This is a genomic window from Youngimonas ophiurae (nom. illeg.), from assembly GCF_049803795.1.
In the GTDB taxonomy this organism is placed as follows: domain Bacteria; phylum Pseudomonadota; class Alphaproteobacteria; order Rhodobacterales; family Rhodobacteraceae; genus Thalassobius.
In genome coordinates, this window is record NZ_JBNAGJ010000001.1 from 386,050 (window position 1) to 493,824 (window position 107,775).

General features: G+C 62.2%; 119 protein-coding genes and 1 tRNA gene (1 of these 120 only partly in view). 63 read left to right on the top strand and 57 right to left on the bottom strand.

All coding sequences use genetic code 11. The features are described from left to right. Nucleotides 1–187 precede the first annotated feature (187 nt). Nucleotides 188–781, top strand: a complete 594-nt coding sequence (locus tag ACP15O_RS02050) for a LysE/ArgO family amino acid transporter (RefSeq protein ID WP_425094364.1) — start codon at nt 188–190, stop codon at nt 779–781. Nucleotides 782–818: 37 nt separating this feature from the next. Next, the gene (locus ACP15O_RS02055) at nt 819–1,718 is read left to right on the top strand and encodes a DMT family transporter (protein WP_425094365.1); all 900 of its coding nucleotides are present in this window, start codon (nt 819–821) and stop codon (nt 1,716–1,718) included. On the opposite strand, the gene choV is transcribed toward ACP15O_RS02055, so the two are convergent. The 3 genes from choV to choX all read right to left on the bottom strand — a co-directional run bounded on the left by choV (nt 1,719) and on the right by choX (nt 4,649). Continuing rightward, nucleotides 1,719–2,741: a choline ABC transporter ATP-binding protein gene (gene choV, locus ACP15O_RS02060; RefSeq protein ID WP_425094366.1), complete on the bottom strand. Its 1,023-nt coding sequence runs from the start codon at nt 2,739–2,741 to the stop codon at nt 1,719–1,721. Further along, nucleotides 2,738–3,583, bottom strand: a complete 846-nt coding sequence (gene choW, locus ACP15O_RS02065) for a choline ABC transporter permease subunit (protein ID WP_425094367.1) — start codon at nt 3,581–3,583, stop codon at nt 2,738–2,740. The genes choV and choW overlap by 4 nt, the downstream gene beginning before the upstream one ends. Before the next feature lie 139 nt (nt 3,584–3,722). Continuing rightward, nucleotides 3,723–4,649: a choline ABC transporter substrate-binding protein gene (gene choX / locus ACP15O_RS02070; RefSeq protein WP_425094368.1), complete on the bottom strand. Its 927-nt coding sequence runs from the start codon at nt 4,647–4,649 to the stop codon at nt 3,723–3,725. A 73-nt stretch (nt 4,650–4,722) separates the two neighbouring features. Between choX and betI the strand changes: the two genes are divergently transcribed. The 5 genes from betI (at nt 4,723) to ACP15O_RS02095 (ending at nt 10,379) form a co-directional block, all read left to right on the top strand. Beyond that, a complete protein-coding gene (gene betI / locus ACP15O_RS02075; protein ID WP_425094369.1) occupies nt 4,723–5,304 on the top strand; it encodes a choline-binding transcriptional repressor BetI in 582 nt (193 codons plus the stop codon). Beyond that, on the top strand, nt 5,301–6,815 hold the full coding sequence (gene betC / locus ACP15O_RS02080; protein WP_425094370.1) for a choline-sulfatase: 1,515 nt from the start codon (nt 5,301–5,303) through the stop codon (nt 6,813–6,815). Before betI ends, betC begins: the two co-directional genes overlap by 4 nt. Nucleotides 6,816–6,845: 30 nt before the next feature. Then, nucleotides 6,846–8,306, top strand: a complete 1,461-nt coding sequence (gene betB, locus ACP15O_RS02085) for a betaine-aldehyde dehydrogenase (protein WP_425094371.1) — start codon at nt 6,846–6,848, stop codon at nt 8,304–8,306. A 91-nt stretch (nt 8,307–8,397) separates the two neighbouring features. Further along, a complete protein-coding gene (gene betA / locus ACP15O_RS02090) occupies nt 8,398–10,044 on the top strand; it encodes a choline dehydrogenase (protein WP_425094372.1) in 1,647 nt (548 codons plus the stop codon). A 98-nt stretch (nt 10,045–10,142) separates the two neighbouring features. Beyond that, nucleotides 10,143–10,379 (top strand): HP1242/YdcH family protein, encoded by a 237-nt coding sequence (locus ACP15O_RS02095; protein ID WP_425094373.1) that lies wholly within the window; start codon nt 10,143–10,145, stop codon nt 10,377–10,379. A 54-nt stretch (nt 10,380–10,433) separates the two neighbouring features. On the opposite strand, the gene ACP15O_RS02100 is transcribed toward ACP15O_RS02095, so the two are convergent. The 3 genes from ACP15O_RS02100 to ACP15O_RS02110 all read right to left on the bottom strand — a co-directional run bounded on the left by ACP15O_RS02100 (nt 10,434) and on the right by ACP15O_RS02110 (nt 13,929). Then, nucleotides 10,434–11,234, bottom strand: coding sequence for an alpha/beta hydrolase (locus tag ACP15O_RS02100; RefSeq protein ID WP_425094374.1), 801 nt, complete (start codon nt 11,232–11,234; stop codon nt 10,434–10,436). Then, entirely contained in the window at nt 11,234–12,631 is a 1,398-nt protein-coding gene (locus ACP15O_RS02105; RefSeq protein WP_425094375.1) for a helix-turn-helix domain-containing protein, read from the bottom strand. Before ACP15O_RS02105 ends, ACP15O_RS02100 begins: the two co-directional genes overlap by 1 nt. A gap of 83 nt (nt 12,632–12,714) precedes the next feature. Then, nucleotides 12,715–13,929 carry a multidrug effflux MFS transporter gene (locus ACP15O_RS02110; protein ID WP_425094376.1) on the bottom strand — a complete coding sequence of 405 codons (1,215 nt, stop codon included), beginning with the start codon at nt 13,927–13,929 and terminating at the stop codon, nt 12,715–12,717. Between the two features lie 191 nt (nt 13,930–14,120). Between ACP15O_RS02110 and ACP15O_RS02115 the strand changes: the two genes are divergently transcribed. From ACP15O_RS02115 to ACP15O_RS02150, 8 genes are all read left to right on the top strand, one after another. After that, nucleotides 14,121–15,653 (top strand): acyl-CoA carboxylase subunit beta, encoded by a 1,533-nt coding sequence (locus ACP15O_RS02115; RefSeq protein ID WP_425094377.1) that lies wholly within the window; start codon nt 14,121–14,123, stop codon nt 15,651–15,653. Nucleotides 15,654–15,769: 116 nt separating this feature from the next. Then, complete coding sequence (locus ACP15O_RS02120) at nt 15,770–16,123, top strand: hypothetical protein (RefSeq protein WP_425094378.1); 354 nt, start codon at nt 15,770–15,772, stop codon at nt 16,121–16,123. After that, complete coding sequence (locus tag ACP15O_RS02125) at nt 16,116–16,523, top strand: DUF6497 family protein (RefSeq protein WP_425094379.1); 408 nt, start codon at nt 16,116–16,118, stop codon at nt 16,521–16,523. Before ACP15O_RS02120 ends, ACP15O_RS02125 begins: the two co-directional genes overlap by 8 nt. Nucleotides 16,524–16,737: 214 nt before the next feature. Next, nucleotides 16,738–16,878 carry a hypothetical protein gene (locus ACP15O_RS02130; protein ID WP_425094380.1) on the top strand — a complete coding sequence of 47 codons (141 nt, stop codon included), beginning with the start codon at nt 16,738–16,740 and terminating at the stop codon, nt 16,876–16,878. A 78-nt stretch (nt 16,879–16,956) separates the two neighbouring features. Next, nucleotides 16,957–17,346, top strand: a complete 390-nt coding sequence (locus tag ACP15O_RS02135; RefSeq protein ID WP_425094381.1) for a hypothetical protein — start codon at nt 16,957–16,959, stop codon at nt 17,344–17,346. A gap of 352 nt (nt 17,347–17,698) precedes the next feature. Continuing rightward, nucleotides 17,699–17,917, top strand: a complete 219-nt coding sequence (locus ACP15O_RS02140) for a hypothetical protein (RefSeq protein ID WP_425094382.1) — start codon at nt 17,699–17,701, stop codon at nt 17,915–17,917. A gap of 125 nt (nt 17,918–18,042) precedes the next feature. Continuing rightward, nucleotides 18,043–20,091 (top strand): acetyl-CoA carboxylase biotin carboxylase subunit, encoded by a 2,049-nt coding sequence (locus ACP15O_RS02145; protein ID WP_425094383.1) that lies wholly within the window; start codon nt 18,043–18,045, stop codon nt 20,089–20,091. Between the two features lie 9 nt (nt 20,092–20,100). Further along, nucleotides 20,101–20,613: a hypothetical protein gene (locus tag ACP15O_RS02150; protein ID WP_425094384.1), complete on the top strand. Its 513-nt coding sequence runs from the start codon at nt 20,101–20,103 to the stop codon at nt 20,611–20,613. Between the two features lie 13 nt (nt 20,614–20,626). Here ACP15O_RS02150 and ACP15O_RS02155 read toward each other — a convergent pair whose 3' ends face one another. Then, nucleotides 20,627–21,055 (bottom strand): DUF4174 domain-containing protein, encoded by a 429-nt coding sequence (locus ACP15O_RS02155; protein WP_425094385.1) that lies wholly within the window; start codon nt 21,053–21,055, stop codon nt 20,627–20,629. Between the two features lie 84 nt (nt 21,056–21,139). On the opposite strand from ACP15O_RS02155, the gene ACP15O_RS02160 reads away from it, so the two are divergent. Further along, nucleotides 21,140–22,129, top strand: a complete 990-nt coding sequence (locus ACP15O_RS02160; protein WP_425094386.1) for a hypothetical protein — start codon at nt 21,140–21,142, stop codon at nt 22,127–22,129. Next, the gene (scpA, locus tag ACP15O_RS02165) at nt 22,104–24,230 is read left to right on the top strand and encodes a methylmalonyl-CoA mutase (RefSeq protein WP_425094387.1); all 2,127 of its coding nucleotides are present in this window, start codon (nt 22,104–22,106) and stop codon (nt 24,228–24,230) included. Before ACP15O_RS02160 ends, scpA begins: the two co-directional genes overlap by 26 nt. Before the next feature lie 104 nt (nt 24,231–24,334). Here the strand turns inward: scpA and ACP15O_RS02170 are convergent, their stop codons facing one another. Next, nucleotides 24,335–24,982, bottom strand: coding sequence for a phage tail protein (locus tag ACP15O_RS02170; RefSeq protein WP_425094388.1), 648 nt, complete (start codon nt 24,980–24,982; stop codon nt 24,335–24,337). 149 nt (nt 24,983–25,131) lie between these two features. On the opposite strand from ACP15O_RS02170, the gene ACP15O_RS02175 reads away from it, so the two are divergent. Continuing rightward, nucleotides 25,132–25,641 carry an MAPEG family protein gene (locus ACP15O_RS02175; protein WP_425094389.1) on the top strand — a complete coding sequence of 170 codons (510 nt, stop codon included), beginning with the start codon at nt 25,132–25,134 and terminating at the stop codon, nt 25,639–25,641. On the opposite strand, the gene nhaA is transcribed toward ACP15O_RS02175, so the two are convergent. Continuing rightward, entirely contained in the window at nt 25,575–26,762 is a 1,188-nt protein-coding gene (nhaA, locus tag ACP15O_RS02180; protein WP_425094390.1) for a Na+/H+ antiporter NhaA, read from the bottom strand. The genes ACP15O_RS02175 and nhaA overlap by 67 nt on opposite strands. A gap of 92 nt (nt 26,763–26,854) precedes the next feature. Here nhaA and ACP15O_RS02185 point away from each other — a divergent pair, with 92 nt between their 5' ends. The 5 genes from ACP15O_RS02185 (at nt 26,855) to ACP15O_RS02205 (ending at nt 29,950) form a co-directional block, all read left to right on the top strand. Beyond that, on the top strand, nt 26,855–27,241 hold the full coding sequence (locus tag ACP15O_RS02185) for a VOC family protein (RefSeq protein WP_425094391.1): 387 nt from the start codon (nt 26,855–26,857) through the stop codon (nt 27,239–27,241). Then, entirely contained in the window at nt 27,238–27,726 is a 489-nt protein-coding gene (locus tag ACP15O_RS02190; RefSeq protein WP_425094392.1) for a GNAT family N-acetyltransferase, read from the top strand. Before ACP15O_RS02185 ends, ACP15O_RS02190 begins: the two co-directional genes overlap by 4 nt. A gap of 60 nt (nt 27,727–27,786) precedes the next feature. Then, nucleotides 27,787–28,467, top strand: coding sequence for a TerB family tellurite resistance protein (locus ACP15O_RS02195; RefSeq protein WP_425094393.1), 681 nt, complete (start codon nt 27,787–27,789; stop codon nt 28,465–28,467). Next, the gene (locus tag ACP15O_RS02200) at nt 28,467–29,495 is read left to right on the top strand and encodes an endonuclease/exonuclease/phosphatase family protein (protein WP_425094394.1); all 1,029 of its coding nucleotides are present in this window, start codon (nt 28,467–28,469) and stop codon (nt 29,493–29,495) included. The genes ACP15O_RS02195 and ACP15O_RS02200 overlap by 1 nt, the downstream gene beginning before the upstream one ends. 65 nt (nt 29,496–29,560) lie before the next feature. Beyond that, nucleotides 29,561–29,950, top strand: a complete 390-nt coding sequence (locus tag ACP15O_RS02205) for a hypothetical protein (RefSeq protein ID WP_425094395.1) — start codon at nt 29,561–29,563, stop codon at nt 29,948–29,950. Here the strand turns inward: ACP15O_RS02205 and ppx are convergent, their stop codons facing one another. The 4 genes from ppx to ACP15O_RS02225 all read right to left on the bottom strand — a co-directional run bounded on the left by ppx (nt 29,951) and on the right by ACP15O_RS02225 (nt 35,578). Next, nucleotides 29,951–31,495, bottom strand: coding sequence for an exopolyphosphatase (gene ppx / locus ACP15O_RS02210; RefSeq protein WP_425094396.1), 1,545 nt, complete (start codon nt 31,493–31,495; stop codon nt 29,951–29,953). A gap of 52 nt (nt 31,496–31,547) precedes the next feature. Then, nucleotides 31,548–33,722, bottom strand: coding sequence for an RNA degradosome polyphosphate kinase (locus ACP15O_RS02215; RefSeq protein WP_425094397.1), 2,175 nt, complete (start codon nt 33,720–33,722; stop codon nt 31,548–31,550). A 105-nt stretch (nt 33,723–33,827) separates the two neighbouring features. After that, nucleotides 33,828–34,499: a P-loop NTPase family protein gene (locus ACP15O_RS02220; RefSeq protein ID WP_425094398.1), complete on the bottom strand. Its 672-nt coding sequence runs from the start codon at nt 34,497–34,499 to the stop codon at nt 33,828–33,830. Next, nucleotides 34,496–35,578, bottom strand: a complete 1,083-nt coding sequence (locus ACP15O_RS02225; RefSeq protein ID WP_425094399.1) for an AI-2E family transporter — start codon at nt 35,576–35,578, stop codon at nt 34,496–34,498. Before ACP15O_RS02225 ends, ACP15O_RS02220 begins: the two co-directional genes overlap by 4 nt. Before the next feature lie 145 nt (nt 35,579–35,723). On the opposite strand from ACP15O_RS02225, the gene ACP15O_RS02230 reads away from it, so the two are divergent. From ACP15O_RS02230 to ACP15O_RS02250, 5 genes are all read left to right on the top strand, one after another. Then, on the top strand, nt 35,724–36,521 hold the full coding sequence (locus tag ACP15O_RS02230; protein ID WP_425094400.1) for a helix-turn-helix transcriptional regulator: 798 nt from the start codon (nt 35,724–35,726) through the stop codon (nt 36,519–36,521). A 242-nt stretch (nt 36,522–36,763) separates the two neighbouring features. Beyond that, entirely contained in the window at nt 36,764–38,116 is a 1,353-nt protein-coding gene (gene proS, locus ACP15O_RS02235; protein WP_425094401.1) for a proline--tRNA ligase, read from the top strand. 118 nt (nt 38,117–38,234) lie between these two features. After that, the gene (locus ACP15O_RS02240; protein WP_425094402.1) at nt 38,235–38,744 is read left to right on the top strand and encodes a DUF2937 family protein; all 510 of its coding nucleotides are present in this window, start codon (nt 38,235–38,237) and stop codon (nt 38,742–38,744) included. A 51-nt stretch (nt 38,745–38,795) separates the two neighbouring features. Further along, nucleotides 38,796–40,082 carry a lipoprotein-releasing ABC transporter permease subunit gene (locus tag ACP15O_RS02245; RefSeq protein ID WP_425094403.1) on the top strand — a complete coding sequence of 429 codons (1,287 nt, stop codon included), beginning with the start codon at nt 38,796–38,798 and terminating at the stop codon, nt 40,080–40,082. Further along, a complete protein-coding gene (locus ACP15O_RS02250; RefSeq protein ID WP_425094404.1) occupies nt 40,075–40,758 on the top strand; it encodes an ABC transporter ATP-binding protein in 684 nt (227 codons plus the stop codon). The genes ACP15O_RS02245 and ACP15O_RS02250 overlap by 8 nt, the downstream gene beginning before the upstream one ends. On the opposite strand, the gene ACP15O_RS02255 is transcribed toward ACP15O_RS02250, so the two are convergent. Continuing rightward, nucleotides 40,755–41,198, bottom strand: coding sequence for a DMT family transporter (locus tag ACP15O_RS02255; protein WP_425094405.1), 444 nt, complete (start codon nt 41,196–41,198; stop codon nt 40,755–40,757). The two genes, ACP15O_RS02250 and ACP15O_RS02255, sit on opposite strands and share 4 nt — an antisense overlap. A 10-nt stretch (nt 41,199–41,208) precedes the next feature. Then, nucleotides 41,209–41,619 carry a PaaI family thioesterase gene (locus tag ACP15O_RS02260; RefSeq protein ID WP_425094406.1) on the bottom strand — a complete coding sequence of 137 codons (411 nt, stop codon included), beginning with the start codon at nt 41,617–41,619 and terminating at the stop codon, nt 41,209–41,211. A gap of 25 nt (nt 41,620–41,644) precedes the next feature. Between ACP15O_RS02260 and ACP15O_RS02265 the strand changes: the two genes are divergently transcribed. Continuing rightward, entirely contained in the window at nt 41,645–42,154 is a 510-nt protein-coding gene (locus ACP15O_RS02265; protein WP_425094407.1) for a c-type cytochrome, read from the top strand. Between the two features lie 9 nt (nt 42,155–42,163). Continuing rightward, nucleotides 42,164–42,565 (top strand): c-type cytochrome, encoded by a 402-nt coding sequence (locus ACP15O_RS02270; protein ID WP_425094408.1) that lies wholly within the window; start codon nt 42,164–42,166, stop codon nt 42,563–42,565. Here ACP15O_RS02270 and ACP15O_RS02275 read toward each other — a convergent pair. Then, nucleotides 42,562–43,242: a hypothetical protein gene (locus ACP15O_RS02275; protein WP_425094409.1), complete on the bottom strand. Its 681-nt coding sequence runs from the start codon at nt 43,240–43,242 to the stop codon at nt 42,562–42,564. The two genes, ACP15O_RS02270 and ACP15O_RS02275, sit on opposite strands and share 4 nt — an antisense overlap. Before the next feature lie 102 nt (nt 43,243–43,344). Continuing rightward, nucleotides 43,345–45,558 (bottom strand): NADP-dependent isocitrate dehydrogenase, encoded by a 2,214-nt coding sequence (locus ACP15O_RS02280; protein WP_425094410.1) that lies wholly within the window; start codon nt 45,556–45,558, stop codon nt 43,345–43,347. A gap of 650 nt (nt 45,559–46,208) precedes the next feature. Between ACP15O_RS02280 and ACP15O_RS02285 the strand changes: the two genes are divergently transcribed. Continuing rightward, nucleotides 46,209–46,475: a hypothetical protein gene (locus ACP15O_RS02285; RefSeq protein ID WP_425094411.1), complete on the top strand. Its 267-nt coding sequence runs from the start codon at nt 46,209–46,211 to the stop codon at nt 46,473–46,475. A 2-nt stretch (nt 46,476–46,477) separates the two neighbouring features. Here ACP15O_RS02285 and parE read toward each other — a convergent pair whose 3' ends face one another. After that, the gene (parE, locus tag ACP15O_RS02290) at nt 46,478–48,433 is read right to left on the bottom strand and encodes a DNA topoisomerase IV subunit B (protein WP_425094412.1); all 1,956 of its coding nucleotides are present in this window, start codon (nt 48,431–48,433) and stop codon (nt 46,478–46,480) included. Between the two features lie 226 nt (nt 48,434–48,659). On the opposite strand from parE, the gene ACP15O_RS02295 reads away from it, so the two are divergent. Both ACP15O_RS02295 and ACP15O_RS02300 read left to right on the top strand, forming a co-directional pair. After that, complete coding sequence (locus ACP15O_RS02295) at nt 48,660–49,352, top strand: redoxin domain-containing protein (RefSeq protein ID WP_425094413.1); 693 nt, start codon at nt 48,660–48,662, stop codon at nt 49,350–49,352. Nucleotides 49,353–49,447: 95 nt separating this feature from the next. Continuing rightward, on the top strand, nt 49,448–50,098 hold the full coding sequence (locus ACP15O_RS02300; protein ID WP_425094414.1) for a dimethylsulfonioproprionate lyase family protein: 651 nt from the start codon (nt 49,448–49,450) through the stop codon (nt 50,096–50,098). Here the strand turns inward: ACP15O_RS02300 and ACP15O_RS02305 are convergent. Then, entirely contained in the window at nt 50,095–50,574 is a 480-nt protein-coding gene (locus ACP15O_RS02305; protein WP_425094415.1) for a GNAT family N-acetyltransferase, read from the bottom strand. The genes ACP15O_RS02300 and ACP15O_RS02305 overlap by 4 nt on opposite strands. 53 nt (nt 50,575–50,627) lie before the next feature. Beyond that, the gene (locus ACP15O_RS02310) at nt 50,628–51,509 is read right to left on the bottom strand and encodes an alpha/beta fold hydrolase (RefSeq protein WP_425094416.1); all 882 of its coding nucleotides are present in this window, start codon (nt 51,507–51,509) and stop codon (nt 50,628–50,630) included. A 238-nt stretch (nt 51,510–51,747) separates the two neighbouring features. On the opposite strand from ACP15O_RS02310, the gene ppk2 reads away from it, so the two are divergent. The 4 genes from ppk2 to ACP15O_RS02330 all read left to right on the top strand — a co-directional run bounded on the left by ppk2 (nt 51,748) and on the right by ACP15O_RS02330 (nt 55,966). Then, entirely contained in the window at nt 51,748–52,743 is a 996-nt protein-coding gene (ppk2, locus tag ACP15O_RS02315) for a polyphosphate kinase 2 (protein WP_425094417.1), read from the top strand. 156 nt (nt 52,744–52,899) lie between these two features. Then, nucleotides 52,900–53,529 (top strand): DUF1007 family protein, encoded by a 630-nt coding sequence (locus ACP15O_RS02320; protein ID WP_425094418.1) that lies wholly within the window; start codon nt 52,900–52,902, stop codon nt 53,527–53,529. After that, nucleotides 53,529–54,524 (top strand): nickel/cobalt transporter, encoded by a 996-nt coding sequence (locus ACP15O_RS02325; RefSeq protein WP_425094419.1) that lies wholly within the window; start codon nt 53,529–53,531, stop codon nt 54,522–54,524. Before ACP15O_RS02320 ends, ACP15O_RS02325 begins: the two co-directional genes overlap by 1 nt. 71 nt (nt 54,525–54,595) lie before the next feature. Next, nucleotides 54,596–55,966: an MATE family efflux transporter gene (locus tag ACP15O_RS02330; RefSeq protein WP_425094420.1), complete on the top strand. Its 1,371-nt coding sequence runs from the start codon at nt 54,596–54,598 to the stop codon at nt 55,964–55,966. Here the strand turns inward: ACP15O_RS02330 and ACP15O_RS02335 are convergent. The 3 genes from ACP15O_RS02335 to ACP15O_RS02345 are packed head-to-tail and all read right to left on the bottom strand — an operon-like array spanning nt 55,963 to nt 57,933. Further along, a complete protein-coding gene (locus ACP15O_RS02335) occupies nt 55,963–56,364 on the bottom strand; it encodes a hypothetical protein (RefSeq protein ID WP_425094422.1) in 402 nt (133 codons plus the stop codon). The two genes, ACP15O_RS02330 and ACP15O_RS02335, sit on opposite strands and share 4 nt — an antisense overlap. Before the next feature lies 1 nt (nt 56,365). Beyond that, nucleotides 56,366–56,734 carry a bleomycin resistance protein gene (locus tag ACP15O_RS02340; RefSeq protein WP_425094423.1) on the bottom strand — a complete coding sequence of 123 codons (369 nt, stop codon included), beginning with the start codon at nt 56,732–56,734 and terminating at the stop codon, nt 56,366–56,368. Further along, the gene (locus ACP15O_RS02345; protein WP_425094424.1) at nt 56,731–57,933 is read right to left on the bottom strand and encodes a pyridoxal phosphate-dependent aminotransferase; all 1,203 of its coding nucleotides are present in this window, start codon (nt 57,931–57,933) and stop codon (nt 56,731–56,733) included. Before ACP15O_RS02345 ends, ACP15O_RS02340 begins: the two co-directional genes overlap by 4 nt. 104 nt (nt 57,934–58,037) lie before the next feature. Here ACP15O_RS02345 and ACP15O_RS02350 point away from each other — a divergent pair, with 104 nt between their 5' ends. From ACP15O_RS02350 to ACP15O_RS02360, 3 genes are all read left to right on the top strand, one after another. Continuing rightward, complete coding sequence (locus tag ACP15O_RS02350) at nt 58,038–58,439, top strand: helix-turn-helix domain-containing protein (protein ID WP_425094425.1); 402 nt, start codon at nt 58,038–58,040, stop codon at nt 58,437–58,439. Next, the gene (locus ACP15O_RS02355) at nt 58,440–58,706 is read left to right on the top strand and encodes a succinate dehydrogenase assembly factor 2 (protein WP_425094426.1); all 267 of its coding nucleotides are present in this window, start codon (nt 58,440–58,442) and stop codon (nt 58,704–58,706) included. 92 nt (nt 58,707–58,798) lie between these two features. Continuing rightward, nucleotides 58,799–59,296 (top strand): MarR family winged helix-turn-helix transcriptional regulator, encoded by a 498-nt coding sequence (locus ACP15O_RS02360; RefSeq protein WP_425094427.1) that lies wholly within the window; start codon nt 58,799–58,801, stop codon nt 59,294–59,296. Between the two features lie 20 nt (nt 59,297–59,316). On the opposite strand, the gene ACP15O_RS02365 is transcribed toward ACP15O_RS02360, so the two are convergent. From ACP15O_RS02365 to ACP15O_RS02375, 3 genes are read right to left on the bottom strand one after another with little or no spacing between them, the layout of a single operon-like run. Further along, nucleotides 59,317–59,745, bottom strand: coding sequence for a VOC family protein (locus ACP15O_RS02365; protein WP_425094428.1), 429 nt, complete (start codon nt 59,743–59,745; stop codon nt 59,317–59,319). 17 nt (nt 59,746–59,762) lie between these two features. Beyond that, nucleotides 59,763–61,145 (bottom strand): hypothetical protein, encoded by a 1,383-nt coding sequence (locus ACP15O_RS02370; protein ID WP_425094429.1) that lies wholly within the window; start codon nt 61,143–61,145, stop codon nt 59,763–59,765. After that, nucleotides 61,135–62,040, bottom strand: a complete 906-nt coding sequence (locus tag ACP15O_RS02375) for a thymidylate synthase (protein WP_425094430.1) — start codon at nt 62,038–62,040, stop codon at nt 61,135–61,137. Before ACP15O_RS02375 ends, ACP15O_RS02370 begins: the two co-directional genes overlap by 11 nt. A 219-nt stretch (nt 62,041–62,259) precedes the next feature. Between ACP15O_RS02375 and thyX the strand changes: the two genes are divergently transcribed. The 3 genes from thyX to ACP15O_RS02390 all read left to right on the top strand — a co-directional run bounded on the left by thyX (nt 62,260) and on the right by ACP15O_RS02390 (nt 64,200). Further along, nucleotides 62,260–63,165: an FAD-dependent thymidylate synthase gene (thyX, locus tag ACP15O_RS02380; protein ID WP_425094431.1), complete on the top strand. Its 906-nt coding sequence runs from the start codon at nt 62,260–62,262 to the stop codon at nt 63,163–63,165. Nucleotides 63,166–63,438: 273 nt separating this feature from the next. Further along, the gene (locus ACP15O_RS02385; protein ID WP_425094432.1) at nt 63,439–63,750 is read left to right on the top strand and encodes an HPF/RaiA family ribosome-associated protein; all 312 of its coding nucleotides are present in this window, start codon (nt 63,439–63,441) and stop codon (nt 63,748–63,750) included. Nucleotides 63,751–63,918: 168 nt separating this feature from the next. Next, complete coding sequence (locus tag ACP15O_RS02390) at nt 63,919–64,200, top strand: hypothetical protein (protein ID WP_425094433.1); 282 nt, start codon at nt 63,919–63,921, stop codon at nt 64,198–64,200. 61 nt (nt 64,201–64,261) lie between these two features. Here the strand turns inward: ACP15O_RS02390 and ACP15O_RS02395 are convergent, their stop codons facing one another. Further along, nucleotides 64,262–64,468 (bottom strand): cold-shock protein, encoded by a 207-nt coding sequence (locus ACP15O_RS02395; RefSeq protein WP_425094434.1) that lies wholly within the window; start codon nt 64,466–64,468, stop codon nt 64,262–64,264. Nucleotides 64,469–64,682: 214 nt separating this feature from the next. On the opposite strand from ACP15O_RS02395, the gene ACP15O_RS02400 reads away from it, so the two are divergent. Together ACP15O_RS02400 and ACP15O_RS02405 are read left to right on the top strand one after the other, a co-directional pair. Then, nucleotides 64,683–65,006: an ArsC/Spx/MgsR family protein gene (locus ACP15O_RS02400; protein ID WP_425094435.1), complete on the top strand. Its 324-nt coding sequence runs from the start codon at nt 64,683–64,685 to the stop codon at nt 65,004–65,006. A 33-nt stretch (nt 65,007–65,039) separates the two neighbouring features. Beyond that, nucleotides 65,040–65,408 (top strand): hypothetical protein, encoded by a 369-nt coding sequence (locus ACP15O_RS02405; protein WP_425094436.1) that lies wholly within the window; start codon nt 65,040–65,042, stop codon nt 65,406–65,408. Here ACP15O_RS02405 and ACP15O_RS02410 read toward each other — a convergent pair. The 5 genes from ACP15O_RS02410 to thrS form a co-directional block, all read right to left on the bottom strand. Then, entirely contained in the window at nt 65,365–65,940 is a 576-nt protein-coding gene (locus ACP15O_RS02410) for a DoxX family membrane protein (protein WP_425094437.1), read from the bottom strand. The two genes, ACP15O_RS02405 and ACP15O_RS02410, sit on opposite strands and share 44 nt — an antisense overlap. Further along, a complete protein-coding gene (locus ACP15O_RS02415; protein WP_425094438.1) occupies nt 65,924–66,679 on the bottom strand; it encodes an HvfC/BufC family peptide modification chaperone in 756 nt (251 codons plus the stop codon). Before ACP15O_RS02415 ends, ACP15O_RS02410 begins: the two co-directional genes overlap by 17 nt. Then, nucleotides 66,676–67,521, bottom strand: a complete 846-nt coding sequence (gene bufB, locus ACP15O_RS02420) for an MNIO family bufferin maturase (protein ID WP_425094439.1) — start codon at nt 67,519–67,521, stop codon at nt 66,676–66,678. The genes ACP15O_RS02415 and bufB overlap by 4 nt, the downstream gene beginning before the upstream one ends. Before the next feature lie 63 nt (nt 67,522–67,584). Next, nucleotides 67,585–67,890: a BufA1 family periplasmic bufferin-type metallophore gene (locus ACP15O_RS02425; RefSeq protein WP_425094440.1), complete on the bottom strand. Its 306-nt coding sequence runs from the start codon at nt 67,888–67,890 to the stop codon at nt 67,585–67,587. A 214-nt stretch (nt 67,891–68,104) separates the two neighbouring features. After that, nucleotides 68,105–70,051 carry a threonine--tRNA ligase gene (gene thrS / locus ACP15O_RS02430; RefSeq protein WP_425094441.1) on the bottom strand — a complete coding sequence of 649 codons (1,947 nt, stop codon included), beginning with the start codon at nt 70,049–70,051 and terminating at the stop codon, nt 68,105–68,107. A 197-nt stretch (nt 70,052–70,248) separates the two neighbouring features. On the opposite strand from thrS, the gene ACP15O_RS02435 reads away from it, so the two are divergent. From ACP15O_RS02435 to ACP15O_RS02450, 4 genes are all read left to right on the top strand, one after another. Beyond that, a complete protein-coding gene (locus tag ACP15O_RS02435) occupies nt 70,249–70,995 on the top strand; it encodes an alpha/beta fold hydrolase (RefSeq protein ID WP_425094442.1) in 747 nt (248 codons plus the stop codon). Continuing rightward, nucleotides 70,995–71,438 (top strand): VOC family protein, encoded by a 444-nt coding sequence (locus tag ACP15O_RS02440; RefSeq protein WP_425094444.1) that lies wholly within the window; start codon nt 70,995–70,997, stop codon nt 71,436–71,438. Before ACP15O_RS02435 ends, ACP15O_RS02440 begins: the two co-directional genes overlap by 1 nt. Nucleotides 71,439–71,501: 63 nt before the next feature. Beyond that, nucleotides 71,502–72,215, top strand: a complete 714-nt coding sequence (locus ACP15O_RS02445; protein WP_425094445.1) for an alpha/beta fold hydrolase — start codon at nt 71,502–71,504, stop codon at nt 72,213–72,215. Further along, the gene (locus ACP15O_RS02450; protein WP_425094446.1) at nt 72,212–72,469 is read left to right on the top strand and encodes a hypothetical protein; all 258 of its coding nucleotides are present in this window, start codon (nt 72,212–72,214) and stop codon (nt 72,467–72,469) included. The genes ACP15O_RS02445 and ACP15O_RS02450 overlap by 4 nt, the downstream gene beginning before the upstream one ends. Before the next feature lie 90 nt (nt 72,470–72,559). Here the strand turns inward: ACP15O_RS02450 and phaZ are convergent, their stop codons facing one another. Beyond that, nucleotides 72,560–73,852, bottom strand: a complete 1,293-nt coding sequence (gene phaZ / locus ACP15O_RS02455; protein ID WP_425094447.1) for a polyhydroxyalkanoate depolymerase — start codon at nt 73,850–73,852, stop codon at nt 72,560–72,562. 126 nt (nt 73,853–73,978) lie between these two features. Between phaZ and ACP15O_RS02460 the strand changes: the two genes are divergently transcribed. The 4 genes from ACP15O_RS02460 to ACP15O_RS02475 all read left to right on the top strand — a co-directional run bounded on the left by ACP15O_RS02460 (nt 73,979) and on the right by ACP15O_RS02475 (nt 78,024). Beyond that, nucleotides 73,979–75,772, top strand: a complete 1,794-nt coding sequence (locus tag ACP15O_RS02460) for a PHA/PHB synthase family protein (RefSeq protein ID WP_425094448.1) — start codon at nt 73,979–73,981, stop codon at nt 75,770–75,772. A gap of 129 nt (nt 75,773–75,901) precedes the next feature. Beyond that, nucleotides 75,902–76,351, top strand: coding sequence for a phasin family protein (locus ACP15O_RS02465; RefSeq protein WP_425094449.1), 450 nt, complete (start codon nt 75,902–75,904; stop codon nt 76,349–76,351). A gap of 131 nt (nt 76,352–76,482) precedes the next feature. Continuing rightward, nucleotides 76,483–77,052: a polyhydroxyalkanoate synthesis repressor PhaR gene (gene phaR / locus ACP15O_RS02470; protein ID WP_425094450.1), complete on the top strand. Its 570-nt coding sequence runs from the start codon at nt 76,483–76,485 to the stop codon at nt 77,050–77,052. Nucleotides 77,053–77,058: 6 nt separating this feature from the next. Further along, nucleotides 77,059–78,024 carry a LysR family transcriptional regulator gene (locus tag ACP15O_RS02475; protein WP_425094451.1) on the top strand — a complete coding sequence of 322 codons (966 nt, stop codon included), beginning with the start codon at nt 77,059–77,061 and terminating at the stop codon, nt 78,022–78,024. Between the two features lie 5 nt (nt 78,025–78,029). Here the strand turns inward: ACP15O_RS02475 and ACP15O_RS02480 are convergent, their stop codons facing one another. From ACP15O_RS02480 to ACP15O_RS02530, 11 genes are all read right to left on the bottom strand, one after another. Next, nucleotides 78,030–79,244 (bottom strand): DegT/DnrJ/EryC1/StrS family aminotransferase, encoded by a 1,215-nt coding sequence (locus ACP15O_RS02480; RefSeq protein WP_425094452.1) that lies wholly within the window; start codon nt 79,242–79,244, stop codon nt 78,030–78,032. Between the two features lie 154 nt (nt 79,245–79,398). Then, nucleotides 79,399–80,703: an NAD(P)/FAD-dependent oxidoreductase gene (locus ACP15O_RS02485; RefSeq protein ID WP_425094453.1), complete on the bottom strand. Its 1,305-nt coding sequence runs from the start codon at nt 80,701–80,703 to the stop codon at nt 79,399–79,401. Nucleotides 80,704–80,790: 87 nt separating this feature from the next. After that, nucleotides 80,791–82,149 (bottom strand): glutamine synthetase family protein, encoded by a 1,359-nt coding sequence (locus ACP15O_RS02490; RefSeq protein ID WP_425094454.1) that lies wholly within the window; start codon nt 82,147–82,149, stop codon nt 80,791–80,793. Further along, the gene (locus tag ACP15O_RS02495) at nt 82,146–82,826 is read right to left on the bottom strand and encodes a type 1 glutamine amidotransferase (RefSeq protein ID WP_425094455.1); all 681 of its coding nucleotides are present in this window, start codon (nt 82,824–82,826) and stop codon (nt 82,146–82,148) included. Before ACP15O_RS02495 ends, ACP15O_RS02490 begins: the two co-directional genes overlap by 4 nt. A 74-nt stretch (nt 82,827–82,900) precedes the next feature. Beyond that, the gene (locus ACP15O_RS02500) at nt 82,901–84,235 is read right to left on the bottom strand and encodes a glutamine synthetase family protein (protein ID WP_425094456.1); all 1,335 of its coding nucleotides are present in this window, start codon (nt 84,233–84,235) and stop codon (nt 82,901–82,903) included. 192 nt (nt 84,236–84,427) lie between these two features. Next, nucleotides 84,428–85,234: an ABC transporter permease gene (locus tag ACP15O_RS02505; RefSeq protein ID WP_425094457.1), complete on the bottom strand. Its 807-nt coding sequence runs from the start codon at nt 85,232–85,234 to the stop codon at nt 84,428–84,430. Further along, nucleotides 85,231–86,115, bottom strand: a complete 885-nt coding sequence (locus ACP15O_RS02510) for an ABC transporter permease (RefSeq protein WP_425094458.1) — start codon at nt 86,113–86,115, stop codon at nt 85,231–85,233. Before ACP15O_RS02510 ends, ACP15O_RS02505 begins: the two co-directional genes overlap by 4 nt. Before the next feature lie 56 nt (nt 86,116–86,171). Further along, nucleotides 86,172–86,885, bottom strand: a complete 714-nt coding sequence (locus tag ACP15O_RS02515) for a transporter substrate-binding domain-containing protein (RefSeq protein WP_425094459.1) — start codon at nt 86,883–86,885, stop codon at nt 86,172–86,174. 38 nt (nt 86,886–86,923) lie between these two features. Continuing rightward, a complete protein-coding gene (locus ACP15O_RS02520; protein WP_425094460.1) occupies nt 86,924–87,700 on the bottom strand; it encodes an ABC transporter ATP-binding protein in 777 nt (258 codons plus the stop codon). 163 nt (nt 87,701–87,863) lie between these two features. Continuing rightward, the gene (locus ACP15O_RS02525; RefSeq protein WP_425094461.1) at nt 87,864–88,304 is read right to left on the bottom strand and encodes a tellurite resistance TerB family protein; all 441 of its coding nucleotides are present in this window, start codon (nt 88,302–88,304) and stop codon (nt 87,864–87,866) included. A gap of 36 nt (nt 88,305–88,340) precedes the next feature. Continuing rightward, nucleotides 88,341–88,814 carry a tellurite resistance TerB family protein gene (locus tag ACP15O_RS02530; RefSeq protein WP_425094462.1) on the bottom strand — a complete coding sequence of 158 codons (474 nt, stop codon included), beginning with the start codon at nt 88,812–88,814 and terminating at the stop codon, nt 88,341–88,343. 188 nt (nt 88,815–89,002) lie between these two features. Between ACP15O_RS02530 and ACP15O_RS02535 the strand changes: the two genes are divergently transcribed. Next, nucleotides 89,003–89,521: a hypothetical protein gene (locus ACP15O_RS02535; protein WP_425094463.1), complete on the top strand. Its 519-nt coding sequence runs from the start codon at nt 89,003–89,005 to the stop codon at nt 89,519–89,521. A gap of 62 nt (nt 89,522–89,583) precedes the next feature. Here ACP15O_RS02535 and ACP15O_RS02540 read toward each other — a convergent pair whose 3' ends face one another. The 3 genes from ACP15O_RS02540 to ACP15O_RS02550 all read right to left on the bottom strand — a co-directional run bounded on the left by ACP15O_RS02540 (nt 89,584) and on the right by ACP15O_RS02550 (nt 92,272). After that, nucleotides 89,584–91,227, bottom strand: coding sequence for a CTP synthase (locus ACP15O_RS02540; RefSeq protein WP_425094464.1), 1,644 nt, complete (start codon nt 91,225–91,227; stop codon nt 89,584–89,586). A gap of 172 nt (nt 91,228–91,399) precedes the next feature. After that, nucleotides 91,400–91,759: a preprotein translocase subunit SecG gene (gene secG / locus ACP15O_RS02545; protein ID WP_425094465.1), complete on the bottom strand. Its 360-nt coding sequence runs from the start codon at nt 91,757–91,759 to the stop codon at nt 91,400–91,402. 111 nt (nt 91,760–91,870) lie between these two features. Further along, the gene (locus ACP15O_RS02550) at nt 91,871–92,272 is read right to left on the bottom strand and encodes a DUF6524 family protein (protein ID WP_425094466.1); all 402 of its coding nucleotides are present in this window, start codon (nt 92,270–92,272) and stop codon (nt 91,871–91,873) included. 160 nt (nt 92,273–92,432) lie between these two features. Here ACP15O_RS02550 and ACP15O_RS02555 point away from each other — a divergent pair, with 160 nt between their 5' ends. Together ACP15O_RS02555 and ACP15O_RS02560 are read left to right on the top strand one after the other, a co-directional pair. Then, nucleotides 92,433–93,728 carry an adenylosuccinate synthase gene (locus tag ACP15O_RS02555; RefSeq protein ID WP_425094467.1) on the top strand — a complete coding sequence of 432 codons (1,296 nt, stop codon included), beginning with the start codon at nt 92,433–92,435 and terminating at the stop codon, nt 93,726–93,728. Continuing rightward, nucleotides 93,728–93,958, top strand: a complete 231-nt coding sequence (locus ACP15O_RS02560) for a DUF2842 domain-containing protein (protein ID WP_425094468.1) — start codon at nt 93,728–93,730, stop codon at nt 93,956–93,958. The genes ACP15O_RS02555 and ACP15O_RS02560 overlap by 1 nt, the downstream gene beginning before the upstream one ends. On the opposite strand, the gene ACP15O_RS02565 is transcribed toward ACP15O_RS02560, so the two are convergent. The 3 genes from ACP15O_RS02565 to ACP15O_RS02575 form a co-directional block, all read right to left on the bottom strand. Beyond that, complete coding sequence (locus ACP15O_RS02565; RefSeq protein WP_425094469.1) at nt 93,959–94,915, bottom strand: glutathione S-transferase family protein; 957 nt, start codon at nt 94,913–94,915, stop codon at nt 93,959–93,961. It lies immediately after the preceding gene. 12 nt (nt 94,916–94,927) lie between these two features. After that, a complete protein-coding gene (gene ygiD, locus ACP15O_RS02570; RefSeq protein WP_425094470.1) occupies nt 94,928–95,746 on the bottom strand; it encodes a 4,5-DOPA-extradiol-dioxygenase in 819 nt (272 codons plus the stop codon). A 71-nt stretch (nt 95,747–95,817) separates the two neighbouring features. Then, entirely contained in the window at nt 95,818–96,222 is a 405-nt protein-coding gene (locus ACP15O_RS02575) for a DoxX family protein (RefSeq protein WP_425094471.1), read from the bottom strand. 129 nt (nt 96,223–96,351) lie between these two features. Between ACP15O_RS02575 and ACP15O_RS02580 the strand changes: the two genes are divergently transcribed. The 3 genes from ACP15O_RS02580 to pssA are packed head-to-tail and all read left to right on the top strand — an operon-like array spanning nt 96,352 to nt 98,796. Next, nucleotides 96,352–97,245 (top strand): LysR family transcriptional regulator, encoded by an 894-nt coding sequence (locus tag ACP15O_RS02580; RefSeq protein WP_425094472.1) that lies wholly within the window; start codon nt 96,352–96,354, stop codon nt 97,243–97,245. 48 nt (nt 97,246–97,293) lie between these two features. Beyond that, complete coding sequence (locus ACP15O_RS02585; protein WP_425094473.1) at nt 97,294–98,037, top strand: phosphatidylserine decarboxylase; 744 nt, start codon at nt 97,294–97,296, stop codon at nt 98,035–98,037. 3 nt (nt 98,038–98,040) lie between these two features. Then, complete coding sequence (pssA, locus tag ACP15O_RS02590; RefSeq protein WP_425094474.1) at nt 98,041–98,796, top strand: CDP-diacylglycerol--serine O-phosphatidyltransferase; 756 nt, start codon at nt 98,041–98,043, stop codon at nt 98,794–98,796. Between the two features lie 107 nt (nt 98,797–98,903). Here pssA and ACP15O_RS02595 read toward each other — a convergent pair. The 4 genes from ACP15O_RS02595 to ACP15O_RS02610 form a co-directional block, all read right to left on the bottom strand. Next, nucleotides 98,904–98,978, bottom strand: a tRNA-Glu gene (locus tag ACP15O_RS02595). Between the two features lie 76 nt (nt 98,979–99,054). Then, nucleotides 99,055–100,809, bottom strand: a complete 1,755-nt coding sequence (recJ, locus tag ACP15O_RS02600) for a single-stranded-DNA-specific exonuclease RecJ (RefSeq protein WP_425094475.1) — start codon at nt 100,807–100,809, stop codon at nt 99,055–99,057. 30 nt (nt 100,810–100,839) lie between these two features. Next, nucleotides 100,840–102,126, bottom strand: coding sequence for a homoserine dehydrogenase (locus tag ACP15O_RS02605; RefSeq protein ID WP_425094476.1), 1,287 nt, complete (start codon nt 102,124–102,126; stop codon nt 100,840–100,842). A gap of 116 nt (nt 102,127–102,242) precedes the next feature. Then, nucleotides 102,243–102,500 (bottom strand): hypothetical protein, encoded by a 258-nt coding sequence (locus ACP15O_RS02610; RefSeq protein WP_425094477.1) that lies wholly within the window; start codon nt 102,498–102,500, stop codon nt 102,243–102,245. 133 nt (nt 102,501–102,633) lie between these two features. Here ACP15O_RS02610 and ACP15O_RS02615 point away from each other — a divergent pair, with 133 nt between their 5' ends. Next, a complete protein-coding gene (locus tag ACP15O_RS02615; RefSeq protein ID WP_425094478.1) occupies nt 102,634–103,221 on the top strand; it encodes a TetR/AcrR family transcriptional regulator in 588 nt (195 codons plus the stop codon). Between the two features lie 66 nt (nt 103,222–103,287). Continuing rightward, the gene (locus ACP15O_RS02620; RefSeq protein WP_425094479.1) at nt 103,288–103,779 is read left to right on the top strand and encodes a hypothetical protein; all 492 of its coding nucleotides are present in this window, start codon (nt 103,288–103,290) and stop codon (nt 103,777–103,779) included. Here the strand turns inward: ACP15O_RS02620 and ACP15O_RS02625 are convergent. From ACP15O_RS02625 to ACP15O_RS02635, 3 genes are read right to left on the bottom strand one after another with little or no spacing between them, the layout of a single operon-like run. Then, nucleotides 103,776–104,345: a TadE/TadG family type IV pilus assembly protein gene (locus ACP15O_RS02625; RefSeq protein ID WP_425094480.1), complete on the bottom strand. Its 570-nt coding sequence runs from the start codon at nt 104,343–104,345 to the stop codon at nt 103,776–103,778. The genes ACP15O_RS02620 and ACP15O_RS02625 overlap by 4 nt on opposite strands. Beyond that, nucleotides 104,345–104,884: a TadE/TadG family type IV pilus assembly protein gene (locus ACP15O_RS02630; protein WP_425094481.1), complete on the bottom strand. Its 540-nt coding sequence runs from the start codon at nt 104,882–104,884 to the stop codon at nt 104,345–104,347. Before ACP15O_RS02630 ends, ACP15O_RS02625 begins: the two co-directional genes overlap by 1 nt. Continuing rightward, complete coding sequence (locus ACP15O_RS02635) at nt 104,881–106,500, bottom strand: pilus assembly protein TadG-related protein (protein WP_425094482.1); 1,620 nt, start codon at nt 106,498–106,500, stop codon at nt 104,881–104,883. Before ACP15O_RS02635 ends, ACP15O_RS02630 begins: the two co-directional genes overlap by 4 nt. A 395-nt stretch (nt 106,501–106,895) precedes the next feature. Here ACP15O_RS02635 and ACP15O_RS02640 point away from each other — a divergent pair, with 395 nt between their 5' ends. Together ACP15O_RS02640 and ACP15O_RS02645 are read left to right on the top strand one after the other, a co-directional pair. Further along, nucleotides 106,896–107,498 (top strand): DUF6151 family protein, encoded by a 603-nt coding sequence (locus tag ACP15O_RS02640; RefSeq protein WP_425094483.1) that lies wholly within the window; start codon nt 106,896–106,898, stop codon nt 107,496–107,498. A gap of 114 nt (nt 107,499–107,612) precedes the next feature. After that, nucleotides 107,613–107,775, top strand: partial view of a hypothetical protein gene (locus ACP15O_RS02645; protein WP_425094484.1) — the 5' portion only. The gene runs 155 nt beyond the window's last position; 163 of the gene's 318 nt are visible here — the first part of the coding sequence; it begins with the start codon at nt 107,613–107,615; the stop codon falls past the right edge of the window.

Here is a 107,775-nt window from a genome sequence, read left to right on the forward strand (position 1 = left end):
GCCATCTGCGCGCTCGGTCAGGGCTGGTTTTTCCCCGGTTTTCACTGTAAGGGTTTGAAAACGTGTGGGGTTTTCCTGGTCTCTGACTTTGGATTGCGTCATTTCCAGATTGTTCAAGACCTCAGATATGCCTTGTTTTCCAAGGGCCTGAGGCGCGTTCCTAACGTCATCAGATCCGAGGTGTTCGATGGAGTCAACCATAGCGGGTTTCGGTCTGGGACTGTCCCTGATCCTGGCGATCGGGGCGCAGAATGCCTTTGTTTTGCGGCAGGGGGTGCGCCGCGAGCACGTATTTGCCGTGTGCCTGACCTGCGCCTTGTCCGATGCCTTGCTGATTGCGGCGGGGGTGTCGGGCTTTGGTGCGCTGGTCACGAAACTGCCCTGGCTGGAGCCGCTGATGCGCTGGGGCGGGGCCGCGTTTCTGATCGTTTACGGTGCGCGCGCGTTCTGGGCGGCCTGGCGTGGTGGCGCGCATCTGGATGCCGCGCAAGCCGGGCGTGCCAGCCTGAAAGGCGTGTTGCTGACCTGCCTGTTGCTGACCTGGGCGAACCCGCATGTCTATCTGGATACGGTGGTTCTGCTGGGCTCGGTTGCGGCGCAATATGCGGATCGGCTGAATTTTGCGCTGGGGGCGATGACGGCCAGTTTTGTGTTTTTCTTTTCTCTGGGCTATGGGGCCCGCCTGCTGGCCCCGCTATTTGCGCGCCCCGTGGCCTGGCGCATTCTGGACGTGCTGGTGGGGCTGATCATGTGGACCGTGGCAGCCAGCCTGTTGCTTTGAGCTTGCAGGCGCGGGCAAAGCGTGAACTGATACGCATATGAACGATCAAGCTCAGCCCGTTCTGGGCGTTTTCTGGATGTTGGTGACCGGGGCCCTGTTCGTCTGTGTGACCGCGCTGGTCAAGACGCTGGGCCCTGCGATGCCGGCGGCTCAGGCTGCGTTTTTGCGGTATGCCATCGGAATGGTGTTCGTGCTGCCGATGCTGCGGCCCATTCTGCGCGCGCGGCTGACGCGCCGCCAATGGAGCCTGTTCGCGCTGCGGGGGCTGGCGCATTCGGGGGGCGTGATCTTGTGGTTTTACGCGATGGCGCGCATCCCGATCGCGGATGTGACGGCGATGAACTATATGTCGCCGATCTATGTGACGCTGGGCGCGGCGCTGTTTCTGGGCGAGGGGCTGGCCCTGCGCCGCATTCTGGCTGTGGGGGCCGCGCTGATCGGGGCGCTGATCATCCTGCGCCCCGGATTCCGAGAGGTGGGAACGGGGCATTTGGCCATGCTGTTTGCGGCGGTGGTGTTTGGGGCCTCTTATCTGCTGGCCAAGCGACTGAGCGCTCAGGCCAGCCCCGCTGTTGTCGTCGGCATGTTGTCGATCTTTGTGACGATCGGGCTGGCACCGCTGGCGCTGGCCGATTGGGTGACGCCCGATTGGCGCAGTCTGGGGCTGCTCAGCCTGGTCGCTCTGGCCGCGACGGCGGGGCATTACACGATGACGCTGGCCTTTGCCGCCGCGCCTTTGACGGTGACGCAGCCGGTGACGTTCTTGCAGCTGGTCTGGGCCTGCCTGCTGGGTTATTTCGTTTTTGACGAGGGGATAGACCTGTGGGTTGTGATCGGGGGCGGGGTGATCCTGGGTTCGGTCAGTTTCATCACCTGGCGCGAGGCCGTGCTGAAGCGCCGGACCAGAACGCCGCCCGCGATGGCCACCAAGCTGTGATCACACCCCGCGCGGATCAATCAGTTTTTCCAGAATGGTTTTGGGGGTGATCTGTCCCACCAATTGCCCGTTTTCGGTGACGCCGATGGGGCCGTTGGTGGCCGCCTGCATGACCTCTTTGATTGCGGTGTCCGCGGGGATCTGAATGGCGTGCTGGCTGGATGCGGGCTCCATGACATCGCGGGCGCACAGAACCCCCAGAGGGTTCATATGTGCAACGAAATCAGCCACATAGTCCGTCGCCGGATTGGTGAAAATCTGCTGAGGCGTGCCGCATTGGACGATCCGGCCGCCCTCCATGATGGCGATGCGATTGCCGATCTTGAAGGCCTCATCCAGGTCGTGGCTGACGAAGATGATCGTCCGGTTCAGGGTCTTTTGCAGGTCCAGCAATTCATCTTGTAGGCGGGTGCGGATCAGCGGATCCAGGGCCGAGAAGGGCTCGTCCATCAGCAGGATCGGGGCGTCGGTGACAAAGGCGCGGGCCAGGCCCACGCGCTGCTGCATCCCGCCCGACAGATCGCCCACTTTGCGGTCCGCCCAATCGGCCAGACCGACCAGTTTCAACTGCTCTTCGGTTTTTGCAAGACGTTCGGCTTTGGGCAGGCCGGCCAGCTCCAGCCCCAGCCAGACGTTTTCCCGCACCGTCCGCCAGGGCAGCAGACCGAACTGTTGAAACACCATCGCAACCGCGTGCTGACGAATGTCGCGCAGGGTTTTGGCATCTGCGTGGGTGACATTGGCCATGCCCGCGCTGGTGGCGACCTCGACATGGCCGCGCACCACCGGATTCAGCCCGTTGACCGAGCGCAAAAGCGTGGATTTGCCCGACCCGGACAGGCCCATCAGCACCAGAATCTCGCCCTGCTGGACATCAATCGAGCAATCGTGCACCCCCAGCACCTGATCGGTGCTTTCCTGAATTTCGGCGCGGTTCTGACCGGCATCCATCAGGGGCAGGGCGCGGTCCGGGTGGTCTCCGAAAACGATCGAGACATTGCGAAAGGAAACAGCGGTGCTCATTTGCGATCAACCCTTAGAATACGGTCCAGCAGGATCGCCAGAACCACGATGATAAACCCCGATTCAAAGCCCAGGGCCGTGTTCACCTGCCCCAGCGCGCGCATCACCGGCACGCCCAGCCCGTCCGCGCCCACCAGCGCGGCAATCACCACCATCGACAGCGACAGCATGATCGTCTGGTTCAGCCCGGCCATGATCTGGGGCAGGGCGTAGGGCAGCTCGACTTTCCACAGGGTCTGGCGCGGGGTGGCGCCAAAGGCGCGCACGGCCTCCAGCAGCGCCGTCGGGGTCGAGGAAATGCCCAGCTGCGTCAGCCGGATCGGCGCGGGCAGTACGAAAATCACCGTCGCCAGCAGGCCGGGCACCATGCCGACGCCGAAAAATACAATGGCTGGAATAAGATAAACAAAGGTGGGCAGGGTCTGCATCAGATCCAGAACCGGCCGCAAAAACGCATAGAGCCGCGGCCGATGTGCTGCCGCAATCCCGATGGGCACGCCGATTCCCATGCAAACCACACAGGCCGACAGCACAAGCGTCAGGCTCTCGGTGGTTTCCTCCCAATAGCCCTGGTTGATGATGAACAGCAGCCCGGCCAGCGTGAACAGCGCCACTTTCCAGCTGCGTTGCAACAGGTAGGCGCAGCCGGTGAACAGCGCCACCATGATCAGCGGATGCGGGGTTTGCAGCGCCCACAGGATGCCCTCGATCATGGTTTCCAACGCCACCGAGGCCGCGTCGAATACGCCTTCGAAATTGTCTTTCAGAAAGTCGAAGATCTTCTTGGCGGTTTTGCCCACCGGGATCTTCTCGTCCTCCAACCAATCAAGGAGTGATGTCATGAGCCGTCCTAAATCTGTGTTGAAATGCGTCCATGCCCCCCCTGTGTAGCCGGTCTGGGCCGGAAGGGCACGGGCCTGCGGTTGCGGCAGAAATGCAAAGCCCCCCGAGACGGGTGTCACGGGGGGCTGCAATCGCGGATCAGAGCTTCAGCGCGGCCCGAACGGCGGCCAGCCCGTCGCCGCCCTCCAGCGTGGTGACGCCCTCCAGCCAGCTGGCCCAGGCATCGGGGTTGGCCTTCAGCCAGGCCTCGGTGGCGTCATCGGCGTCCTCGCCTTCGTCCAGAATTTCGCCCATGATCTGGTTTTCCATCGCCAGCGAGAATTTCAGATTGCCCAGGAACGTGCCCACATTCGGGCATTCCGCGGCATAGCCTTTGCGGGTGACCGTATGCACGACGCCCTCGCCGCCAAAGAAATCTTCGCCGCCGGGCAGGTATTTCAGGTCAAAGTTGGCGTTCATCGGGTGCGGTTCCCAGCCCAGGAACACCACGTCCTCGCCCTTGCCATAGGCGCGGGCGACCTGCGCCAGCATCCCCTGTTCCGAGGATTCCACCACCTCAAAGCCCGCCAGCCCGTGGGTGTTTTCCTCGGCCAGTTTCACCAGATAGCCGTTGCCTTCGTTGCCCGGCTCGATGCCGTAGATCTTGCCGTCCAGGCTGTCACGGAATTTGGCGATGTCGGCGTAGGATTGCAGGCCCTTTTCATAGGTATAGGCAGGCACGGCCAGCGTGTATTTGGTGCCCTCCAGGTTGACGGCGACGCTCTCGATTTCGCCGCTGTCCAGGTAGGGGCCGATGGCGCCGTTCTGCGCGGGCATCCAGTTGCCCAGGAACACGTCCACGTCATCGCTTTCCAGCGAGGCAAAGGTGACGGGCACGGACAGGACTTTGATTTTCACGTCATAGCCCAGGGCCTCAAGCACATGTTTCGTGGCCGAGGTGGTGGTGGTGATGTCGGTCCAGCCCACATCCGAGAAGGTGATTTTTTCGCAATCGGCCAGGGCGGGCGTGGCAGCCAGCAAAGCCAAAACGGAAAGAGTTGATTTGATGGTCATTTTGTCGGTCATGGCGACCTCCCTGTTTTTCTTGATTGACGAGTCAATAAAAATACATCTAGCTTAACATGGCAAGGAGTTTGTCATGCCTAAGTTGGGAATGGAGCCAATTCGCCGGGCCGCGCTGGTCAAAGCGACAATCGCTGAAATCGGCGAGACGGGTTCTTTGGACGTGACCGTCAGCCAGATTGCCAAACGCGCGGGCATGTCCAGCGCGCTGGCGCATCACTATTTTGGCGGAAAAGAGCAGATATTTCTGGCCGCTATGCGCCATACGCTGGCCGTTTACGCGGCCGAGATACGCGGCGCGCTTAGCATGGCCACCACCCCGCAGGACCGTATTCAGGCAATCGTCAGATCCAGTTTCAGCCAGACGAATTTCCGTCAGGAAGTGGTCGCCGCCTGGCTGAATTTCTACGTTCTGGCGCAGATTTCAGACGAGGCACGCCGCCTGCTGCGCGTCTATCAGGCGCGTTTGCGGTCGAATCTGCGCTATGCCTTGCGTCCTTTGGTGGGCGATCGGGCCGCCGAAGAGGCGGAACGAATCGCGGCCCTGATCGACGGGGTTTACCTGAAATACACGCTGGGCCAGGACTTGCCGGACCGCGCCGAGGCAGTGCAGATCGTGCTGGGCTGTTTTGATTTCGACGGGAAGGGCAACGCATGAGCCAGCCGAACATCCTGATCCTGATGGTGGACCAGCTCAGTGGCACATTCTTTCCCGATGGTCCGGCCGATTGGCTCCATGCCCCGCACCTAAAGGCCCTGGCCGCGCGGTCCACGCGGTTTCGCAATGCCTATACCGCCTCGCCGCTCTGCGCGCCGGGGCGGGCGGCTTTCATGTCGGGCCAGTTGCCCAGTGCCACGCGGGTCTATGACAACGCGGCCGAGTTCGCCTCTTCCATTCCCACCTATGCACACCACCTGCGCCGCGCGGGTTATCAGACGGTCCTGTCCGGCAAGATGCATTTTGTCGGCCCCGATCAGCTGCACGGCTTCGAAGAGCGCCTGACCACCGATATTTACCCCGCCGATTTCGGCTGGACCCCGGATTATCGCAAACCGGGCGAACGGATCGACTGGTGGTATCACAACATGGGCTCGGTCACCGGCGCGGGCGTGGCCGAGATCTCCAACCAGATGGAATATGACGATGAGGTCGCCTTTCACGCGACCCGCAAGCTCTATGATCTGGCGCGCGGCCATGAGGCGCGGCCCTGGTGCCTGACCGTCAGCTTCACCCACCCGCATGACCCCTATGTGGCGCGGAAGAAATACTGGGATCTGTACGAGGATTGCGCCCATCTGGATCCCATCGTGCCCCCCATCCCCTATGACGATCAGGACGCCCACTCCAAACGCATCTTTGACGCCAATGACTGGCGCGCCTTTGACATCACACCCGAAGATGTGCGCCGCTCTCGCCGGGCCTATTTCGCCAATATCAGCTACCTGGACGATAAGATTGGCGAAATTCTGGGCGTGCTGGAGGCCACCCGCCAGACGGACAACACCATCATCCTGTTCGTCAGCGATCACGGAGACATGCTGGGCGAACGCGGGCTGTGGTTTAAGATGAGCTTCTTCGAAGGCTCGGCGCGTGTGCCGATCATGATCGCCGCGCCGCAGATGCAGCCGGGCCTGATCACCGATCCGGTCAGCAATATCGACATCTGCCCCACGCTCTGCGATCTGGCCGGCGCCCCGATGAACGAGGTGCTGCCCTGGACAACCGGCGAATCCCTGGTGCCCCTGGGGCAGGGGCAGGCACGCCGCACCCCGGTGGCCATGGAATACGCGGCCGAGGCCTCCTATGCGCCGATGGTCAGCCTGCGCTCTGGCAAATGGAAATATAACCGCTGCGCGCTGGACCCCGATCAACTGTTCGATTTGCAGGCCGACCCGCACGAGCAGACCAACCTGGCCAATGCCCCCGAACATGCCGGCACCCTGGCCAGCCTGCGCGCAAAATCCCAGGCCCGCTGGGATCTGGCCCAGTTCGACGCCGAGGTCCGCGAAAGCCAGGCCCGCCGCTGGGTCGTCTACGAGGCATTGCGTCAGGGCGGCTATTACCCGTGGGATTATCAGCCACTGCAAAAGGCTTCGGAACGCTACATGCGCAATCACATGGATCTGAACGACCTCGAAGAAAATCAACGCTTCCCGCGTGGGGAATGACCCTTTCATCTTGCTGGAAATACTCAGAAAATGACCTATCCAACCCAACCCACCGCCAGCCATTTCGTGAACGGCGCCTACCTAGAGGACGCCGAGGGCCCCCAGATTGACGTGATCTATCCGGCGACGGGCGCAGTGATTGCCACCGTTCATGCCGCCACCCCAGCAGTGATCGAGGCCGCGTTGAACGCCGCTCAGGCCGCGCAGGCAGACTGGGCGGCGCTGCCGGGCACCGAGCGCGGCCGGATCCTGCGCCGCGCCGCCGATATGATCCGCGCGCGCAACCATGACCTGTCGGTGCTGGAAACCTATGACACGGGCAAGCCTTTGCAGGAAACTCTGGTGGCCGATGCCAGCAGCGGGGCCGATGCGCTGGAATATTTCGGGGGGCTGGCCGGCTCCCTGACCGGGGAACATATCCCGCTGGGCGGCGGCAACTGGGCCTATACCATACGCGAGGCCCTGGGCGTCTGTGTCGGCATCGGCGCGTGGAATTACCCTACGCAGATCGCCTGCTGGAAGGCCGCTCCGGCCTTGGCCTGCGGCAATGCGATGGTGTTCAAACCCTCGGAAACCACGCCGCTTTGCGCGCTGAAACTGGCCGAGATTCTGCACGAGGCCGGCCTGCCCGCGGGGCTGTTCAACGTGGTGCAGGGCATGGGGGCGGTGGGCGGCCAGCTGGTCACCGATCCGCGCGTGGCCAAGGTGTCGCTGACCGGCTCGGTGCCGACGGGGCGCAAGGTCTATGCGGCGGCGGCGGCTGAAATGAAACATGTGACGATGGAGCTGGGCGGAAAATCTCCGCTGGTGATTTTCGATGACGCGGATGTTGAGGACGCGGTGGGCGGCGCGATCTTGGGGAATTTCTATTCCTCGGGGCAGGTCTGCTCGAACGGGACGCGGGTTTTCGTGCAAAAGGGCATCAAAGAGGCGTTCCTGAAACGTCTGACCGAACGGCTGGCAGCGGCGAAAATCGGCGATCCGATGGACGAGGACGTGAGCTTTGGCCCGATGGTATCGGAGGCGCAACTGAACATTGTCGAGCGCTACATCGCCCAAGGGGTCACAGAAGGCGCGCGGCTGGTCTGCGGCGGTAAGCGTCTGGACAGGAACGGGTTTTTCATCGCGCCCACGGTGTTTGCCGATGTGCGCGACGACATGGCGATCGCCCGAGAAGAGATTTTCGGCCCGGTGATGTGCGTGCTGGACTTTGAGGAGGAAGACGAGGTTCTGGCGCGGGCCAATGACACAGAGTTCGGGCTGGCGGCGGGGGTATTCACCCGCGATCTGGCCCGCGCGCATCGGATGGTGGCGGGGTTCCAGGCGGGCACCTGTTTCATCAATTCCTATAATGACGCGCCCGTGGAGGTGCCGTTCGGGGGGGTGAAGGCCTCGGGCGTGGGGCGTGAGAATTCCAAGGCGGCGATCACGCATTATTCGCAATTGAAATCGGTTTTCGTGCGTATGGATGCTGTTGAGGCGCCTTTCTGACACCTTTGGGCCGCGCCTCTCGGGCCGGCCCACCCGCCCACCCCCGTCCCGAGAGGCGCGGGGCGCAGGGCGGCCAAGCGGAGCAATGATTATGGAAGCGGATTTTGTGATCGTCGGGGCGGGCAGTGCCGGATGCGCCATGGCCTATCGGCTGGGCGAGGCGGGCGCCAGTGTTCTGGTCATCGAATATGGGGGCTCGGATGCGGGGCCGTTCATCCAGATGCCGGCGGCTTTGTCCTATCCGATGAACATGGGGCTGTATGACTGGGGTTATCAGTCCGAGCCCGAGCCGCACTTGGGCAACCGCCGCCTGGCGACGCCGCGCGGGAAGGTGATTGGGGGATCTTCGTCCATCAACGGGATGGTGTTCGTGCGCGGCCATGCCAAAGATTTCGATCATTGGGCCAAGGCGGGCGCGGATGGCTGGGCCTATGCCGATGTGCTGCCCTATTTCAAACGAATGGAAACGTGGCACGGGGGGGCATCTGCCTATCGCGGCACGGATGGCCCGCTGCATGTGACGCGCGGGCCGCGCAGGAACCCTCTGTTTCATGCGTTTGTCGAGGCCGGGCGGCAGGCCGGATACCCCATGACCGAGGATTACAACGGCCAGCAACAAGAGGGTTTCGGCCCGATGGAGCAGACCGTCTACAAGGGGCGGCGCTGGTCGGCGGCGAATGCCTATCTGAAGCCCGCAAAGAAGCAATTCAACGTCGATGTGCTGCGCGGTCTGGCCTGCAAGGTGGTGATCGAAGAGGGCCGCGCCACAGGTGTCGAGATCGAACGCGGCGGCCAGCGGCAGATCATCCGCGCGCGGCGCGAGGTGGTGCTGGCGGCCTCGTCTATCAACTCGCCCAAGCTGCTGATGCAATCGGGGATCGGCGCGGGGGCGCATCTGTCTGAACACGGGATTAACGTGCTGGCCGACCGGCCCGGAGTGGGCGCGAATTTGCAGGACCATCTGGAGATTTACATGCAGATGGCAGCCAGCCAGCCGGTGACCTTGTACAAATACTGGAACCTGCTGGGCAAGGCCGCGATCGGCGCGCAATGGCTGTTCACCGGCAAGGGGCTGGGGGCCAGTAACCAGTTTGAAAGCGCTGGATTTATTCGCTCGGGCGCGGGGGTGGAGTACCCGGACATCCAGTACCATTTCCTGCCCATCGCCGTGCGCTATGACGGTAAGGCTGCCGCCGAAGGGCACGGGTTCCAGGCGCATGTGGGCCCGATGCGCAGCGAATCGCGGGGGGCGGTCAGCTTGCGCTCGGCCGATCCCAAGGCGCCGCCGGTGATCCGGTTCAACTATATGTCTGAGGAAAGCGACTGGCGCGATTTCCGCCAATGTATCCGCCTGACGCGCGAACTGTTCGGCCAAGAGGCGTTCAAACCCTACGTGAAACATGAAATCCAGCCCGGCGCCGATCTGCAAACCGATGACCAGCTGGACAGTTTCATCCGCGAACATGCCGAAAGCGCCTATCACCCCTGCGGCACCTGCCGGATGGGGCGCGCGGACGATCCGCTGGCGGTGGTGGACCCGCAGGCGCGGGTGATCGGGGTGCAGGGGCTGCGGGTGGCCGATAGCTCGGTCTTTCCGCGGATCACCAATGGCAATCTGAACGCGCCCTCGATCATGGTGGGCGAGAAAGTCAGCGATCTGCTGCTGGGGCGCGCGCCATTGGCTCCGGAAAATCTGCCGCCGTGGAGCCATCCCGATTGGCAGGGCGCACAGCGCTGACGGCCTGTCAGAAAACCGCGTGGATTGATCCGTGTCAATGTGGGGCCGGGCCCTGCCGGGTAGGCTCTGGTGCAACCAATAAGGAAGGAGATCGCGCGATGTCGAACACCCCTCATGAGCTTCACGAAGAGTTCCCCGAGCACGCTGCGAAAATCAGCGCGCTGAAGCAATCGAATGCCCATTTCGCCAAGCTGGCCGAGGAATATCACGAGCTGAACCGCGCCGTGCACCGTGCCGAAACCAATGTCGAGCCAATGGACACCTTGGCCGAAACCGACCTGCGCAAACGTCGTGGCCTGCTGAAGGATGAAATCTGGGGTCTGCTGTCGGCCTGATTTTTCCTGATCAAAATCAATGGAATAGCCGTCCTGATCGGGCGGCTATTTGCGTTATAGCCCGTCGATGAAACGCCATATGCGGGGCAGGGTGGTGCTGCGCCACAGGTCCGTATGGCCACCGCCCTTCACCGAATAGAAGGTTTTGCGCGGACCGGGGGCGGCTTTGTAGATGGCCTTGCCCATCTTGTGCGGGATCAGTTCGTCCTGGGTGCCGTGCAGGATGAAAAGCGGCAGGCTTAGCTGCCCGGCCCGCGCCCGCGAGGGCCATTTGTTCTGTAGCTTGTCGGCATAATCGGCCAGGGCCGGGTAATGCGCCCGCGCCAGCGCCTTGATCGAGGTAAAGGGCGCCTCCAGCAGCAATCCGGCGGGTTTGCGATCCAGCCCGGCCACCAGCGAAATTGCCACCGCCGTGCCCAGGCTTTCGCCGTAAACCACCACGGGGCCGGGCGGTTTCATCCGGTCATAGATCAGCCGGGCGTCGGCGGTCAGCGTTGCCTCGGACGGGGTGCCCGAACTGCCCGAAGAGCCGCGATACGCCGGCGCAATCAGCCCATATCCGCGATCCAGAAAATGCTGAAACCGGCCCGCGCGGACGGCCAGATTGCCCGCATTGCCGTGAAAATAGAGGATCACCGGCTGGCCGGCCTGCGCAGGCGCGCTCCAGACGATCAGGGATTTGCCATCGGGGGTGTCCAGGCGGGTTTCCGTAACGCCCGACAGCCCGGCCTGGGCAGGCGCTACATGGCGCGGATCGAACGGGTAGAACAGCCAGCGCTCGGCCTGGCTGGCGGCGGCAATCGCGGCCAGCAGCAGCGCGCCCAGCAGGGTCAGCCTGAAAACCCAGCGGCGCATCAATCCACCCGATAGGGCAGCACGCCGCGTTCGTTCGTGTCGATTGTCAGGCGGCGTTCAAGCGGCGGAACCGAGCGTTGGTGGCAGGATTTGCGCTCGCAGATGCGGCAGGAAATGCCGATGGGTTCGTAGGCTTTGGGGTTGGTGACGTCCAGATCGTCGGCATAGACCAGATCGGCGGCGTGGCGCACCTCGCAGCCCAGGGAGATCGCGAAACGGCGCACCGGCGCGCCAAAGCTGCCGCCCGATTTCGACACGTCCCGCGACAGGCTGATATAGCGCACGCCATCGGGTGTTTCGGCCAGTTGGCGCAGAAATCTGCTGGGTGTTTCAAAGGCTTGGTGGACATTCCACAGCGGGCAGGCCCCGCCGAAACGGGCAAATTGCAGCCGCGTGGCCGAGTGGCGCTTGGTGATGGTCCCAGCCTGATCGACGCGCACAAAGAAGAACGGAATGCCCTTGGCGCTGGGGCGTTGCAACGTGGACAGACGATGCGCGACCTGCTCGATCGAGGCCCCGAAACGATGGGCCAGCTGTTCCAGGTCGTGGCGGCTGTCCTGCGCGGCGGCCAGAAACCGGCCATAGGGCATCTGCGCGGCCCCGGCGAAATAGTTGGCCAGGCCGATCTTGGCAATGGCGCGGGCCTCCTCGGATTGGAAGCGGGCCAGATCCAGCGTGGCCTCTAGCAGTTTGTCCTGATGCAGCAGGGCGATTTGCAGCAGCAGCTGAAAGGTCTGCGTCTGCGGCGCGGCCTGGCTGGAGATGGTCAGCGTGCGCGAGCCGCGATCAAACTGGCGGACAATCGCGGCCTCGTCCATCCGCACGGTAACCCCGGCGGCGCGCAGCGTGTGCAGCGCATGGGCCCGGATGCCGCCCTCGCCGGCGCCCTGGGCGAAATGCTCGGCCGCGCGGTCCACCGCGTCGATATAGTTGTCGCAGTAATGAAAGAAATCGCGCACCTCGTCCCAGGGGCTGGGCTGAGTGCGGCTGTCCTCGCGGCCCAGGGCCTCGTCCAGACTGGCCAGGCGTTCATGCGTCTGGCGGTAGGCGCGGTGCAGATCCAGAAAGGCGCGGGCCAGCGCCGGCGCGTTCGAGGCCGTCAGGCGCAGATCCGCCAGCGGCGGGGCGGCATCGGCAAAAACCGGATCGGCCATGGCCTCGCGCATGTCACTGACCAGCCGTTCGGAATCGCCGGTGCTCAGCTCGGTCACATCAAAGCCGAATTCCTGCGCCAGAGCCAGCACCACAGTGGTGCTGACGGGCCGGTTGTTATTCTCCATCTGGTTCAGATAGGGCAGGGATACGCCCAGCTTGGCGGCGAATTCTTTTTGGGTCAGGCCCAGGCGCGTGCGGGTTTCGCGCAGCTTGGCCCCGGCATAGAGTTTCTGAGTGGCCATCAGCGCTGAGGTTCTTTGCAAAGATACATGGTGGCGAATTTATCTTTGCAAATTTGCGAAGGCAAGAGGGGCCAGAGGCGGGCTCAGGCGCCCAATTGTCGCTGGCGCCGGATCACCAGCAGAATGGACACCACGGACATCAGCGCAGTCAGCAGCATGATGGCCAGCAGCGGCAGCTCGGTCGAGCCGGGGGTCAGCATGGCACCGGCCAGGGCGGACAGCGCCGCGCCGCCTCCGATCATCATGGTGCCGCCCAGCCCCGAGGCTGTGCCCGCCAGATGCGGCCGCACCGACAGCATCCCGGCATTGGCGTTGGGGATGGTCATGCCATTGCCCAGCCCCACGAAGATCATGCAGCCAAAGAAGGTCAGCGCCGTTCCCGTGCCGGACATGTAGATGCCCAGTGACAGCAGCAGCCCGCTCAGCACCACCAGCGCGCCCCACAGCACCATGCGATTGATCCCGAACCGCGCCGAATAGCGCCCCGACAGGAAGTTCCCGACGAAATAGCCGATGCCCGGCGCGGCGAAATAAAGCCCCAGCTCGGACGGGTCCAGCCCGTAGACATGGGTGCCGACAAAAGGCGCGCCGCCCAGATAGGCAAAGAATGCCCCCGAGCCAAAAGCCGACGCCATGCAATAGCCCCAGAACCGCGGCGAGGTCAGCAGCTCGGGGTATTCGCGGAACTGTTGCAGCACGGTATTGCCGGATTTCGGCGCGGTTTCCCCCAGATCGAACCAGGCCAGCGCGAACATGGTCAGCCCCAGGATCAGCAGCGCCAGAAAGGTGCCCTGCCAGCCAAAGTGCTGTTCGATATATCCTCCGACGGCAGGGCCCAGCATTGGCACCAGCGACATCCCCATCGTGACATAAGCCATCATCGAGGCCGCTTGCTCGGCCGGGACCATATCGCGCACCACCGCGCGCGACAGCACCATGGCCACGGCAATCACCGCCTGAATCATGCGAAATACCATAAAGACCAGCCCGCTTTGCGCCAGCAGGCAGCCCAGCGTCGCCAGGCAGAAAATCGCGATTCCGGTCAGGATCACCGGGCGGCGCCCGTATTTATCCGACAGCGGCCCGACAAAAACCTGCAACACGCCGTTGATCGCCAGATAGAGCGCGACCGACAGCTGCATAAAGGCATAATCCACCTGAAAATAGGCAGCCATCCCCGGCAGCGAGGGCAAAAACATATTCATGGCCAAAGCCGACAGACTGGCCAGGAACATCAGTGTCGAAAGATGAGGCGGAGTGGCTCTGTCCAAATAGCGAGCCACAGGCTTTTCGTTCATATGTGAATGAGTAGGGCGGGTGCGGCAGCTTGTCCACGTTGTCGGGCGCTGCAAATTGCCTGACGTTACGGAAATTTGCACGTTTGCTTTTTTCGACAATTGCATTGCCAAAGTTTTGCAAATTTGCGGAAATCTGCTTTGCGCAGGGGCAGGCTCCCCTTATACCCATGTCAATTCAGAAGGGGAATGCCATGAAAGATATCCTCCAGGAACTGGAAGACCGTCGCGCCGATGCCCGCCTGGGTGGCGGACAAAAACGAATTGATAGCCAACACGCCAAGGGCAAGCTGACCGCCCGCGAGCGGATCGAGCTGCTGCTGGACGAGGACTCGTTTGAAGAGTTCGACATGTTCGTCTCGCATCGCTGCACCGATTTCGGCATGGAAAATCAAAAGCCCGCAGGCGACGGTGTGATCACCGGCTGGGGCACCATCAACGGCCGTATGGTCTATGTGTTCAGTCAGGATTTCACCGTTCTGGGGGGCTCGGTTTCGGCCACCCACGCGATGAAAATCTGCAAGATCATGGATATGGCCGTGCAGAACGGCGCGCCTGTCATTGGTCTGAACGATTCCGGCGGCGCCCGGATTCAGGAAGGCGTGGATGCGCTGGCCGGTTACGCCGAGATTTTCCAGCGCAACATCATGGCCTCGGGGGTGATCCCGCAGATTTCCGTGATCATGGGCCCCTGTGCCGGCGGCGCTGTGTATTCGCCCGCGATGACCGACTTCATCTTCATGGTGAAGGACAGCTCTTACATGTTCGTGACCGGCCCCGATGTTGTGAAAACCGTCACCAACGAGGTTGTCACCGCCGAGGAGCTGGGCGGCGCAAGCACTCACACCAAGAAATCGAGCGTGGCAGATGGCGCGTTCGAAAATGACGTCGAAGCCCTGGCCGAGGTCCGCCGTCTGGTGGATTTCCTGCCGCTGAACAACCGCGAAAAGCCCCCCGTGCGCCCGTTCTTTGACGAGCCGGATCGCGTAGAAGACAGCCTGGACACGCTGATCCCTGAAAACCCCAACACGCCCTACGATATGAAGGAACTGATCCTGAAAATCGCGGACGAGGCGGATTTCTACGAGATTCAGGAAGATTTCGCCAAGAACATCATCACCGGCTTTATCCGTATGGAAGGCCAGACCGTGGGGGTTGTCGCCAACCAGCCGATGGTTCTGGCGGGCTGTCTGGATATTGACTCCAGCCGCAAGGCCGCGCGGTTCGTGCGGTTCTGCGATGCGTTTGAAATTCCGATCCTGACCCTGGTGGATGTGCCTGGCTTCTTGCCTGGGACCAGCCAGGAATATGGCGGCGTCATCAAGCACGGTGCGAAACTGCTGTTTGCTTATGGCGAGGCGACCGTGCCCAAGGTGACGCTGATCACCCGCAAAGCCTATGGCGGGGCCTATGACGTGATGGCGTCCAAGCACCTGCGCGGCGATTTCAACTATGCCTGGCCGACCGCGGAAATCGCGGTGATGGGCGCCAAGGGCGCGACCGAGATCATCCACCGCGCCGATCTGGGCGATGCAGAGAAAATCGCGCAGCACACCGCCGATTACGAGGACCGTTTCGCCAATCCCTTTGTGGCGGCCGAGCGGGGATTCATCGACGAGGTGATCCAGCCCAAATCGACGCGCCGCCGCGTGTCGCGGGCCTTTGCCAGCTTGCGGAATAAGAAGCTGCAAAACCCGTGGAAAAAGCACGACAATATTCCGCTGTAAGGCGGGTGTCGTGAGGGTGGGGGGCTGCCGGCCCCCCCCACGCCCCCCGGGAGTATTTCCGATCAGAAAGAAGCAGAACGCGGGGCCCTGTGGGGCAGCGATCATGGAGGCCTTAGGTGGCTCGGACAAAGTGGCATATCCTGACGGAGGACGGCGCGCTGACCCTGGCGCGGCGTTTGCCTGTGCGCTTTGATCTGGCGGTGCAGACTGTGCTGCCGCGTTGCGGGCGTCGCCGTCTGGCGATGCAGATTCGTCAGGATATGTGGCGTTTGCTGAGGGATCTGCGCGGTTTTGCTCCGGTTGTGCGTGTCGAATATTTGCCCGAGGGGTTGCGTGTGATTGCGGGCGGGCAGGTTGGCCAGGCCCCTTTCCCCAAGCGAGCATCAGAAGAAAAGTTGCGTCAGATGCTGTCTGATCGCAATAATCGTTCCAGGTGGCTGGCCCATGCGGGGGGATTCTGCTATGGGTAGAACGAATCTGATATTCGCCGCGCTCTGGGGATGCCTTTTGGCAAACGCGGCCACGGCTGTGGGGCAAGAGGAGGCCCCCGCCGTGCCCTCTGGGCTTCGGGTTCAGCTTCAGGAATTTTTCATTCAGACGCAACCGGATGGGGATCGCTATGCGCGGTTCCGTTTCGTGGCGCCTGAATTGGCGGCGGGGGTGACTTTCGCCCGCGTCGAACAGGATTTCGCCCATCTGTGCACCCATCTGGCGCTGCCTGTGCTGACCGCCGCCCACGAGGATGTGGCGCAGGTGGTGATCTCATTGGCTTCGGCCGAGGTGGAGTTCGGGGCCTCTGACCCTGCGATCATCCAGTTTTTCGAGGCATTTCGCATCGAAAACGGGCTCTGTATCTGGGAGGGTTTCTGATGTATCCACAATATGTTGCGGATCGTTCCTCATCCATTGCCGCGATTGAGGCTTTCCAGACACAGCGCCCTGTTGTTGGTGCTGGCGAATATCATTTGCGGGCCGGATCGGCTATGCTTTGGGCGGGTGGCGTTCATGTTGCCCTTTTCTCGTTCAAGAGGCCGTCGGGGGAAAACGCCCCCGGTGTGAAAAGCAAAGCTAACAGGAGAAGCAGATGTCGAATGCGCTTAAACCGCTGCTGGCCCTGTGCACCGTCGCCTTTGTCGCGGCCTGCGCAGCCCCGCAAGAAGAATATGTCGTTGTCGAACCCGAGCCGATCAGCGAAGAACCAGCCTACACTGGTAAATACAAATAAGGGCCAGCCCCTTATGCAGGTGGCTCGGGCCGAATGGTCCGGGCTGACCCGCCGCGACGCTGGCCTGGGAGAGACCCCATGTTGAAGCATCGTGGATTCCCCGGTCGGATGACCGGCACCGATTTCCAATTCACCATTCGCCGCGCCAATCCCAAGGGCGTGACCCCGCTGAAACGGCTGGAGCGCTACCGCGACCGTCGCCCGGCAGACCGGCGCGCGGATACGGCCTTTATGGCGGCGCTGTGGGAACATTTCGGCGATCAGCCCTTCGAGCGCGGCAACCTGGACGCCGGCCGTCTGAGCTGGCTGCTGGGCCGCGAGGTGGTGGCCGTCGATGATCCGTTCGACCCGGTCAGCTATGAAGCCCTGCTGGTCATCAACGAACCCGTCGCGCGTGCGTCCTTCCCTGAGGTATTTCAAGGGGATGATGCGCAGAATTTTGACGATGACGCGGATGAGGGGTGGTAATCGGCATGTTTTCGCGCAGCCCCAGGACATTTGAGCGGGAAGCGGCCAAAACCGGCCGCCCTGTGGCTGTGGGCTTGGCTGTGCGGGGCACATGCGTCAGCGTTAACACCGTAGTGGCGGCCCGAGATGAGCGGGCCGGGACGACTTGTCTTTACCGTTACCCTTCCCCTGTTGGGCGGCGTGGCTTGCAGATAGGCCGCCCGCCCGTTTTTTCTGGCTTGGATGGTGGAAAAACCCTTTCTAAGCAAAGGTTTGCCGAAAATATGCTGACCTGTTCTCGTCCGTTGCCCAGACGGGTTTGCGGCGCAATGGTTCCTCTGGCACACGTACCCGAGCGGAAAGGAACCTCGTCATGCACACAGTCAGGCACTCTCGGACATGGATTTTGGCCCTTGCGGCCTGCGCGGGCCTTGCGGCTTGCGGCGACACCTTTGGTGAACAGGCCCTGCTGGGGGCGGGCACCGGCGCGGCCGGCGCTGTCGTTCTGGACGCAGACCCCGGAACGGGCGCGCTGCTGGGCGCGGCTGCCAATGTCGCCTATTGCAAACAATACCCGTCGCGCTGCACCTGAGCGCGTCGCCCCGGCCTGCGGGCCGGAATTGAATCGGAAACCCATCTCGGCCCCGTGCCGGGATGGGTTTTTTGTTGCCATTGCCCCTGGGACAGCAAAGGGGCCAAGACCGGAAGGGACGAGAAATGTTCAATAAGATCCTGATTGCAAACCGGGGCGAGATCGCCTGCCGGGTGATCAAGACCGCCCGGAAGATGGGTATCAAAACGGTAGCCATCTACTCGGACGCGGATAAGCAGGCGCTGCACGTGCAGATGGCCGATGAGGCCGTGCATATCGGCCCGCCCCCCGCCAACCAGTCCTATATCGTCATCGACAAGCTGATGGACGCGATCAAGCAATCGGGCGCTCAGGCCGTGCACCCTGGCTATGGCTTCCTGTCCGAGAACGCGAAATTCGCCGAGGCGCTGGAAGACGCGGGCGTTGCCTTTGTCGGCCCGCCCAAGGGCGCAATCGTGTCGATGGGCGATAAGATCACCTCGAAGAAGATCGCCCAAGAGGCCAAGGTTTCCACCGTGCCCGGCTATATGGGCCTGATCGAGGACGCCGAAGAGGCCGTCAAAATCTCGAACGAGATCGGCTATCCGGTGATGATCAAAGCCTCGGCCGGCGGCGGCGGTAAGGGGATGCGGATCGCCTGGAACGATGAGGAATGCCGCGAGGGCTTCCAGTCGTCGAAAAACGAGGCGGCGAACTCGTTCGGCGATGACCGGATTTTCATCGAGAAATTCGTCACCCAGCCCCGTCACATCGAAATTCAGGTTCTGTGCGACGCGCATGGCAACGGGATTTACCTGGGCGAGCGGGAATGCTCGATCCAGCGCCGCAACCAGAAGGTCGTCGAAGAGGCCCCCAGCCCCTTCCTGGACCCCGAAACCCGCAAGGCGATGGGCGAACAGGCTGTCGCTCTGGCGCAGGCCGTGGGCTACACCAGCGCGGGCACCGTGGAATTCATCGTCGATGGCGATAAAAACTTCTACTTCCTGGAAATGAACACGCGTTTGCAGGTGGAACACCCCGTGACCGAGCTGATCACCGGCGTTGACCTGGTGGAACAGATGATCCGCGTCGCCAATGGCGAGCCGCTGAGCATCACCCAGGACGATGTGCAGCTGAACGGCTGGGCGATTGAAAACCGCGTTTACGCCGAAGATCCTTACCGGAACTTCCTGCCCTCGATCGGCCGTCTGACGCGCTATCGTCCGCCGGCCGAGGTGGCCGCGGGCCCGATGCAGATCAACGGCAAATGGGCCGATGACGCCACCGAAGGCGCCACCGCCGTGCGCAACGATACCGGCGTCTATGAAGGCGGCGAGATCAGCATGTATTACGACCCGATGATCGCCAAGCTGTGTACCTGGGCGCCCACGCGCGATCAGGCCATCGAGGCCATGCGCAACGCGCTGGACGGGTTCGAGCTGGAAGGGATCGGTCACAACCTGCCCTTCGTCAGCGCCGTGATGGACCATCCGAAATTCATCAGCGGTGACATGACGACGGCCTTCATCGCCGAAGAATACCCCGAAGGGTTCGAAGGCGTGACCCTGCCCGAGGACACTCTGCGCAAGATCGCCGCCTCGGCTGCGGCCATGCACCGCGTCGCGGAAATCCGCCGCACCCGCGTGTCGGGCCGGATGGACAACCACGAACGCCGCGTGGGCACCGAATGGGTGGTGAACCTGCAAGATCAGGACTTCGCCGTGTCGATTGATGCCGATCACGATGGCTCGACCGTGACCTTCGAGGACGGCAGCGCGCTGCGTGTGTCCAGCGACTGGACGCCGGGCGACACCCTGGCCAAGATCGCCCTGGGCGACGATGACGGTCTGGTGCTGAAAGTCGGCAAGATCACCCAAGGCTTCCGCATCCGCAGCCGTGGTGCCGATCTGAAGGTGCGCGTGCGCAGCCCGCGTCAGGCCGAACTGGCCCAGCTGATGCCGGAAAAACTGCCGCCCGATACCTCGAAAATGCTGCTGTGCCCGATGCCGGGTCTGGTGGTGAAAATCGACGTCGAAGTCGGCGACGAGGTTCAGGAAGGCCAGGCGCTGTGCACCATCGAGGCGATGAAGATGGAAAACATCCTGCGCGCCGAGAAGAAGGGCATCGTCTCCAAGATCAACGCGGGCGCGGGCGATAGCCTGGCCGTTGACGAAGTGATCATGGAGTTCGAATAACCCATGGCCATGGCGCAGCTTTTTTCCAAGCCCGTGCTGGCCGGAGCGATTGCTCTGGCCACGCTGGCAGGCTGCGCCATGGATGAAGAATCGCAGGTGCGTGCGCAGGTCGATGAATGGGTCGATATTGGCAAGACGCTGTATTTCGATTCACAGATGACCTGCACGGCGGGGGTGTTTGCGCTGGTCTCGGATCAGGTGAAATCCGCCGCGCCCCATGCCGTCACCATCCGCGAGGGCCTGACCCTGATCCGGCAGCGCGGTGTGGCCAAGTTTCAGGATCCGGGGCTTAGCCCTTCTGATATTTCGGCACAGATCAATTCTCAGGATATTGCGATCGGGAACGGGGTTCTGTCCTCGGGTCTGGATGCGCGCGAGTGCCTGACAGAGGCATGGCGTGCGGATTTTGTTGCCGCCTTGCAGGCCAGGGGCGCTGTGCTGATCTACCGCCGCGCGGGCAATGCGCTGGCGATCATCGACCAGACCAACCGGCAGGTGTTCTTTGCGCGGGGGGATGTGTGATGGGCGCGGTGGCTCAATCCCCAATCCGATCGCGGATTTCCTGTTGGCGCAGGGGCTGTTTGTCAATCGTGCGGGTGATTTCCCGCACGTGCCAGGGCAGCGGTTTGCGCAAGATAACCGAGCCGTCCTTGGCCAGCACCACCAGCGCAAAGCCACGCGGGCGCAGTTTCTGGCGCAGGGCCGATTTCGCGGCCGGGTCCGCATCCGTCAGAATGACGACATCGCGGGTTTCCAGCGCGGGCAGATCCTGGGCCAGGAAATCCAGCTGGTCCTGGAACCGGGGGTCTGCGGGGTTATCGGCAAAGACCACGATGGGCCGGTTTTTCCATAAAAATTCGCTCAAATCCGCCTGGGTTCCGTCCATTGGGCCGATCTCGGGCGTCTGTGCCCCGACGGGCAGGGCAAGAAATGCAGTCAGAACAAAGACTAATGCGTTTTTCATGGGGCCTCCTGTTCTGACAGATATAGGCGCTTTGGGCGCGATTGCGACAGTCAAAATTAAGTCATTGCAAACCGGAGCCGTGTCATGATGGCCGCTGCTCTGAATTCGCAGCCCATGGGGGCTGCCCTGTTTGCAAAGGCTCGCCGGGCGTTGGACATCGTATTGCATATCGGGGCCCATCGGACGGCCACAACCAGCCTGCAACGGCTGGCGCGCGATCATGTGGCGGGGCTGGCCGGTCAGGGCGTGACGTTCTGGGGCCCGCAGGTGACGCGGCCCAATCTGCTGCCTGGTGTGCAGCCGGGCCGGGGGCGCAGCGCCGCCATGACCCGGCGGGCGGCCGGGCGGCTGCGGCTGAAATGCGCGCAGGCCGGGCTGGGCGGCACGCAGGTGCTGATCCTCAGCGATGAAAACATGCTGGGCACACCGCAGGGCAATCTGACGGCCCAGGCGCTTTATCCCGCAGCAGGAGAGCGGCTGGCCAGGATCAGCGCGGCCCTGCGCGGACAGGTGCGCCGCGTGGTTCTGTCCGTGCGCGGGCAAGAGGCCTACTGGTCCTCGGTGCTGGCGATGATGGTGGCGCGGGGCCATAATGTGCCTCGCGCGCGGGTGCTTCAGGCTCTGGCCGATGCGCGCCGGGGCTGGCGCGATGTGGTGACGGATGTGGCCTGCGCTGTCCCCGAGGCCGAGCTGATCATACTGCCTCATGAAAGCACCGCCGGGCTGCCCGAGTGGCGGCTTCAGGTGATGGCGGGGCGCCCGCTGCCTGTCTCCGCCGGGCGCATTTGGGCGCATCGCGCCCCCGATCTGACAGCGCTGCGCCGCCATCTGGCCGCGCGCGGCCAAAACCCCGCGATCCTGCCGATGGGCGAGGGCCGCTGGACCCCCTTCACCGCCGGGCAGTCTGCTGCCTTGCGCGAAACCTATGCCGATGATTTGCACTGGATGACAGCCGGTGCCGATGGTCTGGCGCAATTGAAAACCTGGACGGCACCGGGCAAGACGGGACAAACCCCGCATTCCGGCACCAAGACAAGAGGACATGACCATGAGCAACAAGGACGAATGGCGTAAGCTGGCCGAAAAAGAGCTGCGCGGCCGGCCGCTGGACGATCTGACCTGGGACACGCTGGAGGGCATCCCGGTCCAGCCGCTGTACACGGCCGAGGACACCGCCGAGCTGCCTCATATGGGCGGGCTGCCGGGCTTTGGCCCCTTCACGCGCGGGGTGAAGGCCACGATGTATGCGGGCCGTCCCTGGACGATCCGCCAATATGCCGGTTTCTCGACCGCCGAGGAATCCAACGCGTTCTACCGCCGCAACCTTGCCGCCGGTCAGCAGGGGGTTTCGGTGGCTTTCGATCTGGCCACGCACCGCGGCTATGACAGCGATCACCCGCGCGTTGTGGGCGATGTCGGTAAGGCCGGTGTGGCGATTGACAGCGTTGAGGACATGAAGGTTCTGTTCGACGGCATCCCGCTGGACAAGGTCTCGGTTTCGATGACAATGAACGGCGCGGTGATCCCGATCTTGGCGAATTTCATCGTCACCGGCGAAGAGCAGGGCCACGATAAATCCCTGCTGGCGGGCACCATTCAGAATGACATTCTGAAGGAATTCATGGTGCGGAACACCTATATCTATCCGCCCGAACCCTCGATGCGGATCATCTCGGATATCATCGAATACACCTCGAACGAGATGCCGAAATTCAACTCGATCTCGATCTCGGGCTATCACATGCAAGAGGCCGGGGCGAACCTGGTGCAGGAACTGGCCTACACGCTGGCCGATGGCCGCGAATATGTGCGCGCCGCGATGGATGCGGGCATGGATGTGGATAAATTCGCGGGCCGTCTGTCGTTCTTCTTTGCGATCGGCATGAATTTCTTCATGGAGGCCGCCAAGCTGCGTGCCGCGCGTCTGTTGTGGCACCGCGTGATGACGGAATTCGGGGCGAAAAACGACCGCTCGAAAATGCTGCGGACGCATTGCCAGACTTCGGGCGTCAGCTTGCAGGAACAGGATCCTTATAACAACGTGATCCGCACGGCCTATGAGGCGATGTCGGCGGTTCTGGGCGGCACGCAGTCGCTGCATACCAACGCTCTGGACGAAGCGATCGCGCTGCCCACCGATTTCAGCGCCCGTATCGCGCGGAACACTCAGCTGATCCTGCAAGAAGAAACCGGCGTGACCAACGTGGTCGATCCGCTGGCGGGCTCTTATTACGTCGAAAGCCTGACGGCGGAACTGGCGGAAAAAGCCTGGGCCCTGATGCAGGAAGTCGAGGAAATGGGCGGCATGACCAAAGCCGTGGCCAGCGGGATGCCGAAACTGCGGATCGAGGAATCAGCCGCCAAACGTCAGGCGATGATCGACCGCGGCGAAGAGGTGATCGTCGGCGTCAACAAGTACCGCAAGGACAAGGAAGACCCGATCGACATTCTGGAGGTCGATAACCAGAAGGTGCGCATCAGTCAGATCGAACGTCTGGAAAAAATGCGCGCAACGCGTGACGAGGCAGCCTGCACGGCCGCCCTGGCCGAGCTGACCCGTCGCGCCAAAGAGGGAGGCAACCTGCTGGAGGCCGCTGTGGAGGCAGCGCGCGCTCGGGCATCCGTCGGGGAAATCAGCATGGCAATGGAAGAAGAATTCGGCCGTCACCGCGCCGAAGTGAAGACATTGGCCGGCGTCTATGGCGCCGCGTATGAAGGGGACGAAGGCTTTGCCGCGATCCAGTCGGACGTGGACGCATTCGCCGAAAAAGAAGGCCGCCGCCCGCGTATGCTGGTGGTGAAAATGGGCCAGGACGGGCATGACCGTGGGGCTAAAGTGATCGCGACTGCCTTTGCCGACATCGGCTTTGATGTTGACGTTGGCCCGCTGTTCCAAACCCCGGATGAGGCCGCGCAGGACGCCGTGGACAATGACGTGCATGTGGTGGGCATCAGCAGCCAGGCGGCGGGGCATAAGACTCTGGCGCCTCAGCTGATCGAAGCGCTGAAAAACAAGGACGCCAGCGACATCATCGTCATTTGCGGCGGTGTGATCCCGCAACAGGATTATGAGTTCCTGCAAAATGCGGGTGTGAAGGCGATTTTCGGCCCCGGCACCAACATTCCCGAGGCCGCGCGCGATATCCTGCGCCTGATCGGTGAGGCCCGCGCCTGATCTGGCGCAGGTTTCGCCAAGCGTCAGGCTGAAAAAGAACCGGGGGCCAATCGGCCCCCGGTTTTATTATGCAAAGGGGCTGGACGCCCCGGATCATTCCGCCATCAGTTCCGCGGCGGAAAGGTGCCGTAAAGCGCGATGCAGACACTCATGGCCAGATAGGGGTCACGGATGCTGAAAGCCTGATTGCCCCCGGTGTGCTCAATCATACGCGGGTCCATCTGCACATTCGGGGCCTGATCTGCGTAGATCATGATGTCCTCGGCCGGGTTGGTCGGGTCATTATAGCTGGGGCTGCCCAGGAAATCGTTCCCCGGTCCCAGGCGGTCAGCGTACCCATTCACCCCGTTGTTGGCGTTCACCATGTGATTGTGCGAGGGCATCTCGGCAACGCTCATGATGTGCGTTTCCGCGCCGCCACGTTCGCCGATGGCGTTAGGGTACAGTCCGGGGCCTGGGCCATCGTTGATGATTGTGCGGCCGCGCAGATCGGGCAGGGCAAATGTGGTGCGCCCGTCACCGCCATAGATCGTGCCCAGCAGTGAAAACAGTGCGTTATACTGAGAAATCGGCAGCAACTGGCCATCCGCCGGGGCCCATCCACGTGGGCAGAAGTTAAAGCCGAAAATCCCGACCTGGCCCAGAAATGGTTCCGCTTGGGCCTGTGCCGATTGCGGCGCGCTGGTCAGTGCAGCGCTTAGCACCAGGGCCGATACGGCCAGTTTCGAAGTGAGTTTTTTAACAAATGACATGTGCGTTTCCCCCTTTTAAGGTCATTAAAACAAAGCAGTTTTGTTCTTGCTGAAAAGTCTTGTTTACGGTGAAAAACAGAACCGCTTAATTTTATGAAAACACGTAAACATATGAGAAGGCCTGTGTCTACTCTACCTTTGGGGGATGAATGTCGAAACGGGGCAAAATCGTGATCGGAATGCTGGCCGGGGCCCTCTGGGCCGGGGGGGTGTTATTGATCGGAGCGGAGCTGGACCTGCCGGTTTTTACCCTGGTGCCGACGGTGCTGGGCGCGTTTTTGGCGCCGGGGCTGATCATGCTGCTGATGGTGGCGCGGCTGGCGCAGCGGCGCTTCTTTGAGGCCGGCGCGATGGATGGGGCGCGTTTCGCCCCCGGCTCTGGTGGCGAGATTGATCAGCGCGTGTTGCGCAACACATCCGAGCAACTGGTGCTGGCGCTGTGTATCTGGCCCGCCGCCGCGGTCCTTTTGCAGGGCGACGGGCCAGGTGTGATTGTGGCGCTGGGGCTGGGCTTTGCCCTGGCGCGGCTGGCCTTCTGGGCGGGGTATCACCTGTCCCCGCCGCTTAGGGCCTTTGGCTTTGCAGCCAGTTTTTACCCGACCGTTGCGGTTTCGGGCTGGGCGTTGCTGCGGCTGCTGGCCAGCCTTAGCGTGGCGTAACCCAGGATCGCCGACAGAACCGAGCCCGACAGCACCCCCAGGCGGACCTCGTTCATCAGGGCCGGATCGGCAAAGCTTAGCCCGCCGATGAACAGCGACATGGTGAACCCGATTCCGGCCAGACAGCTGATCCCGTAGATATGCAGCCAGTTGGCCCCCGCAGGCATCCGCGCGATACCGGATTTGACCATCAAAAAGGTCACGCCGAACACGCCCAACTGCTTGCCCACGATCAGACCCAGCGCAATGCCCAGCGGCAGGGGGGCGATCAGTTGATCCAGCGTCAGCCCGGCCAGAACGACTCCGGCGTTGGCAAAGGCAAAGATCGGCACGATCAGATACAGCACATAGGGGGTCAGCCCGTGCTCAAGCGCGTGCAGCGGGGATTTGCCCCACTTATCCTTCAGCGGAATGCAGAAGGCCGTGATCACCCCGGCCAGCGTTGCGTGAACGCCCGATTTCAGGACAAAGAACCACATGATCGTGCCCAACAGAATGGCAGGCGCAATCCGGTGCGCGCCCTTCAGGTTCAGCCAGATCAGCGCCGCCAGAGGGATCAGCGCCAGGTACAGATAGTCCACCTTCAGATCGGCCGTGTAGAACAGCGCGATGATCAGGATCGCGCCCAGATCGTCCAGAATGGCCAGCGTCAGCAGGAATACCTTCAACGATGTCGGCGCGCGCGAGCCCACCAGCGCCAGAATCCCCAGCGCAAAGGCAATATCGGTGGCCGCCGGAATGGCCCAGCCGCCGATTGTGGGGCTGCCCCAGTTGAACGCGGCGAAAATCACGGCGGGCACGATCATCCCGCCCACCGCGGCCATGCCGGGCAGCAACACGTCGGCGGGCTTTTTCAGTTTGCCCTCCAGCATTTCGCGTTTCAGTTCCAGCCCGATCAGGAAGAAAAACACCGCCATCAGCCCGTCGTTGATCCACAGGATCAGCGGTTTTTCCAGGCCCTCTCCGTTCAGGGTGATCCGCAGATAGCTGCTGAGTGCGCCGTCATAGGCCGGTTGCAGAACCGAGTTGGCGACGATCATCGCCCCCACCGCCGATAACATCAAAAGGATGCCACCCGAGGCCTCGTGTCTGAAAAATTTGTCGATTGCGCGTAGCAGCATTGCCTTCCCCCTGTTTCATTGGATTATTGTCGTTGCATCTGGAGCGTTGGACCCCAGTTATCAATACCCAAAATTGGGGAAGTTGACCGAAAATGTTGGAATTAGACCATTTGGCGGTTGCTGCCCGCACTCTGGACGAGGGGCGGGCCTATGTCGAACGGGCGCTGGGCCTTCGGGTGCAGCCGGGCGGGCGGCATGGGCGGTATGGCACGCATAACCTGTTGGCGGGGCTTGAGGACGGGCTGTATCTTGAGGTGATCGCGATTGATCCGCAGGCCGTGCGGCCCAGGGATCCGCGCTGGTTCCGGCTGGATGAATTCAGCGGCGCACCCTGCCTGCACAACTGGATTTGCCGGACCGGGGATATGGCGGCGCATCTAAGCAAGGTTTTCACCGATACGCGGGTCGCGTTCATTCCGGCGCAGCAGCCGAAAATGACCGCGCGTTTCAACATCGACGGACAGGTGCGCTGGCTATGAAAATCCGCTCTGCCCTGGCGGGGGATGCCGCCGCTATCGCTGCGCTGTGGAACCCGTTCATTCGGGATACGGCGGTCACGTTTAACAGCGCGTTAAAGACGCCTCAGATGATTGCCGATGACATTGCCGCCAAAGAGACGGCCGGCCATCCGTTTTTCCTGGCCGAGCTGCCGGACGGGCTGGCCGGGTTTGCCACCTATGGGCAGTTTCGCGGCGGCGTGGGCTATGCGCATTCGATGGAGCACACCGTCATTCTGAGCGCCCGCGCGCAGGGCCGCGGGGTGGGGCGGGCGCTGATGTCCGCAATCGAGGATCACGCCCGTGCCTCTGGGGTGCATGTGATGATGGCCGGGGTCAGTGCGGAAAATCCGGACGGCGTGGCGTTCCATAAGGCGGTCGGCTATGCGCAGGTTGCCCGCATTCCGCAGGTCGGGCGCAAATTCGGGCGCTGGATGGATCTGGTGCTGCTGCAAAAACTGCTGTGATCGCGCAAACTTGCACATTCGCGCGATGACATGGCGGGCCGGGCAGGCTAGGGTGCGCCCATGTCGATCTGGACCCGCATATCCGACGCAATATCGGCCCTGGCAAGTGGCGACAGCCTGGCCTCGGTGTTTGAAAAGCTGCGCACGCCGCCCGAACGCAGCGTGGCCTTTACCATTGCGGTGATCGCGCTGGCGGCCAAGATGGCCAAGGCCGACGGGCTGGTCACCCGCGACGAGGTGACGGCAATTCGCGAGGTATTCCAGATCGCCCAAGAGGACGAACCTGGCGCGGCCCGCGTGTTCAATCTGGCGCGTCAGGATGTGGCGGGCTTTGAGGATTACGCGCGCAAGATTCGCGCCATGTTCGGCGACAGCGACGGCTGTTTTTGCGACCTGATGGAGGGGCTGTTCCACATCGCCATGGCCGACGGCACCTATCACCCGGCCGAGGATGCGTTCCTGCAACGGGTATCGGAAATCTTTGGCCTGCCCGAGGCTGATTTCCGCAGCCTGCGCAGCCGTTTCGTGCCCGATGCCGCGCCTGACCCCTATGCGATCCTGGGGGTCAGCCCGGATGCCGATCTGGCCGACATTCGCGCCGCCTGGAAACGTCTGATCCGCGAATCTCATCCCGATGCGATGATGGCGCGCGGCGTGCCCGAAGAGGCCGTCAAAATGGCCGAGCGCCGCATGGTTGACATCAACCGCGCCTGGGAGGAAATCCAGGGGGCGCATGTCTGATGCGGATCGCCACCTATAATATCGAGTGGTTCAATGCGCTGTTCGACGATCGCGGTAATCTGATGGCCGATGACGGCTGGTCGGCGCGGCTGAATGTCACCCGCGCTCAGCAGATCGAGGCCTTGGGCGTGGTTTTCACCGCGCTGGATGCCGATGCCGTGATGGTGATCGAAGCCCCCGACCAGAACAGCCGCCGCGCCGCTGTGCCCGCGCTGGAAAATTTCGCACGGGCCTTTGATTTGCGCGCCCGCAAGGCGGTGATCGGGTTTCACAATGACACTCAGCAGGAAATCGCGCTGCTGTATGATCCGGACGCGCTGACGGTCTGGCATGATCCGCTGGGCGATCCGACAGGGAAAAAGGGCTCGGATCATTGCCCGCGCTTCGATGGGGTGTTTCGCATCGATCTGGACGTGGACGACACCGAAGATCTGGTGCGCTTTTCCAAACCGCCGCTGGAGCTGGGCGTGAAAACCGCCGCCGGAACCACGTTTCGGATGATCGGCGCGCATCTGAAATCCAAGGCTCCGCACGGGGCGCATGGGCGCAATGCGGTGATGCGCGCGGCGATTGCCAACCGGCGCAAACAGCTGGCGCAGGCGATCTGGCTGCGCCGCCGGATCGAGGAGCACCTGCATGTCGCAGAGCCTCTGATCGTGCTGGGCGATCTGAACGACGGCCCCGGCCTGGACGAATACGAGGGGCTGTTCGGGCGGTCCTCGGTGGAAATCGTGCTGGGCGAGGGCGACGGGCAGAAACTGTACGATCCCCACGCGGCCATGGCGCTGCACCAACGGATCGGGGCGCGGCCGACCTCGGCCCGGTTCTATATTCCTCAGCGTAAGGGCTATTTGCAGGCGCTGCTGGATTACATCATGGTCTCGCCCGAGATTGCCGAGCGGGGCGGTGAATGGCGCATCTGGCACCCGTTCGACGACAGCCGCTGCCATGCGGTGCCAGAGCTGCGCGAGGCGCTGAACACGGCCTCGGATCATTTTCCGGTGACGTTGGATATTGATCTGGATTAGGCAAATTTACGCTTTGTTTGTCATTGGCCTCTAAAACTGCAACGAAAACCGGCTATATTGGGGGAATGAAACGGATTGTTGCTTCTCTTGCTGCTGCCAGCCTGATCGTTGCGCCCGCGCTGGCCAGCGATCTTGCCACGGATGAGGACGAGGGGTTTTCCCTGATGGAGGAGGGCGCCAAGCTGTTCATGCGCGGCATCATGCAGGAGATGGAGCCCGCGATGGACGATCTGCGCGCCTTTGCCGACACGATGGAACCGGCGATGCGCCAATTCGTGCGCGAGATGGGCCCCGCGCTGGCCGAGGTGCTGAAAAAGGTGGATGATCTGACGCTGTATCACCCGCCGGAAATGCTGCCCAACGGGGACATCATCATGCGCCGCAAACAGCCCGCGCCGCCCCAGCCCCCGCAATCCATTCCGCAGCCTGGCCCCGAAGGCGAGGTTGAGCTGTGATCACCCTTTGATCCGGACCTCGGTTTCGGCCTCCAGCGACATGGCCAGAGACCGGAACCGCGCGGCGGCGACCTCGCCGAACAGGGGGGCGGCGTCATTGGACAGGACCAGGGTCAGCTCTTTGAGCTTGGGTTTCCACTTCAGCTGACCCAGCGGCTGTTCGGCCTGTAGCCACATCATCGCGCCAAACCGCATCGCCTTGCCCAGAATTTCCGCCTGTTTTTGCGATTTTTCGTCAATCAGGCCGAAAATCGGTTCGAAGGACGTGCCCGCGCGCGAATTTTTATAGCGGTGCAGCAGCGCCAGCCCCAAGAACACCCGCTCGGAATGTTTCAGCCCGCCCAGATTGGCGCGGGTGGCGTTGTCAAAGCAGACCTCGGCCCGGTAATCGGGATGGGCGCGCCAGCTGACATCGTGCAGCAGGCAGGCGGCCTTGATCAGGCGTTTGCGCTCCAGCGGCGCGCTGCTGAACAGCGGCAGGATGAAATGATAGAGCGATTTGCCGAAACCGGGCAGGCGGGCGTCTTTGTTTTCCGCGAAATAGCACGATTCGATCAGCGGATCGCGGTCACGCAGCTTTTGCGGCATCTGCTCGTATAGCATCCCCTCGCGGATGCCATAGCTGGAGACGGCAATGTCATGCGGGCGGAAGGTGCGCACCACCTCTTTGAGCACCTCGCAGGCATAGGGCACCAGCGCCATCCGGTTCGAGGACACGCCGCATTTCTGGCGCAGCTCGGTGGGGTCGCTTTCGTTGGTATGGCGGATCGTGGCGTCAATCGCCTTCGAGGTCATGCGGTATTCATGCAGCACATGCAGCGGATAGCCGCGCCGGTGCATGTCGATCCGCGCGATCGCCCGCCAAGAGCCGCCGACCAGGAACAGGCGGTTGCGCTGCTGCCCCATGGTTTCGGCCAATTGGGCCACGGTGTCCTTGATGAACTGCTTGCGGGCCTTTTTGCCGCCCTTCATGTTGCGCAGTTTCAGCGGACCCAGCGCCGAGGTGACGCATTTGCCGACCTGCCCGCCGCCGATTTCCGCCAGCTCCATCGAGGAGCCGCCGATGTCGCAGACCAGCCCGTAAGAGCCCGGCCAGCCCAGCAGAACGCCTTGGGCGGACAGGCGGGCCTCTTCCTGGCCGTCGATGACGTGGATTTTCAGCCCGGTTTCGCGGGCGACCTCGGTCACGAAATCGGGACCATCCGAGGCCTCGCGGACGGCGGCGGTGGCCACTGTGGTCAGCGGTTGAATGCCCAGCCCGTCGGCCAGTTTCTGGAACCGGCGCAGGGCGGACAGGGCGCGGCGGCGGCCCTCGGGGCTCAGTTGGCCGGTCTCGCCCAGGCCTTCGCCCAGGGCGCACATGATTTTCTCGTTGTAGAAATAGGCCGGGCTGCGCGCCGCCCCGTCGAACACCACCAGCCGGACCGAGTTCGACCCGACATCGACCACGCCAACACGCGACAGCGCCTTGGACGAGGGATCATTGAACAGTGGACGACCGAATGGGCCCCAGTCTGTCGGGGTCATGCGGGGCGAGTCGTTCATGTAAACCTTCCTGTACTTCCAGCCCAAGGATGCGTCAGGCGCAGCAGTTAGGTCAATCGTCGGTGTGGGTCAACTTGGGAACGTCCTTGGCCCCGGCGGATCCGCGCCCGGACAGCGAGGGATACTCCATGAAAAAACGGTGGCAGTTGAAGGCAAATTCGCCCTCGTCCCAGGTGGCGCGGTCGAAATGGCCATCGGGGCGCATCACCCAGCTTTGCGCCACATCGGCCATGTTGGCCGCCATGATCTGGCTGACGATCTGCGCTTTGACCGTGGGGTTCAGGATTTCCACCAGGGTTTCGATGCGCCGGTTCAGGTTCCGCCCCATCCAGTCGGCCGAGCTGATATAGACGCGCGCCTTTTTGCTGGGCAGGCCGTGGCCATTGCCGAAACAGACGATGCGCGAATGTTCCAGATAGCGCCCCACGATGGATTTCACGCGGATATTTTCCGACAGGCCCTTGATGCCGGGGCGCAGCCCGCAGATGCCACGGATGACCAGGCTGACCTTTACCCCCGCCTGGCTGGCCTTATACAGCCCGTCGATGATTTCCGGGTCTATGAGCGAATTCATCTTGGCCCAGATTTCCGCAGGACGGCCGGCGCGGGCGTGCTCGGCCTCTTGTTCGAACCCCTCCAGCAGGCGTTTTTTCATCCCGCTGGGCGAGAGCGAGAGGTTCTCCAGCCCTTCGGGTTCGATGTAGCCGGACAGGTAGTTGAACACCTTGGTGGCATCGCGCCCCAGCGCCGCATCGCAGGTGAAGAAGCTCAGGTCCGTGTAGATTTTCGCCGTGATCGGGTGGTAATTGCCGGTGCCGTAATGGGTGTAGGTGACCAGCCTGTCGCCTTCGCGGCGCACCACGGTCGAGATCTTGGCGTGGGTTTTCCAATCGACGAACCCATAGACCACATGCGCGCCTGACCGCTCCAGCCGCCGCGACTGGCGGATATTGGCGGCCTCGTCGAAACGGGCCTTCAGCTCGACCAGGGCGGTGACGGATTTGCCATCCTCGGCGGCCTCGCACAGGGCCTCGACGATGGGGGATTTCTGCGAGGTCCGGTACAGCGTCTGCTTGATCGCCACCACATCGGGATCGCGCGCGGCCTGTTGCAGGAAACGCACCACCATATCGAAGGTTTCATAGGGGTGGTGCAGCAGCATGTCCTTTTGCTTGATCGCTTCGAACATGTCGCCGTCGTGGTCCTGCACCCGTTCGGGCACGCGCGGCGTGAAATTGGGCCACAGCAGATCGGGGCGGGCGTCCAGCACCAGTTCCTTCACATCCGCGATGCCGATCATCCCGTCGATTTCCACGATTTCCGAGGGCGTGACGTGCAATTCGCGCATGATCACCGATTTCAGCGCCTCAGGCGCCCCGGCCGAGATTTTCATCCGCACTACCTCGCCGCGGCGGCGCCGTTTCAGGGCGACCTCGAATTCGCGCACCAGGTCTTCGGCCTCTTCCTCGACCTCCAGATCGCTGTCGCGCAGCACGCGGAAGGTGCAGTTGCCGACCATGTTATAGCCGGGGAACATCTTGTCGATGAACAGCAGCAGCAGCTCTTCGAGCGGAACAAAACGGTGGCTGCCGTTTTGTTCGGGCAGGGCGACAAAGCGGTCGATCTGTTGCGGGATCGGCAGCAGAGCCATCAGCATTCGCTTGTCCCGGCGCCGTTCCAGTTGCAGGGCCAGGCTGAAGCCGGTGTTCGGAATGAACGGAAAAGGATGCGCAGGATCCACCGCCAGCGGCGAGAGCACGGGAAAAACCCTGTTCAGGAAAATATCCAGAAGATAGGGTTTTTCATCCGCGGGCACATCGGCGCGGGTCAGGATTTCGATGTTTTCGGCGGCCATTTCCCGGCGCAGCTCGGTGAATGTCTTCTGCTGGGCGGCCATCAGGCGGCGCGCGTCCTCGTTGATCAGAACCAGCTGCTCGGCCGGGGTCAGCCCGTCCTGGGCGGGGCTGGTGTTGCCGGCGCGGGCCAGCTCGCGCAGGCCGGCGACGCGGACGGTATAAAACTCATCCAGGTTGGTGGCCGAGATCGACACGAAACGCACCCGTTCCAGCAGCGGTACGCGCTTGTTTTCCGCCTCTTCCAGAACCCGCCAGTTGAAGCCCAGCCAGCTGAGCTCGCGGTTATAGAAACGGCCCGGCCCGGTGGGGTCCAGGTTGGGAATTTCGATCGGGTCGGCGAAAGGGGCCTTAAGGAAATCTGCTTGGGTCATGCGCGGCTTATGCTGTTTTCGTGTGACGCGGGAATGACAGCAAATCTGCGCCCCTGGCGGCGGAATGTCCAGAGTTCGCCCCGCGATTGTGCCCGGCGCCGCAGGTTAGAGCGCGCTCTTCATCACTTCGATGGCCAGGCCGCGATTGACGGGGCGTTTTTGCTCCAGCGCGGCGCGGTCAATGCGGGCCACCAGATCGCCCGCCGCATCGAAACTGCGATCCATATGCGAGACCATATAGGCAATGGTTTCGGGCGAGGGCATCAGCTGACGATCGGCAAACATCTTGGCCACCACGGCCGTCAGCAGCTGATCGTCGGGCTGTTCCAGCGTCACCGATTGCGTGCCCTGCATCCGCGACAGCAGATCGGGCAGGCTCAGCCCCCAGGTCAGCACGGGTTTGTCGGCGGTCACCAGCAGGTGGCGCCCCTCGGCCAGAACCAGATTGTGCAGGTGGAACAGAGCCTCTTCGGCGGGGCGGTTGCCGGCGATGGCGGGCACGTCCTCGATTGCGATGGGGCTTTGCGCCAGGGCGGGAATATCGGCACCGGGCAGATCACAGGCGGGAACGATCCGCGCGCCGCTGGCGGCGGCCCAGACATGCGCCAGATGAGTTTTGCCCGCGCCGCCGGGCCCGATCAGCGCCAGCTTGCGCCCGGCCCATTGATCCCAGTTTTCAATCATCACCACGGCCATCGCATTGGCGGGCGAGACAAAAAACGCCTCGCGCCCCAGCGCCGGACGCACGGGCAGATCAAAGCTCAGCTGTGTGCTCATTCGTCCTGCGCCTTATCCGAGGCCTTCTCTGACAGGCCTTTGTACAGGCGGCTGTCCTTGTAGTTTGCGATCAGGAACCGGGCGATCACCCCCAGCGCGGCGGCCACCGGCACGGCAACCAGCATCCCGACAAAGCCAAACAGCGTGCCGAAGACCGACAGGGCAAAGATCAGCCAGACCGGGTGCAACCCGACCGAGCTGCCCACCAGCTTGGGGGTCAGCACGTTGCCCTCGATCACCTGGCCCAGCACGAAAACGCCGCCCACCAGCCCCAAAGACAGCCAATCGCCCCAGAACTGAAACAGCCCCAGCCCGATGGCCAGCGCGCCGCCCACGAAAGCCCCCACATAGGGGATAAATGTCAGCGCGCCCGCAACAAAGCCGACAACCAGCCCGAATTGCAGCCCCACCAGCATCAGCGCCACGGCATAATAAGTGCCCAGCACCAGACAGACCGTCCCCATGCCGCGAATGAAACTGGCCAGGGTCTGGTCAATCTCGGATGCCAGCTGGCGCACCACCGGCGCATGATCGCGCGGCAGCATGTCGTCGATCTTGGCGACCATATTGTCCCAGTCATACAGCAGGTAGAATGCCACCACCGGCACGATCACCAGCAGCATCACCACGTTGATGATCGACATGGCCGAGCTGAAGATCGCTTGCAGCAACTCTCCGCCCTTGTCCTGAATGGTCTCGCCCACGGTTTTCAGCGACTGGTGCAGGGTCGAGCTGCTGTCCAGAAGGTCGGGGAACCGCGTGGTCAGGAAATTGCGCAGATCGTCAAAGACCTTGGGGATGACATTGAACAGGGCCAGGGCCTGCTCGATCAGGCTGGGCACGACCAGCAGCATCAGCGCGACAAACACGATCGAGCCGATAATGGTGATCGTCGCGGTGGCCGCGGCGCGGGAAAAGCCCATCCTTTCCAGACGGTCGGCGACCGGATCCAGAAAATAGGCCACGGCGCCGCCCAGCACGAAGGGCAGGATCACATCGCCCAGATACCACAACACCACCAGGAAAACCGCAGTGGCGGCACCCCAGTATTTTACCTGATCGCGGACCGGAAGGGCCATGTTGTCTCCTGTTTGCTTTGCGCCATTATGTCGGGGCTTGCGCGCCATTGTGCAACCCGTTTCCGCCCCGATTGCCGCCTGATCTTATCGACAAAACGGCCGGGCGGGCGTAGGAATGTGCTCTAACGTGTTTCACGAGTACTTTATGATCAAAACATTTCAAAGCCTTACGGATGCCGAATCTCTTTCGGTTATCAATCGGATTGCCGCCGCCAAAACGGTGGAATGCGCCTGGAACCGGACCGTGCAGGCGCTGGGAAAGTTCGGTTTCGAACGGGTGAACTATGGCTATACGCGCTACCGGGTGGGGCGCTCGATCGGGCCGGCGGACGATGCGTTTTTCCTGTCCACGCACTCGCCCCGGAAGGTGAAGGAATTCCACGACAGCGGGCTTTATCTGAAATCCGCCGATTTCCGCTGGGTGCGGGAAAATGTGGGGGCCTGCCCCTGGGACTGGACGCGCAAAGAGCGCGCTGCCGGACGGCTGAGCCCCGAGGAATGCGCCGCGATGGATGCTCTGGGCGCGGCGCGGCGGCGGGCGGGGTATTCGATCAGCTTTCCGGACGGGGCGCCGCGTTCAAAGGGCGCGATGGGGATGGGCTGTGCCGATGGCATCACCCAGGCGCAGGCCGACGCCCATTGGGCCGAACATGGGCAGAAAATCATGGCAATCGCGACGATGGGACATTTCAAGCTGTCGCAGCTGCCCCTGCCTGTGCCCGGCCTGCACCTGACCGAGCGCCAGCGCGAAATCCTGTGCTGGATCGCGGATGGCAAAACCTTGCAGGACATCACCGTGCTGACTGGGCTGGCGCTGTCCACGGTGGAAAAATACCTGCGCCGCGCCCGCGACGAACTGGGCGTGGAAACCACGGCTCAGGCCGTGGTGAAGGCGGCGTTTCTGAACCAGTTGTTCACCAGCAGCTGGCAAAACTTACAGTGAGGATTCCCGCACTGGCCGCGCGCCGGAATTGCGCAGATACCGGATTTGTTCCGTGAGTGCCCCGTGTCGCGTCGGCAGTGCGCAGCGGGAGGAACCGCAGCCTACCCCATATAGGCCGCAAATCCCAACGGGTCGGGCAGGGCATATTGGCTCTGCCCGTCCTCTGTTCAGCATGGCTTGTCTGCGGGGCCATCCTCTTCTAAACCCCATAGGAACCGCCAATTTCCCAAAGGGGCCACTTCATGCGTCTGTCGCGCTATTTCCTGCCTGTTTTGAAAGAAAACCCATCCGAGGCGCAGATCGTCAGCCACCGCCTGATGCTGCGCGCCGGCATGATCAAGCAACAGTCCGCCGGAATCTATTCCTGGCTGCCCCTGGGCTTCAGGGTGCTGCGCAAGCTGGAAAACATCGTGCACGAAGAACAGATCCGCGCGGGCCATATTCCGATGCTGATGCCGACGCTGCAATCGGCCGATCTGTGGCGCGAATCCGGCCGCTATGATGATTACGGCGAGGAAATGCTGCGCATCACCGACCGTCACAATCGCGACATGCTGTTCGGCCCCACCAACGAGGAAATGATCACCGACATTTTCCGCAGCCACGTCGGCAGCTACAAAGACCTGCCGATGACGCTCTATCATATCCAGTGGAAATTCCGCGATGAAATCCGCCCCCGTTTCGGCGTGATGCGCGGCCGCGAATTCCTGATGAAAGACGGCTATAACTTCGACCTCACCAAAGAGGACGCGCTGCACGCCTATAACCGCCACCTGGTCAGCTACCTGCGCACCTATGAACGCATGGGGCTTCAGGCGATCCCGATGCGCGCCGATGGCGGCCCGATTGGGGGCGACTATACCCACGAATTCCTGGTGCTGGCCGAAACCGGCGAATCCGAGGTCTTCTATGACAGCGCCGTCACCGACCTGACTTTTGGTGATCGGGACATCGACTATGACGATGTGGCGCAATGCCAGTCGATTCTGGAAGAATTCACCACCAAATACGCCCGCACCGACGAAACCCATGACGCGGCGCTGTTCGCTGAAATCCCCCAGGACCGCCAGCGCACCGCCCGCGGCATCGAGGTGGGGCAGATCTTCTATTTCGGCACCAAATATTCCGAACCCATGGGCGCAACCGTCCAGGGCCCCGATGGCAAACCCACCCCCGTCCACATGGGCAGCCACGGCATCGGTGTCTCGCGCCTCATTGGCGCCATCATCGAGGCCAGCCACGACGATAACGGCATCATCTGGCCCGAAGGCGTGACCCCCTTCCACGTCGGCATCGTTAACCTCAAACAAGGCGACACCGAAGCCGATGCCGCCTGCGAGGCGCTCTATAACAGCTTCACCGCCCTCGGGCTCGATCCGCTCTATGACGATCGCAAGGAACGCGCCGGCGGCAAATTCGCCACAATGGATCTGATCGGCCTGCCCTGGCGCATCACCGTCGGCCCGCGCGGGCTGAAAAACGGCGTGGTGGAACTCACTTGCCGCCGGACCGGCACCTCCCAGGAACTCCCGCCCGAACAGGCCATCGAAAAAGTCGCGCAAATCTACGCCCCCCACCGGGTGCACGGGCTCTGACAGCCCCCCATTCCGCTTCTTTCTGATCAAAATACTCCTGCTCGCCCCTTCGGTTCACACACCGCTGGGGGCGGGCGTATTTCAGTGCTATACTGCCCCAAACAAACGGGGCCAGAGCATGATCCTCAAAGCCATCACACTCGCCGGCGGGCTGGCCGGGGCAGGCGCTGCTGCGCAATTTCCCGAGTTTTCTCAACAATATACCCAACGTCTGGGCGGTGCCGTGGATGCCCTGGCTGCGGTGGTGCAGGATTTCGACGCCTCGGCTCAGGCCAGCGGGCTTAGCCGGGATCAGGCGCTGGCGCAGATGGTCGGTTCCGAATTCGTCACCCACCGTCGCATGGATATGGAGCACGTTTTCACCCGCCATGCGCAGCTTTCGGCCGATCTGCAAACGCTGCAATCGGCGGGGCCCTTCATGAGGGCCTATCACGCCGCCCGGTTCAACGATGCGCAAACCGCCGCGCGCACCTGGCAGGCCTATCGGCCAGCTATTCCCACCAATTTCGCCGGGGCCAGTTTTGGCGCTTTGGGCTTTCTGGCGGGGCTGACCCTGACCGCAGCGCTGATGTCGGGGCTGGGCTGGCCCTTTCGCGCGTTGCGCAGGGCGCGCGAACAGGCGGCTTGACCTTCGCCCGTTGCTCGCTCAGTTAGATGCAAGCCAGTCAAAGGACACCACATGAGCACCACCGCCCCCTTTGCGCGTTTCGAATGGATGATCGCCTGGCGTTACCTGCGCGCCCGCCGGGCCGAGGGCGGCGTCAGCGTCATGACCTGGATCAGCCTGATCGGCATCACTCTGGCCGTATTCGCGCTGATCGCCACGCTGGCGGTGCGCTCGGGGTTTCGGGCCGAGTTCGTGGACACGATCCTAGGGGCCAATGCGCATGTGACGGTCTATTCGGTGGGCCGCGTGGATCCGCAAACCGGCCAGATCGACCGCACTTTGCCCGACTATGCCCAGATGGCCCAGGATGTGCGTGCGGTGCCGGGCGTGACCCGTGTGGCGCCTCTGGTCAAAGGCCAGGTCATGGCCAGCGCCCGCGCCCGCAACGCCGGGGTCGAGGTGTTCGGCATCGCCTTTGAGGATTTGCAGACCATCCCGCGGGTGGCCAATCCTCAGGACTATGCGGGCAATATTCAGGATTTCCCCCATGGGATCGCCATTGGCTCGGGGGTGGCGCGGGAATTGGGTGTCAGCGTGGGCGATAAGGTGAAGCTGATCTCGCCCAACGGGGTGAAAACCGCCTTCGGCACCAGCCCGCGCGTGGTGGCCTATGACGTGACCTATATCTTCACCGCCGGGCGCTATGATATTGACCGCACCCGCGTCTACATGCCGTTTCAGGCCGCGCAGGGGTTTTTCAACCGCGAGGGCGCGGCGGATGAGCTGGAGGTCATGGTGCGCGACCCTGAAAACGTAGACGATCTGGCGCTGGACCTGCTGCGCGCCAGCGGCGAACGCGGGCAAATCTGGACGTGGCGCGATGCCTCGGGCGGGTTTCTGCGCGCGCTAGAGATCGAGGATAACGTGATGTTCGTGATCCTGTCGATCCTGGTGCTGATTGCCTCGATGAACATTGTGTCGGGGCTGATCATGCTGGTGAAAAACAAGGGCCGCGACATCGGCATCCTGCGCACCATGGGCCTGACCGAGGGCGCGGTGCTGCGCGTGTTTTTCATATGCGGGGCCTTCACTGGCGTCATCGGCACGGTGATGGGGGTCATTCTGGGCTGCCTGTTCGCCATCTATATCGACCCGATTTTCAGCTTTGTGAACTATGTTGCGGGGGGCGGCGTGTGGGATCCGTCGGTGCGCGGGATTTACAATCTGCCGGCGCAATTGCGGCTGGGGGATGTGGTCTCGGCCGTGGGGCTGTCGCTGTCGCTCAGCTTTGTCGTGACGATCTTTCCGGCCCGGCGCGCGGCCCGCATGAACCCGGTGGAGGCGCTGCGTTATGAATAATCCCGTGCTGGAGCTGAAAGGCGTCGCCAAGACCTATAACAAGGACCGGCCCAATGCGGTGCAGGTGCTGCAATCCATTGATCTGACTGTACAAACCGGCGAGGCCGTGGCGCTGGTTGCGCCCTCGGGGGCGGGGAAATCCACACTGCTGCATATCGCCGGTCTGCTGGATGTGCCCGATGCAGGGGAGGTGCGGATTTGCGGGCAGGATATGCGGGGGCTCTCGGATCGCAGGCGCACGGCGGTGCGGCGGCAGGACGTGGGGTTTGTCTATCAATTCCACCATCTGCTGCCGGAATTCACCGCGCTGGAAAACGTGATGCTGCCGCAATTGGCCAATGGGATCAGCCGGGCCGAGGCTCAGGCGCGGGCGGCCGATTTGCTGTGCCGGGTCGGGGTAGAAGCGCGGGCCGATCACCGCCCCGCAGCCCTGTCCGGAGGCGAGCAGCAGCGCGTGGCCCTGTGCCGGGCGCTGGCGAATGAACCGCGCCTTTTGCTGGCGGACGAGCCCACGGGGAATCTGGATCCCGAAACCTCGGATCAGGTGTTTGACGCGCTGATGGCGCTGGTGCGGAGGACCGGGCTCAGCGCGGTCATCGCCACGCATAACCTGGAACTGGCCGCCCGGATGGACCGGGTGCTGCGGATGGAGAAGGGCGTGCTGACGCCAGCTTAGGCCTTCTGTGCCATATAGACGCCTGCCGACATCAGCGCGATTCCGATGGCGCGATTCAGGCTCAGCGGGTTAAGCCGTGCGCCGAACAGGCCGAAATGGTCAATCGCGGCGGCGCTGATCAACTGCCCCAGCAGCACGAAAAACACCGCATTCCCGACCCCGAATTTCGGCGCCACAAAGGTGACGGACAGCACATAGAACAGCACGAACAGCCCGGCCAGGAACAAATGTTTGGGCGCGTCCCAGGCCTTGGTCAGCGGCTCGGTGCCATGCAGCAGCAAGATGACGATGCTGCCGGTGAACGCCACGCAAAACAGGATCGAGGCCGCTGCAACGGGCGATCCGATCCGGGTGCCCAGGGCAGCGTTCAAAGCGGCCAGCAGCGGAATGCCGATCCCGGCGGCCAGCATGGTCAGAGCATAAGCGGTGGTGGGGGGCATGGGGGCTCCTTCAGGGGCAGAAAAACGTGGCGGTGGCAGTGGCGACGGGCTTGTCCAATGGCAGGGCGGTCATCGTAGCCTGGGCAAAGATCAGCGATTTCCCCGCCCGTACGATCCGTGCATCGCAGCGGATCGTCTCGCCCACGCCGGGCCGCAGGAACTGCGTGTCCAGATTGGTGGTGGCCACAGGGGTCAGCTGCCCGAAATGGCCCATGCAGGCGATCACCATCGACGTGTCGGCCATCGCTGCCAGCGCCTGACCCGACACAATGCCATCCATCCGCGCCAGCTGATCGGTGTTGGGCATGGTCAGCACCGCGTGATCCGGCCCGATGCCCTGAACCGTCAGGTCCAGCGCCTTGACCCAGGGCGCAAAGCCTTGCTCCAGAAACGCCTGCGCGTCTTCGGGTGTCAGCGTCATGTTTTCCTCCCTCGCTGGGGGCAGCATGGCGAAGCGGCTGGCGTTTGTCACGCGCCTTTGGGCCATGACACGGATCAAAGCCGGGCGGCGCGCGCTGTGCGACGATGCGCTGAAGGGCCGCAAAAGGAGGAACATCATGAAGACGTTTATTCTCGCTGGGTTGATGGCACTGGGCGCGGGCGGCGCGGTGCAGGCGCAGGATGCCGGAGAGGGGCAGGCGCTGTATCTGAAACATTGCGCCACCTGCCACGGGTTGCTGGCGGGCGGGGACGGGCCGATGGCGCCTGCTCTGGTGGTGCAGCCCAAGGATCTGACGCAGCTGCGGGCGGACAATGGCGGGGTTTTCCCGCTGGTGCGCGTGGTGCGCCGCATTGATGGGCGTGATCCGCTGGTCAGCCACGGCAGCGCGATGCCTGTTTACGGTGAGTTCTTCGAAGGAGACGATACGGCCTTGAAGACCGAGGCCGGACAGCCCATTCTGGTGGGGCGGGCGATTGCCGACCTGGTGATCTACCTGCAAGGCATTCAGAAATAGGAGCCTCCCATGCACAAAACGCTGATGATCCTGCCCCTTGTGGCGCTTGGTGCCTGCGTGGCTCGGGACATGCCCGAACCCTCCGAGGGGCAGAAGCTCTATGTTGAAAATTGCGCGATGTGCCATGGGCTTAGCGGTCAGGGCGATGGGGATTTGGCGCAGGATATGACGCCAGCCCCGGCGGACCTGACGGGCATCACGCGCGCGGCCGGAGGCGTCTTTCCCACCGCGCAGGTGCTGTCGCAGATTGATGGCTATACCCGGATGCAGGGGCGCGATCAGATCATGCCCGAGTACGGGGCGCTGCTCAGTGGGGATACGGTGCCTGTGCAGCTGCAGGACGGAGAGTTCTCGCCCGTGCCGCGGCCCTTGGCGGCGCTGGTCACCTATCTGGAAACCATCCAGCGCTAACTGCAAATCCCGCGCTGTTTGGCCCCTTTCCAGGGGACGAAGGCGTGGTCTTTGACCAGGCTGTCGATCCGCGCCAGCGGCATTTCCCGTGCGATCATCCCATGCAGCCGCTGCGTACGCGGGGCCTGCGGCGCCAGGGCGCGACAGCAGACGTATTCCTCGACGATTGCGGCCTGTTGCTCGTAGGGGAAGGACAGGAATTCCGGCTGGCTGTCCAGATCGAACAGATAGGGATCATGGCCGGGCTTATGCTCGGACGCGGCCTTGAGAGGGTGGTACCCGGTGCGGTCGCGATTCTGCCATTGCCAGATATGCGTCATCTCATGCGCGAACAGCATCAGAGCATAGAGATTCCCGCGCCCCTGCACCGCATAGCCATAGTCGGGCAGGAACATGTCCTTGCGGAAAAACACCTTGTTGAACACGGCAATCGCGCCGGGCGAGGTGGTGAAATATTCCTCTTTCGGCGGGGGAAAGACGCGCTCCATGCAGGTGACGCGCGGGCGGGTCTGATAGCGCACGGTAAAGGCGCGGGCCATGTGGCCGTTCACGAACCGCACCTTCTGCGTGTCAATCTGCGGGCCGAACAGCGTGTCGGCAAAGGCGATCTCATTCGGGGTCAGCGGCCGCCCGCAGCCGCCCAGGATCACGAAAATCAGTAAACAAACGCGCCACATGCGGGGAGTAGGCCATGCAGGGCAGGGCATTGGCAAGGGGCGGGGCAAAAGAAAACGCCCACCCCGGAAGGGGCGGGCGTTTCGGTGATCTTCGGGCCGGGTTTAGCCGATGATGGCGTTCAGCGTGGCCGAGGGACGCATGATTGCGGCCTTCTTCTCGACCGACGGTTTGAAATAGCCACCGATGTCGGCGGGCTTGCCCTGAACGGCTGCGATTTCGGCCAGGATGGCCTCTTCGCCGTCCGCCAGCGCCGCCGCGATGGGCGCGAATTCAGCGGCCAGATCGGCGTCATCGGATTGCGCGGCCAGGGCCTCGGCCCAGTAGCGCGCAAACCAGTAGTGGCTGTCACGGTTGTCGGGCTGGCCCACTTTGCGCTCGGGCGAGCGGTTGTGATCCAGAATGCCCTGCGTGGCGGCCTCGGCGGCGCGGCCCAGAACGCCGGCCTTGGCGTTGCCCTTGGCGTCGGCCAGGAAGTTCAGCGACTCGCCCAGGGCACAGAACTCACCCATCGAGTCCCAGCGCAGGTGGTTTTCATCGACCAGCTGTTCGACGTGTTTGGGGGCCGAGCCGCCCGCACCGGTTTCGAACAGACCGCCGCCCTGCATCAGGCCCACGATCGACAGCATCTTGGCCGAGGTGCCCAGCTCCAGGATCGGGAACAGGTCGGTCAGATAGTCGCGCAGCACGTTGCCGGTGATGGCGATGGTGTTGTCGCCTGCGGTGATCACCTCCAGCGAGGCGCGGGTGGCTTCGCGCGGGGCCATGATCTCGAATTTGTCGGCAACACCGGCCGCTTCCAGCGCGGGTTTGACATATGCGATCAGTTGCGCGTCGTGGCCGCGGTTGGCGTCCAGCCAGAAGATCGAGCGATAGCCGGTGATGCGCTGACGGTCGATGGCCAGCTGAATCCAGTTCTCGATCGGGGCCTTTTTCGCGGTGCACGAACGCCAGATGTCGCCCTCTTCCACGTCGTGGCTGTGCAGGGTCTCGCCATTGGCCAGCACGATGCGGATGGTGCCATCGGCAGGCGCCTGGAAGGTGGTCGGGTGCGAGCCGTATTCCTCGGCTTTCTGCGCCATCAGGCCCAGGTTCTGCACGGTGCCGGCGGTGGCCGGGTTCAGCGCGCCGTTGGCTTTGAAGAAGTTGATCGCTTCGTCATAGACGGGGGCATAGCAGTTGTCGGGGATGACACAGTTGGTGTCGGCCTCTTTGCCATCGGGGCCCCAGCCCTTGCCGCCTGCGCGGATCAGCGCGGGCATCGAGGCGTCGATGATCACATCCGAGGGCACGTGCAGGTTGGTGATGCCCTTGTCCGAGTTCACCATATACATCGGCGGACGGGTGGCGGTGACGTCCTCGATGGCGGCCATGATGTCGGCATTGTCTGCCACGCGGGCCAGAACGTCGGCCAGGCCGGAATTGGGGTTCACACCCAGCGCCTCCAGTTCAGCGCCGAATTTTTCAAACACCGGGGCCAGCCAGGCCTTTACGGCGTGGCCAAAGATGATCGGGTCCGAGACCTTCATCATCGTGGCTTTCATATGCAGCGAGAACAGGATGCCGTCGGCCTTGGTGTTCTCGATTTCCTCGGCCAGGAAGGCGGCCAGCGCCTTGGCGGACATGAAGGTGGCGTCGGCGACGGTGCCGGCCTCCAGCGGCCAGCCGTCTTTCAGAACGGTGACGGTGCCGTCCTTGGCGACGAATTCGATCTTCGCATCCCCGGCCTGCGCCTCGGTGATGGTGGCCGACACTTCGTTGGCATAGAAATCATTGCCAGGCATCGAGGACACGTGGGTCTTCGAGGTTTTTTCCCAAACGCCCATGCGGTGCGGGTTCGACTGGGCATAGTTTTTCACGGCCTTGGCGGCGCGGCGATCCGAGTTGCCCTCGCGCAGGACCGGGTTCACGGCCGAGCCTTTGATTGCATCGAAACGCGCGCGGACAGCTTTTTCAGCGTCGGTGCTGGGGGCTTCGGGATAGTCGGGGATGTCATAGCCCTGCGCTTGCAGTTCCTTCACGGCGGCCACCAGCTGCGGCACCGAGGCCGAGATATTCGGCAGCTTGATCACATTGGCATCGGGGGTTTTGACCAGCTTGCCCAGTTCGGCCAGATCGTCCGATTGTTTCTGCGCGTCGGTCAGGTTTTCGGGGAAGGCGGCCAGGATCCGCGCGGCCAGCGAAATGTCCTTGGTTCCCACGCTGACACCCGCCGCCGAAGCGAACTTGCGGATGATGGGCAGGAACGAGGCCGAGGCCAGCTCGGGCGCTTCGTCTACAATGGTATACAAAATATCGGCGGTCGAATTTTCAGCCATTTTTCTACCTTTCTTTCTTTTGGTAGCTAAGATGTGAGCCAGGGCGGCAGCGCCGCATCCCTAAGGTCAGCCCGCAGCGGATGCGCAGGCGAGGTGTTCCACGTTTCCCATAGAGGAACAGCCGCCAAAGATCAATTCGCCAATAAGATTTCGGCGGGGATTTCGACGTGGAAGAGTGACGCAGGCCCGCCGCGTGGACGAGCCAATAAAAAAGGACAGAGCCGAAGCTCTGCCCTGATGGTGCTGAAAATGTGGTGTTGCAAAGGGTGCTGAAAATCGCTGGCCCCACCGGCGCGGGCTTGGCCATAGCGGGCCGATGCCCTGCCGTCAGTGCCGCATGATCGCCGGCGCCGCCACAGGATCCGAGGCCGCATCCGACCCCGCCGCAATGGCCGAAATCGCCGTCACGGCCAAGGCCCATCCAACAATGATGGTGGTGAAACGCATGTGTGTTCTCATCGAATAACTTAGGTTGATGAAAGCACACTATCCTTTCGCATAAGCGCCCGACAGTCTGGGATTCCAGACCTGTAAGGAATTGAAGGGTATGGAATTCCTGCCCTTTTTCCACTTGAAGCGGTGTTTGCCTTGGGGGAGATGTGGGTCTAGAGTGATTTTTGGATGTTTGCTTCAATCACAGAGGGAACGATATGGGCACTCTAAATAAAGCCTATTCAGAAGCGCAGCAAGCCATTGCAACTCTGAAATCTCTGGTCCGAACCGTATTAGAGCTTGCTCCTGAGGGTGGCCTGAAGAACTCGGAAATCGGCAGGAGTCTTGGGATCTATTCAGGACATATCGAACATGAAGGCCATATTTCGCGGACTCTCTTGGCAATGTTGGAGGCCGAAGGGGTTGTTCAGCAGGATGAACGCACCAAACAATGGACCCTTCGGGACAATAACGTCACCGGTTAGCCCTACACATCCAGTTCCTCCACGAACCTTGCGTTTTCCTGGATGTACTGGAACCGCAATTCGGGTTTCTTGCCCATCAGCCGTTCGACCAGATCGCCGGTTTCGCCGGGTTCGTCCTCGTCGATTGTCACGCGAATCAGCTTGCGCGAGCCCGGATCCATCGTGGTTTCTTTCAGGTCCTTGGCGTCCATTTCGCCCAGGCCCTTGAAGCGCGAGACGTCGATTTTGCCTTTACCGCCCAGGCCCTTGGCCAGCCATTCGTCGCGCTCGGCCTCATCCAGGCAGTAGACGCGGCGCGCGCCTTGGGTCAGGCGGAACAGCGGCGGGCAGGCCAGGTACAGGTGGCCGTGATCAATCATCGGGCGCATCTGGGTGAAGAAGAACGTCATCAAGAGCGCCGCGATATGCGCGCCGTCCACATCCGCGTCGGTCATGATGATGACCTTATCGTAGCGCAGGTCATCGACGTTGAATTTCGTGCCCAGCCCGACGCCCAAAGCCTGCGTCAGATCGTTGATTTCCTGGTTCGAGCCCAGTTTCGAGCTGGCCGCGCCCAGCACGTTCAGGATTTTGCCGCGCAGGGGCAGCAGGGCCTGATTTTTCCGATTGCGCGCCATTTTGGCGCTGCCGCCGGCGCTGTCGCCCTCGACGATGAACAGTTCGGTGCCGTCGCGGTTCGTGGCCGAGCAATCCACCAGCTTGCCGGGCAGGCGCAGCTTCTTGGTGGCGGTTTTGCGTGCGGTTTCCTTTTCCTGTTTGCGGCGCAGGCGTTCCTCGGCCCGCAGAACCAGGAAATCCAGAATGGCACCCGCGGATTTCGTGTCGGCGGCCAGCCAGTTGTCGAAATGATCGCGGACCGAGTTTTCCACCAGCCGCTGCGCCTCGACCGTGGCCAGGCGGTCTTTGGTCTGGCCGACGAATTCGGGCTCGCGGATGAAACAGCTGACCAGCGCGCAGCCGCCTGTTGTCAGATCGTCGCGGGTGATCTGGGTGGCCTTCTTGTTGCCCACCAGCTCGCCGTAGGCGCGGATGCCTTTCAGGATCGCGGCCCAGAAACCGGCCTCGTGGGTGCCGCCTTCGGGGGTGGGGACGGTGTTACAGTAGGACTGAATGAACCCATCGCGTGAGGGCGTCCAGTTGATCGCCCATTCCACCTTGCCCGGCGTGCCGAATTTTTCGGTGAAATCGACCGTGCCGCCAAAGGGCTGATCGGCGTAGGTGGTGGTGCCGTTCAGCGTTTCGTTCAGATAATCGGACAGCCCGCCGGGGAAATGAAAGCTCGCCTCAAGCGGGGTTTCCTTATCGTCAATCGCGGTTTTCCAGCGGATTTCGACGCCCGAGAACAGATAGGCCTTGGACCGGATGGATTTGAACAGCCGGGCGGGTTTGAAGCGATGCGAGCCGAAAATCTGGTCATCCGCATGGAAGGTGACAGTGGTGCCGCGCCGGTTGGGGGCGGCGCCCACCTTTTCGACGGGGCCCAGCGGCAGCCCGCGGCTGAAGCGCTGTTCATAGAGTTCCTTGTTGCGCGCCACCTGCACGACCATGGAATCCGACAGCGCGTTCACGACGGACGCGCCAACCCCGTGCAGACCGCCCGAGGTCTGATAGGCCTTGCCGCTGAATTTGCCGCCCGCGTGCAGGGTGCACAGGATCACCTCTAGCGCGGATTTGCCGGGGAATTTGGGGTGCGGATCAATCGGGATGCCGCGGCCGTTGTCGCGGACGGTCAGGCTGTAATCTGCGTGCAGTTCCACCTCGATCCGTGTGGCGTGACCGGCGACGGCCTCGTCCATCGAGTTGTCCAGAATTTCCGCCACCATATGGTGCAGCGCGCGTTCATCCGTGCCGCCGATATACATGCCGGGGCGTTTGCGCACGGGCTCCAGCCCCTCCAGCACCTCAATCGAGGAGGCGTCATAGGTCTCGGGCTGGGTGCCATCAATGAGGTCGGTCATCGGCTGCTCTTTTTGGTTCTGATTGGGACAGGATCATAGTCAAGCGCAGCCCCCGCGAAAAGCCCATTCCGTTCTTTCGGAAGGCGGGCAATGCAAGATATGAGGGAGTGGGCATGTCCTGAAATCCCCCAGGGTAGAAAATCGGGCCATAATTTTGACCCAAACTGTGCTAGAATACCCCCTGTCGCGCGAAAGTATTGGTGAACCGTTTTTCAGAGGTTAATTCATGTCCGATCCGAATGCGCCGAAAAAAGCCGCAGTCAAACCTGTGGTTCCTCGGAAACCCACCCCGCGCTGGAGCCCGCAGCTGGGCGCGCAAGTGCCTGATTTCCGGGTGGAAACAACACGCGGAACATTGAACTTTCGCCCATGGGCCTCTGGCAGCTGGGCCTATGTCTTTGCGTTTCCGTCAACCTTTGCCTCGGTCTGTTCCACCGAATTGATCGCCTTTGCCGGGCAAAGCGCCGCGTTTCAGGCGCTGGGGGTCAAGGTGATGGGAATCACGCCCGCGCCGCTGAAGGAAACGCTGGAATGGGTGCTGGATCTGGAAAAGGTGTTTGGGCTGGATATTCCCTTTCCCGTTGCGGCGGATCAGGGGGGCGATGTGCTGCGCCATCTGGGGCTGGCCGAGGGGGCCTATCTGACCTCGCGTCCCAGCATGATCGTGGACGGGGCAAACCAGCTGCGCATGTTCGCCGCGTATCCGGCACGGATGGGCCGCTCGACCTCCGAAATCCTGCGCTGTCTGGAGGGGCTGAAGGATGCGGATTACTCGGGTCTGGCGATCCCCGCCGATTGGCATCCGGGCGAGGATCTGGTCGCGCCCAAGGGGGTGGACGCTGCCGAAATGCAGCGCGTTTTCGGCGATGACTGGAGCAAGGTCAGCGATTACCTGCTGGTGGCGCATATCAAAGAGTAACACCCGTCAGGCCGGTCAAAACCGCCGTTTCGGTGTCGTTTTCAGGCGGGACCGGGGGCAGGGCGCGCGCCACGCTACCCCCGAGGAGGCGCGCAATGGAAAACAGGGTAAAGGACCAGCCCGACTGGCTGTATCTGCTGCGGGAATATTATGAGATGTACCGCTTTTTGCCTGCGGGCGGATCCAGGGCGATCCGCAGCCATCAAAAACAGGTCCGCGAGGCGATCAGCCGGTTGATGAAATCCAATCCGGTGCTGCGCGAGTCCCGCCCGGCGCAATTGCCGGTCACCGCGCATCTGCGCCGCGCGCTGGACGAAGGGCGCACGGCCGCGCTGGCTCCGGTTGCGCGGGCGCTGGATGCGGTGCGCGGCAATCTGCATTGGGAATATGGCTATGATCGGGTGCCCAGGGGGCTGGCGCGGTCCTATGGCTATGCCGAGATTGCCGGGCCGAACGGGCCGGTGCCGTCTGCGGACGTGATTTTGGGGCTGGTGCTGTTTGCGCCCGGCTGCACCTATCCGGCCCATGCCCATCCGGGCATCACCGAAAGCTATATCTGCCTGTCCGGCTCGGTATCGGAGAACGATTACGGGGTCTATGCGCCGGGGTCGTCCATCTATAATCCGCCGGGGCACGCGCATCGGATCACCGTGTCCGATCTGGAGCCGGCGCTGCTGGCCTATGCCTGGGTGGGAGCGCCCGAGGTGTTGCTGGGCAATAAGATGGTTCTGGGCAGGCCGCGCTAGGCAGGCAAGGTCTCGGTCCGGAATTTCTCAAAGCGCTGACCTTCGAAAGTGACGGGCCCCAGCGGCGTTGCGCCCAGCCGCGCCAGCCCGCGCAGATGCCGCCGCGAGGGGGGCAGCAGAAAGGTCACATAGGGGATCTGCGGATGCTGGCGCGCAAAACTCAGGGCCTGCCGCGTGATCGCCATCCCGGCACCGAAATGCGCGGCCCGCAGGACCAGGCCGAAGTCCCACGCGCTGCCCTCTTTTTGGAACCCGCCCCAGCCAACATAGTCGCGCCCCTTGTAAATCGCCCAGTGTCCCAGCCCGTCGCGTTGCCAGCGGGTCTCTTTTGCGGCGACAAAGGCCCGCGCGTCGGCGTGATCCCATAGCCCGGACAGCAGCGGCAAATGTACCCGCACGCGGGGGTCATTCATCTGCTGCACCAGTGTCTGGGGGGGAACCTGGGTCAGGCGGGCAAAGTCATAGGTCTCGGGCATCGGGTCACAGGCTGTTTTCCTCTCATTGGCCCTGCGGCGCGGTCAAAGGCCAGTCACGTTCGCGTGTCCAGCCAGGTCCGGATGATTTCGGCCACAGTGCCGGGCTGCTGATGGGCCAGCCAGTGATCGGCATCGGGCACCTGAACGCGGGTCAGATCGGGGCACCAGGATTCCAGCCCCTGGGTGGCTTCGGGCAGCAGCGCGGTGTCCTGCATTCCCCAGATCAGCAGATGCGGCATGGGCACCTGGAACTTGTCCGTAGGATAGGCGGGGGCCTTTATGGGCTGCCCCGGCGCGCCCAGTTTCAGCGGAGAGGCCCGATACCAGTTCAGCATCCCGCGCAGCCGACCGGGGCGGGCCCATTCGGTCTTGTAGGCGGCCAGCTTGTCTCCGGTCAGCCAGGACATGTCCATCTTGGCTGAAAAGACGCTCAGTAGGTGGCCGTAATCCTGCGCGGACAGCCGGTCCTCGGCCCCGTCGCGTTTCAACGTGTGCATGTATTGCGAGGCCAGCGTCTGTGCGCCTCCGGCGGCCATGGCGCGCTGGAACGGGCCGGGGTGGACGCCGTTCATCACGATCAGCCGGTCCACCAGATGCGGCTGGAACATCGCCAGCCCATAGGCCACGGCCGAGCCCCAGTCATGCCCGATCACCGTGACCGGCCCGCCCCCCAGATGGGCGATCAGGGCGGTCATATCCCCCACCAGCTCAGAGCTTCGATAGGCCGAGACCTGGGGCGGGGCCCAGCTTTGGCCATACCCGCGCTGATCCGGCGCGATACAGTGAAACTGTGGGGCCAGACGCCCGGCCAGTTCGGCCCAGGCGCCTGCGTATTCGGGAAACCCGTGCAGAAACAACAGAACGGGCCTGCCCGCATGGCCCCATTCCAGATAATGAAACGACCGCCCGTTCAGCTCTATGTGATGGCTGTGCATATGTGTCCTCCTGTCCCTGTGGGCAGCCTAGCAGTGCGGCCTGCCGCTTCAAAGCCGCCCGCAGCGTCACGATTCGCAGCCCGCGTGCGGGCGGCGGGGACGGCCGTGCCTGTGACGCCGGAAAAGGGGGGGTATCCCGACGTCAAGGCCGGGAAATGCACCGGGTTCTTGATGTCCATCAAAGAAGCTTGGGAAATCGGCGTGTATACCTCCGCGCGTATCACCAAAGGAGAAACGCATGACCGTGACGCCCACCGCCGCGAAGGCCAATTCTGTTTCCACTCCGGCCAAGAAACCTGCCGCTGCCGCCAGCGCGGCCCAGGCTCAGGCTCAGGCCCCGAGCCAGACCGCCGAAACTCCGGTCAATCCCGCGCAGCCCACTCCGGCTGACGTGCGCCGTGCCTTTGAAACGGGCGAGTACCCCTATCAGAAGAAAATGTCGCGCAGGGATTACGAGATTCAGAAGGCCAAATTGCAGGCCGAACTGCTGAAGGTGCAGCTGTGGGCGCAGGAAACGGGCCAGAAATTCGTGCTGCTGTTCGAGGGGCGCGATGCAGCCGGGAAGGGCGGCACGATCAAACGCTTTACCGAGCACCTGAACCCCCGGAATGCGCGCGTTGTGGCGCTGAACAAACCCACCGACGAAGAGCGCGGCCAGTGGTATTTCCAGCGCTATATCGACCACCTGCCGACCGAGGGCGAGATCGTGCTCTATGACCGTTCGTGGTACAATCGCGCGGGTGTGGAACGTGTGATGGGCTTCTGCGAGCCGAACGATTATCTGGAATTCATGCGCCAGACCCCCGATCTGGAACGGATGCTGGTGCGCTCGGGGATCCGGTTCTACAAATACTGGTTCTCGGTCACCCGCGAGGAACAGTTGCGCCGCTTCAAATCGCGCGAGACCGACCCGCTGAAACAGTGGAAACTGTCGCCGATTGACAAGGCATCCCTGGACAAATGGGACGACTATACCGAGGCCAAAGAGGCGATGTTCTTCTATACCGATACCGCCGATGCGCCCTGGATCGTGGTCAAGTCGAATGACAAGAAGCGCGCGCGCCTGAACTGTATGCTGCATTTCCTGTCAACTCTGGATTATCCGGGCAAGGATCTGTCCGTGGCCTGCGGGCCCGATCCGCTGATCGTGGGCGGGGCCAACCATGTGATCCACCGCTCGGATCACATTCTGGGCAGCGCCCTGCATCCCGATATGCGCAAGCCGCGCAGCTAAGCGGATTTCCCAGCCAGCCCCGTTTGCGTGGGGCCAGCCAAAGGCCGCCGTCTCATTCCTGGGGCGGCGGTCTGGTTTTGGCGGGGTTTGGCCGGTGGGCGCAAAGCGGGCGTTTGCCGGGTTTTCACGCCGCAATGGCTGGGCTAGGACTGTGGCATGAAAATTTTGCGCGCCTTTTCCCTTGCGGCCTGTCTGGCCCTTCCCGTGCCCGTCTGGGCGCATCCGCATGTGTTTGTGGACACCACATTGAAGGTGCTGACCGACGATCGGGGCCGCGTCTTCGCGATCGAGGTCACCTGGGTCTATGATGAGCTGTTCTCGCTTCTGGTGCTTGAGGATATGCAACTGGACGGGGATTACGATGGGGTGCTGACAGCGGCAGAGCAGGCCCGTCTGGACGGGTTCGACATGAACTGGGATCCGGGGTTTGAGGGGGATCTTTATGTCCATGCAGCGGGGGCCGAGCTGGCTCTGAACCCGCCCGAGCCCTTGCAGACCCGTTTCGCGGACGGCAAAATCACCACGCTGCACCGGCGCACCCTGGAACAGCCCGCAGAGCAGGTGCAAATTCAGGCGTATGATCCGTATTTCTACACGGCCTATGACCTGAAAGGCGGCGTGCTGGCCCCCGAAGGCTGCCTGGTGCGCGGTCTGACGGCCGATCTGGATGCGGCCTATGCCGAGGTCGAAAAAAAGATGTCCGAAAAAGCCTATGCCGAGGATGATTATCCGGCGGTTGGGGCCTCGTTTGCAGATACGTTCACGGTGACATGTCCAGAAAACTGATGAATTTTCTGCCGCTTCTGGCGGTGGCGGGCATGGCGGCGCTGGCGCTGTGGCTGTGGCCGCTGGGCGGGATGGTCAGCGTCGAACGCTGGGCCGCGCAGGGCCAGCGCGAGATGCAGAACGCCATGGCCGGGATGCTGCGGCGGCTGAAGGGCGGCGATCCTGCGGCGCTGTGGACGCTGTGGGGGCTGAGCTTTGCCTATGGGTTCTTTCACGCGGCGGGGCCGGGGCATGGCAAAGTCCTGATCGGAGGCTACGGGCTGGGCCGCCGCATCCCGGTGCTGCGGCTGTCGGGGCTGGCGGTGGCCTCGTCGCTGGCGCAGGCGGCGACGGCGGTGGGGATGGTCTATGCGGGGGTCTTTGTGCTGAACTGGACCCGTCAGCAGATGGTGGACACGGCCGAGCGCATTCTGGCCCCCGTCAGCTATGGGCTGATTGCGCTGATCGGGCTGTGGCTGCTGATCCGCGGCGCGCGGCGGCTGTGGGCGATGCGCGGGGCGGCGCGGGATGATCACCCGCATGAGCACGATCACGCCCATCATCACCCTCACGATCACGCCCACGATCACGCCCATCATCACCCTCACGATCACGCCCACGATCACGCGCATGATCACGTCCATGATGAAACCTGCGGCTGCGGGCATAAACACGGCCCCTCGGCCGAAGAGGCGGCCAATGTGCACAGCCTGCGCGAGGCGCTGATCCTTGTCGGCTCGGTTGCGGTGCGGCCCTGCACCGGGGCGCTGTTCCTGCTGATTCTGACCTGGCGGATGGGGCTGGAATGGGTCGGCATTGCGGGGGCCTTTGCGATGGGTCTGGGGACGGCCTCGGTGACGGTGGCGGTGGCCGTTCTGGCGACGGTGTTCCGCGAAAGCAGCCTGGCCAGTGCCGATGCGCCGGCGATTCTGCGCTATGGGATGCCGCTGCTTGAACTGATTGCCGGGGCGCTGGTGGTGGCGCTGTCTTTGCAACTGATGCTGCTGGCGCTTTAGCGCTACCGTAGTATTCCGGTGTCCACCGCGCGCGGCTTGCCACGCCTTGCGGCCAGCGATAGGCCAGACACATGACGACCACCCTGAGCTTTCGCCAACATGTGCGCGCCATTCTGGTGCTGGGTCTGCCGCTGGTCGGCAGCCATGTGGCGCAGTTTGGCATTTCGCTGATAGATGCGGTGATGCTGGGCTGGTACGATGTCGAGGCTTTGGCCGCGCAGGTGCTGGGCAGCACGCTGTTTTTCGTGCTGTTCATCATGGGCTCGGGGTTTGCCTGGGCGGTCATGCCCATGGTGGCCGAGGCCGAGGCAGCGGGCAATCACACCCAGGTGCGCCGCTTTGCCCGCATGTCCATGTGGATTTCGCTGCTGTTCGGCGTCGCGGTGATGCCGCTGATGATCTGGTCCGAGCCGGTCCTGCTGCTGCTGGGCCAGACCCCGCTGATGTCCGCCCTGGGGGCCGAGTATCTGGTGATCGCGGGCTGGGGCGTGTTTCCGGCGCTGATGGTGATGGTGCTGAAATCCTATCTGGCCGCGCAGGAACGCACGCGGATCGTGCTGTGGGTGACGCTGGGGGCGATGCCGGTCAATGCGGTGATCAACTATGCGCTGATTTTCGGCAAATGGGGCGCGCCCGAGCTGGGGATAGCCGGGGCGGCGATTGCCTCGGTTGCGGTGCAGATGATGTCTTTTGTGTTGCTGGCGATCTATGCGGCGGTGGCCACGGCGCAGCATCAACTGTTTCAGCGCTTCTGGCGCCCCGATTGGGAGGCCTTCGGCAAGGTGTTCCGTCTGGGCTGGCCTATCGGCATCACCAACCTGGCCGAGGTGGGGCTGTTCGCGGCGGCCTCGACGATGATGGGCTGGCTGGGGGAAATCCCGCTGGCCGCGCATGGGATCGCGCTTCAGATTGCCTCTTTGACGTTCATGGTGCATCTGGGCCTGTCCAATGCGGCCACGGTGCGGGCGGGGCGCGCGATGGGGCGGGCAGATATTGCCGGGCTGAGGCGCGGGGCGCAGGCGGTGCTGCTGATGTCGCTTTGCGTGGCGGTGGTGACGATCGGCGGGTTCCTGCTGCTGCCCGAGCCCCTGATGGGCCTGTTCCTGTCCCCCGGCGATCCGCAACGGGCCGAGGTGATCCACCTGGGCGTGCCCTTGTTGGCGGCGGCGGCGGTGTTTCAGCTGGCCGATGCGGCGCAGGTCATGGCGCTGGGGCTGCTGCGCGGGGTGCAGGATACACGTATCCCGATGGTGATTGCGGCGGTGGCCTATTGGGTGATCGGCGTGCCCGTCAGCTATGGGCTGGGCTTTGTGCTGGGCTGGCAGGGGCCGGGCGTGTGGATCGGCCTGGCGCTGGGGTTGTGCGTGGCTGCGGTGCTGCTGATGGCGCGGTTCTGGGGCCAGTCGCTGCCCCGGCTGGCGGTTCGGCCCCCGTCTGTCTAGTCCTTTTTGCTGAGCCGGTCGGCCTTGCGCCGGACAAGGACTCCGCGCAGATCGTGCATGGCCAGCAGCAAGGCATCGGTGACCCGGTCCAGCTGTTTATCCGTGGCCCGCGACTGCGCCCAATGCGCCGTCTGGTTCAGGTGATCGACGGTGCGCAGGATGTCCTCGACCTCGCGTTTGTTCAGGGTTTTCTGACGCTCGTCCATCCAGTCCTGAATTGCCCTGGTATCGGCGTCCGAAAGCACGCGGTCGCCCTGGGGGCGGATGTCTCCGTTGCGGATGTTGACCGTGGCGATCTGATCCATGTCGATCCGGCGCTGGCGGTTTTCTGCATCCACGCGGAACACGAAGGCCCCGTTATCGCGGATACGAAAGAAATATTCGGGCAGATCGCTCATGTCAGTCCTCGTTTTCTAATACGCGCAGCAAAGAGCCATCGGGATCGACCAGCGCGAACATGCGCGGCGCGTCCGGCAGCTGGAAGGCACCCGTCAGGCGGGGGATGTCGGTTTCCCCGTCCGGCAGGCCAACAGTCTGCCATTCGGCCAGAATCGAGTCGATGCCATCCAGCCGGATACAGGCGCTGAACCAGCTGGTCCGTTTGTCTAGCTCGGGGTGGGGGAAGAACTCTAGCTCCAGCGCGCCGCGTTTCAGGATCATCCAGCCTGCGTTGCGAAAAGCCACATCAAAGCCCAGCCTGGCATAGAAATCCGCCGTGGCCGTGAAATCCGAGGAAGGCAGGTTCGCGGTGACGCGGTTGCCGGTCATGTCAGCGCCTTGCAGAAGTCCTGAATCCGGGTGCAGGCCTCGGTCAGTTGTGCGTCCGAGGTGGCATAGCTGATGCGGAATGCAGGCGACAGCCCGAAGGCCGCGCCGAACACCACCGCGACGCCTTTGTCGTTCAGCAGCTGGGTGGCGAAGACCTCGTCATTGGTGATGGTGACGCCGCCCGGCGTGGTTTTCCCGATCAGCCCCGAAATGAACGGATAGACATAGAACGCGCCTTCGGGCGTGGGGCAGGTGATGCCCTCGATTTCATTGAGCATGGACACCACCAGATCGCGGCGCCGGGCAAAGACCACATTGTTGGGGGCCAGGAAATCCTGCGGGCCGTTCAAGGCCTCGACCGCGGCCCACTGGCTGATCGAGCACGGGTTCGAGGTGCTTTGCGACTGCACCTTGCGGATCGCGGTGATCAGCGGTTCGGGCCCGGCGGCATAGCCGATACGCCAGCCGGTCATCGCATAGGCCTTGGACACGCCATTGACGGTCAGCGTGCGGTCATAAAGCGCGGGTTCGACCTGCGCAGGGGTGCAGAATTCGAAATCGTCATAGGCCAGGTGTTCGTACATATCATCCGTCAGCACCCAGACATGCGGGTGGCGCATCAAGACATCGGTCAGCGCCTTCAGCTCGGCCCGCGTGTACCCCGCGCCGGTGGGGTTGCTGGGCGAGTTGAACAGGAACCACTTGGTGTTGCGGGTGATCGCCGCCTCCAGCTGTTCGGGCGTGATCTTGAAACGGTTTTCCAGCGTGGCCTCGATGAACACGGGGGTGCCGCCGGCCAGCAGCACCATATCGGGATAGCTGACCCAATAGGGCGCGGGGATGATCACCTCGTCGTCATGGTTCAGCGTGGCCATCAGCGCGTTATAAAGCACCTGCTTGCCGCCCGTGCCAACGGTCACCTGTTTGGGTGTATAATCCAGATCGTTATCGCGCTTGAGCTTGGCGCAGATCGCCTGTTTCAGCTCGGGGATGCCATCGACAGCGGTATAGCGGGTCTTGCCTTCGTTGATCGCGGCAATCCCGGCGGCGCGGATGTTTTCGGGCGTGTCGAAATCGGGCTCGCCCGCGCCCAGGCTGATCACGTCCTTCCCGGCGGCCTTCAGCTCCATGGCCAGGTTCGACACGGCAACAGTGGGCGAGGGTTTTACGCGGGCAAGCGTCTGAGACAGAAAAGACATCAGCGGACCTATTGGGTTGAATGCAGGCAGTTTGTGTTCTTTGCCAGCCTGTTCTAGGTTGCGCGCGCAGGCCGATCAAGCCGGATCGGCGGAAAGGAAACAAGATGTCACCGCAAGAGCACGACGACTGGTTCGGCCCCGATACGGCCACCCTGGGCGACCGGCTGGCCGCGGCGCGCGATCAGGCGGGCATGACCCAGAAACAGCTGGCCAAGCGGTTGGGGGTCAAGACCGGGACGCTGAAGGATTGGGAATACGATCTGTCCGAGCCGCGCGCCAATAAACTGTCGATGATGGCGGGGGTTCTGGGGGTTTCCGTCGGCTGGCTGCTGAGCGGCGAGGGCGAGGGCGTGAACGCTCCGGTTGACGAGCAGGCCATTTCCCCGGATATCAACGATCTGTTGATTGAAATCCGCGATCTGAAGACTCAGATCACCGGCGCGGCTGATCGTTTGGGCAAGCTGGAAAAACAACTGCGGATCAAACTGAAGGGCGAGGACGTCTGAATGACCACCGAAACGCATGAACACCGGCTCAAACGTCTTGCGATGCGCTCGATGCGGCGCGGGATCAAGGAAATGGACATCATCCTGGTGCGCTATGCCGATGCGAAACTGGCGGGCATGTCCGACGCCCAGCTGACCGAATATGACGCGCTGTTGTCGGAAAACGATCAGGATCTCTATCAGTGGGTGTCGGGGCAAATGCCGCCCAAACCGCAGTTCGAGGCGCTGATTCACGACATCTGTCTTCTGATCGGCAGCGCGGAATAGTTAGCATTTTACGCATACCCCGTTCGATTTAACTGAATATTCGGGATTGTATTTCAGGGTCTCTTTCGAAAGTTTCTCGGACGGAGATCAGGATGAGTATACATAATCCCATCAGTAGCGGCGATCGCGCGGCCTTTATGGGGGCCTATCTGGAGGCGCTGGCGCTGGTTGAACGGCTGCACCGATTATTGCTGGATGTCATCAAGGATGAATTCGAGCGGGTTGGCGTGCTGGAAATCAACTCGGTTCAGGCGCTGCTGCTGTTCAACATCGGCGATAATGAGGTGACGGCGGGCGAACTGAAAAGCCGCGGCTATTATCAGGGCAGCAATGTCAGCTATAACCTGAAAAAGCTGGTCGAGATGGGCTATATGCACCATCAACGCTGCGAGATCGACCGCCGCTCGGTCCGGGTGCGGCTGACGCCCAAGGGGCGCGAAATTCGCGATGTCGTGGCCGAGCTTTTCTCGCGTCATGCGGACGGGTTGGAATCCAAGGGCGTTCTGGGCCCGGACGGCATTGCAGAGATCACCACCGCCCTGCGCCGGGTTGAACGCTATTGGACCGATCAGATTCGCTATATCTACTAAGGTCGCGCTTTGGTGCGGAATCACCAGTGGCCGGTGTTGTCCATACTGGCCCAGGGTTCGGCCGGGGGCAGCGGGGCGCCGATCTGCAACAGCTCGATTGAAATATTATCGGGAGAGCGCACAAAGGCCATCCGCCCATCGCGCGGGGGGCGGTTGATTGTCACGCCATTGTCCTGCAAATGCTGGCACATGGCATAGATGTCCTCGACCCCATAGGCCAGATGACCGAAATGGCGGCTGTCTGCGGGTAGGCTGTCGTCTCCGTCCCAATTATACGTCAGCTCGACCGGGCAGTCCGTTTGCCCATCGGGCGCCAGAAAGACCAGGGTGAACCGGCCGGCTTCGTGATCCACCCGGCGGGTTTCCTGAAGGCCCAGAAGCTTATAAAAGGCCAGGCTGCGCTCCAGATCTTTGACACGAACCATGGTGTGTAAATAGCGGATTTTCATAAGATGACCTCTGCGTTTCAGAATTTCGAAACGACCCCGAGCGAGACCGAGAGTTCCTTCGTCTCGAACCGGCTGACATTCGATTGGGTCTTTTGTGCGTGCAATTTCAAAGATGGGACAAACCCGGCATAATCCAAGGCGTCAAAAACCAGATCCACGCTGCCAAACAGGGATCGGTCCTCGCGGCCGCCAGGTACGCGGGCCCAGCCGATCAGGTAATCGGGGTAATGCGTGACCGCGCCGCCCAGGCTGAGCGACAGGCGCGCCGGCCCGACAGGTTTTGGCCAAGCATAGGTGGCCACCGCGCTTAGCCGCTGCCGCCGGGAATTGGCGCTGTCACTGTCGGTCAGATCAACGGTCAGGCCATAGCTGAGATGCCCGCCGTTTTCGGTTTTCTGCGACAGGCGCATCCGCAGTTCGGCGCGGTTCAGCGCGGGGCCATGCCCGGCGGGCAGTACACGCTCGATCTGTGTGGCGATCAGCAGGCTTTTCCCCTTGGACAGGGGGATCTGACGGGTCAGCCCCAATCGAACGGCATTCTGATGATCCGCCCCGGCCAGCCAGCTGTGGCTCAGCCCGGCCTGATAGCCCAGGGCCCCGCGCCCTTTGCCCAGGGACTTCTGATGTTCGGCGCTCAGTTCGAACCGGGTGTAGGCAAAATCGCTGTTGCGCGCGTCAGGGGCCTGGGCGCGGGCCGCATCCGAGAGCGAAACCCGGCTGAGATACAGCCGCCCGGACAGGCGGGTCTGGCGATCTTTGCTGCCGGAAATACGATAGCCAAGTGTCAGGTCTCCCGTCATTTTTATCCCCGAGAGCGCCTGCGCATCGCCGCTGAGAATGCCGACAAACGGCAACCCGTCGATGATGAAATAGGGGTCCTCGGCGCCGTTGTTCACATTGTCCGACGGCTGCACGGAAAATCTGGCTTGCAGGCTCCAGGGGTTCAGCGCGCGCAAAACGCGATAGTCGCGTTTCAGCACATCGCGGGCTTTTTCGTCAGGGGCGTGATTCCACGAGCGCCGCAGCCAGAGCTGAGCCAGACCGGGGCGCGCGCTTTCATAGGCCAGCGTGGCCGCCAATTGCGAAGATCTGAAATGCGCCAGCGGGCTGCGGGCATGACGAAAAGCCTGCGCGGCGGCCCGGCGGCCCTCTTGTGGGCGATGCATCTGCTGATACGCGCGCGCCAGAATGAAATGCGCCGAGGCATCGGCAGGATCACGCTGCAATAACCCATGTGCCAACTGCGCGGCCAGGGCCGGTTTTCCATCCCGTAACATCGCCGCGGCAAAGGCGCGGGCCTGCCCCGGTTTCATGGTGATTTCGCCCGCTGTCTGGGCCTGGACACTGGCGCCCGTCAGAAAAACCGCAGCCGCCAGAGCGGCCCGCAGTTTAGTTAACATCGTCGCATTGATCCGCATCGCCGGCCTGGCCGCATTGCGTCAGAACGAACACGCCGATTTCTTCGTCGCCGGTCCAGCCGTAGATGTTGTTGTCAATGTCTTCCAGAACCACGGTGCCGCCCACCGCAGCCGCATCGGTGCCGCCGAAAATGCCGCCATAATTGCCGACGCCGTTGATGGTGCCATCGAATTCGACCTCGCCATAGAACACGCCTTCTTCGTCGATGGTTGTGTTCACCAGAACGACATCGGGCAGGGTGATGGTTTGGTCATCGATAAAACGGCGGTTGTAGACACCGCCATTGACGGCGTTGTCATTGAAGCTGACGTTCAGGAAAATATCGCCTTCGACACGCGCGGATTGCGCGGGCAAAATGGCCGGGTCGGTGCCGGCAGGCGTGGGCAGCAGATCGTCTCCGGGGGCGTCCAGGTTGGTCACGCCCGCATAGGTGCCCGCATAAGAGACCTGCCCGCTGGCACCCGTTGGCGGGTCATAACGGCCAGAGCGCTGGTAGAAACCGCCGCCGAAATAGCGGTTGAACTGCCCGCCATCCGCGACCGCCCCGGCAATGACCGAGCCATCGTTGCTCTGGGCGACGAGGGCGGTGAAATGGCGATCCAGCGGGTCATCCTGATAGGTGTAGGCCTCATAGCCATCGACATCCAGCGCGGCATTGCGGGTATAGACCAGATCCTGCGGCCCCCCGTCCAGCCCGTTCAGGCGCAACGTCAGGGTTTCGTTGTTCGCATTGTAAGACACCGCCTCGACATTGCCTTTCAGATCGTCGGGGACGTTTTCCAGCTCGCCGCCGCTGCCGATCGAGCCGCTGCCCGAGCCATCCGTACATGCGGTCAGTGCCGCCATGCACAGCAGGGATGCCGTGATGCGTTTCATGCCTGTAATCCTCGTCACTATTCTTTGCTGCCGTGTTGCCCGGCTCGTTTCGGGCAGAATCCGTGCTTGGGCGCGAAAAGTCAATGAAAGAAGCCCCGGCCTGCAGAATTTCAACGCCGCTGTTGCATGGAAAATCCGACCCGCATATAGAAGTTTTTCCAAAAGCGGACCCCAGATATAGTGTCCCGCGACTCACTCACGCCACAGAAGGACAGCCCCATGCCCGTGACGCCCGAACAACAGGCCGAAATCGACGCCCTGCGCAGCCAGCCCCGCCAGACCCTGCGTACTGTCGCGGAAGGCATGGAGAGCCATCTTTACACCGCCTATCCGGTGCTGGATCACGGCTTTGTCCGCGTGGTCGATTACATGGGCGACGATGCCGCGATCTGTCAGGCGGCCCGCGTCAGCTATGGCAAGGGCACCAAATCGGTGCAGAATGACGAAGGGCTGATCCGCTACCTCATGCGCCACTGGCACTCGACCCCGTTCGAGATGTGCGAGGTCAAGCTGCACGTCAAACTGCCGGTTTTCGTCGCCCGACAGTGGATCCGTCACCGCACCGCCAATGTGAATGAATATTCGGCCCGTTATTCGATCCTGGATCGTGAATTCTACATCCCCGGCCCCGAACAACTGGCCGCGCAATCGGTGATCAACAACCAGGGCCGCGGCGAGGCTCTGACCGGCGACGAGGCCGCCCGCGTGCTGGAGATCCTCAAATCCGACAGCGCCCGCAGCTATGACCATTACGAGGAAATGATCTCGGACGAGGGCAAACAGGGGCTGGCGCGCGAACTGGCCCGGATGAACCTGCCCGCCAACATCTACACCCAATGGTACTGGAAGGTGGACCTGCACAACCTGTTCCACTTCCTGCGCCTGCGCGCCGACAGCCATGCCCAATACGAGATTCGCGTCTACGCCGACGAGATCTGCAAAATCGTCGCCGACTGGGTGCCCTTCGCGTATCGCGCCTTCGAGGATTATCGCATGGGTGGCGAAACCCTGAGCGCCGCAGCCCTGACCTGCGTCCGCCGAATGCTGAAAGGTGAAGCCGTCACGCAGGAAACCTCGGGCATGAGCGCGCGGGAATGGCGCGAGTTGCAAGAGGTGTTGGGGTGAAGTGGGAAAAGAAGTTCTTGTGACGATGTTAGGGTCAATTGCGGGACGCATCTCTGGAGTAGAAGAGAAGAAATAGTTTGATTAGCCCGTGCGTTGGCATGGGCCGCGCCCGACCTCCCCCGTGGGAGGGCGCTTTCGCTTCCTCCCGAGGTCGGGCGCGGCCCTGCGTTTCGAGTGAAACATCTCTGCGGAAAATCGTGCATTCAGTTGCGCCAGATCAAAACCATCCTAGGTGACTCTTTGTAGCCTGAAGAAAAACAAGGAGGCACACAGATGCAAATCCACATCAACACCGATCACAACATCCACGGCGACGAACGCTTGGCCGAGGTCTGCGAGCAGATCGTGCGCGACACGCTGGCCCCCATTGCCAAACGCCTGACCCGAGTCGAGGTGCATCTGAAGGACATGCGCGGCCCCAAGGGCGGCGAGGATATTCGCGCCACCGTCGAGGCCCGTCCCGAAGGGCTGCGCCCCTATGCGGTGCATCATGACGCGGCTGATATTCCCCATGCGGTGAAGGCTGCGGCCAAAAAGCTGCGTCAGCGGCTGGAAGGTGAGTTCGGCAAGCTGACCCACCACTGAACGCGCTTCGGCCCGCCTGTTTGGCGGGCCTTTTGCCGCTTGGATTGTCCTTGGAATGGGGACAGTCCGTCGAAACACGGATCCGCCCCAAGAAACCGCTTTGAGCAAGGCCGCAGGTGCCGTACCCTGTGCCCATACGTGTATTTTCTGGTTCTCAGGGGGCTTTCGATGACGAAACTCAAAATGATTTCAGCAGCTTGTCTGATGGCTGTGGCGGGGGCGCCCGCTATGGCCAATGGTCCGGCGATTTATCCCTATGCCACCACGGCGAATTACTGCCCCGGTGGTTTGCAGCCGATCAGCATCAATGGTGTGATCTGCTGCGGCACGCCCAATCAATCCATGACCTACCAGCAGGCGACCTCGGCGCCGGTGAAGCGCAGCTATCGCCCGACCAAAGCGCGATCTGCCATCTGCCCCGAAGGGGAAAAGGGCTGCTATTACAAATAAGCGAAAAGGGCGGCGACCGGCTGGCCGCTGCCCTGTGCTTGATAAAATGAGGGGCGTGTGATCAGAGCGCTTTGAGGTCGCTGGCCATCATGCGGCCATCCCGGCCCTCGATCAGCTCGTAGCTGACCTGCTGATTGTCGGCCAGGCCCGTCATTCCCGAACGCTCGACCGCCGAGATGTGCACGAACACATCCTTACCGCCGGTTTCGGGGGCGATGAACCCATAGCCCTTTGTCGTGTTGAACCATTTCACGGTGCCGGTGGGCATGTTCCGTGTCTCCTTTTGACTTGTCGTTCCCCTGAAGATGCAGGGCCATGTTCCGTCGGACCACCGGATCCGACCGAAAGAATGCGGCAGGAAAGAACCGTGTGTGCCAATGTCACGCCTAAGATGATTGGGACCGGAATGTAAAAATCAAGCAAAAGGAACGTGCGGTTTGGGGGGATGCTTGATAATCAGGCAGTACCGAACGGGGGATGACATGAAAATCTACGGTTTGAAAAACTGCGATACGTGCCGTAAGGCACTGAAATCATTGGATGGGGCGGCGCTGATTGATGTGCGGGAACAGCCTCTGGCGCCTGCGCTGCTGGACCGGGCGTATCGGCAATTCGCTGAAAAACTGGTCAATACCCGCTCAACCACCTGGCGCAATCTGCCCGAAGACGAGCGTCAAAAACCGCACCTGGACCTGCTGAGCGCCCATCCTGCGCTGATGAAACGGCCTCTGATCGAGACGGATGAGGGGGAATTATTGCTGGGCTGGACCCGTAACACGCAGCAAAGTCTTGGTATTGCGGACTGACGTCCCTACCTGTGTGCAAACGGAGGTAACAACATGCGTAACGCAGCCCTTTTCCTGGGGATCATTGGCGGCCTGATCGGAATGGTGGTCGGCTTTTTCAGCTACGGCTACACCGAGTTCGTAGAGCGTGTCGGGGATTTCGACGGGATGCTGGATCAGGTGGAAAACGTGGATCTGATCCGCTTTGCCAGCTTCTTTGCACCGCTTTTGGCGATTGCAGGCGGGGCGATGGCCAAGGCGCGGGCCCTTTGGGGCGGTGTTTTGCTGCTGCTGTCGGCGGCGGGCATGTATTACGCCTTTAGCTTCAACGTGTTCACCATGTTCCCCATCGGGTTCTGCGCTCTGGGCGGGTTGCTGGCTATTGCGGCGGGGAAACCGGACGAGCCAAAGGCCCATTTCTAAGCCACCCATCCACCGAAACCGGCCCCGCGCCCTTGATCACTAGGGTGATCAGGGCCAGCAGCCAAAAAGCGCGCTGGTCCAAAATCACCCCATCGGGCAGGCGATCGAACCAGGCGCCCAGGGTCTTGGCGTGCGCGATCCCGCCATGGCCGTACAGATCGGTCAGCGATTGCACGGCGACAAACCCCATCATTCCCAGCGCGGTCAGCCGGGTCAGCAGCCCCAGGATGATCAGCAGCGGCAGGACGAATTCGGCCACGGTGCCCGCCACCACGACGGCCCAGTGGAACAGTCCCAGCTGCGAGGCGTCATAGCCCACGGCCTCGAACGCTTTGGGGAAAATCTGCGCGTAGGCGCCGGTTGACGGGCTGAACAGGCCGAACAGCCCATCGCCCAGTTTCGTCACGCCCGAGGCCCAGAAATACCCGGCCAGAACGGCCGCGAAAACGAAACGCGCCAGGGTGGGCAGGATCCAGTCGGCGCGCTCCAGCAGATCCGTGAGCGTGTGGTAAAGGCTAAGAAGACGGGTCATCGGTCTGCTCCTGTTGTAATGAGTGAAGCGCGTTTTGCTGCACCAACAGCGGCAGCAGGGCGGCCAGATCGGCATCGGGGGTGGCCTGTAGGGCGGTTTCCAGCGTGGCCCCGGATAAAAGCGCGGCCATCAGCCCGGCTTGATGCGGGGGCAGCGGGCTCAGCTGCGGGTCATAGTCGGGGCGGGTGATCAGCACCGATTGCGCCGCGCCAGCCGGAGCGGGCCCCTGATCCAGAGCATAGGCGCGGATGTCGTGGACCGGAAATTCCGAATGCACCAGCCGCACCGCCGGGGCAAAGATCAGCCGCGCGGACATGAACGCATCCGGGCTGAGTGTCTGGAGAGTTTCGAGGCGGATCGGGGCGGCATCGGCCGCGTGATAGGCCAGCCGCATCTGCCATTCCAGCCGCGCCACATCGGGCAGATACCCCAGATGCGACAACGGCTGGACGCCGGACAAAAACTCCGGAAACGGGCTACCATACAAAAACATCAAAGGAGAGGACGGCGGGTGCTGCGTTATGAAAAGGCGGGCAACGGTGGCGAAATTCTCTTCACCCAGCAGGCGGGCCGTGGCGGGGAAACCCTCGCGCAGGGCCTCGATCAGGGACACGGTGACATTGTTGCGATAGACCGAGAACCGCTTGCCCGCCGGGGCGCCCGCACGATCCCAAAGCCCCGGCGGCACCGGCAGGGACGCATCGCGCAGGGCGGCGTGAAACGTGTCTTGCGTGCTCATGCTGGCACCGTCAGCGCCGAGGCGGCGCGGGCGGCCTCGGATTCCAGGGTGGGCCAGTCGGGCACGTCATTGTCCCATTCGATCAGGATCGGGGTGGGGCCGGTCTGGCGCAACGCATAGTCCAGCAGGGTCCAGACCGGATCGGCCACTGCGCGCCCGTGGCTGTCGATCAGCAGGGGCGCGCCGGTGTCATCGGCGTCCTCGTCAAAGCCGCCAAGATGTATTTCACTAACATTATCAGTAGGATAGGCGTCAATATAGCTGCGCGGATCATAGCCCAGATTGGTGGCCGAGATGAACACATTGTTCACGTCCAGCAGCAGGCCGCAACCCGTACGCCGGGCGATTTCGGCCAGGAATTCGGGCTCTTCATAGGTTGAGGCGGCAAACCGCAGATAGCTGGAGGGGTTCTCAAGCAGCATCTTACGGCCCAGCACATCCTGCACCTGATCAATGTGATCACAAATTCGCGCCAGCGTGGCCGGGGTATAGGGCAGGGGCAGCAGATCGTTCAGAAACTCGGCCCCATGGGTGGACCAGGCCAGATGTTCGGAAAAACTGGCGGGGTTCAGCCAGTCGCACAGATGTTTCAGGCGGGCCAGGTGATCGGGGTCCAGCGGGTGCTCTCCGCCGATGGACAGCGCGACCCCGTGAACGGAAATGGCAAAGCGTTCGGACAGATGGCGCAGCATGGCCAGCGGGCGTCCGCCCGCGCCCATGTAGTTTTCAGCGTGGATTTCCAGCCATTCCACGGCGCCGGGGTTTTCCAGGATCTGGGCGTAATGCTGCGGTTTGAAGCCCACTCCGGGGCCGCTGGGCAGACGGTGTGCGTGATCGAACATGGGGGTCTCCGGCATGGGAAAAGAGAGGGGCGGGCCAGGCGGCCCACCCCGGAAGGCCCGGCCTTAGGCGGGCAGATCGCGGTTCAGCGCTTCCAGGCTGCCCTTGCGCATCGAGCCGTCAGCGGCGGCGGGCAGTTTGATATCCATGCAGGTGCCGGCGTCCACCAGGGTCCAGGCGTTGCCCTGATAATCCACGGTCGAGGTGCCGGCGCAGGTGGTGCCGGGGCCAGCGGCGCAATCGTTTTTACCGGCCAGCGAAACGCCAAAGCATTTCTCTTTTTCCATCGCGTTGGCTGCGGTGGTGGTGTGTGCGGTCAGAGCAGCGGCCAGTGCGCCAGCGACGGCGGCGGTTTTCAGTACGTTGGACATGTGTATTTCCCTTTCCAATTTGAAACTCGATCCGGTCAGAGCCGGTATCCAAAAGGTAGGAGAGGGCGGGCGTCACAGGCCACTCACAGGCGCGTGCATCACATCCGCGTCAGCGCGCGTGTGCCCGGCGTGATGCCGTAGGGTAATAATCGCCACAAATATTACGGCCCGCGGCGGGTTTTCCGTCGCGGGCCGTATGATTTTTTTCGGTTTGTTACAGAAGATCGGGCGGCGTGGCCTCTTTGGACAGGGAACTCACGATCTCGTCCAGGGGCTGGACAGAGGTCTGTTTTTCCCCAAGGCGCCGCACGGATACGGTGCGCTCTTCGACTTCTTTTTTGCCGATGGCCAGAATGGCGGGCACCTTGCCCAGGCTGTGCTCGCGGACCTTATAGTTGATCTTCTCGTTGCGCAGGTCGGTTTCGGCGCGCACACCGGCGGCGCGCAGGGCGGCGGCGACTTCCTCGCAATAGGCGTCTGCCTCGCTCACGATCGAGGCCACAACCACCTGACGCGGCGCGATCCAGAACGGCAGCTTGCCCGCGTTGGATTCGATCAGGATGCCGATGAACCGTTCAAACGACCCCAGAACCGCGCGGTGCAGCATGACGGGGCGGTGTTTTGCGCCATCCTCGGCGATATAGTTCGCGTCCAGACGTTCGGGCAGAACGAAATCCACCTGCAAGGTGCCGCATTGCCAATCCCGGCCGATGGCGTCGGTCAGGACGAATTCCAGTTTGGGGCCATAGAAGGCGCCCTCGCCGGGGTTCAGGTCATACTCATAGCCGGCGGCCTTGGTCGCGTTGGCCAGCGCGGATTCGGCCTTGTCCCACACGTCATCGGCCCCGGCGCGCGTGTCCGGACGATCCGAGAATTTCACCGCGAAATCGGCAAAACCCAGATCCTTGTAGATCGCGCTGAGGAATTCGATGAACTTCTTGGTCTCTTCCTCGATCTGGTTTTCACGGCAGAAGATATGCGCGTCATCCTGCGTAAAGCCGCGCACCCGCATGATCCCGTGCAGCGCGCCCGAGGGTTCATACCGGTTACAGCTGCCGAATTCCGCCATCCGCAGCGGCAGATCGCGATAGGATTTCAGACCCTGATTATACACCTGCACGTGGCAGGGGCAGTTCATCGGCTTCAGCGCGTTGATGGATTTTTCGCGGGCGTGCTCTTCGTCCACTTCGACGATGAACATGTTTTCCTGGTATTTCTCCCAGTGGCCCGAGGCCTCCCACAGTTTGCGATCCACGACCTGAGGCGTGTTCACCTCGACATAGCCGCCCTTTTCCTGCTGGCGGCGCATGTAATCCTGCAAGGTGGTATAGATTTTCCAGCCATTGGGGTGCCAGAAGACCTGACCGGGGGCCTCTTCTTGCATGTGGAACAGGTCCATTTCGCGGCCCAGTTTGCGGTGGTCGCGCTTGGCGGCCTCTTCCATCATGACTTCCCAGGCTTTCAGATCCTTGCGGTTCTTGAAGGCCACGCCGTAAATGCGTTGCAGCATGGGGCGGGTGTTGTCGCCCAGCCAGTAGGCGCCCGCCACATGAGTCAGTTTGAACGCATCCGCGGGCACCTGGCCGGTGTGCAGCAGGTGCGGGCCGCGGCACAGATCCTGCCAGTCGCCGTGCCAATACATCCGCAGGTCTTCGCCTTCGGGGATGCGGTTGATCAGCTCGACCTTGAAGGGCTCTCCGCTGTCTTCGTAGTGTTTGACCGCGCGGGCACGATCCCACACTTCGGTTTTCACGGGCTCGCGGGCGTTGATGATGTCCTTCATCCGGGCCTCGATCTGGCCCAGGTCTTCGGGGGTAAAGGGCTCTTCGCGATCAAAATCGTAGAACCAGCCCTGATCGCGCACGGGGCCGATGGTGACTTTGACGTCGGGCCAGATTTCCTGCACGGCGCGGGCCATGATATGGGCCAGGTCGTGGCGGATCAGTTCCAGTGCGGGTTCGTCATCCTGCATGGTGTGGATGGCGATTTGCGCGTCCTCGGTGATCGGCCACTGCATGTCCCAATGCGCGCCGTTCACCGATGCACTGATGGCTTTTTTCGAGAGGGATTTGGAAATTCCAGCTGCGACTTCGGCGGGGGTGATCCCGGCTTCGAACTCGCGCGCATTGCCATCGGGGAAAGTAAGAGTGACGTTTGCCATTTGTGGCCTCCTCGTCAGTTTGGCGCCCACGGAACGCCCGGTTGCGGGTTATGTGTGCCCCCTTTTGAATCGCGCGCGGGGCCAAGTCAACCCGCCACCTGACGGTGCAGAAAACCTGACTCCAAATGGCCACGGGCTCTTTCCCCGGCGCGCGGGTTGGGGCACAGTTGCGGCAAACCGACGTATAAGAGGCCCCCATGAGCATCAGCTACCTGACCACCCCCCAAGGCCGCCACATCGCGTATCACCAGACGGCGGGCACGGGCCCCGGTGTGGTGTTTCTGGGCGGGTATAAATCGGATATGGGCGGCACCAAGGCCGTCTATCTGGAACAATGGGCCCGCGCGCAGGGCCGGGCTTTTCTGCGGTTCGATTATTCGGGGCACGGCGAATCCTCGGAGGCGTTCGAGGCGGGCTGCATCGGCGACTGGGCCGAGGATGCGGCGCAGGCGATCACCCAGCTGACAGAGGGGCCGCAGGTGTTGGTGGGCTCTTCAATGGGGGGGTGGATCGCGCTTCTGATGACCCGCCGGATGCCGGAAAAAGTGGCCGGGCTGGTGACGATCGCCGCCGCGCCGGATTTCACCGAAGACAGTTTCTGGGCGGGTTTCAGCGATGCTCAGAAGGCCGAGCTGAAGCAGACGGGCCAGGTTGCGCTGCCCTCGGATTATGACGAACCTTATATTGTCACGCAGCGCTTGATCGAGGACGGGCGCAACAATCTGGTGCTGCGCGATCCGCTGCCCTTGCCTTTCCCCACACGGTTTTTGCAGGGTACGGCGGATGGCTCTGTCGAGCGCGCGGTTGCGCTGCGGCTCTTGGATCATGCCAGCGGGCCGGACATGCGCCTGACCCTGGTCGAGGGGGCGGATCACAGTTTCTCGGATGAGACCTGCCTGCCGCTGATCACAGCGACGCTCTGTGATGTGCTGGAGCGGATCTGATGGAGCAGCGTATCAGCCTGATCACCCTGGCGGTTGACGATATGGACCGGGCGGCTGCCTTTTATGATGCGCTGGGATGGCGCCGGGAACAGACACCAGACGGGATGGTCGTCTACGATCTGCTTGGCCAGTCCCTGGGGCTTTATCCCAAAGAGAATCTGGCGCGGGACATGGGGCTGGATCCGTCCGAGCTGGGCCATGGGGCGATGACGCTGGCGTGCAATACCCGCAGTAAGGAACAGGTCGCTCAGATTTGTGCTGCCGCAAAATCCGCCGGGGCGCGCGTGCTGAAAGAGCCGCATGACGTATTCTGGGGCGGCCATATCGCCTATTTTGCCGATCCCGACGGGCATATTTGGGAAATCGCGTTCAATCCCTTCGCCCCGCTGCGCGACGATGGAGCCTTTCGCTGGGCTGGGTATGGTGATGACGAGAGTTTTTGATGCCTATGTTGTGCTGTCCTGAAATTGATGGGGCCCCGGCACTTTGCGGCAGGAGTGTTAACGATGAATGAACCCGTGGTCTTTTTGCCGGGAATGATGTGCGATGCGCGCCTGTTTGCGCCGCAACTGGCTGATTTATCCCGCGATCGGGTGGTGTCTGTCGCGCCGATTACCCAGGGCGACCGGATCGAGGATATCGCCGCCGCGATCCTGCCCGTTCTGCCTGATCGTTTTGCGCTGGCGGGGCTGTCGATGGGCGGTATTGTCGCGATGGAATTGCTGCGCAAAGCCCCCGAGCGGATCACACGCATTGCCCTGATGGACACGAATGCGCTGGCGGAAACTCCGGCCAGCGCCGCCGCCTATGAGCCGCTGATCATCGGGGCTAAGGCCGGCCGTCTTGAGGATGTCCTGCGTGACATGATGCAGCCGGATTTCCTGGCGCCGGGGGCGCAGCGTATGGGCGTTCTGAATGCGTTCCTTGGGATGGGAATGGACCTGGGGCCAGATATTTTTATCAACCAAATCCGAGCTTTACAGCGAAGGCGGGATCAGCAGGCAACTTTGCGAAAATGCAAATGTCCGGCGTTGGTGATGTGCGGGGAACACGATGGGCTGACCCCGCTGAAACGCCATGCCTTCATGGCAGAGCTGATCCCCTATGCCCAGCTGGAGGTGATCCCGAATGCGGGGCATCTGCCGACGCTGGAAGCCCCCGAAGCGGTGACGCGGGCGCTGCGCGATTGGTTGCGGCAGCCGCTGGTGTTGCGCGGGTGAAGCCCGCAGGAAAACCCGGCAGCCTGCGCCGGTTGGTGGCGCGGGTACAGCTGTGGTCACGGACGCATCTGCCCCCTGGGGTGCGCCTGTTTGTGGGGCTGTTGCTGATGGCGGGGGGCGTGTTCGGATTTCTGCCGGTGCTGGGATTCTGGATGATCCCGCTGGGCATCGCCGTTGCCGCGCTGGACGTGGTGCCGGCCTGGCGGAGGATCCGGGGACGGCGCAAGCCTGAGAAGATACCAAAGCGCAAATGAAAAGGCGCGAGGGGGTGCCTCGCGCCTTGAGCAACGGGTCTGGGCAAGTCTTGGCCCGTAAAAATACCCGTGAGAATACCGGCCAGCCCCTTACGAGGCCGCAGTGGATTTCTTGTTCACCGACACGACCTTGGGCTTGGCGCGTTTGGGCGCGTCCGAGTTGGCGTCGATGAAATCCAGCACCAGTGGGCGGATATTGTCGCGCCAGCTTTTGCCCGCAAAGATCCCGTAGTGACCGGCACCGGGCTCCAGATGGTTGGCTTTCTTCTCGTCCGGCAGGCCGGTGCACAGGCGCAGCGCGGCAACGCATTGGCCGGGGGCCGAGATGTCGTCATTCGCGCCTTCGACCGTTTTCACGGCAACCGTGGTGATTTTGCCGATGTCCACATGTTTGCCTTTGACGGTGAATTTGTTCTGCGCGATCTCCAGGTTTTTGAAGATACGCTCTACCGTGGACAGGTAGAATTCGGCGGTCATGTCCATCACGGCCAGATATTCATCATAGAAGCGGTTATGCGCGTCATGGTCCGACGCCTCGCCGCGCATGACGCGCTGGATCTGGTCGTTGAACGCCTTGGAGTGGCGATCCGCATTCATCGACATGAACGAGCTAAGCTGGAGCAAGCCCGGATACACCATCCGGCCCACGCCCTTATATTTAAAGCCCACGCGCTGGATCATGGCCTGTTCCAGCTGGCCCATGGTGACGCGGTTGCCGAAATCGGTCACGTCGGTGGGGGTGGCGTCCGGGTCGATCGGGCCGCCGATCAGCGTCAGCGAGCGCGGCTGCGCCTCGGGGTCTTCCTCGGCCAGGTAGGCGGTGGCGGCCAGGGTCAGCGGTGCGGGCTGACAGACGGCGATCACATGGGTGTCCGGGCCCAGATGCTTGAGGAAATCCACCAGGTAAAGGGTGTAATCCTCGACATCGAATTTGCCGGCGGACACCGGAATGTCACGCGCGTTATGCCAATCTGTGATGTAGACTTCACAATCGGGAAGCAGGCTCAGAACCGTTGAACGCAGAAGGGTTGCATAGTGTCCCGACATCGGCGCCACCAGCATCACTTTGCGCGGTTTTGTCTCGCGGCCAGTGACCTTGAAATGAATCAGATCGCCGAAATCGCCCGGCACCACGGTTTCGATATTCACCAGGTGGTCCTTACCGTCGTCGCAGGTGAAGGTGCGAATGCCCCAATCGGGTTTCACCACCATCCGCTGGAAGGTTCTTTCGGTCACTTCCCCCCAGGCGGCCATCCACTGCAACGCAGGGTTTGGCACCATGCTGAAAACCGGGTAAGATGCCATAGACAGGGCGGAGGCACCCAACCATTGGTTAGTATTTCGGAACGTTTCCATGAGGTCATATGTCGCCATATAGCGCATGTTGGTCTCCTTGTTGGCGGTGTTCGCCGGCTAGTTCCGTCGCCTTGCCCTGCTATTAGAACGACAGGTTACCTGTTCACCGATAATAATGCTGCGTGGCAGCGATACTAATGGGGAATCATTAATATGACAACAAAAGAGGATGTCGCGGTTGAAAATATGGATCGTCTCAGTGCCAATCTGGCAAAGGTCGAAGAGCTGTCAAAGCGCCTGATCGCGGCGATGTCCAACCGTAAAGCTGCCAATCCCACCTTGAACTCTCCGGATCAAGAGGTGTTCATGAATGCAGCGACATCCTATTGGCAACAGATGTCCCATAATCCAGCTAAGTTATTTGAATCGCAGCTGGAATTCTGGGGAAAGTCGGTCAAACATTTCATCGAGGCGCAGCAGGTTCTGGCCCAGGGCAAGCTTGAGGCCCCCGAAGATCCCACCCCCACCGACCGCCGTTTCGCCAACCCTTTGTGGAAAACCAACCCCTATTTCAATTACGTCAAGCAGCAGTACATGCTGAACGCCGAGGCCCTGCGCGCCGCAGTGCAGAATATCGAGGATCTGGAGCCGATCGAGCGTAAGCGGCTGGATTACTTCTCGTCTCAGATCATCGACATGATGGCGCCGACCAACTTTTTGGGCACCAATCCGGACGCGCTGGAAAAGGCGATGGAAACCGAGGGCGAATCTCTGGTGCGCGGATTAGAGAATCTTGTGGCCGATATCGAGGCCTCGGGCGGGGAATTGCTGGTGCGTCTTTCGGACGGCAACGCGTTCAAGTTGGGTGAAAATATCGGATCAACTCCAGGTAGTGTGGTTTTCCGCAACCGCATGATGGAGCTGATCCAGTACAAACCCACGACAGAGCAGGTCCACGCGACCCCGCTGATCATCTTTCCGCCCTGGATTAACAAATTCTACATCATGGATCTGAAACAACAGAACAGCCTGATCAAATGGATCACCGATCAGGGCTATACGCTGTTCGTGGTGTCCTGGGTGAACCCCGATCCGTCCTATCGCGACGTCGGCATGGAAGACTATATCGAGGACGGTTTCCTGGCCGCCATCGCAGAGGTCAAATCCATCACGGGGCAGGAACAGGTCAATGCGGTGGGCTATTGCATCGCCGGGACCACGCTGTCGCTGACCCTGTCGCTGATGAAACATCGCGGGGATAAGTCGGTCAAATCGGCGACCTTCTTTACCACGCTGACGGATTTCTCGGATCAGGGGGAATTCACGCCCTTCCTGCAAAACGATTTCATCGACGGGATCGAAAAAGAGGTCGATGAAATCGGCGTTCTGCGGTCCTTTATCATGGCGCGGACTTTCTCGTTTCTGCGCTCGAACGATCTGATCTATGGCCCGGCGATCCGCAGCTATATGATGGGCGAGGCCCCGCCGGCCTTTGATCTGCTTTATTGGAACGGGGACGGGGCGAACCTGCCGGCCAAGATGGCCAAGGATTATCTACGCAAGCTGTGCCAATCGAATGAATTCGCCGAGGGCGGTGTGGAATTCCTGAACGAGCGGCTGCAAAGCTCGGATATCGACATTCCCACCTATTTCATCGCCTGCGAGACCGATCATATCGCCGCGTGGAAAGACAGCTATCGCGGCGCGCAGAAGTTCGGCTCGAAGAACAAGACATTCGTGGTTTCGGAGTCGGGGCATATCGCGGGCATCGTGAATCCACCGTCGAAAAAGAAATACGGCCATTACACGAATTCCGACATGTCCCTGTCATCGGACGAGTGGATAAAGACGGCAAAGTTCCACGAAGGATCGTGGTGGCCGCGGTGGGAATCCTGGCTGGCCAAGCGCTCGGGCAAGATGATTCCAGCGCGAGAGCCCGGAGATTCGAATCACCCAGAGTTGTGTCCGGCCCCCGGAACTTACGTAGCGACACCCGCAACCTTCTGATTTCTCAGTGGAAACATCTACTTTCTGCGCCGCAGCATAAATCTCTTGATTTTCTGCGGTGCAGCATTCATATTCCTTGTAGTTGCAGAGACCGGGGTGGGCCCGGACAGCACGCAAAGGAATTTAGCAATGGCTACCAAAACCGCTCAAGACTTCACCGGCATCATGAAAGACATGATGGGTTCGTTCCCCGTGGACACCAAAGCCTTCGAAGACGCCTTCAAAAACCAGGCCTCGCTGAACGAGAAACTGACCAGCGTCGCACTGAGCGCTGCCGAGAAATCCTCGGACATCTCGTCGAAATGGACCAAAGAAACCCTGTCCAAACTGGCTGACATGTCCAAAGCCAAGGCCGAACCGGCCGATTACGCCAAGGCCCTGACCGATTTCGCTTCGGCTTCGGCTGAAACCGCCGCCGAAAACATGGCTGCTTTCGCTGAAATCGCCAAGAAAGTTCAGATGGACACCGTCGAGCTGCTGATGGCTGCTGGCAAAGACATCACCGAAGAAGCTTCGGCCGCTGTTCAGAAAGCCACCAAAGAAGCCACCGAAGCCGCGAAAAAAGTCGCTTCGAAGTAATCGCGCTATCGCCGCATCGACCTCCTCCCAAATAGATGCGTAGCGTGGGGTGGGCAGAAATGCCCGCCCTTTCTTTTTGTTTGCAGGTGTCGTAGGCTTTGCTGCAGTGCTGCATTCAGGGAGGACTGTCCGTGGCAGAAGACAACAAACCGCTTTTGATCAAACGCTATGCAAGCCGGCGTTTGTACAATACGGAAACCAGCGATTACGTCACGCTGGAAGATATCGCCGGCTTCATTCGCGAAGGCCGCGAAGTGCAGATCGTCGATCTGAAATCAGGCGATGACCTGACGCGCCAATATCTGCTGCAAATCATTGCCGAACACGAAAGCCGCGGGGAAAACGTGCTGCCTGTCAATATCCTGACGGATCTGGTGCGCACGTATACCAATCAGGCGGGCTCGGTCGTGCCGCAGTTTTTGCAGACTTATTTCGATATGTTCCGCGATGGTCAGTCGAAGATGATGGAAAGCATGTCCAAGGCCAATCCGATGGCCACCATGCCCGCTTTCGAAGCGATGCAAGCCCAGCAAGAGGCCTTTATGAAGGCGATGACCGGCGGGATGCAGCAGCCCTGGACCAGCAGCGGGCCGGCGCCCGAAGGCGGGGCCGAGCCTGCGGAAGAGGGCGGCGAAAACCTGGATGCGATCAAGCAGCAGCTGGCCGAGCTTCAAGACAAGCTGTCCAAGATGGGCAAATGATTTCATATGGTTGATAGCCCCGGACGTATCACGCTCTGGGGTGTCGAAGTCTTTGTGGCCACTGCCGAGGAAGGAGGAATCTCGGCGGCGGCGCGCAGGCTGGGGGCCAGCCCCTCGGCGATCAGCCAGCAGCTGACCAATCTGGAAACCGCGATTGGCGCGACGCTGTTGCAACGCAACACGCGCCCCATTGCGCTGACCCCCGCCGGAGAGCTGTTTCGCCGGCGGGCCTCAGCCATTCTGAACGAGGCGGCGCTGGCGCGGGCCGAGCTGGCGATGGCGGATATGACGGCGCTGACCCGGTTCCGTCTGGGCGTGATCGAGGATTTCGAGGCCGACGTGACGCCTTTGTTGCTGACCGGGCTGGCCGCGCAGCTGAAGGGGGCGCAGTTCCTTCTGGAAACTGGGGCCAGCCATTCTCTGCATGATCAGCTGGATGCCCGCGCGCTGGACGTTGTTGTGGCGGCGGAAATGGGGGCGCGCGCCGATTGGGCCGAAGAGCACCCGGTCCTGACCGAGGGATTCGTGGCCGTGGCCCCCGTCGGGCAGATCGACAAGGCGCAGGATCTGCTGATGCAATTGCAGAAACTGCCGTTGGTGCAATACACGACGCGGCATTACATGGGGCGTTTGCTGGCCAATCATCTGGCGCGGCAGAATTTGCCTCTGTCGCATCGGTTCGAGCTGGACAGCTATCACGCCATTCTGGCCTTGGTTGCGCAGGGGGCGGGGTGGTCGATCCTGCCGCCCTTGGCGTTGATGCGGGCGCGGCGGTTCGCGCATCAGCTGGATGTATTCGAATTGCCGTTTGAACAGCTGACCCGCACGATCACCGTCACTGCGCGCAAGGATCTGTTGCAAGATATGCCCGGCCAGGTCGCTGCGCAGCTGAAACCGATCCTGTCCGAGGTCATTCTGACCCCGGCGATCGAGGCCTATCCCTTTATGAAAAAGGTGCTGACCCTGCGCTAGCGACTTCAGGCCGTGGCGCGCAGGTTCCCCATAACATCCTGGGCGGCGCGGATCAGCGCCTCGGCGATCAGGTCCAGCTCGGGCAGTTGCAGACGGGCGGGCAGGCGGGCATCGCAGGCCTTCATCAGCATGTCGCGGGTTTGCGGCAGGTCGGGGATGTGATCCAGGAATTGCCAGTTCCAGAAGGCGCGAGCATTATCCGTGCTCAGCCCGAAAATCTGCACCTTGACCCCCCGTTTGGCAGCGGCCCCTTCGAAGGCGCGGACCTCGTCCTCGTTCATGCCGACCAGGTTGAACTGGATGGAATCCGGCGCGCGTTCCTCGGGGTCCAGCTTTTCGGGGACGTTGATCCAGGGGGATTGGTTCAGCTTATCGGCCACATAGTCATGATTGCGGCGGCCATCGCGGACACGGCGGGCGATTTCATCCAGTTGGGGGCGGACAATCGCGGCGGACAGATTGTTCAGGCGCAGATTGTACAGGGGCAGCTGATTTTGCCACCGGCCAAAGGCCTCGGCCAGGGCCTGGGCATCCGCGTCCGTCTGGCACTGGTGCTTTTTCCAGTTGTGTTCGTAAGCGCCGGACATGATGACCGCGCGGGCGACAATATCGGGGTCATTGGTGATCATCACCCCGCCTTCGCCTGAATTCAGCAGCTTGTAGCTTTGGAATGAAAAACAGCCTACATCGCCAATCGTGCCGATTTTATGCCCATGCCAGCGGGTGCCCAGCGAGTGGGCGGCATCCTCGATCACCGGGATGTTGCGGGCCTGGCACAGCGCCATGATCGCATCCATATCCGAGGTATGCCCGCGCATGTGGCTGATGATCACCGCGTCGATATTGTCATCCAGCCGGGTGGCGAAATCCTCGATGTCCAGGCGATAGTTTTCGCCCACTTCGGCCAGAACAGGCTCGCAATCGGCGTGCACGATGGAGGATGGCACCGCGGCAAAGGTAAAGGCCGGGATCAGCACCCGCGCGCCGCGCGGCAGGCCCAAAGCCTTGAGCGACAGGAACAGCGCGGCCGAGCAAGACGACACCGCCAGCGCGTATTTTACCCCCATGAAGGCGGCGAACTCTTTTTCCAGCAGCGATACCGGCGCGTTTTCCGGCGCGGTATAGCGGAACAGGTCCCCGGTTTGCAGCAGCCGTTCAATCTCGGTGCGGGCGGATTCGGGGATGGGCTCGGCGTCATAAACATTCGGAGGCAAAGTCATCTTCGGGATTCCTGAATAACATTTTCAGAAATTGTTAAAGCAGAGGGGGCCGAAAGCCAAATGAAATTCAGATGACGCGGCGGTATGGCACGCGCAACATATCGCCTGAATTGGGGTGGGTCTTGGTGTCTGACTGTCGGTTTGGCAGGGGGGCTTAGATCCCCAGCCTGTCGCGCATCGCGAACCATGTCATCGCCATCACCAGCAGCGGGCTGCGAAACGCGGCCCCGCCCGGAAAGGCGGTTGTCGGCAGCCGGGACATCACGTCGAACCCTTCGGCATCGCCCTGAATTGCCCGCGCCATCAGCATCCCCGCATGGGTGGCCGTGCCCAGCCCGTGCCCCGAATACCCCGAGCCAGACAGTATCGTTTTACCCACCCGCGCCAGGTAGGGCAGGCGCTTCATCGTGATCCCCAGCGTGCCCCCCCAGGCATAGTCGATGCGGACGTCCTTCAGATGCGGGAAAATCTCCAGCATCGGTTTGCGCACCTTGGCGGTGATGTCGGCAGGGAAGCGATAGCCATAGCTCTCGCCGCCGCCGAACAGCAGCCGCCCGTCCTGAGACAGCCGGAAGTAATTCACCACGAATTTGCTGTCCGCCACCGCGATATCCTGCGTCAGCACCTGCTGAGCCCGCTCGCCCAGAGGCTCGGTTGCGACCATGAAATTGTTGATCGGCATCACGCGGGCCGCGACCTTGCGGTTCAGCCCGCCCAGATAGCCATTGCAGGCCAGAATCACATGATCGGCCTGAATATGCCCCTGATCGGTGCGCACGGTGTTGGGCGCGCCATCCTGAATATGATGCACATGGGTGTTCTCATAGATCCGAACGCCCGCGGCCTGCGCCGCCCGCGCCAGCCCCAGGGCAAAGTTCAACGGATGCAGATGCGCGGCCCCCATATCCAGCACCCCGCCTTTATAAGCAGGCGATGGGCAGATCCGCGCGCATTCCTCGGCACTCAGCGCCTGAATCTCGCTATAGCCATAGTCCCGCTGCATCAGCGTGGCATACTCGTGCAGATGCCCCACATCGGCCGCATCAAACCCGGTCCAGGCCACACCGGGGCGCAGTTGGCAGTCAATCGCGTGCTTTGTAATCAGATGTCTGACCAGATCTTTGGCCTCTTCGCCCAGATCCCACAGCCGCCGGGCATCCTCTGGCGGAACCATCTTCTCCAGCGTGTCCTGCGGCTGGCGCTGGCCGCTGCCCAATTGCCCGCCATTGCGCCCCGAGGCCCCGAAACCGACCCGGTGCGCCTCAAGAAGGGCCACGTCAAACCCGGCTTCGGCCAGATGCAGCGCGGCCGACAGCCCGGTATAGCCCGCGCCCACCACGCAGACATCCGCCTTATGCGCGCCCTTCAGCATCTCAAAGGGGGGCAGCCGATGCGCCGTGGCCGCGTACCAGCTGTCCGGGTACTGCCCGCGTTTGTCATTCGAATACAGCAGATCCATGGCTTAACCTTTCCATCGGGCGCCCGCCCGAGCGCCCATCAGGGGCGCGAGATATCCAGCGCCGCCCGTCAGGGCGGCCCCTTTGGATCAGACGTTCAGCAGCAGGTGCTCCCGTTCCCAGGGGGAAATCACCTGCAAGAACTCTTCATACTCGGTCCGTTTGATGATCGAGTAGACGCGCGCGAAATCCGGGTGCAGGATTTCATGCAGATCCGAGGCCCCATCGAACAGATCCAAGGCCTGGCCCAGCACGCGGGGGATGTCCTCGTCGCCGTCATAGGCATCGCCCTTGAACTGCTTGTCGGGGCGTTTGCCCTCCATCAGCCCCAGGAATCCACAAGCCAAAGAGGCCGCGATGCCCAGGTAGGGGTTGCAGTCCATCCCGGCCAGACGGTTTTCGACCCGCCGGGCCTTGGGGCCGGACAGTGGCACGCGAATCCCCGTCGTCCGGTTGTCCCGTCCCCATTCCAGATTGATCGGCGCGGCGTGGTCACGCACATACCGGCGATAGGAATTCACATAGGGCGCCAGCATCGCAATGGCCGAAGGCAGGTGGTTCTGCAAACCCGCGATAAAGTGGAAAAACGCATCCGTTTCCCCGCCCTGCGGCCCCGAAAAGATGTTCGAGCCATCCTCAAGGCTCAGGATCGAGTGGTGGATATGCATGGCGCTGCCCGGCTCGTCCGCGATCGGTTTGGCCATGAAAGTGGCAAAGCAATCGTGGCGCAGCGCGGCCTCGCGGATCAGCCGCTTGAAGTAGAACACCTGATCGGCCAGCGCCACCGGATCGCCATGCAGCAGGTTGATTTCCAGCTGGCCGGCGCCGCCTTCCTGGGTGATGCCGTCGATCTCCAGGCCCATGGCCTCGGCGAAATCATAGATGTCGTCAATGACCGGGCCAAACTCGTCCACGGCGGACATCGAGTACGCCTGACGCGCCGCCGCCGGACGACCGGAACGGCCCATCATCGGCTCGATTTTCTTGGCCGGGTCGATGTTGCGCGCCACCAGGTAGAATTCCATTTCCGGCGCGACGACGGGTTCCCACCCCTGTTCGCGGTAAAGATTGACCACGCGTTTCAGCACATTCCGCGGGGCATAGGGGATCGGCTCGTCCTTGCGGTCATAGGCATCGTGGATCACCTGCAAGGTCCAGTCTCCGGTCCAGGGGGCGGCGGTGGCGGTGGACATATCGGGGCGCAGCATCATGTCGCGCTCGATAAAGCCCTCCTCGCCGGCGGCCTCGCCCCAATCGCCGGTGATGGTCTGGAAATAGATCGAGTCCGGCAGGTGAAAATAGTCCTGCTTTTCGAATTTTGACGCCGGAACCGCCTTGCCGCGTGCAATGCCCGGCAGGTCCGAGATGATACACTCGACCTCGTCCAGGCGCCGTTCCGCCAGGTAGGCTTGCGCCGCTTCGGGGAGTGTTTTGATCCAGTTGCTCATATCTTCTCTCCCTTCAGGACGCGGGCCATTTGCTGACCGATTTCCCCCCCGTCGACGGGGGCCTCCAACGCTGCGGTAGCCTGGGTGATCAAGTCATCAGGCACCACGCCGGGCGCGCGATGTTCCAGCAGGACACGGATTTCCGTGGCGGTGAATTCAGGATGGGGCTGCAGCGTCAGAATATTGTCGCCGATCGCCAGAACCGCATTCTCGCAGAAGTCATTTGATCCCAGAACCCGCGTGTTTTCAGGCAGTTCCACCACCTGATCCTGGTGCCAGGCGTTCAGCTGCACCTGGCGTCCGTTCAGATCATAGCTTTGCCGGCCCGTGGCCCAGCCGCCCTCGAACTTGACGACTTTCCCGCCCAGAGCCTGCGCGATGATCTGATGCCCAAAGCAGACCCCGACCATCGGACGCCCGGCATCGCGAATGGCGCGGATCAGCGTTTCCAGCGGGGGGATCCAGGGGTGATCTTCATAGGCACCATGTTTGGATCCGGTGATCAGCCAGGCATCGGCGGCCTCGGGGCCCGAGGGAAACTGGCCGTCCACCACCTCCCATGTTTCAAAGGTAAACCCGTGCCCGTCCAGCAGACGCCGGAACATGGCCGCGTAATCCCCCGAGGTTTCCATCATCTGATCGGGCACATGGCCCGTTTGCAGGATGCCGATTTTCATAAGTCACCATTGTCGTTGATGGCAGGACTGTATCCCTGCCGCCCTGAAGGAACAAGTTGCGGAACCCGCCGGGATCACACCGTATCCAGGTAGATGTCCACCCGCTCTTCCGGGGTCAGATCGTCCATGTAGCGCAGCTCTTGCCTTTTGGTCAGCACAAGGTTGCGGATCATCTCGGGGGTGAAAATGCGCTTGATAACGTCACTGTTTTCAAAGGCATCAATGGCCGTGCCCCATTTGTCGGGGATGTGCGGCAGGTCCAGCGCATAGGCATTGCCCGAGATCGGTTCGGGCGGCGAGAGCTTGTCCTCGATCCCGGTCAGCGCCGCGCCCAGAATGGCCGTCAGCAGCAGATAGGGGTTCACATCGCCGCCCGCGACCCGGTGTTCCAGCCGCCGCGCCTTGGGGCTGCCCGAGGGCACGCGAATGGCCGAGGTCCGGTTCTCATAGGCCCAGCTGATCCCCGTCGGCGCGTGGGCGCCCGGCACCATCCGGTCATAGCTGTTCCAATGCGGGGCAAAGATCAGCGTGCTGTCGTGCATGGCGCGCATACAGCCCGCGATCGCGTGATGCAGCATATCCGTGCCCTTGGGGCCGCCATCGTCAAAGACGTTATTGCCATCCTTGTCGATCAGCGAAAAATGCGTGTGCAGGCCCGATCCGGCGTAGTCATCATAGGGTTTGGCCATAAAGGACGCCGCGAACCCGTGGCTGCGCGCCAGCCCCTTGACCAGCATCTTGAACAGCCAGGCGTCATCGGCGGCGCGCAGGGCGTCATCGCAATGCATCAGGTTGATTTCGAACTGGCCCAGCCCGGCCTCGGAAATGGCGGTGTCGGCGGGGATGTCCATTTCCTCGCAGGCGTCATAGAGATCGGTGAAAAAGCTGTCGAACGCATCCAGCGCGCGGATCGACAGGGTTTCGGCCGCCTTGCGCCGTTTGCCGGACCGGGGGCTGATCGGCACGCTCAGGTCGCGGCCCGAGTCGTCGATCAGGAAGAATTCCATCTCCATTGCCACGACGGGGGTCAGGCCGATGGCTTTGTAGCGTTCGACAATGGCGCGCAGGGCGTGGCGGGGGTCGCCCTCGTAGGGGCGGCCGTCCTCGCGATACATCCACAGCGGCAGCAGGGCGGTGGGCGCCGACAGCCAGGGCATGGGCATAAAGCCCCGCTCGGTCGGGCGCAGCACGCCATCGGCGTCGCCGCTGTCAAAAACCAGGGGGCTGTCTTCGATGTCCTCGCCCCAGATGTCCAGATTCAACACGGACATGGGAAAGCGCGTCCCGTCCTCGACCACCTTATCGGCAAAGCGGGTGGGCACACGTTTGCCGCGCGCCTGTCCGTTCAGATCTGCCGCGGCCACGCGGATGGTACGCACTTCGGGGTGCTTTCTCAGCCAGTTGTACATTTTCATGTTTCGATGAGGCCGTTCCCACAAGCCAGACGCAAGCGATTCTTGCATCTCAAACGCTTGGGGACCATGCCCTTGGTCCCTGTTTGTTAACTTTTGATCAAAATATTTGCGTCAAACAGTGGCTGCAAACTCCGAAACGTATATGGAGTTCCCCTGCGTCCGAATAATTTGATCAAATATTGGATACTACCGGATCAACCTTGGACGCAAGCGAATTTTGCGGCGATGTTGCTGCGGCAGATGCCGGTTCAGCCGATGATTGATCCATCCGAACAGCCCGATCACGATCAGCGTCAACAGGATGAAATAGCCCGCGAAGATCGGGTAGGGCACGAAGGGGTTGAAGGTTTTCTCGGCAAAATAAGAGGCATAATACAGCGCGTCCCCCTTCTGCCGCCATGCCGGAAAACTCGAGAAAAACACAAGCGCCGTCGCGTGGAACAGAAAGATCGCCTCGTTCGTGTAGGCCGGCCAGGCCAGGCGCAGCATGGTGGGCCAGGTGATGCGGCGGAACTTGTTCCAGCCGCTGAACCCATAGGCGTCCGCGGCCTCGGTGTCACCTTTGGGAATGGAGCGCAGCGCGCCATAGAAAATCTCGGCCGAATAGGCGGCGGTGTTGAAAAACAGCACCATCAATGCGCCCAGCCAGGCGTCGGTGAAGGGCGCAAAGATCGGGACGACTTTCTTCAATGACAGGAACAGGAAGTAGCCAAAGAAGAACTGGATGAACAGGGGCGAGCCTCGGAACACAAAGATGAACCAGGTGGCCGGTGTGCGCAGCCAGGGCAGGGCCGAATTCTTGGCCACCGCCAGCGCGGTTGCCAGAAAGAACCCCGCCAGCAGCGCCAGAACGCCGAAATAGATGTTCCACAACATCCCCGAGCCGATCAGCGTGAACTGGTGACACAGGGTGAAATCGGTCTTGGGCAGCAGGCGCTCTCCGATTCCGATCGAGCGCAGGCCGTAATCCTGAATGGTTTGCCAGCAGCTCATGCCTCGGCCCTCCGCATGGCTTCTCCGGCGGCGGTGGCCTGACCGTGGGACAGGCGGCGCATCAGACGTTCCAGCACCAGCTCGGACACACGGGTAAAGCCCAGATAGAACACCAGCAGCCCCAGGAAATACCACATGCGCCAGTCAGGATGCGGATAATCGGTAAAGCGCGGCGTTTTCGAGGCGCCCAGCTCGCGCGCCCAATAGACGATATCCTCGACCCCCAGCAGGAACAGCAGGGGCGTGGCCTTGATCAGCACCATCCACAGATTCGACAGGCCCGGCAGCGCATAGACCCACATCTGCGGCACCAGAATACGCCAGAAAGCCTGCCGCTTTGTCATGCCATAGGCATAGGCGGTTTCCATCTGCGCATGGGGCACGGCGCGCATGGCTCCGAACAGGACATTGGCGGCAAAGGCCCCAAACACGATGGCAAAGGTCAGCACGGCCAGCGCAAAGCCATAGACCTCGTGCACCCATTGCGGGGCCGAGCCCAGCGGCAGTTTGGCCGCAGAACAGACAACGAAATCATTGCCCTGGCGGATCGGCTGGTCCCAATCGGGGCACAGAACCTGATGGCGCAGCCATTCAAACCCCTGATCCAGCGCGATCACGAAGAACAGGAAAAACGCGATGTCCGGCACCCCGCGCACGACCGCGATATAGATCTTGCCCAGCCAGCGCAGCGGCGCGACATGCGATTTGGCCGCGCTTGCTCCGGCAAAGCCAAAGGCCAGCGCCACCGGAGCCGTAATCGCCAGCAGCAGCAGCACCGTGCCCAGCGAATAGAACAGCATCATATGCTTGGTGGTGGTCAGATAGCAGCTTAGCCAGGTCAGGCCGGACAGCGTATCGGGGTCAGTGCAATAGGGAAACATCGTCAGATCCGGTCAGGGCAGGGGCGTGATCGCCCCCACCCAAGAGTATTGGGCGATCAGAAGGTTTCGCCGATTTTCCACTTCACGATCAGCGCGTTCAGCGTGCCGTCATCCTTCATCGACTGGATCGCGGCGTCGAATTTGTCACGCAGGGCGCTGTCGGATTTGCGGATGCCCATGCCGACACCGCCGCCGATCAGCTCTTCTTTTTCCAGGAAAACCAGCTGGTCGCTGGCTTCGACCTGATCGAGCAGGCTGGCTTTGTCGGCCAGGGTGGCGTCGGCCTCGCCGTTCAGGACGGCGGCCAGGGCCTCGTCCACGGTCGAGAATTCAACCAGCTGCGCGCCCGCGGCGGCCACGAACGAGGCCTGGATCGTGTTGGCCTGCGCCGCAATCACGGCGGTGGTGACATCCACATCCGCGCTGAGCGCCGCATAGGCCGAGGGGTCGGGCTGGGTGTAGGCCTGGGTAAAGTCGATCTTTTCCTTGCGCTCGTCGGTGATCGACATGCCGGCAATGATGGTGTCATAGTTGCCCGAGACCAGGTTCGGAATGATCGAATCCCATTCGTTGGTGACCCATTCGCAGGTCAGCTCGGCGCGTTTGCACAGCTCGTCGCCCAAGTCGCGCTCAAAGCCCGCAACCTCGCCATTATCGTCCAGATAGTTGAAGGGGGCATAGGCGCCCTCGGTGCCCATCCGGATGGTGTCGGCGGTGGCAATGCCAGCGGTCAGGGCCAGCGCGGCGGTGGTCAGGATCAGTTTTTTCATGGTTCACTCCCGTGGTTAGAAATCGGTGCCGGCGGGCGTCACAGATGCGACGTGACCGACAGGAATTGTTGCAGGCGTTCGGATTTGGGGCTGCCAAAGAGCGTGCCCGGCGCGCCTTCTTCTTCGATCCGGCCCTGGTGCAGAAACACGACATGGCTGCTGACATCATGGGCCATTTTCATATCGTGGGTGACGATCAGCATGGTGCGCCCCTCGGCGGCCAGATCCTTGATGACCTTCACGACTTCTTGTTCCAGTTCGGGGTCCAGGGCGCTGGTGGGTTCGTCAAACAGGATCGCCTCGGGCTCCATGCACAGGGCGCGGGCGATGGCGGCGCGCTGCTGCTGACCGCCCGACAATTGCGCCGGGTAGACATCGCATTTGTCGCCGATCCCGACCTTGTCCAGATAGCGGCGGGCGGCGGCCTCGACCTCGGCCTTGTCGCGGCCCAGAACGGTGACGGGGGCCTCCATCACGTTTTCCAGAATTGTCATATGGGCCCACAGGTTGAACTGCTGGAACACCATGGACAGGTTGGTACGGATGCGCAGCACCTGCGCCGGATCGCCCGGATGGCGAGCGTGCCCCTGACCTTTCCACAGGACGGGCTCGCCCTTGAACAGAATCTCGCCTTCCTGGCTGTCCTCCAGCAGGTTGGCGCAGCGCAGAATCGTGGATTTCCCGGACCCCGACGAGCCAATCAACGAGACAACATCCCCCCGATGCGCGGTGATATCCACGCCCTTCAGGACTTCCAGCGCGCCATAGGCTTTGTGCAGCCCCCGAATTTCGATGACTGGAGCGTTTTCGGACACTTCCGACCCCATTTTTTGTTTTTATTGGGTTTAGTAGGTCGAAAAATGGGGACGCGTGCAATGATCAAAGCGGTGAAAATCATCCAGAAACGGCACGATTGACCCTAAGTCATCAGGAATTTGATCATTTCTGAGCGCGCCACGCTGCGTCGGCGGTGTCGGCTTAGGGCCTGGTCTCGATTCGCTGGCGCGCCAGAGCGCTGTCACGGTCATTGATTCCCAGCAGATTGGCGACCAGCCGCAACAGCGCGTTTTCAGCGTCATCGCGGGTGCCGTCGGCCAGAACCACGGCCCAGAGCGCCTCGATCACGGCGGTGCGGTCCTCGTAGGCGACGGCGTCCTTGATCGCGCGGGTGAAACGAACGGTGTCGGGGGCCTCGGATTCCAGGGTCTCGGCTTGCGCCAGCAGTTCCTGCGTGGCGGCGGTCTCCAGCCCGTAGCGATCGGCGGCAATGGTCAGGATGCGCGCGCGCTCGGCGCTGTCGAAATGCCCATCCGAGCGGGCCACCCGCACCAGCAGGGCCATCAGCGCCAGCCGCGCATCGGAATCGGGCAGGCGAGACGGAGAGGGCTGGGTGAGGCGTTTCAGAAAATCAGCAAACATGCCCCTGCATATAGGGGCTGAATGCGGCGCTGCCAATCATTGATCATCCGCGGCGCGGCGCTGGACCTGCTCGATGGTGTGCACGGCGGCAACGCGGGCCTGAAGACTGTCGGCCTCGGACAGGCCAAGCGCGGTCCGGGCGCTTTCGACCACGCTCAGCTCTTCGGGGCGTTCTTGCCCGTCGGACAGGGCGACCTCCCACATGGTTTCCAGGGCCCCCAGCCGGTCATCGAAATCCACCCCCTCGCGGATCATTTCCGAAAACACATCCATATGGGGGGCGTGTTCCTCCATTTTTTCGCACACGGCGCGCATTTTGGCCGCCTCAACCGGGTTCAGATCATAGAGCCGCTGGAAAATCCGGTCGATGCGCTGGATTTCCTTCACGTTGTAATTGCGGTCGGATTTGGCCACGCGCACCAGCAAAGCGCCCAGGGCCAGTTTTTCATCTGGCTCGGGTAACGCGTTGGATTTACTGGCTTTGAGCGCGCGAAACAGGTGTGAGAACATGGTTTCACGCTACGCCAAGAAACGATTCCCGCAAAAGAAAAGACAGGTCAGGGCGCAACAGGGCCGGGATTTTGTGACAAAGGCGCGACAGTTGGATTGCCTCATCCCGGCCACATTTCGTCCGCAAAATCTGCACCAAGGCTCAATACAACCTTAAGAGATGAGAGGCACCAGTAGGAGTTCGGGCAATGAACCGGATGGTATCAAAAGACTGGGAAGGGGTAGATGCTGGCACGCAGGTCTCGGCAGGGTCCGAGCTGGCGCAAGCGGCGGTTGAGTTTGATTGGCACAACGGCGATCTGAAGGTTTTGGGGCGCTTGATGTCAAAAATCGGGTTGGATCTGGCAACGGCGGTTCAGGTGTTCCTGAACGGGCGCCCGCAAGAGTTCAACCATATGCACAAGGATGATGTCCCGCTTGAGGACAGCGCGCGCTGTTCCATGCTGGACTGTCTGCACCGGAAAATCAGCTGCGGGTTCTACCTGCCGGACCCCGAGGTCGGCCTGGCGCCGGTTCGGGACGCGGCCGAGGCCTGGTTCGCGCGGCAGCGGCACGATGCGGCGCGTGGCACGCAGGGCCGCTGGGTGTTTGATGAGACCCGGTTCAACGCGATCTCGGATCAGGGGCCGACACGGATCGTGATGCCCCCGCAGCCCGATAGCAGGCCGGCTCTGTTGCGGGTTCTGCTGGATCCGATCTGGAGATAATCCACAGGTAAACCCACGGAAAAACATAGAAAAACGGGGCCCAGCGGCCCCGTTTTCTGTGTTTATACCAGGCGCGATGTTTCCACGGCAGCGCGCACGAAATCCTTGAACAGGGGGTGCGGATCGAAGGGTTTGGACTTTAGTTCGGGGTGGTATTGCACGCCGATGAACCAGGGGTGATCAGTCCATTCCACGATTTCCGGCAGCCGGCCATCGGGCGACATGCCCGAGAAGGTCAGCCCGCAGGCCTCTAGCTTTTCGCGGTATTTGATGTCCACCTCATAGCGGTGACGGTGGCGTTCCTCGATCGCGGTGTCGCCATAGACCTGCGCCACCTTGGAGCCCTCGGTCAACACGGCGTCATAGGCGCCCAGACGCATGGTGCCGCCCTTGTCGTCATCGGCCTTGCGCTGGACCTTGGCGTTGCCCTGCACCCATTCCTTCAGGTGATAGACCACGGGTTCGAAACGCTTGCCCCCGGATTCGTGATCGAATTCTTCAGAGCCCGCAGTGTCGATACCAGCCACGTTGCGGGCGGCCTCGATCACGGCCATTTGCATCCCCAGGCAGATGCCCAGATAGGGGATTTTGCGCGTACGGGCGAATTCGGCCGCTTTGATTTTCCCCTCGGTGCCGCGTTCGCCAAAGCCGCCGGGCACCAGAATGGCGTGGAAGCCCTCCAGATGCGGGGCCGGGTCGGAATTGTCGAAAATCTCGGCATCCACCCATTCCACATTCACCTTCACCCGGTTGGCCATGCCGCCGTGGGTCAGGGCCTCTTTGATGGATTTATAGGCGTCTTCCAGTTGCACGTATTTGCCGACAATGGCCACGTTGACCTCGCCATCGGCATTGTGGATGCGGTCCACCACGTCATCCCATTTCGACATGTCCGGCTTGGGCGCGGGCGAGATGCCGAACGCGTCCAGAACCGCCTGATCCAGACCTTCGTGGTGATAGGCCAGCGGGGCCTCGTAGATCGAGTTCAGATCATAGGCGGCGATCACCGCGTCCTTGCGGACGTTACAGAACAGGGCGATTTTCTCGCGTTCTTTTTCCGGAATCGGCTGTTCGCTGCGGCACACCAGCACGTCAGGCGCGATGCCGATGCTTTGCAGTTCCTTGACGCTGTGCTGGGTGGGTTTGGTTTTCAGCTCGCCCGAGGCAGCCAGATAGGGCAGCAGGGTCAGGTGCATGAAAATACACTGGCCGCGCGGGCGATCGTGGGTGAACTGGCGGATCGCCTCGAAGAAGGGCAGGCCCTCGATATCGCCGACGGTGCCGCCGATTTCGCACAGCATGAAATCGACCTCGTCATCGCCGACCGCCAGGAAATCCTTGATCTCGTTGGTGACGTGGGGAACGACCTGAATGGTTTTGCCCAGGTAATCGCCGCGACGCTCTTTTTCCAGAACGTTGGAATAGATTCGCCCCGAACTGACCGAGTCGGTCATCCGCGCGGGCACGCCGGTGAAACGCTCGTAATGGCCCAGGTCCAGATCGGTTTCGGCGCCATCGTCGGTGACGAACACCTCGCCGTGTTCAAACGGGCTCATGGTGCCGGGATCGACGTTCAGGTAGGGATCCAGTTTGCGCAGACGGACCGAGAAACCGCGCGCCTGCAACAATGCGCCCAAGGCGGCCGAGGCCAGCCCCTTGCCCAGCGAGGACACAACACCGCCGGTGATGAAGATATAACGAGCCATGTCGGCGTCTCCCGTGATTTTCGCCTGGCAGAATGCCAAAACCTGCGCCCCTACGGTTCAAAAAACCGCAGCACCACGGGACTCAAGCCTTACTAGATTCGCAAAAAATACGCAAGACGACCGCAAGATGCAGTTGCGGTCATCCGCGAAAATTCAAGGTGTTGTGGTTCTATCAGTCCGCGCGCGGAACGATGGGGCCACTTTCATCCGCCGAGGGCGGCAGCAGGTCACTGCCCGGTTGTGCGGGTGCCTCTTCGCTTTCGGTGGCGGGGGCATCCCCCCCCAGACGATCCAGAACCGAGCTGCCCGCGGATTTTTCAGCGGCAATCACGGTCAGCCCCAAAGAGGTACAGATGAACCCGATCGCCAGGATCCAGGTCACTTTGCTCAGCGCGGTTGCGGCCGCGCGGCTGGACACGGCACCGCCGCCGCCGCCCATCCCCAGTCCACCGCCCTCGGAGCGTTGCAAAAGCACGATGCCGATCAGCGCCAGCGCCAGAAGAAGGTGGATGATAAGAACGACGTTTTCCATTGAGGCCTGCCTGAGATGTCTTTCCGCGCCTATTTAGGCAAAACCCTTGCCGCCCGCAACCCGCCTTTGCCGTCTGAGTGGGATCTGGGCCAAACGGGGGGGGCGCGTGCCCTATTCTTCGTCGTCTATATCGTCGATGTCCACCTGGCCGGACAGGCGGCGGCGGATCAGGCTCCAGCTCAGGCCAACGCCCAGCACGACGGACATGGCAAACAGGCCCAGCCAGGTGTTCATCGTCTGATTGTCGATGTCCAACAGGCCATAATCATAGAGCACCCACAAAAGCGCGGCAAAAATCGCCATTACCAGGAACATCCCGAACGCTCCGATCGAGCGCAGCGTGGCCCGCAGGTAGATGATATAGCCCACCAGCAGCAGCAGCCCCAGCAGCACCGCCAGCGGCAATTGCTGATCGTAATTGGAGCTGACCCATGTCGCGTAATTCACGCGCGTTGGGTTGAACGTGGCCGACAGAAGGATAAAGGCCACCAGCCAGCGAAGAAAAAACCCCATGGGATGCTCCGGCTTGATGCAGGTTTTGCGAATGTCTGTCATAATGAATCGCGCAATTGGCAGCGCGTGTCCAGCCCTGCGGCGAATTTGAGGTTTTACACCGGGGCACAGCCCTATATACGGGCGCGGGTTTGATCCGCATAGAGTAAGAGGACCAGCAATGGCAAACGTCGTCGTCGTCGGCGCCCAATGGGGCGATGAGGGTAAAGGCAAGATCGTGGACTGGCTGTCCGAACGCGCCGATGTGATCGCGCGTTTTCAGGGCGGCCACAATGCCGGGCACACTCTGGTCATCGACGGAAAGGTCTATAAATTGCACGCGCTGCCCTCGGGTGTGGTGCGTGGCGGGAAACTGTCGGTGATCGGCAACGGCGTGGTGCTGGACCCCTGGCACCTGGTCAACGAGATCGCCACCGTCCGCGAACAGGGGGTCGAGATCAACGCCGACACGCTGATGATTGCGGAAAACACCCCGCTGATTCTGCCCATCCACGGCGAGCTGGACCGCGCCCGCGAAGAGGCCGCCAGCAAGGGCACCAAGATCGGCACCACCGGCCGCGGCATCGGCCCCTGCTACGAAGATAAGGTTGGCCGCCGCGCCATCCGTGTGGCCGATCTGGCCGATGAGGCCACGCTTGAGGCCCGCGTGGACCGCGCCCTGCAACACCACGATCCGCTGCGCAAAGGTCTGGGCATTGCCCCCGTTGACCGTGACGCGCTGCTGGCGCAACTCAAAGAGGTTGCCAAGGAAATCCTGCCCTTCGCCGCGCCCGTCTGGAAAGTGCTGAACGAGAAACGCAAATCCGGCAAACGCATCCTGTTCGAAGGCGCACAAGGCGCGCTGCTGGACATTGATTTCGGCACCTATCCCTTCGTGACGTCCTCGAATGTGATCGCGGGTCAGGCCGCGACGGGCGTGGGCATCGGCCCCAACTCGATCGATTACGTGCTGGGCATCGTGAAGGCCTATACCACCCGCGTAGGCGAGGGCCCGTTCCCGACCGAGCTGGAGGATGCAGACGGTCAGCGTCTGGGCGAGCGTGGCCATGAATTCGGCACCACCACCGGCCGCAAACGCCGCTGTGGCTGGTTTGACGCCGCCCTGGTCCGTCAGACCTGCGCGGTGAACGGGATCAACGGCATCTCTTTGACGAAACTGGACGTGCTGGACGGGTTCGAGACCCTGAAAATCTGCGTGGGCTATGATCTGGACGGCGAGCGTCTGGATTACCTGCCCACCGCCGCCGATCAGCAGGCCCGCTGCAAACCGATCTACGAGGAAATCCCCGGCTGGTCCGAATCCACCGAAGGCGCGCGCAGCTGGAACGATCTGCCCGCCAATGCGGTGAAATACGTCCGCCGCGTCGAAGAGCTGATCGAATGCCCCGTCGCCCTGCTGTCCACCAGCCCTGAACGCGACGACACCATCCTGGTCACCGACCCGTTCGCAGACTGATGGCGCTGGCGTATAAAACCCGCCGCCGCCTGGCGCTGCTGATCCTGCTGGTTGGCCTGCCGCTCTATATCGCGGTGGCGTGGTATCTGACGTCCTTGTTCGAGCGGCCCTCGCTGCTGATCGAACTGGCGGTCTATATCGTGCTGGGCTTTTTGTGGGCGATGCCGTTCAAGTTCATCTTCAAAGGGGTCGGGCAGGCGGATCCCGACGCCGACCCCTCGGATGAATGATCAGGTCAGCAAGGCCGTGATATGCGCCGGGGCGGCGGGGCGAATCCCCGTCGGATTCAGCGCCTTGATCGAGTAATAGCCACGCGTGATATGGTCCATGTTCACTGTCTGGCGCACGCCGGGCAGGGCCAGGATACGCTCCATATAGGCTTGCAGGCGCGGATAATCGGCGATCTGGCGCAGGTTCGTTTTGAACAGCCCATGATAGGCCGCATCGAACCGGATCAGCGTCACAAAAGTGCGGATGTCGGTTTCTGTCAGCCGGTCTCCGAACAGATAGTCGCCGCTCAGCCGCGATTCGAGCATATCCAGCGTGCTGAACACACTGGCGACAGCCTCGTCATAGGCCTCTTGGCTTGAGGCGAAACCAGCCTTGTAGACGCCATTGTTCAGCCCATCGTAAATCACAGGGTTCAGCGTGTCGATTTCGGTGGCCAGATCCTGCGGATACAGCCGAATATCCGACGGCACGATCTCCTCGAATGCGGTGTCCAGCATCCGCAGGATGTCGGCGCTTTCGTTACTGACCATCACGTTTTGCTGCATGTCCCACAGCACGGGCACAGTGGCGCGCCCGGTGAAATGCGGATCGGCGCGGGTATAGAGCGCGTGCATATAGCCCGCATCGAACAGCGGGTCCGCATCCGCCCCCGGATAGCCACCAAAGGCCCAGCCCTGATCGGTCAGCGTCGGGTTGACGACGGTGACGGGGATCACATCCTCCAGGCCCTTCAGCGCGCGGGCAATCAACGTCCGCGAGGCCCAGGGGCAGATCAGCGCCACATAGAGCCGATAGCGCCCGGCCTCGGCCTTGAAACCACCCAGGCCCGTTGGCCCTGCGCTGCCATCGGGGGTGATCCAGTTGCGAAAACTGGACACCTGCCGCACGAAACGGCCCTTTTCATCTGCCTTCTGGACCGGGTTCCAGTCCTTTGTCCATTTACCATCTACCAGCATCGCACCGATCCCTTAATAAAACACAAAGCTGCGCATCGAGACGCTGGCAATGTCGATCGTGTCATTCATAAAGACCAGCTGATCGGCGCTATCCGCCGCGCCTGCAATGGTCAGCGCGGGCAGGTAGTGATCCACCGACGGATGCGCCTGGCGCAGCAGCGTGCCAAAGGTCTGCGGGTCGGCCAGCGCGGCCATGTTGCGATCCTCCAGCAGGCTGGCGAAACGGGTGTCGAACTCGGTGGCCCAGTCATAGGGGCGCGCGCCGAACCGCATGGTGTGCAGGTTGTGGACGACATTGCCGCTGCCCAGGATCAGCACGCCGCGATGGCGCAGCTCGGCGATGGCCTGGCCGATTTCCAGCTGATGGGCCAGCCCGGCGGTCATGTCGATGGACAGCTGGAACACGGGAACATCCGCGTTGGGATACAGGTATTTCAGCACCGTCCAGGCACCATGATCCAGCCCCCAGGTATCGTCGCCCTCGGCGTGGTGGCTGGCCAGCAGGCTGACCACTTCGCGGGCCAGATCAGGCGCGCCTTCGGCCGGGTAGCTTTCCATGTATAGCTCATCTGGGAAGCCATAGAAATCGTGGATCGTGCGCGGAAAAGCCGAGACATCCACCAGCGTCGTCCCCTGTGTCATCCAATGCGCCGAGACCACCAGAATCGCCTGCGGACGGGGTAGGGCGCGGCCCAGCTTGCGCCACGAACGGGCGTAATCGTTATCCTCGATCGCGTTCATCGGGCTGCCATGGCCCAGAAAGACGACGGGCATTTTATCGGACGCTTTCAGACGATCCTTGAGCATCCCAAGAGATTGATGTGCGGACATGGAGGGCTCCTTTTCTGGTTTCAGGGGGCTGATGTGGCCCGCGCCCCGGCGTGCGGGGCGGGGCCGTCAGATTATGTGCGGCGCAGCGGGTAAAGGGCGTGCGCGCCGTCCCCGATCAGGGCCAGAGAGGCCTGAACCGCGGCCCACATCAGCGGGAATTCCATCCCGCCGCCGGGGTTTGTCCAGCCAAAGCCCGCGCCGCGGTGGGCAAAAAGAGCCGCCCCCAGCAGCACCGGCACCAGGGCCGCCGACACCAGCTGCGTGGCGATCCCCAGGATCAGCGCGCCGCCGCCCAGGATCTCGGCGGTCATGGTCAGATAGGCCAGCCAGCCGGGCAGGCCAATCGAGTCAAAGAACCCGGCCGCGCCAGCGGGGGTGAACACCAGCAGTTTCAGCAGGCCATGGTACACGAACAGCGCCCCGGTGGTCACGCGCAGCACCAGCGCGCCATAGGGGGCAAATTTTGCGTCGATCATTGTGTTACTCCTTCGGTGGGCGTTCGTTTCTGCGCCCGTTTGATGATCCGACTATGCCCAAGGCTATTTGTGAATGATATGGCGATGATGTAGAATAACTATCTCTGATTTGTTCTTAATGGGGTGCCTATGGATATTATCGACGGGATTCGCGCCTTTGTGGCGACGGCGCAGACGGGCTCATTCACCGGAGGGGCAGAGCGGCTGGGAATCTCCAATCGGCTGACCTCGAAATACGTGGCCGAGCTGGAGACCCGCCTGGGCACGCGCCTGTTGCAGCGCACCACCCGGCGCGTCGGGCTGACCGCCGCGGGCGAGGATCTGCTGGCCCGCGCGCCGGCGTTGCTGGATGATCTGGACGCGATGCTGGGGGCGGTCACCGACGAGGCGCGCGGCTTTACCGGGGCGCTGCGCATCTCAGCGCCTGTCACCCTGGGCGAGGCCTATGTGGCCGATCTGCTGCACCGTTTCGCCGCCCCGCACCCCGAGCTGGTCATCGACCTGCGCCTGTCTGACAGCTATGCCGATCTGGCACGCGAGGGGATCGACCTGGCCTTTCGTGTGGGCGATCCGGGGATGTCTACGCTCAGGGTGCGCCGGCTGGGGGTGATCCGCAGCCATCTGGTGGCGGCTCCGGCTTATCTGCAACAGCATCCTGCGCCGCGCAGGCCGGTGGATCTGGCGGCGCATAGCTGCATTCTGGATACCAACCGGCGCGATCCGGGCCGCTGGACATTCGAAAGGGACGGGCAGGCGCAGCATGTGTCCGTCGCGGGGCGCTATCAGGTGAACAGCGCCCGTGTGGCGCGCGATCTGGCGGTGCAGGGGCTGGGGCTGGCCTATTGCCCGGCCTTCGTGCTGGATCACGCGCTAGAGACAGGGGCGCTGCGGCCGGTACTGAAAGAATACACAAACGTCACCATTCCCTTTGGCGCGGCCTATCTGGAAAACCGGACCCTGCCGCGCAAGGTGCGGGCGCTGATTGATTTCGCCGCCGCCGATGCCAAACAGCTGTTTCGCTAAGCCAGAGCCGGGGCCGAAGAGGGGCAGGCCGCATTCAGACATTTGCAAATGGCGCGGATTGATTTATGCACCGCTCATTACCAGAAGTCCCCTCTCAGAACCGGAGCCGCCATGTCCGTCTCGATGCTATCGACCTTTGTCAAACCCATGCACCCCGAGGGGCGCAAGTTTGTGGCCATTGCGGCGGCGATTACGCTGGTCCTGTTCTGGATCTGGGCGCCGCTGGGATGGATCGGCACCGGGATCACCGTCTGGGTCTACTATTTCTTCCGCGATCCCGAACGGGTGACGCCCACGCGCCCCGGTGTGATGATCTCGCCTGCCGATGGGATCGTGTCCCTGCTGGAGCCCGCCATTCCCCCCGCCGAGCTGGGCCTGAGCGACGTGCCGATGACCCGGATTTCGGTGTTCATGTCGGTGTTCAACTGCCATGTGAACCGGCTGCCCCATGAGGGCACGATCACCACCGTGGCCTATCGCCCCGGTAAATTCCTGAACGCCGCGCTGGACAAAGCGTCCAGCGATAACGAACGCAACGGGCTGGCCATCCAGCTGGAGGACGGGCGCAGCTATGGCGTGGTGCAGATCGCCGGTCTGGTGGCGCGGCGCATCCTGTGCTGGTCACAAGAGGGGCAGTATCTGGAAACCGGCGAACGGTTCGGGCTGATCCGCTTTGGCTCGCGTCTGGATATTTATCTGCCCGAAGGGGCAACGCCGCTGGTAGAGCTGGGCCAGACCATGATCGCGGGGGAAACCGTGATCGCCGATCTGGGCCCCACACCCGAGGCATAACCGATGAAACGCCTGATCACCCGCAGCCCTGATGGGGATGTGCCCTTTCTTCTGCTGTTGCCCAATATGGTGACGCTGGCGGGGATGTGCCTGGGGCTGACCTCGATCCGGTTCGCGATGGACGAACGGTTCAGCCTGGCGGTGCTGCTGATCCTGCTGTCAGTGCTGATGGATGGGCTGGACGGGCTGCTGGCCCGGCGGCTCAGCGCCACCTCGAATTTCGGGGCCGAGCTGGATTCGCTGTCCGATTTTCTGTGTTTCGGCGTCGCGCCGGGCATTTTGCTGTATCAGTATCATCTGGCCTCGATCGGCAGTCTGGGCTGGATTTTCGTGCTGATCTTTGCCGCCTCGGCCTGCCTGCGTCTGGCGCGGTTCAACGTGATGCGCGGCACGGCCTCGTCCGAGGAGGACGCGGATACGCATTTCACTGGCGTTCCGGCCCCCGCCGGCGCGCTGCTGGGCCTGTTGCCGGTTTTCGCGGCTCAGGCGGGGCTGATCGGGTCCGAAATTCCGCCGATGATAATCGCGATCTGGCTGGGGCTGGTCGGGATCCTGATGGTGTCCCGGCTTCAGACGATTTCCCCCAAGGGGCTGCGGATTCCGCGCGGTCTGATCGCGGTGATGATGTTCGCGCTGGTGGTGGGAATCGGGCTGATCTTTACCCGCCCGTGGTCGCTGCTGGTGCTGGTGGATCTGGCCTATCTGGCGCTGCTGCTGCACGGGGTCATCAAGGTGAAGGGCCGGATTTTCTCGGGGTAGCTTGTCTGCGGGGCGGGGGGTGCCATGAGGGGCCAAACAAGGGGGAACCTACCCGCCGCGCGGTTCAGTGCGCGGGCCAAAGGCATATCATATATGTCAGATGGAAGTGGTACTCCGTAGGGGAATCGAACCCCTCTTTCCAGGTTGAAAACCTGGCGTCCTAACCGATAGACGAACGGAGCACTCTAGGTGTGAGCGCGCTTTTAGGTAAACCAGCCCGCTTCCGCAAGAGGAAAATGACACCAAATCGGATTCTTTTTACATTTCTGTTTCCGAGGCCAGCGCGGCATCTTCCAGCCGCAATTGCACGCTCTGCCGCCCGCCCCAGTGATTGATCTCAAGCCGTCCAGCCAGGTGGAACCGCGCGCCTTTGTGCTGCTCCAGCAGCGGGCCCAGCGGACCGTCATAGGCCCCAAAGCAGATGGCTTCGATCCGCGCGCCCAGCCCGTCGCCAAAGCTGAGCTTCAGATGGGTTTCGCCGATCCGCTTGGTGAAGGAAATCGCCACATCGGGAAAGGCAAAGCGCGGGGCAGGGGCGCCCGCGCCGAAAGGGCCGGCCTGTTCGATGGTCTGGATCAGCTCGATCGTGGCGGCGCCGGGCATCAGGATGCCGTCCAGCTTCAGATCGGCGGGGCCGGCCTGACCCGCGCCCTGTTTGGCCAGCAGTTCGGACAGGCGGTGCATGGCTGCGTCCAGCTTATCGCGCGCCACGGTCAGCCCGGCGGCCATCTTGTGCCCGCCGCCCTTGATCAGCAGGCCCTCAGCGGCCAGTTTCTGGATCGAGGCCCCAAGGTCCACGCCCGCCACCGACCGGCCCGAGCCCTTGCCCTCGTCCCCGTCCAGCCCGATGACGATGGCGGGGCGATTGGTGGCCTCTTTCAGGCGGCTGGCGACGATGCCGACAACGCCGGGGTGCCAGCCCTCGCCCGCGGCCCAGACCAGCGGCGCGTCCAGCCCGCGGTCCTCGGCCTGCGCCATTGCGGCGGCGCGGACCTGATTTTCGATGTCGCGGCGTTCGGTGTTCAGCTGGTCCAGACGCTCGGCCATGGCCTGGGCTTCCAGCGGGTTTTGGCAGGCCAGCAGGCGCGCGCCCAGATCGGCCTGACCGATCCGCCCGCCCGCATTCACGCGTGGGCCCAGCAGGAACCCCAAATGATAGGTGCTGGGCGCCTGATCCATCCGCGCCACATCCGACAGGGCCACGATGCCGGGCCGTTCGCGGCGGGCCATCACCTTGAGCCCCTGCCGCACCAGCGCGCGGTTCACGCCCAGCAGCGGGGCCACATCCGCCACCGTGGCCAGCGCCACCAGATCCAGCATGGCCATCAGATCGGGGCCTTTGGCACCGTCTGCGCGCATCTGGCGGTTGGCCTCGACCAGCATCAGGAAAACGACGGCGGCGGCGCACAGATGCGCCAGCGCGCCGTCCTCGTCTTGGCGGTTCGGGTTCACCACGGCCACGCAATCGGGCAGGGTCTCGCCGCCCAGGTGGTGGTCCAGCACGATCACATCCGCCCCCTGCGCCGCGCCAATCGGCTCATGCGAGAGCGTCCCGCAATCGACGCAAACGATCAGATCGTGATCACGGGCCAGGGCGGACATGGCCGGCACATTGGGGCCATAGCCTTCGTCGATCCGGTCAGGCACATAGAGCGTCGCCTGCCGTCCCATCTGCCTTAGCCAATCCAGCAACAGCGCCGCCGAGGTGCCGCCGTCCACGTCATAATCGGCAAAGATCGCAATGCGTTGGCGTTGCTTGACAGCTTGCAAAAACCGTTCGGCGGCGGCCTGCATGTCGCGCAGTTTATGCGGATCGGGCAGCAGGTCGCGCAGCTGAGGCTCCAGAAACCCCTTAGCCTCGTGGGCGGGCACGCCGCGCCGGGCCAGCACGGCACAGACCGCAGGCGGCAGGGTGGTCTGTTGCTCCATCGCGCTGGCCATGCGCGTGACGGCGGGGTCGGGCCCCACCCAGCGACGGCCTGTTGCCGATGTCTCAACCCCCAGAAAGGCCATGCGTGCTCCTGTCTGTTGCGGGCCTTGGGATCAGACGGTCTCGATCCGCAGGGCGACGGGCGCGCCGGTGACGGCATCGGTATTGGCGATGCCCTCCAGCGCGGTGTCCAGATCGGCGCGGGTGGTTTCATGCGTCACCAGCAGCACCGGAGCAATGTCATCCACATGATCGTATTGGCGCATCCGGTGGATGGACACGCCGGCCTCGCCCAGAACCGAGGCCACCTTGGCCAGCGCGCCGGGTTTGTCCCGCAGCGACATGCGCAGATAATAGGGCGCGGGGGTGGCCGATTGCGCCCGCGGTGCCTGCGCCAATGTGCTGGCAGGCTGGCCAAACACCGGATAGCGGAAGCCGCGCGCCACATCGCAGATATCGCCCATCACAGCCGAGGCCGTGGGCCCTTCGCCCGCGCCCGCGCCGCGCAGCACGATCTGGCCGACGCTGTCGCCTTCGATCACCACCATGTTGGTGCCGCCCTCAAGCTGGCCCAGCGGGCTGTCGGCGGGCACCAGGCAGGGAGACATGCGCTGTTCCAGCCCGCGCTCTGTCATCTGGGCGACGCCCAGCAGTTTGACGCGATAGCCCATATCGGCGGCGGCGCGAATGTCTTCGAGCGTGATCCGCTGGATGCCTTCCAGTTCCACCCCGTCGAAATCCACCTGCGTGCCGAACGCGATCGAGGACAGCAGCGACAGTTTATGCCCCGCGTCAATCCCGCCTACGTCCAGGTTCGGGTCGGCCTCAAGATAGCCCAGCTTGTTGGCCTCGTCGAACAGGGCGTTATAGCCCTGGCCGGTGGCCTCCATCCGGGTCAGGATATAGTTGCAGGTGCCGTTCATCACGCCCATGACGCGGGCGATCTTGTTGCCGGCCAGCCCCTCGGTCAGGGCCTTGATCACGGGGATACCGCCTGCGACGGCGGCCTCATAGCGGATCACGCGGCCTGCGGCCTCGGCTTTCTCGGCCAGCATCTGACCGTGCAGCGCCAGCAGGGCCTTGTTCGCGGTCACCACGTCCTTACCGGCGTCCAGCGCCGCCAGGGTCGAGGCCTTGGCAGGCCCGTTCGAGCCACCCATCAGTTCGACATAAACATCCACGTCATCGCGTTTGGCCAGGGCGACCGGGTCGTCCTCCCATGCGTAGGCGGACAGGTCCACGCCGCGATCCTTGCCGCGCGAGCGGGCGGAAATGGCGGAAATCGTGACCGGACGGCCGGTGCGCATGGTCAGAAGATCGGCCTGCTGTTGGATGATTTTCACGACACCGACACCCACGGTGCCCAGCCCGGCAATGCCCAGACGCAAGGGTTGGCTCATCTAAGCCTCCTGACACTTGTTGTTATTCAGCCGGGATGTACCGCGCCTGAGAGAGCCTTGCAACGCGGCAATTGCCCAAATGCGGCCTCGGACAGGGCAAAGCGGGCAAATTGTTTCTATTCCTGCCCGGCTGCCTGACGCATACGCTGCGCCCGTGCGCGCAGGGCGGCGGCGCGCGCGCGCAATTGCGGATCGGTGTTTTCGGAAATGGCGGTTTCGGTGGCACCGGCCAGCAGGGGCTCTAGCGGGACCAGCGCCGGATAGGGGGCCTGCCGCGCGGCGGGCGTGACGTGATCGTCCAGATCGGGCAATTGGGCGCAGCCGGCGCACAGGGGGAACAGCGGGGTCAAAAGCAGGAAAAGGACAGGACGCATGGGGCTACCGCAAATTGGCTCTGGTCTCTTCTGCCCCGAACCGGGGCGCGGGCGCAAGCGCTGCCTGCCTGCCGGGCCCGTGGCGGCATGGTTTCGCTTTGATCTGAACAAACGCTCAGATAAGACAGGGGGCATGGCAAGAACCGCAGGATCCCATTCCGACATCACCGGGCCGCGCATCATGGCGGCGGCGCTCAGGCTGTTTGCGCGGCATGGGTTTGCCGCCGTATCCATGCGCCAGATCGCAGGCGAGGTGGGCGTGCAGGCCGGGGCGCTGTATAATTACACGCCCGATAAGCAGACGCTGCTGTTCGGCCTGATGCGCGACCATATGGAGGGGCTGCTGAGCGCCTGGACCGAAGCGGCCGGGCAGGGCGCGGCGCTGGACCGGCTTCAGGCTTTCACCCGGTTTCATATCCGCTATCACCTGGAGCGCCCCGATGAGGTGTTCATCTCCTATATGGAGCTGCGCAATCTGACGCCGCAGAATTTCCGCATCATCGAGGAACTGCGCCGCCGCTATGAGGACCAGCTGGAAACCATCCTGCGCGAGGGCGCCGCCGATGGCAGCTTTGACGTGCCCGACCCCAAGGTGGCCACGATGGCGGTGATCGCCATGGTGACGGGGGTAACGACCTGGTATCGCACCGCCGGGCGGCTGACCGTCGAAGAGGTGCAGGGCATTTACTGGCAAATGGTGCGCAAGGCGGTTGCGGCCTAAAGGCTCGCCTTTTGCGGTCAGAGGCGCTATGCCCGCGCCAACACGCGCAACACCCCGGAGACCCCCATGCACGAGACGACTTCCCCTTATCTGGCGACGGCTTCGGCCTCGGCACCGCGACGCTGGCTGGGGGTGGGAACCCTGGGATTGCTGGGGGGGCTGCTGCTGTATGTGGCCTTTGCCGCGCCGCCGCAGAATCTGGCCTGGCTGGGATTTCTGATCGCGATGGGGCTGGGGGCGGTGTTCCTGGCCGATAGGATGCGCCGGGCCACCGAACTGAGCGTGCACCTGACCGCAGACGGGCTGCAAGACAGCGCCGGCCAGACCATTGCCACGCTGGACAATATCGCGCGGGTGGATCGCGGGACGTTTGCATTCAAACCATCGAACGGGTTCATCCTGCGCCTGACGCACAAAGACACCCGGCAGTGGCGGCCGGGCATCTGGTGGCGCTTTGGTCGCCGGGTCGGGATTGGCGGCGTCATGCCCGGCGCGCAGACCAAAATCATGGCCGAGCTGTTGCAGGCGATGATTGCGCAGCGCGACGGGGCGGCCTAGCTGGAATAGCGCAGCAGCGGCGCGAAACGCGGGCTGGTAAAGACAAAGTTATACATGTCCTGCGCGGGCAGCCCGATCTTGAACGGCGGCGTGTAATGCGACCAGGTTTCAACCAGGATGATCCGCTCGTTATCGGCCATGACCGGCAGCTTGTTGGAGATGCCGCTCAGATCGCTTTGCAGCAGCGGGCTGATCGCGCCGCGTGACTGGGACCAGTCCCGCAGATAGGCCTCGTCCTCGTCGTCCCATTGCAGGACGGTGATGCGCATCCGGGTGTTGGTGGCGCGTCCGGCCAGGTGGTCGAACAGGCCCTTCATCCCGTCCAGATAGTCATCGTCGATCGAGTTGGTTTCCCGCGACAGCGTATCGCCGACCATATAGGCGGCCTTCAGGTTGATGCTGCTTTGGCGGTAGGCGTCAAAGAACACGAAGGCCGCCAGGAACGCCCAGAAGATCACCGGCAGGGCAATCACGGCCTCGGTGGCGACGGTGCCGCGCGTGTCTTTGGCAAAACGGCCCAGACGGGCGCGCAGAAGGCGGGCGCGAGGGAACTGTGTGATCCGCATCAGCTGGGCTCCTGTACGAAGGCCGAGGTCGCCACCAGGGCGGCCATGCCGGCACCGTCCTTGCTGAGCGAAAAGCCCAGGGCGGCATTCGGGAAAATCGGGTCGAATTTTGCGCAGGCGCGCAGCATCATCAGGTCGTTATCCTCCAGGCTGCTGACAAAGCTGCGCACGGGGCGTACCTCGGTATCGGACTGGTCGGTGCAGTCGAACAGGGGCTCGGGGTCCACCCAGTTGCGCGGATCGACCCGGATCAGCTCCAGGCGCAGGTTCTTGCTGCAATCGGGGATGATCGGAGCATGATCGCAGATCCGGTCCTTGATGTCGTCATGTTGCGGCACCGCGCCGGTATCCAGGCGGATTTCGCGCACAACGCGGTCCAGGGAATGTTCCAGCATGGTGCTGCGCATGGTGATCAGCGTCAGCTCGAACGAGGACAGCAGAAAGCCCATGAAAAACGGGAACACGATGACGAATTCCACCGCAGCCGAGCCGCGCTCGTCCCTGAGCAGCCAGCGTTTCAGTTTGTTCAGACGTTTCATTGAACCAGCCTCAGTTTGCGGATCGACGACGCGATAGACGAGAAGGCATCCTGAATTTCCAGCCCGTCCACATCAAAGTAATGCCCGTCCGAGCTGGCGCATTCGCGCAGGATACGCTGCCCGGAATTGGGCGCCTCGAAGCCGATGGTGTAGACGATGATGCCCTCATCCTTGGCCGCTTTGCAGATATGTTTGGTGCGCTGATCCTTGACCGTTCCGTTGATGCCGCTGAACGCAGCATTGTACCAGGTGGCCCAGCCGTTGCTCATGTCGGCATAGTTGTAGGAGGCGTTCCATTTCAGAGACACGCGGTTGAACAGTTCCGGGAAGGTCAGGCGGACCGCCTCGCCCGGCTCGTCAATGTCTTCGCAGGTTGTGACGGGATCATCATCATCATCACCGCCCTTCTTCTTCTTCTTCCGTTTTTTCTGGTCGACGCTGGCTTGGCTATAGGTGGTGGTGCAGACCTGTTCTGATCCATTGCCATAGGGGTGATCGTTCCAGCTGTCATCGTGCGGCCAGTAATAGCTTTCGTCCGAATTCGAGTTATGCCCGTTCCCCGAGGCCTGATAGACTGAGTATTTGTCTTCCTCGGCATTATAGTAGACCGGCGAATCTCCGGAGCGCAGCGACGGGTTCAGCATATACTGCGAGGTATTCTGCCCGTCCGTCATCAGCACGATGATTTTCATGGTGCTTTCGGTATAGGACACCGGGCGCCCGGCAAACTGGTTCGAGACAACGCTATCGTCGATCAGATCGCTGACCAGATCCTGGCTGCTGGAATCCAGCAAAAGCGTGCCCCATTTCATCCCCACATCAATCGAGGTGTTCCCCTTCGCATAGAGCGCATCAATATAGTTGTTCAGCTCGGTCAGATCGTTCGATAGCGGCAGGATTTCCCGCGATGCCTCGGTGGCGCAGACCGGGTGGTTGATCGGATCTTCGCTATAGGTGAACGGATCGAAATGCGCGGTGCGTTCCAGAATGCCACTGTCATGCCAATCGGCGTGGCTGAACTCATCCGCATTGAAGTTGATACAGTTCGAATAGCTGTGTTCGTCCGTGACGTTCAGGTGATCCAGAATCTGCGCGCCTGCGCTGACCTGCGTGGCATAGGGAATAACCGAGATCGACACATCCCCGTTTTCCGAGTTGGTCAGCAGGGTTTCGACGAATTCCTTGGCGGCCGGTTTCAGGTTGGTCAGGCGCGAGTTGCTGTTCATCGAGCCCGACACGTCCAGCACCAGCGATACCTCCAGCCCGTCGATGCTTTCGGCGGCGACACCGCTGGCCTTGGCGGTCAGGGTGGGGATGAACATCAGCTTCAGAAAGAACGTGTCAAAGGTGGTCTCGGCCGTTGCCGCCACGCGTTTAGAGCCCAGCGATTGCGAAAAATCGACGCCGGTCAGGTTATCGGCAAGCCCGGCCTTGGTGAAATAGTCGTTCACCACCTCATCCGCGTTGCGGGTCTGGTCCAGATCGGCCGCGGCCAGAACGGCGCGGTCCAGCGTGTTTTGCAGCATCGTCCGGTCCCGTTCGAAGCGCATGATGTCCACGCCGACCCCGGCCATCATCAACATGAAGATCAGCATCATCATCGCGAATGCGATCATCACGCCATCCTCTTCCTTGCGGAAGCGTTGAAGATGAGAAACAGCCCGTATGCGTGCCTGGCGCGTCTGACTGACGAGAACTTGGTTAATACGTTTCGAACACATGATCCGATTCCACTTTATTTGTCCGCTCGAGAGCAAAGGCCCGGCGAGTCGGACCACATCGGCGATATTTCTCGCTAACCAAGATGGCGCAAATATGGCGTGATCCGGGCAATGGTGGACGACTGTCTTTGCCTACGGTTTCAGTCACTTGCGTGGCGCAGTTATTGTATCCATTGAGGTATCAATCCACCGGAGCACCCGCGCGGACTTGCGGCTGGGGGCGGGGCGTGGCTAGGGTGTGTCAGGGTCGGATCCGATCCAGGGTTTAATGTGCCGAAGGGAATGCGCATATGGGTGGTGACGCGCTGGAGCTGGGGTGTAAATGCGGCCAGGTCCGAATCGCGCTGGACGCGGCGGGCGCGCGGGCGGCGACGCGGCTGCGCTGCTATTGCAAGGATTGTCAGGCCGCCGCGCGGCATCTGGGCTATGATCTGCCGGGCCATGCCGGCACAGAGCTGATCCAGACCACGCCCGATCATCTGCGCATCGTGCAGGGGCAGGAAAATCTTGAGATTCTGCGCCTGAGCCCCAAGGGCCTGTGCCGCTGGTATGCCACCTGTTGCGGCACGCCGATGATGAATTCCCTGCCCAAACGCGGGCTGCCCTTTGCCGGTCTGGTCGTGCATGAGGGCGAGCAGGACGCGGTGCAGCGCTCGGTTGGAAAGCTGCGCGGCCATGCCTTTACCAAATACGCGCCCAAGGGGCGGGGCGCTCCGGCGCGGGATGTGAATTATAACGGAATCGGGCTTGGGATCATCCGGCGGATGCTGGGGGCGTTTCTAAGCGGGCGTTTTCGGCGCAATGCCCTGTTGGGCGCCGATGGCGGCTGGATCGCGCCGGTGCGGGTGCTCAGCCTAGAGAAACGCCGCGCCGCCACCCCGCCGGCGCCCTGACGGAACGCTCTGGATGAATGCTCGGGATAAATGCTTTGGCCTGATGGCGGGCCCTCTTGCAGAAAATCCGGCGTGGTGGCATCACATCCGCATCATCCACGAGGATCCGATATGATGCGCCTGCTGTCCCTGATTGCCGCCTGCCTGATTGCCGCGCCCGCCGTGGCCGAAACCTCCGAACAGAAGGCCGAGCGCTGCGCCGCGCAGGCCGGGATCGTCGAGGCGGCGGTTACGCTCCGCCAGGATGGGCGCCGCCAGAAACGCGCCACGCGCAAAA

What these genes read in the sequence shown, in the direction of transcription:
- ACP15O_RS02535 (WP_425094463.1), top strand. Translation starts at nt 89,003, where the DNA reads ATGAACCGGATGGTATCAAAAGACTGGGAAGGGGTAGATGCTGGCACG.
- choX (WP_425094368.1), bottom strand. Translation starts at nt 4,649, where the DNA reads ATGACCGACAAAATGACCATCAAATCAACTCTTTCCGTTTTGGCTTTG.
- ACP15O_RS02325 (WP_425094419.1), top strand. Translation starts at nt 53,529, where the DNA reads ATGAATTTTCTGCCGCTTCTGGCGGTGGCGGGCATGGCGGCGCTGGCG.
- ACP15O_RS02140 (WP_425094382.1), top strand. Translation starts at nt 17,699, where the DNA reads ATGCACACAGTCAGGCACTCTCGGACATGGATTTTGGCCCTTGCGGCC.
- ACP15O_RS02250 (WP_425094404.1), top strand. Translation starts at nt 40,075, where the DNA reads ATGAATAATCCCGTGCTGGAGCTGAAAGGCGTCGCCAAGACCTATAAC.
- ACP15O_RS02505 (WP_425094457.1), bottom strand. Translation starts at nt 85,234, where the DNA reads ATGAGCTGCTGGCAAACCATTCAGGATTACGGCCTGCGCTCGATCGGA.
- ACP15O_RS02225 (WP_425094399.1), bottom strand. Translation starts at nt 35,578, where the DNA reads ATGGCCCTTCCGGTCCGCGATCAGGTAAAATACTGGGGTGCCGCCACT.
- ACP15O_RS02625 (WP_425094480.1), bottom strand. Translation starts at nt 104,345, where the DNA reads ATGCGGATCACACAGTTCCCTCGCGCCCGCCTTCTGCGCGCCCGTCTG.
- ACP15O_RS02170 (WP_425094388.1), bottom strand. Translation starts at nt 24,982, where the DNA reads ATGTCATTTGTTAAAAAACTCACTTCGAAACTGGCCGTATCGGCCCTG.
- ACP15O_RS02095 (WP_425094373.1), top strand. Translation starts at nt 10,143, where the DNA reads ATGTCGAACACCCCTCATGAGCTTCACGAAGAGTTCCCCGAGCACGCT.
- ACP15O_RS02150 (WP_425094384.1), top strand. Translation starts at nt 20,101, where the DNA reads ATGGCGCAGCTTTTTTCCAAGCCCGTGCTGGCCGGAGCGATTGCTCTG.
- ACP15O_RS02100 (WP_425094374.1), bottom strand. Translation starts at nt 11,234, where the DNA reads ATGCGCCGCTGGGTTTTCAGGCTGACCCTGCTGGGCGCGCTGCTGCTG.
- proS (WP_425094401.1), top strand. Translation starts at nt 36,764, where the DNA reads ATGCGTCTGTCGCGCTATTTCCTGCCTGTTTTGAAAGAAAACCCATCC.
- ACP15O_RS02285 (WP_425094411.1), top strand. Translation starts at nt 46,209, where the DNA reads ATGGGCACTCTAAATAAAGCCTATTCAGAAGCGCAGCAAGCCATTGCA.
- pssA (WP_425094474.1), top strand. Translation starts at nt 98,041, where the DNA reads ATGAAACGCCTGATCACCCGCAGCCCTGATGGGGATGTGCCCTTTCTT.
- ACP15O_RS02240 (WP_425094402.1), top strand. Translation starts at nt 38,235, where the DNA reads ATGATCCTCAAAGCCATCACACTCGCCGGCGGGCTGGCCGGGGCAGGC.
- ACP15O_RS02555 (WP_425094467.1), top strand. Translation starts at nt 92,433, where the DNA reads ATGGCAAACGTCGTCGTCGTCGGCGCCCAATGGGGCGATGAGGGTAAA.
- ACP15O_RS02230 (WP_425094400.1), top strand. Translation starts at nt 35,724, where the DNA reads ATGATCAAAACATTTCAAAGCCTTACGGATGCCGAATCTCTTTCGGTT.
- ACP15O_RS02510 (WP_425094458.1), bottom strand. Translation starts at nt 86,115, where the DNA reads ATGTTTCCCTATTGCACTGACCCCGATACGCTGTCCGGCCTGACCTGG.
- ACP15O_RS02445 (WP_425094445.1), top strand. Translation starts at nt 71,502, where the DNA reads ATGAATGAACCCGTGGTCTTTTTGCCGGGAATGATGTGCGATGCGCGC.
- ACP15O_RS02215 (WP_425094397.1), bottom strand. Translation starts at nt 33,722, where the DNA reads ATGACCCAAGCAGATTTCCTTAAGGCCCCTTTCGCCGACCCGATCGAA.
- ACP15O_RS02400 (WP_425094435.1), top strand. Translation starts at nt 64,683, where the DNA reads ATGAAAATCTACGGTTTGAAAAACTGCGATACGTGCCGTAAGGCACTG.
- ACP15O_RS02480 (WP_425094452.1), bottom strand. Translation starts at nt 79,244, where the DNA reads ATGACTTTGCCTCCGAATGTTTATGACGCCGAGCCCATCCCCGAATCC.
- ACP15O_RS02635 (WP_425094482.1), bottom strand. Translation starts at nt 106,500, where the DNA reads ATGATCGCATTCGCGATGATGATGCTGATCTTCATGTTGATGATGGCC.
- ACP15O_RS02055 (WP_425094365.1), top strand. Translation starts at nt 819, where the DNA reads ATGAACGATCAAGCTCAGCCCGTTCTGGGCGTTTTCTGGATGTTGGTG.
- ACP15O_RS02585 (WP_425094473.1), top strand. Translation starts at nt 97,294, where the DNA reads ATGGCGCGGATTGATTTATGCACCGCTCATTACCAGAAGTCCCCTCTC.
- ACP15O_RS02110 (WP_425094376.1), bottom strand. Translation starts at nt 13,929, where the DNA reads ATGAACGAAAAGCCTGTGGCTCGCTATTTGGACAGAGCCACTCCGCCT.
- ACP15O_RS02485 (WP_425094453.1), bottom strand. Translation starts at nt 80,703, where the DNA reads ATGGATCTGCTGTATTCGAATGACAAACGCGGGCAGTACCCGGACAGC.
- ACP15O_RS02330 (WP_425094420.1), top strand. Translation starts at nt 54,596, where the DNA reads ATGACGACCACCCTGAGCTTTCGCCAACATGTGCGCGCCATTCTGGTG.
- ACP15O_RS02050 (WP_425094364.1), top strand. Translation starts at nt 188, where the DNA reads ATGGAGTCAACCATAGCGGGTTTCGGTCTGGGACTGTCCCTGATCCTG.
- ACP15O_RS02540 (WP_425094464.1), bottom strand. Translation starts at nt 91,227, where the DNA reads ATGGCTCGTTATATCTTCATCACCGGCGGTGTTGTGTCCTCGCTGGGC.
- phaZ (WP_425094447.1), bottom strand. Translation starts at nt 73,852, where the DNA reads ATGCGCTATATGGCGACATATGACCTCATGGAAACGTTCCGAAATACT.
- ACP15O_RS02335 (WP_425094422.1), bottom strand. Translation starts at nt 56,364, where the DNA reads ATGAGCGATCTGCCCGAATATTTCTTTCGTATCCGCGATAACGGGGCC.
- ACP15O_RS02105 (WP_425094375.1), bottom strand. Translation starts at nt 12,631, where the DNA reads ATGGCCACTCAGAAACTCTATGCCGGGGCCAAGCTGCGCGAAACCCGC.
- ACP15O_RS02190 (WP_425094392.1), top strand. Translation starts at nt 27,238, where the DNA reads ATGAAAATCCGCTCTGCCCTGGCGGGGGATGCCGCCGCTATCGCTGCG.
- ACP15O_RS02220 (WP_425094398.1), bottom strand. Translation starts at nt 34,499, where the DNA reads ATGAGCACACAGCTGAGCTTTGATCTGCCCGTGCGTCCGGCGCTGGGG.
- ACP15O_RS02460 (WP_425094448.1), top strand. Translation starts at nt 73,979, where the DNA reads ATGACAACAAAAGAGGATGTCGCGGTTGAAAATATGGATCGTCTCAGT.
- ACP15O_RS02280 (WP_425094410.1), bottom strand. Translation starts at nt 45,558, where the DNA reads ATGGCTGAAAATTCGACCGCCGATATTTTGTATACCATTGTAGACGAA.
- ACP15O_RS02560 (WP_425094468.1), top strand. Translation starts at nt 93,728, where the DNA reads ATGGCGCTGGCGTATAAAACCCGCCGCCGCCTGGCGCTGCTGATCCTG.
- nhaA (WP_425094390.1), bottom strand. Translation starts at nt 26,762, where the DNA reads ATGCTGCTACGCGCAATCGACAAATTTTTCAGACACGAGGCCTCGGGT.
- ACP15O_RS02575 (WP_425094471.1), bottom strand. Translation starts at nt 96,222, where the DNA reads ATGATCGACGCAAAATTTGCCCCCTATGGCGCGCTGGTGCTGCGCGTG.
- ACP15O_RS02550 (WP_425094466.1), bottom strand. Translation starts at nt 92,272, where the DNA reads ATGGGGTTTTTTCTTCGCTGGCTGGTGGCCTTTATCCTTCTGTCGGCC.
- ACP15O_RS02160 (WP_425094386.1), top strand. Translation starts at nt 21,140, where the DNA reads ATGATGGCCGCTGCTCTGAATTCGCAGCCCATGGGGGCTGCCCTGTTT.
- betA (WP_425094372.1), top strand. Translation starts at nt 8,398, where the DNA reads ATGGAAGCGGATTTTGTGATCGTCGGGGCGGGCAGTGCCGGATGCGCC.
- ACP15O_RS02320 (WP_425094418.1), top strand. Translation starts at nt 52,900, where the DNA reads ATGAAAATTTTGCGCGCCTTTTCCCTTGCGGCCTGTCTGGCCCTTCCC.
- ACP15O_RS02130 (WP_425094380.1), top strand. Translation starts at nt 16,738, where the DNA reads ATGTCGAATGCGCTTAAACCGCTGCTGGCCCTGTGCACCGTCGCCTTT.
- ACP15O_RS02580 (WP_425094472.1), top strand. Translation starts at nt 96,352, where the DNA reads ATGGATATTATCGACGGGATTCGCGCCTTTGTGGCGACGGCGCAGACG.
- ACP15O_RS02415 (WP_425094438.1), bottom strand. Translation starts at nt 66,679, where the DNA reads ATGAGCACGCAAGACACGTTTCACGCCGCCCTGCGCGATGCGTCCCTG.
- recJ (WP_425094475.1), bottom strand. Translation starts at nt 100,809, where the DNA reads ATGGCCTTTCTGGGGGTTGAGACATCGGCAACAGGCCGTCGCTGGGTG.
- ACP15O_RS02375 (WP_425094430.1), bottom strand. Translation starts at nt 62,040, where the DNA reads ATGAAACGCATCACGGCATCCCTGCTGTGCATGGCGGCACTGACCGCA.
- thyX (WP_425094431.1), top strand. Translation starts at nt 62,260, where the DNA reads ATGCCCGTGACGCCCGAACAACAGGCCGAAATCGACGCCCTGCGCAGC.
- ACP15O_RS02490 (WP_425094454.1), bottom strand. Translation starts at nt 82,149, where the DNA reads ATGAGCAACTGGATCAAAACACTCCCCGAAGCGGCGCAAGCCTACCTG.
- ACP15O_RS02620 (WP_425094479.1), top strand. Translation starts at nt 103,288, where the DNA reads ATGCACGAGACGACTTCCCCTTATCTGGCGACGGCTTCGGCCTCGGCA.
- ACP15O_RS02435 (WP_425094442.1), top strand. Translation starts at nt 70,249, where the DNA reads ATGAGCATCAGCTACCTGACCACCCCCCAAGGCCGCCACATCGCGTAT.
- ACP15O_RS02410 (WP_425094437.1), bottom strand. Translation starts at nt 65,940, where the DNA reads ATGACCCGTCTTCTTAGCCTTTACCACACGCTCACGGATCTGCTGGAG.
- ACP15O_RS02340 (WP_425094423.1), bottom strand. Translation starts at nt 56,734, where the DNA reads ATGACCGGCAACCGCGTCACCGCGAACCTGCCTTCCTCGGATTTCACG.
- ACP15O_RS02260 (WP_425094406.1), bottom strand. Translation starts at nt 41,619, where the DNA reads ATGACGCTGACACCCGAAGACGCGCAGGCGTTTCTGGAGCAAGGCTTT.
- ACP15O_RS02345 (WP_425094424.1), bottom strand. Translation starts at nt 57,933, where the DNA reads ATGTCTTTTCTGTCTCAGACGCTTGCCCGCGTAAAACCCTCGCCCACT.
- betB (WP_425094371.1), top strand. Translation starts at nt 6,846, where the DNA reads ATGACCTATCCAACCCAACCCACCGCCAGCCATTTCGTGAACGGCGCC.
- ACP15O_RS02615 (WP_425094478.1), top strand. Translation starts at nt 102,634, where the DNA reads ATGGCAAGAACCGCAGGATCCCATTCCGACATCACCGGGCCGCGCATC.
- secG (WP_425094465.1), bottom strand. Translation starts at nt 91,759, where the DNA reads ATGGAAAACGTCGTTCTTATCATCCACCTTCTTCTGGCGCTGGCGCTG.
- ACP15O_RS02115 (WP_425094377.1), top strand. Translation starts at nt 14,121, where the DNA reads ATGAAAGATATCCTCCAGGAACTGGAAGACCGTCGCGCCGATGCCCGC.
- ACP15O_RS02640 (WP_425094483.1), top strand. Translation starts at nt 106,896, where the DNA reads ATGGGTGGTGACGCGCTGGAGCTGGGGTGTAAATGCGGCCAGGTCCGA.
- ACP15O_RS02125 (WP_425094379.1), top strand. Translation starts at nt 16,116, where the DNA reads ATGGGTAGAACGAATCTGATATTCGCCGCGCTCTGGGGATGCCTTTTG.
- ACP15O_RS02145 (WP_425094383.1), top strand. Translation starts at nt 18,043, where the DNA reads ATGTTCAATAAGATCCTGATTGCAAACCGGGGCGAGATCGCCTGCCGG.
- ACP15O_RS02195 (WP_425094393.1), top strand. Translation starts at nt 27,787, where the DNA reads ATGTCGATCTGGACCCGCATATCCGACGCAATATCGGCCCTGGCAAGT.
- ACP15O_RS02405 (WP_425094436.1), top strand. Translation starts at nt 65,040, where the DNA reads ATGCGTAACGCAGCCCTTTTCCTGGGGATCATTGGCGGCCTGATCGGA.
- ACP15O_RS02245 (WP_425094403.1), top strand. Translation starts at nt 38,796, where the DNA reads ATGAGCACCACCGCCCCCTTTGCGCGTTTCGAATGGATGATCGCCTGG.
- ACP15O_RS02205 (WP_425094395.1), top strand. Translation starts at nt 29,561, where the DNA reads ATGAAACGGATTGTTGCTTCTCTTGCTGCTGCCAGCCTGATCGTTGCG.
- ACP15O_RS02425 (WP_425094440.1), bottom strand. Translation starts at nt 67,890, where the DNA reads ATGTCCAACGTACTGAAAACCGCCGCCGTCGCTGGCGCACTGGCCGCT.
- parE (WP_425094412.1), bottom strand. Translation starts at nt 48,433, where the DNA reads ATGACCGACCTCATTGATGGCACCCAGCCCGAGACCTATGACGCCTCC.
- ACP15O_RS02475 (WP_425094451.1), top strand. Translation starts at nt 77,059, where the DNA reads ATGGTTGATAGCCCCGGACGTATCACGCTCTGGGGTGTCGAAGTCTTT.
- ACP15O_RS02270 (WP_425094408.1), top strand. Translation starts at nt 42,164, where the DNA reads ATGCACAAAACGCTGATGATCCTGCCCCTTGTGGCGCTTGGTGCCTGC.
- ACP15O_RS02310 (WP_425094416.1), bottom strand. Translation starts at nt 51,509, where the DNA reads ATGCACAGCCATCACATAGAGCTGAACGGGCGGTCGTTTCATTATCTG.
- bufB (WP_425094439.1), bottom strand. Translation starts at nt 67,521, where the DNA reads ATGTTCGATCACGCACACCGTCTGCCCAGCGGCCCCGGAGTGGGCTTC.
- ACP15O_RS02135 (WP_425094381.1), top strand. Translation starts at nt 16,957, where the DNA reads ATGTTGAAGCATCGTGGATTCCCCGGTCGGATGACCGGCACCGATTTC.
- ACP15O_RS02500 (WP_425094456.1), bottom strand. Translation starts at nt 84,235, where the DNA reads ATGTACAACTGGCTGAGAAAGCACCCCGAAGTGCGTACCATCCGCGTG.
- ppk2 (WP_425094417.1), top strand. Translation starts at nt 51,748, where the DNA reads ATGACCGTGACGCCCACCGCCGCGAAGGCCAATTCTGTTTCCACTCCG.
- ACP15O_RS02525 (WP_425094461.1), bottom strand. Translation starts at nt 88,304, where the DNA reads ATGTTTGCTGATTTTCTGAAACGCCTCACCCAGCCCTCTCCGTCTCGC.
- ACP15O_RS02350 (WP_425094425.1), top strand. Translation starts at nt 58,038, where the DNA reads ATGTCACCGCAAGAGCACGACGACTGGTTCGGCCCCGATACGGCCACC.
- ACP15O_RS02385 (WP_425094432.1), top strand. Translation starts at nt 63,439, where the DNA reads ATGCAAATCCACATCAACACCGATCACAACATCCACGGCGACGAACGC.
- ACP15O_RS02255 (WP_425094405.1), bottom strand. Translation starts at nt 41,198, where the DNA reads ATGCCCCCCACCACCGCTTATGCTCTGACCATGCTGGCCGCCGGGATC.
- betC (WP_425094370.1), top strand. Translation starts at nt 5,301, where the DNA reads ATGAGCCAGCCGAACATCCTGATCCTGATGGTGGACCAGCTCAGTGGC.
- ACP15O_RS02605 (WP_425094476.1), bottom strand. Translation starts at nt 102,126, where the DNA reads ATGAGCCAACCCTTGCGTCTGGGCATTGCCGGGCTGGGCACCGTGGGT.
- ACP15O_RS02395 (WP_425094434.1), bottom strand. Translation starts at nt 64,468, where the DNA reads ATGCCCACCGGCACCGTGAAATGGTTCAACACGACAAAGGGCTATGGG.
- ACP15O_RS02495 (WP_425094455.1), bottom strand. Translation starts at nt 82,826, where the DNA reads ATGAAAATCGGCATCCTGCAAACGGGCCATGTGCCCGATCAGATGATG.
- choW (WP_425094367.1), bottom strand. Translation starts at nt 3,583, where the DNA reads ATGACATCACTCCTTGATTGGTTGGAGGACGAGAAGATCCCGGTGGGC.
- scpA (WP_425094387.1), top strand. Translation starts at nt 22,104, where the DNA reads ATGAGCAACAAGGACGAATGGCGTAAGCTGGCCGAAAAAGAGCTGCGC.
- ygiD (WP_425094470.1), bottom strand. Translation starts at nt 95,746, where the DNA reads ATGTCCGCACATCAATCTCTTGGGATGCTCAAGGATCGTCTGAAAGCG.
- choV (WP_425094366.1), bottom strand. Translation starts at nt 2,741, where the DNA reads ATGAGCACCGCTGTTTCCTTTCGCAATGTCTCGATCGTTTTCGGAGAC.
- ACP15O_RS02305 (WP_425094415.1), bottom strand. Translation starts at nt 50,574, where the DNA reads ATGCCCGAGACCTATGACTTTGCCCGCCTGACCCAGGTTCCCCCCCAG.
- ACP15O_RS02200 (WP_425094394.1), top strand. Translation starts at nt 28,467, where the DNA reads ATGCGGATCGCCACCTATAATATCGAGTGGTTCAATGCGCTGTTCGAC.
- ACP15O_RS02515 (WP_425094459.1), bottom strand. Translation starts at nt 86,885, where the DNA reads ATGAAAAAACTGATCCTGACCACCGCCGCGCTGGCCCTGACCGCTGGC.
- ACP15O_RS02360 (WP_425094427.1), top strand. Translation starts at nt 58,799, where the DNA reads ATGAGTATACATAATCCCATCAGTAGCGGCGATCGCGCGGCCTTTATG.
- ACP15O_RS02155 (WP_425094385.1), bottom strand. Translation starts at nt 21,055, where the DNA reads ATGAAAAACGCATTAGTCTTTGTTCTGACTGCATTTCTTGCCCTGCCC.
- ppx (WP_425094396.1), bottom strand. Translation starts at nt 31,495, where the DNA reads ATGAACGACTCGCCCCGCATGACCCCGACAGACTGGGGCCCATTCGGT.
- ACP15O_RS02300 (WP_425094414.1), top strand. Translation starts at nt 49,448, where the DNA reads ATGGAAAACAGGGTAAAGGACCAGCCCGACTGGCTGTATCTGCTGCGG.
- ACP15O_RS02565 (WP_425094469.1), bottom strand. Translation starts at nt 94,915, where the DNA reads ATGCTGGTAGATGGTAAATGGACAAAGGACTGGAACCCGGTCCAGAAG.
- ACP15O_RS02295 (WP_425094413.1), top strand. Translation starts at nt 48,660, where the DNA reads ATGTCCGATCCGAATGCGCCGAAAAAAGCCGCAGTCAAACCTGTGGTT.
- ACP15O_RS02265 (WP_425094407.1), top strand. Translation starts at nt 41,645, where the DNA reads ATGGCGAAGCGGCTGGCGTTTGTCACGCGCCTTTGGGCCATGACACGG.
- ACP15O_RS02175 (WP_425094389.1), top strand. Translation starts at nt 25,132, where the DNA reads ATGTCGAAACGGGGCAAAATCGTGATCGGAATGCTGGCCGGGGCCCTC.
- ACP15O_RS02370 (WP_425094429.1), bottom strand. Translation starts at nt 61,145, where the DNA reads ATGTTAACTAAACTGCGGGCCGCTCTGGCGGCTGCGGTTTTTCTGACG.
- ACP15O_RS02275 (WP_425094409.1), bottom strand. Translation starts at nt 43,242, where the DNA reads ATGTGGCGCGTTTGTTTACTGATTTTCGTGATCCTGGGCGGCTGCGGG.
- betI (WP_425094369.1), top strand. Translation starts at nt 4,723, where the DNA reads ATGCCTAAGTTGGGAATGGAGCCAATTCGCCGGGCCGCGCTGGTCAAA.
- ACP15O_RS02440 (WP_425094444.1), top strand. Translation starts at nt 70,995, where the DNA reads ATGGAGCAGCGTATCAGCCTGATCACCCTGGCGGTTGACGATATGGAC.
- ACP15O_RS02355 (WP_425094426.1), top strand. Translation starts at nt 58,440, where the DNA reads ATGACCACCGAAACGCATGAACACCGGCTCAAACGTCTTGCGATGCGC.
- ACP15O_RS02465 (WP_425094449.1), top strand. Translation starts at nt 75,902, where the DNA reads ATGGCTACCAAAACCGCTCAAGACTTCACCGGCATCATGAAAGACATG.
- ACP15O_RS02630 (WP_425094481.1), bottom strand. Translation starts at nt 104,884, where the DNA reads ATGAAACGTCTGAACAAACTGAAACGCTGGCTGCTCAGGGACGAGCGC.
- thrS (WP_425094441.1), bottom strand. Translation starts at nt 70,051, where the DNA reads ATGGCAAACGTCACTCTTACTTTCCCCGATGGCAATGCGCGCGAGTTC.
- ACP15O_RS02185 (WP_425094391.1), top strand. Translation starts at nt 26,855, where the DNA reads ATGTTGGAATTAGACCATTTGGCGGTTGCTGCCCGCACTCTGGACGAG.
- ACP15O_RS02390 (WP_425094433.1), top strand. Translation starts at nt 63,919, where the DNA reads ATGACGAAACTCAAAATGATTTCAGCAGCTTGTCTGATGGCTGTGGCG.
- ACP15O_RS02365 (WP_425094428.1), bottom strand. Translation starts at nt 59,745, where the DNA reads ATGAAAATCCGCTATTTACACACCATGGTTCGTGTCAAAGATCTGGAG.
- ACP15O_RS02530 (WP_425094462.1), bottom strand. Translation starts at nt 88,814, where the DNA reads ATGTTCTCACACCTGTTTCGCGCGCTCAAAGCCAGTAAATCCAACGCG.
- ACP15O_RS02610 (WP_425094477.1), bottom strand. Translation starts at nt 102,500, where the DNA reads ATGCGTCCTGTCCTTTTCCTGCTTTTGACCCCGCTGTTCCCCCTGTGC.